Below are 114,097 nucleotides of genomic sequence, written 5' to 3' on the forward strand. Positions count from 1 at the left end.
CACTCTCGAGGGATAACCGATTGATGGTTATTTCCAGTACCACTGATGCCATTCAACCTTTGCCAAGCTTTAGAGTTCACATTTGCATTTGCAAGGTCGACCTGCGCCATCAATTCCTTTGCGTTTAGCACAACATAATAGTCAGTGGTGTAATCATTCTCATGAGCAACTTGGCCTTGGATGATCGAGACCTGTAAGTGACCATAAATTTTCATGTGAGTGATCCATGTAGCTCGCAAGGAATGCGGTGTATGAATGGCTCGAAGATTTCCGTTTGCACTGTAAGAAACAAATGTATGACGACGATTTTCAGGCACAATCGAGTTGTAGATTTCCTCGATACCTAAAAGTATTTTTGGCCAAATTAGAGTGTAAGTTCCATCGGAAAATGGCACGCCGTGGTCAACCCAAGGGCTACGGAACAAGGGGTGAATCGGCCCATATTCTTGCGGGTCGTCGGCATCGTTTTCATAGTAAACTGGTACTATTGGAGTATTGAATATATTAGTTTGGAAATGCTTTTCATCCTGTAGCGCTAACATTAGATCTCTCGAAACAATCGCGGGTCGCTCTTTCCCACTTTTGTCAGTGTTTACAAACATCACGCAGGACGACAGCAGTTCGCTATCTGGTTCTCGTAAATAGCGGTCGAATGTCCTTAAGTCCAGCCATTGACAGTTTTGCATGCGTAGTCCTGCATACAATGCGATTGAAAGCATTCTAACTACGCTTAGCCAAGGGATATATGTTGGTTTGCTAAGTTCTGAATAACTCCCTTTGTACCACGAATATACATTAGCGATCTTGGGTAACGGGATCTCCAAAAAATCTTCAGTGGAGGATTGTATTTTCAGATTGTAGCTAAGGCCTAGATCTGCTAATGTTATCCACTCGAGACCTTTTATCATCTCAATTGTATTCTCGTGGATAACACCATCTAATATTTTTGTGCGGATATCAATACCAATCTCGTTTATTGCCTGCATATATGCTTTTGCAATAATGGTCGAATCAAGAGGTAAAGGTACTTTGTCGCTGGTTCCACGAGCGCCGCTTCCTTTTCGATCAATAAAAAGATTTACTGGGTTTGAAAAGTCAGCGTCCAAGAAGCACCCTGGACGTTGATTGATCAGTGTTCGATTTGCGCGGCAGCATTCAAAGAACTCATGAATGTTCGCGACAAAGGATGCTTGCGTTTTTTGGCTGTATGATAGGCCGTAAAACTGTAGCGCAGTGAATGGGAGTTTGATGTCGCTGGGTACGCCAGCAGCCTTAAATAAACAGCTCTCTTTGTCCGAATCACTGATGAGGTTATTCCAAAACAGAACCCGTTCAAAATCCGAAATCATTTTGGGGAACTGGACTATAGAGTCTGGATTGCTTTCAAACCATAGTGGTAAGTAGCAAAACAAATAGTCTAAGAGAACGTTTAGGTTTTTTATTTTTGAGGTTCTAGCAGACGTTGAATATCCCTCGTTTTTTAGATAGGACAAATACATTTCTGCAGAGACCTTCCATGCGAAGCTTAGGTCTTCTATTTCAATGTGTTCTCGTCCAAGATAGTGGTCACGGTTAAGCCATTCAAAATCATCAAGGCTTTTACTGGGTTTTCTGAGTAGCAGGGCTAGTTCTTCAGGGGTATAGGTTTCATCTCCATTAATGAATTTTTCAATTGTTTTCTTTTTTTGTGTGGTTTTTGATTTGTTCTCTCTTGCCCATTCCTTTTTGTATTCAAGGCGCGTGCGCTCACGCTCTTTTGCTGTCATTGTGCGGGCTTGTTCTGGGGTGCAATTGTACTGCGTCACGAACTCTTCATAGGTTTTAGCGGATTCTACCGCTGCGTTGGATTTTTTCTTCGCATATAAGTGTTGGTGATATTTTTCTAGATAGAAAATATTTGTTGGTGAAATTTTATCTGGGTGCAGTGATGAAAAAATTTCGAGCCATGATATGTAGCGGAAATCATTGGAGTCCTTATCTTTTATATCGGTAACTAAAGGAGCCGCGTTCCATATTTCTTCAAATGAAACATCCTCGGCGGAATGCCAGTTAGTCCGGTATTGGAAAACCCTTGAGGCTCGTATCATCTCCGGGCGTTTTTGAGCAATCTCATAAATAAAGCCCTTGCTCATTACATCTAATAGAGGGTATTTGCTGAAAACACCTTCGGTTGTAAATGTACGAGGTAAGGTAGCTTTCCCCTTTGACCAAAGTATTAAAAACATGGCTCTGAATGAAGTTCTTAGTCCAAGAGCGTCCTCGAAAATAATCGGCCAGAATCCCATAAGCTTTTCGTATAGTCTGGATATTTCGGTTCGCTCGGATTTCGACATAATGCAAAGCTTGTACATGATATCAACGTCTGCGGGAGTAAAGCTGTACAAAGACCTTCGCTCCTCCACAATCAAGAGAGCAAATCGATTTCTGAATTGTGCGTTTGGAGATTTCTGGTCGAGTGTAAACGTACTTTCCATTTCATTACGCGTCATTTTGGAAAGGGACGTCAGTGCATCTCCCATATCTAAGGCGATTGTGGGAGCTAGCTTTAGCTCAACTTTATTGCTAGTGTTAATCATTACGTGCTCGCGATTTAAGTTCATTTGCTAGGTCGATGTAAACTGCCGCTCTGATTTCATTGATGTGGCAATTTTTTCCCCAATACATCTTGTTTCTTTCAGCAATTTCGATTTCTGCAATTAAGTTTTCTTCTGAAAGCTTCGCGTAGTCAGCGGTAGATTTGATGTCTTTATGGCCCATGAGTATTTGGATTTCGGCGAGATCCAAGCCAGGAGTTGCTCGTCCTGGTATATAAACAAAATTTCTGGCCCAGACTCCGTAAAAATGTCGCAGGCTATGGGATGTGTAAATCTCAATAGATGTGGAGTCTCTCCGAATCGTTTTCTGTGCTTTTCGTAAAGAGTTGTTCAGCTGCTTATTCGCTGTGTTTGGTTTTTGGCATTTAAGAATAGGCATGCCATAGGTTTCTTTTTTGTCAGATACGAATAAGTACTCACTTTCGGATTTTGGGCGTACTCTCAAGTAGTCTGCGAGAGATTCAAAAAAAATGGTTTTAAATGGTTCGAATAGAACAATGGTGGCCGTCAACCGACCTTTAAATGGTAGCTTCTTATGCGTTTTTTCAGCGCCAGGGTTTCGGTGGAAATTAGGATCTTCCACCTGAACTGTTCTAGCATCCTCATTAATGTCGTCCAGTCTCACAGGCCACAACTCAGACTGGCGTAGTCCACCTGAGCCCATTAATGCTGCGCAGCAACGATGCATGGGATGTTTGATGCTGTTAAGCAGAAGGAGAATTTCATTAATTGGGTAATGTTTAGGAAGGTTGTTATGACTAACTTTTCCGCTAGGGATTCCACCGGCTGCTAGATTGTTGTATGTGTCTGATGCTCTTCCAAATTTCAAGGTGCTGTCAGAAATTCGATCCATTTCCGCTTGGGTTCGCGTGCGATCTTCTAGTATCGGTAGTAGCTTGATGTGTGCAAAAGAGTTATTGCCGGTAAGTAGTTGCAATAGCCGAGCAGTGTCTTTCAATTTGGCTTGGCTTATGCGTAGGAAGTGATTTACTGGTGCTATATAAGTATTCGCGCTACTACGCGATATGGTATTCCTCTGAAGAGCATCTGCTGCTTTGCGGATTACGTAATCATTACTTAGTTGTCCTTTGGTAAGGAATTCATAGTAGAGATTGATAGTCTTAAGGGCTGCCTCCTCCTCAAGCGGTGCCGCGCCCATAACGCTTGTCTCGTAACTGAAGTCGAAGAACTTCGCTAGGTTTAGGGTGTACTGCTCTGGTGTGTTACCCGAGAAAGTGTATCTGATCTGGTTACAGATGTAGTCCGAATAGGTATTGAACGCTTGTACGGGCTCACCTGTGGCCATCTCATATAGTCTGGGATAGCCAGCATCTACATAAAACACGTTCTTCATGCTACCGCCGTACATACGACCGAACGTGCGCAGTGGCTCTGTCCTAGCGAAATTTTGATATGAACGCTCAGGCGTGCTTTGAGGCCCGAATGGGATTTCCTATAGCGACCCGCTCCATGGCTTCCATTCCTCTTCGGGCGAATCAATAGGTCAGGGCTATCCAGCAAGTCATGACCTAGGGGGGAGGAGGGTTCGTCTGTCCGACACATCAGCCATCCAAGCATCTCGTAGCCAGCACGCGTTGGATTCGGTTTTGGCGTCATCCGGAATTTTTGGCGAAAAACATTATGCATATATTGACACTTTTGCTCTGCTAGGGTATAAAGTCGTGACGAAAAGACTACACGTTTTTTGTTGTTTGTGTTATTCCAAAAAGCTATAACAAATTCCTTTGTTAGTCTTTTGTGCTCGTTCGTTTCGTCTTTGCTTCGAGCGTGGCTTTATCGCTTACCTCTGGTGTCTACGCATCGTGGAGGCTGGCAAGGAAGGCGTGCCACGCTTTTGGAGCGGTTGGGTTTGATCTGCAGTGTGGTTGTAGTCGATCAGCCTAATGTCCTATGGGGCGTCATTGAGCTTGGGTGAGCTTGGGGGATCTCGCGTCGAGCGTTTATACGTAGCTAGATGGCGAAATCTTCTTTCGCCCGCCGTTCGGTCAATCTAGCGGCTTCAAGCTTGTACACTGCCAGGTACGATTTGGCTGGGCTCAGCTGTAGCCTCGCAAGCTTCCATCTCCTAAGCCCAGCGCTTGCCGTCTATTCAATAGCCCAGCTATCCCTATCGTCAAAATTCCTTACAGCGCCAAGGCGACGCCAGTAACCCATGGTGGATTCAAAGGTTCTAACTTGTTCTTTTGGTCTGATCAGTGGGGAAGGTGGATGTAGTGGCATCCCTTGCGCGGGGCTAATTGAGGGATTGGTGAACGGTAATGAGTTGTGGCTATGGATTTACGGGGGGGATTCGCTCTTAATCACAAGCCTGCGAGATTTTTCGGTTTGGAAAGAAGAAGAAGGGCTTCTTGTTCACAAGTCGGAATCGGTTGTGATTGGAGGTAAATTTGGTGGGGTGAGTAGTGCTAGAGCCCGCGAGATACGGTGCTTGGAGTGGAGCGGGTAGAGGGAATCGAACCCTCAACTAAAGCTTGGGAAGCTTTCGTTTTGCCACTAAACTATACCCGCATTGCAGATGTTTCTTTGCTCACAAAACGGGGTGTCCTATAAGAACCCTCGTTATCAGCTTGGGAAGCTGGAGTAATGCCATTATACGACACCCGCTCAGAGCGGCTGACTTTGTACCAGATGTGCGCGTGGAAATGAAGTTTTTCTTTGCGCTGGATAGCTTTAGCGCAGATGCAACAAGGCACAAACCGTAAAACGGTCTTTCGCGGGCAAGCCACGCTCCTACAGGAATGCAATTAACACTGCAGGGCGGGGCTTGCTCGCGAGGACGCTGTTTCAGATTGCCAGTGCATGGTGATCCTTGACGTAGTGGTATCGCGTTCGGCCTTCATGCTGCGATGGTGTCAGGAAACCCAGCAGAGCATTGCGGCTGTCTCGGCAGGCGGCTTTGTGTTCCATGTCGAGAAAGTGGCCGGTCGCTTCCAGTGTCGTGAAGGTGGCGTGCTGCACGTGGTTGGCGAACAATCGCGCGCCATCGGCGGCGGTGTATTCGTCCCATTCGCCGTTCATGAACAGCACCGGCACGTTGATTTTCTCCGAGGCTTTGAGGAAGCACTGGAGATCACTGTGCAGCAGGTCGTTGATGTGGAAGTGCATCTGCCCGTATTCATGATCGGCCAGGCTGCTGACGTGCCGGTAATTGAAGCGCTTGAACAGGCTAGGCAGGTGTTTGCCGATGGTGCTGTTCACCAGATTGCCGACCCGGTCGCCGTCCCGGCTGCCGAGGTAATCGACGCCGCGCTCGAGGTAATCGAGCATGTGCGCATTGATCTCCGGAGAGAACGAGCTGATCACGGCTTTTTCGATCCGTCGTGGCTGATGGGCGAGGGCGACCAGGGTCGCGGCACCACCCCAGGAAAACGACAGCACGTGTTCGGCGCCGAAGTGGTCGATCAGCTCCAGAAGGATCTGCCCTTCGACTTCCTTGGTCAGCAATTTCTCGTGCAGGTTGTGGGCTTTGGACCTGCCCGCGTAAGGCTGGTCGTAGCAGACCACGTTGAACTGCGGATGGAGGTTTTTCACGGTTTGTGCAAACGACGCAGTCGTGGCCATCGAGCCGTTGACCAAGATAATGGTCTTCTCTGCGGCGTCTGCGCGATAGAACTCCGTGTAGACCCGATACTGACCCTGTATATCCAGCACAGCGATTTCTGGCCTCATGTCATATGACTCCTGGCAAGCGGGTATGCGCGCAAATGAGATTGCACGAGCTTTGTGACAGGTAGGCATACGCCTGGAATTTGAATGGCCCATGTCGATCCGGTACAGCAGGTCGACGGGTATTATTATTGGCGGGCAGTCTGCCGGTCTGAGGCGGAACCTGAGGGTTCTCTAACTGGCAAAAAGTTTCTTGGATGTATGTTGTGACTCGTCAGTCACATTTCGGCTGACGTCCTGATTCAAACAGGGGCGACGCCTTCGCGCAAGACTTATTCGTAAATTGTTCGACAACTTCTGCTGGGCGGTCGCCTGCTTAGATCAAATGAATCTCTTCGGTGCGCAAGGCGCGGTACTCGCCCGGTTTTAGCGCGTTATCGAGCACCAGCGGCCCCATGCGCTCGCGGTGCAGGCGAATGACCTTGTTGTCGAAGTGGCCGAACATGCGCTTTACCTGGTGATACCGGCCTTCGACGATGCTCAGACGCGCCGACTTCGGCCCCAGAAGCTCTAGCTCAGCCGGCTGAGTGGTGAGGTCTTCGAAGGCGAAATACAGTCCCTCTGTGAATTTGAGCGCGTATTGCGGCCCGATATCTTGCTCGGTCTCGACGTAGTAGACCTTGGGCAGTTTGGTTTGCGGTTGGGTCAGGCGTCGCGACCAGCCGCCGTCATTGGTGATCAGCATCAGGCCGGTGGTGTTGAAGTCGAGGCGACCGGCGATGTGCAACTCGTCCTTGTCCAGCTCATGGATCAGGTCGAGGACCGTCGGGTGTTCCGGGTCGCGGGTGGCGCTGACGCAGCCGGGTGGCTTGTGCAGCATGAAGTAGCGTGCGGGCTTGCCGACTTGCAGCACCTCGTCGTTGACTTCGACGCGGCTGAACTCGAGCACGTCGGCGTGCGGGTCGCTGACGATTTTTCCGTCGATCCGCACGCGTTTTTCCACCAGCAACAGGCGTACCTGCTTACGGTTGAAGCGCGGCAGGTTGCTGAGGAAACGGTCAACGCGCATGGCAAGAGATCGGTGGGAAAAGGGCTGCGTATCTTACGTGATCGGCCGGGCGCTTGCTTACAGCTGCGCTTCGACCTGCGCACAGCGTGGGCACAGGCAGGATTTGTCGCGCAGTTCAGGGGGCAGCGCTTCGAGCACGGCCAGGTCGATGCTGACGCCGTAGCACCAACACGCGCGATCAGCGGTTTGCGGGACGGCCAGGGTGCAGTCGTTGGACGCGCCGCAGGCCGGGCACAGTTCAGGCCGGTTCATAAAGGGTTACTCATAACGCGAGTGAGATATTTCCACGCAGGTGCGGTTACGTTCGGATTGCTTGGCAGTGAGCCGAGGGCAAGCATTCTAATGGGACTGCCAGGAAATAACTGCTCTATGTGCGCCGAGCACTGTCCTTGGAGTGAGCCTGCTCGCGATGGCGTCAGCACATCCAGCATGGATGTCGACTGATACGCCGCCATCGCGAGCAGGCTCACTTCTACAGGGGGACGGTGTTTAAGTCAGGGATTGCAGATATGCGCGCCATCCGCCGAGATGACTGATATCTACCGCCCCCTCCAACCCATACGCCTCACAGATAAACCCGCTCTCCCACCGCCCATCCGCCAGTTGCACCTTGCCCAACCCCAGCGGCGCTGGAATCCCGGTCAAGAACGAGCCCAATTCACTGCTCGGCAACTCCCACACCTCCACCGCAATCGCCACACCGCCATCCTTCACCCGAACCATCCCCGGACGAAACGGCGGGCCACCGGCCAAGGCAAACAGTTGATAGTCCGGTGAACTCAACGTCGTCTCAACCAGCCGAGCCCCGCGTCGCTTCAATTGCCAGTTCAGCGCCAGCCCGTCCAGATGCGCGCCACACACCACCAACCGCACCCGGTCATTACGCGCAACCGTAGTTGGCGTTGGCGCGGTCAGACCTTGCTGGCGCTGGAAGGCGTCCGCCACGCTCAACAAATATTGATCGGTAAACGCTCGACCAAACAGCGTCACGCCCCATGGCAGGCCGTTGCCCATGAAAGCGCTGGGCACGGCGACGGCGGCGTAATCGAGCAGGTTCATGAAGTTGGTGTAGTAACCCAGTTCCGAATTGCGCAGCACCGGTTCGGCGTCCAGTTGAGCCAGTGTCACCGGGCGGCCGATGGTCGGCGTGACCACGCAATCGAGCCCTTCCAGCGTCTTGTCGCACAGCGCCTTCAAGGCTTGCAGTCGATATTGCGCGCGGAAGGTTTGCACGCCAGTCACCGCCGGCGCCGTGGCTAGCACCGCTTGAATCACCGGCAGCACCGCTTGTGGATTTTTCTCCATCAATTCCCCGGCCACGCTGTAGCGCTCGGCCACCCACGGCCCTTCGTAGAGCAAGCGTGCAGCCTCGAGAAACGGCGACATATCCAGTTCGACGGCTTCACCGCCCAACGCCTTGAGTTGGGCGATGGCATCCCCGAACAACAGCGGGCCTTCGGAACAACCGAAGAATTCCAGGTCCTGCGCGCGCGGCACGCCGAAGCGCAAAGGGCGCGGCGTACCGAATGCCGCACCGTCATTCCACTGCGGGTTGCTGCGGCTGTATTCGTCGCGTGGGTCGAGGTGTGCGGTGAGCGCGAGCAACTGGCTGGCCTCGCGAGCCGTTGCCGTGAAGGTCGTCACGCAATCGAGCGTACGACAGGCCGGCACCACACCCGCCGTGGAGATCAAACCTTTGGTGGCTTTCAGTCCCACCAGATTGTTCAAACCCGCTGGCACGCGCCCCGATCCCGCCGTGTCGGTACCCAAGGAAAAACTCACTACGCCGAGCGCCACCGCCAGTGAAGACCCGGCACTGGAACCGCCCGACGGATACTCCGGCAACACGCTGTTTGGGCATGCGCCATACGGCGAGCGGCTGCCGTTGAGGCCGGTAGCAAACTGATCGAGATTGGTCTTGCCCAACGGAATCGCCCCCAGCGCCAGCAATTGCTCGACGATAGTCGCCGAACGCTCTGGCACATAGGCAAAGTCCGGACACGCCGCAGTGGTCGGAATGCCCGCCAGGTCGATGTTGTCCTTGATCGCGAACGGCACGCCGTACAGCGGCAGGCTGTCGATGTCGCGACCGTCGAGGGCGGCGAGGTACGGTTCCAGTTCTTCAACACTGAGCAAGTGGATGAACAGGTGATAGTCCGGGTTCAGCGCGGCGGCTTTTTCGCGCAGGCTCGACAGCAGTTTTCGAGGTGTGGTGCTGCCGTCGCGATAAGCGCTGCGCAGGGCGTCGAGTTGCAGATTGATGTTCATGGGGTTAATCCTTTTCGAAATGGGTTCAGTCGACTTCCAGCACCACAACGCGCTGTCCGGCGCGCACTGCCGAACCCGGTTGCACACGAATCTCGCGCACCACGCCGGCCGTGGGCGCCAGCAGCGGAATTTCCATCTTCATCGACTCCAGAATCACCAGCACATCACCGGCGGCCACGCGACTGCCGGTTTCCACCTGAACCTGCCAGAGGTTGCCGGCGATGTGGCTGTCGACGCTCATTTCACCGCTGGCCAGCGCTGCCTCTTCGGTCGCTTGCGGGGCCAATTCTTCGCTGTCGAAATGCGCCTGACCGCTGGCGATCCAGCGCTCGCGTTCGGCATTGAACGCGCCTTTTTGCTGATCGCGAAACGTGGCGATAGTCTCGGCTTCTTTCGTCAGGAATGCCTGGTAATCCGCGAGGTTCAATTGGCTGTGTTCGATGTTCAGCTCAAAGCGCCCGAGCGGGAAGTTTTTGCGGATGCGCAGCAATTCATCGGCGCTCACCGGGTAGAAACGGATCTGGTCAAAGAAGCGCAACAGCCACGGTTTGCCGTCGAACGCGGCGACTTCGCGGTAGCGATTCCACATCTGCAAGGTGCGCCCGACAAACTGATAACCGCCGGGGCCTTCCATGCCGTAGACGCACATGTAGGCACCGCCGATGCCCACCGAGTTTTCGGCGGTCCAGGTGCGGGCCGGGTTGTACTTGGTGGTCACCAGACGATGACGCGGGTCGAGCGGAGTGGCGACCGGTGCACCGAGGTAAACGTCGCCCAGCCCCATCACCAGGTAACTGGCGTCGAACACCGTGCGCTGCACTTCGTCGAGGTTGGGCAGGTCGTTGATGCGGCGAATGAACTCCAGATTGCTTGGGCACCATGGCGCGTCCTTGCGCACGGTGGTCATGTATTTCTCGATGGCCAACTGGCAGGCCGGATCGTCCCAGGACAGCGGCAAGTGAACGATGCGTGAGGGCACTTGCAGGTCTTTGGCGGCGCACACCGCGTCCCATTCACCGGCGACGATGCCGAGCAGGTCGGACAGCGGCAGTTGCTCGGGTTGGTAGTGCACTTGCAGCGAGCGGATGCCGGGGGTGAGGTCGATTACACCGGGCAGGTGTTTGCCTTCCAGTGCTTGCATGAGGGCGTGGGCGCGGAAGCGTAAAACAAGATCAAGCTCCGGTGCGCCGATTTCAAGAAGAAGGTGAGTATCCCCCGACAATCTCGCCACCAGCCGCGTATCCCCCAGACCCAGATCCAATACAACAGGCGATACAACCTGTAGGAGCTGGCTTGCCAGCGAAGGGGCCAGTCCAGACACCGCATCAACTTCTTCGCTGGCAAGCCAGCTCCTACAGGAGGGGTTCCATTTCAGGGCAAGAGTGCGGGCGGTTTTGAGGTCGACCGGGAGGAATTGCACTTTGTCCCCAGCCTTGAGTTGCCCCAGCTGCCAAAGGTCCGCTTCGATCACCGTCACCGGGCACACAAACCCGCCGAGACTAGGGCCATCCGGCCCCAGAATTACCGGCATGTCGCCGGTAAAATCCACCGCACCAATCGCATACGGATTGTCATGAATGTTCGACGGATGCAGTCCCGCTTCGCCCCCGTCGGCACGCACCCATTCCGGTTTCGGCCCGATCAGGCGCACGCCGGTCCGGCTGGAGTTGAAATGCACTTCCCACTGGGTCGCGAAGAAGGTGCCGATGTAATTTTCAGTAAAGTATTCCGGCGCGCCATGCGGGCCGTAAATCACGCGAATTTTTCGTACGGCAGGCAACTCAGGGACTTCAGACAGTTGCGCACCGACGCTACGATCACTCAACACCGTCACATGCAACACATCCCCCGCCCGCAAGGCCCGACCACCATGCCCGCCAAACTGACCGAGGGTGAAGGTGCTTTTGCTCCCCAGATAATCCGGAACCTGCAAACCACCGCGCACGCACAGGTAGCTGCGCGCACCTGCACCGGCAATCGTGCCTAGGCTCAACGTGGCACCGGCCGGAATCAACAACGCTGTGTTCATCGCGACGGTTTCACCGTTCAGCGTGAGTGGAATCATCGCGCCGGTCACCGCCACCACCGCATCACAATTGAAGCGCAGCAACGGCCCGCTCATGGTGATTTCCAGCGCGGCGGCACCTTCTTCATTGCCCAGTAAAAGGTTGCCCAGACGCAACGCGCGACTGTCCATCGGCCCCGACGGCGGCACGCCCACCGCCCAATAGCCGAGGCGGCCGGGATAGTCCTGAACGCTGGTCTGCGTCCCGGCGCTGAGCACTTCGAAGGTGTTGGCCTGATACATCAGGCCTTCCAGGCACCGCGTCCATGGCTGGCCGCTGGCGAATGGCGCATCGAGCAGAATTTGCCGCAGGTAATCGCGGTTGGTTTCCACGCCATAGAGCTGACTGTCAGCCAATGCCTGATGCAAATCGGCGCGTGCTTCTTCGCGGGTCGGTGCCCAACTGATGACCTTGGCGATCATCGGATCGAAGTACGGCGGGATCTCGCAACCGGCCTCGACCCAAGTGTCGATGCGCAGCTGAATGCCGTTGGCGGGAGGGAAACTCACGGCGGTGAGCAAACCGGGGCTCGGCTGGAAATCGCGCCCCGGATCTTCGGCATACAGGCGTGCCTGAATCGCGTGCCCTTCGGCTCTCAACCCTTGGCTCAACTCACGCAGTGGCGGTAAATCACCGGCCGCGAGTTCCACCATCCAGCGCACCAGGTCGACGCCCCACACTTGTTCGGTCACGCCGTGTTCCACCTGCAAACGGGTGTTCACTTCAAGGAAATAGAAACGCTGGTCTTCGCTGTCGAAGACAAATTCCACGGTGCCGGCGCTGCGGTAATTCACCGCTTTCGCCAGTTTGATGGCGGCTGCGCAAAGGTTTTCGGCCATGCCGTCGGGCAGGTTCGGTGCCGGGGTTTCTTCGAGGACTTTCTGATTGCGGCGCTGTACCGAGCAGTCGCGTACGCCGAGGGCAATTACCTCGCCGCGGCCGTCGCCGAACACCTGCACTTCCAGATGCCGCGCGCGCTGGATGTACTTCTCGATGAACACACCGGCGTCGCTGAAGTTGTTTTGGCCGAGGCGTTTCACGGCTTCGAAGGACTCGCTCAGTTCAGCAGCGCTGCGGCACACACGCATGCCGATGCCGCCACCGCCGGCGGTGCTTTTGAGCATCACCGGGTAGCCGACCTGTTCGCCGGCGATCAGCGCTGCGTCGAGGCTGTCGAGCAGCTCGGTACCTTCGAGCATCGGTACGCCGTGTTGCCTGGCCAAGGCGCGGGCGGTGTGTTTCAGGCCGAATACGCGCAGCTGTTCGGGTGTGGGGCCGATGAAGGCGATGTCGGCGGCTTCGCAGGCCTCGGCGAACGCGGCGTTTTCCGAGAGAAAGCCGTAGCCGGGATGAATCGCCGTGGCGCCGGTGGCCTTGGCGATGGCGAGGATCTTTTCGACCGCCAGATAGGTGCCGGCGGCCGCACCTTCACCGAGGCTGTAGGCCTCATCGGCTTGCAGGATGTGCAGGCTGGCAGCATCGGCTTCGGAATACACGGCGACACCCTTGACCTGCAATTCACGCAGGGTGCGCAGGATGCGGCAGGCAATGGCGCCACGGTTGGCAATCAGGACTTTTTCGAACATGGCATAACCCCCGGAGGCGATAGCGCATCAGCCTCGACCTGGGATGCGGGCCGTCCCGCAGTTTTTCGAGATGCACCAGGGCCGTCCCCGATGACAGAAATTCACACCACCCTTGTAGGAGCTGGCTTGCCAGCGAAGAGGCCGTCATCTCCAGCATTGATGTCGACTGACACTCCGCTTTCGCTGGCAAGCCAGCGCCTACACAGGTGAGCGGTTATTTGATGCACTGGCTTGAACGGGCCTGGCACAGGGCGAATAACCATTTACGCAACCGCGCTAATTTCAGTTCCATACCAATAACTCCGCAGGTGTCGGGTTGTAGGCGTTGCACGGGTTGTTCAGTTGCGGGCAGTTGGAGATCAGCACAATCACGTCCATCTCGGCCCGCAGGTCGACGTATTTGCCCGGCGCCGAAATGCCGTCTTCAAAGGTCAAGCCGCCGTCCGCCGAGACCGGCACGTTCATGAAGAAGTTGATGTTCGGCCCGATGTCGCCCTTGCCCAGTCGCCCGTCGTGGACGCAGGCGCGCAAGTAGTTGTCGCGGCAGCTGTGCATGTAGCGTTTTTCCAGGGCGTAGCGCACGGTGTTGCTCTCTTGCGCGCAGGCGCCGCCGAGGGTGTCGTGGCTTCCACAGGTGTCGGCGACGATGGTCAGCATGGGTTTGCCGAGGTTGGAATACAGCACGCTGCCGGTGCTCAGATAGACGCTGTTTTGCCGGCGCAAGGTGCGTTGCACGTCGTAGCGTTCTTTCGGATTGGCCACGCTGTAGAACAAGGTGTCGACCGCTTGATTGCCCTCGAGGTCGAGGATGCGCAAGGTCTGGCCTGCTTTGACTTCCATCAGCCAGGGTTCACCGGCGGGGATGGTCGCGCGGTACACCGCAGCTTCTGGATGCTTTTGAGCAGTAGCGATTGCAAGTGACATGGCAACGATCCTCATGCGAACAAACGGTCGGTGTTGATGAAGCCGCGCTCGTTTTCCGGGCGCGAGGTGCGGCAGTGTTCGGCGACGCTGGCGTCGGCGTTCATCCAGCTGAGCTTCAGAGGTTTCGGTGCGTATTCGGGTGAAGGGTCCATCGGGTGTTGCAGGGCGGTGAGCACCACCAGTGTGTCCATCGGCGCGTACAACTCGATGTAATCACCGGCCCTGGAATTGCCTTCGACGAAGTTGAATCGGCCGGCTTCATCGACGTTCACCCGGCTGAACAGGTTGAGGGTCATCAGCAAATCGGACAGACCCAACCCCCACTTTCCGAGTTCCACCAACAGGTTGTCGGTGCCATTGCGGAAGAAACCGTTGCGCAATTCCTGATAGCGCCCCGCGCCGTATTTTTCCGCGACTTCTTCAGCGCAGAGCACACCGCCGAGGCTGTCGCTCCAGCCGCAAGTGTCGGCAGTGATCGCGGCCAGCACGCGGCCCATGTCCGAGTACAGGCAATGGCCGCTGGTGAGCTTGGCGGTGTGTTGGCACTTGAGGCTGTCGGGCAAGTTCAGGCGTTCGGTTTTCTCATTGGCGTTGAGCAGCGTCAGGCTGACGTTGGCTCCGCCGCGCAGGTCAGTCAGGCGCAGCAATTGACCGCGTTTCAACACGAACGAACGATGGCCGCCACCGGGCAGCAATTCTTCGGCGAAGGGTGTGAACAGCAGAGTTGAATCAGTCATTTGCAGAGTCCTCTAAGCGATACGAAGCGTGCCTGCCAGTGGCAGTGGCAGGGCGTCGACGGCGGCACGGGTGGTGCGGCGGTCGCTGTTCAAAGGGATGTCGTAGGTGATGCGTGCGCCATAGGCACCGGGGGCGTGCGGGTCAACGCGGACCTTGTCGAACACCAGCAGGCGCGTGCCGAGGCTGAAACCTTCGGACAGGTCATGGGTGACCATGAACACCGTCAGTTGTGTCTCGCGCCACAGCTCCAGCAACAAGGCGTGCATGTCTTTGCGGATACCCGGGTCGAGCGCGCCGAACGGTTCGTCGAGCAGCAACACGCGAGGTTTCATGATCAGTGCCTGGGCGATGGCCAGCCGTTGCTGCATGCCGCCGGAAAGCTGCGCCGGGTACTTGTCCAGCGAGTGGCCGAGGCCGACTTTGTGCAGCAACACCGAGGCCCGCTCCCGCGCATCACGTTTGGCGCTGCCGAACAGGCGTCCGAGCAGTGGCGAGCGCGGCAGTTCGAGGCCGAGAGCGACGTTGTCCAGCACCGTTAAATGCGGGAACACCGAGTAGCGCTGGAACACCACGCCACGACTGGAATCCGGCTCACCGGCCAGGGCCTGGCCGTCGAGTAGAATCTCGCCGCGACTGGCACGTTCCTGACCGAGCAACAAGCGCAGGAAGGTTGATTTGCCGCAGCCTGAGGCGCCGACGAGTGTGCAGAACTCACCTTCGTTGACGCTGAGGTTCAGCCCTTCGAGCACCACCTGATCGTCGTATTGCTGCCATACGTTCTTTACGGTGATAAAGCTCATGCGCGTGCTCCTTCATACCAAGGGAAAGCACGTTGTGTCAGGCGCTTCAGGCCCCAGTCCATCAGCCAGGCGAGGAGGGTGATCCACACCACGTACGGCAGGATCACGTCCATCGCCAGGTAGCGACGCACCAGGAAAATCCGGTAGCCGAGGCCGTCGGTCGAGGCGATGGCTTCAGCGGCGATCAGGAACAACCACGCCGAACCGAGCATCAGCCGCAGTGAAATCAGCAAACGCGGCAACAGTTGCGGCAGCACCACGCGCAGCATCAGGGTCCAGGTCGAGGCGCCGAGGGTCTGGGCCTTGATCAGCAACTCGACCGGAATTTCCCGGGTGCGTTGTTCCAGATCACGCGCCAGGGCCGGGGTGATGCCGATCACGATCAGCATCACTTTCGACAATTCCCCCAGGCCGAACACGATGAACAGAATCGGCAGGATCGCCAACGGCGGCACCATCGACAGCACCGTCAGCAACGGTGACAACGGGGCGCCAAACAGCGGCAGGGTGCCGGCCGCCATGCCCAGGCACAGTCCGGCCAACGCACTGATACCGAGGCCGATGGCCAGGCGACGCAGGCTGGAAGCGCTGTCCTGCCAGAGCAGGTATTCGCCGGTGCGGGTGTCGGCCACGAACGCCAGGCGTTTCACCGCGTCGGTCATCTGCACGGCGCTCGGCAGCAGCTTGTCGTTGGGATTGTCCGTCAGTCGCTCGGCCGAGCCCATGAAGTAGGCGAACAGCACCAGAGCGAACGGCAGGATCACTAACAACAGGCGACTCGGGCGATCCGGGTGGCGATTGATCAGGCGCATGGCCAGCTCCTCCTGTTTACAGCTTGGCGTCGGCAGCCATCTGCACGAAGGTCGGGTCGAATCGCAGCTTGAGGTTGGACGTGTCGCCGCTGGTCACGCCATTGGCGAATGCCATGCCGACGGCGCTGGTGTCCTTGGCGCCTTCGCCGAGCAAGCCGTGCTGGAACGAAAATTCGGCCACTTTGCGCATGGTCGCCGGCAGTTGCTTGCTGGTGGAGAAGTCCAGGGCTTCTTTGGGCGTGGCGAACAATTTGGTGGTGTCGAGTTGCGCCTGGAAACCCGGCAGGTCGGTGCCTGAGGCCTTGGCCATGTGCTCAAGCGCGGCTTTGCTGGCGGCGTTTTTTGCGTTCATCAACTCGACCACTTCGAACCAGGCACCGGTCAGTGCTTTGCCCAGGGCCGGGTTGTCTTTGAGGGTGGCGCTGTTGACCACCATCATGTCCATGATTTCGCCGGGGATCTGGCTGGAGTTGAAGACTTCGGTCACGTCGGGCTTGGCCTTGATGTCCGAAAGCATCGGGTTCCAGGTGGTGACGGCGTTGACCTGCTCGGTGTTGAAGGCGGCCGAAATGTCGGCGTCGGAGGTGTTGACCACTTTCAGGTCTTTCTCGGTGAGGTCGACCGAATCCAGCGCGCGGGCCAGCAGGTAGTGGGAAACCGACAGCTCCACCAGGTTGACGTCCATGCCCTTGAGGTCAGTGATTTTCTTGCCGTCACCCTTGAGCACGATGCCGTCGTTGCCGTTGGAGAAGTCGCTGACGATCAGCGCGGTGCTGTCGACGCCGCCAGCGGCCGGAATGGTCAGCGCGTCCATGTTGGTCATGGTGCAACCGTCGAACTGGCCAGCGGTGTATTGATTGATCGATTCGACGTAGTCGTTGAGCTGCACCACATCAATTTTGATGCCGTACTTCTTCGCCCATTTATCGACGATGCCTTGGCTACCGGCGTATTCCCAAGGCATCCAGCCGGCGTAGATGGTCCAGCAGACGCTGAAGTGGTCTTTCTGGGCGGCCTGGGTCGAGAAACTTACGAAGACTGCGAACGCAGCGGCGAGCAGGGTGGGTAGACGTAGCTGGGACATGGGTGGTTCTCCAGTTGATCAGGGGCGAGCAGGAGTCAACGCGGCACCGCGAACGGTGGCTTGTCTCCCGGGCTTTTGTCCCGCCGTGTAACCTCAACTGGAGGTCGCCAACTCTCGGACCAGCCACTCGCCTAAACGAGCCGGAACCCTAGTCAGCCATTGCAAATTGTGGTGCCGCGAACCTGTGATGAACTCTTGCACGCTTTTACTAAAGCGAGAGGCGTGCCAAGTCGGCTTAAGGGCTCTAGCGTGGGGGTGACGTGAGGGTCGCGTCGGGAGGAGGGGGAGCACGATTGCTTTGTGATGGTGCGCGACGCACCGCAATGGGACGGTTTGGTCGCTGATCCGACGCTGTTTGCGGCCCATCAGTCAGAGCGTGAAAAGATGAAAAACCTTTCATCGGGCAGATGTTTCAACGTGTTTCATGGGCGCACCAGATTTAGAAAAACGAGGTCTGATCTTTCGACAGTCACCGAATAATTGACTGCCGCTCGCCAGCGTCGCTGGTGTAGCTCACTCGCGGTCCAGGAGGCCGCCATGCTCGGTCGAAAACAACTCTGCCAAATTCTTCTGATTGCTCTATCGGGATTGTCTCTTGGTGCGTGCGTGCCCTATGCCGATGGAGGAGCCAGCTACTACAGTTCCGAGGTCTATACCTCGTCAGCGCCAACCTATTACGCCGGAGGCGGATCCTACTATTCAGGTGGTGGGGGTTATTACTCGCCGCCGCCCAGGTATTACTCACCGCCAGCGCGGTATTACCAGCCGACACCGCGCTATTACTATCAGCCAAAGGTCTATCAACCGGCCCCGCGTTATTACCAGTCGCGGGGCGATTACCGGGGCCATCAGAATTCTGGGTGGGACGGGCATAACCGCAGCGGTTGGAACAATGATTACCGGGGTGGCGGACGCCACAACAATTACGGTGGACGCGGTGCCCACAACAGTCAAGGTAACCAAAACGGTCAAGGCCACAACAACGACCGAGGCGGTCATCGTTAATTTGGGGTAAGCGCAATACCTGTGGGAGCGAGCAGGCTCGCTCCCACATTTCGTTCAGTTTTCCTACAAATCGGCTAGTGGGTGCCGACCTTCCCAAGCCTTCTGAAAGTGCGCGTCCACCACCGCATCCGGCACGTTGTTGATGTCCGGCCAGTGCCAATGCGGCTTCTGGTCTTTGTCGATCAACCGCGCCCGCACACCCTCGCTGAATTCCGGATGACGGCAGCAGTTGAGGCTCAAGGTGTATTCCATCTGAAAAACCTGGGCCAGCGACAAATGCCGGGCCCGGGCGATTTGCTCCCAGACCAGATGCGCGGTCAGCGGCGAGCCTTCGGTCATGGTTTTTGCGGCACGGCTGAGTAGCAGGTCAGCGCTGTCGCGTTGCAGGCTGATGGCCTTCCAGGCGCAACTCACATCACTGACGTCCAGCAGTTCATCGATGTGCTGGCGCCGTGGCAACCACTGGGCTTGGGGCATTTGCGCGACGGCTTCCTGCTGCAAGGCCTTGAGCAAACTGTTGAGCTGCATCGGCGTTTGTTCCTGCCAGTTCAATTGCAGCAACCCTACGATCAGCTCCTCCTGTTGTTCATCGAGCAGGAAACGGTCGGCCAGGTCCAGGTCGATTGCATCGCGCCCGTTCATATGGGCACCGGTCAGGCCCAGAAACAGTCCGAGTTTGCCGGGCAATCGCGACAGAAACCAACTGGCGCCAACGTCCGGGTACAGGCCAATGCTGATCTCAGGCATTGCCAGCCGAGTGGTTGGCGTGACAATCCGGATACTCGCGCCTTGCAACAAACCCATCCCGCCGCCGAGCACATAACCATGACCCCAGCAGATCAACGGTTTCGGGTAAGTGTGCAGTTTGAAGTCCAAGCGATATTCCGCCGCAAAGAAGTGCGCGGCCAACGGCGGCACTTCCCCGGGATGCGCGCGACAGGCTTCCACCAGGCTGCGCACTTCACCACCGGCACAGAAAGCCTTGGCACCGTTGCCGCGCAGTAACACGCAGACTATTTGCGGGTCCTTGGCCCAGGCGTCCATTTGATCACGCAGGGCGTTGATCATCGGCAAGGACAGGGCGTTAAGGGACTTTTCGGCATCGAGGCTGGCGATGCCGATGCGAGCGCCGTCGGTGCCGGTGAGTTCTTCGAAGTGCAGATTCATCGTGACCTCGATAGGGAATTTGAGCGTTTAGTATGATCGCTGTACAGGAAAGTGCCGGATGTGCGTCAGATCAATTGACAAGCGTGATGGGCTTTCCTAGGGTTCGCCCCATTGTTTTTGCCGGATGTAACCATGACTGCTGACGACCGTATCAAACTCGAACCGAGCTGGAAGGAGGCACTGCGTGCCGAATTCGACCAGCCCTACATGGCAGAGTTGCGTGATTTCCTGCAACAGGAACGTGCGGCGGGCAAGGAGATCTATCCACCGGGCCCGATGATTTTCAACGCGCTCAACTCCACGCCGCTGGACAAGGTCAAGGTCGTCATCCTTGGTCAGGACCCGTACCACGGCCCGGGCCAGGCCCATGGTTTGTGCTTCTCGGTGCAACCGGGCGTACCGGCGCCGCCGTCGCTGGTGAACATCTATAAAGAGTTGAAACGCGACCTGAACATCGATATTCCCAACCATGGCTATTTGCAGAGCTGGGCCGACCAGGGCGTGCTGATGCTCAACACCACCATGACGGTCGAGCGCGCCAATGCCAATGCGCACAAGGATAAGGGGTGGCAGTTTTTCACGGACCGGATCATTGAGGTCGTCAGCCAGCAGCAGCCGCATCTGGTGTTTATGCTGTGGGGCGCGCATGCCCAGAGCAAGCAGAAACTCATCGACGCGACCAAGCACCTGGTGCTGACGTCGGTGCATCCGTCGCCATTGTCCGCGTATCGCGGTTTTCTGGGATGCGGGCACTTCAGCCGGACCAACAAGTTTCTTGAGCAGAATGGCGAAACGCCGATTGAGTGGCGGTTGCCGCCGGTTTGATGCGTTGGCAGTGAGGGCCTCTTCGCGAGCAAGCCCGCTCCCACACTTAACCGAATTGGCCGGACGAACTCGGTCAAATGTGGGAGCGGGCTTGCTCGCGAAGGCGGCGACTCGGCCTATTGGTCTTCATCCGGCATCCGGTTCCAATACTTGAACAACGGCTCCGCCAGAAACAGCACGAACAACAACCGCATCACCTGCATCGCCGTCACCAGCGGCACCGACAACTGCAGCGTCTCCGCCGTCAGGCTCATCTCCGCAATCCCGCCGGGCATCATGCCCAGGGTCAGTGAGCGCAAATCCAGATGGGTCAGCGCGCTCAACCCCAATGCCGCCAGCGTGGCGATCAACATGGTCAACACCGTGCCGATCAAGGTCCTGCCCATGAAAGAAGGCGCACGCCGGAAAAACTGTCGGTTGAAGTGACAACCCAAACCGCTGCCAATAAGCCATTGGCCGATCTGGCTGCCGCCATTGGGCAAACCAATGTGCAAATCCCAACCGATGCTTACCGCTGCACTCACCAGTAGCGGGCCGAACAGCCATGGATTGGGTTGACGAAGACGTTCCCAGAGCCACGCCGCCAAGGCGCCTGCCGGGAACAAAAGGGCCAGCCAGCGCCAGTCCACGGCCGTGGCGTGCAAAACCGGTGCGCCGTCACCCAACAAATACTTGAACGCCGCCGGCACGCACAACACCACCACCAGCACCCGCAAACTTTGCCCCGCCGCCACTCGACTGAGTATTGCGCCATTGCGCGCGCCGAGGTTGACCATCTCACCGGAGCCGCCCGGCATGCTGGAAAAGAATGCAGTGGCGCGATCCTCGCCGGTACGCCGCATCAACCAGACCCCGACCACGGCCGACAGGCTGGTGACCAACGCTCCGAAGAAGATCAAACCGAAATGACCCAACACCTGCTCCATCACCACCGGGGTGAAGTGCAGGCCGATACCGATACCCACAATCCACTGGCCGCACTTGCGGCCGCCAGGGATTTCCGCCAATTGCCAAGGTGTAAGGCAGCGCACGAGGATGATCGCCAGCAACGAGCCGACCATCCACGGCAGCGGCCAGCCGATCAGGCTGGCGAGGTAGCCGCCCAGCAGACCGACCAGCGGCGTTCCCCACCAGGCTTTGAGCGGCGTTCGATCAGACATCGGCAATAACGCGACGGGCGACCGAACGTTTGCGCCAGATCCGCAGGATCGGCACCAGCAGCATCACCACGATCAGCGCCCAGACACCCAGGGTGATCCCGCTCGACCAGAGGATGTCCAGCGAACCGTTGGAGATCGACAGTGCGCGCCGCAGGTTCTGCTCCATCAAGCCGCCGAGGATGAAACCCAGCAAGACCGGCGACAACGGGAAATCCAGCTTGCGCAGGATGTAGCCGAAGATGCCGATGCCGATCATAAGGAACAGGTCGAAGGTGGTGGCGTGCACCGCGAATACACCGATCGCGGTAATGATCGCGATCATCGGCACCAGCGCCCAGTTCGGCACGGCGAGGATGCGGGTGAAGATGCGGATCATCGGGATGTTGAGGATCACCAGCATGATGTTGGCGATGAACAACGAAGCGATCAGGCCCCAGACGATGTCCGGTTGCTGTTGAAACAGCAGCGGCCCCGGCGTGATGTTGTACAGCGACAGTGCGCCGATCATCACCGCCGTGGTGCCTGAACCTGGAACACCGAGGGTCAGCATCGGCACCAGCGCACCGCAGGCTTCCGCGCCGATGGCGGTTTCCGGGGCGGCGAGGCCACGCTTGTCGCCCTGGCCGAATTTGCCACTCGGGCCGGCGATGCGTTTCTCGGTCATGTAGGCCACGGCGCTGGCCAGCGTCGCACCCGCACCGGGCAACACGCCCATGATGAAACCGAGCACACCGCAGCGCATGTTTACCCAGAACACCGAAGCGGCCTCCTTGAAGTTGAACATCATGCGGCCGGTGGCTTTGAACGCTTCCTGACCCCGGTGGGTTTTTTCCAGCAGCAAGAGGATTTCACTGATGGAGAATAGACCCAGCACCAGCACCACAAACTGAATGCCGTCGGTGAGGTGAATGTTGTCCCCGGTGAAACGGTACACGCCACTGTTGGCGTCGATGCCGACGGTGGAGAGGAACAGGCCGATCAACGCCGCAATAAAGGTCTTCAACGGTCGATCACCGGCCATGCCGCCGAGGCAGACAATCGCGAAGACCATCAGCACGAAATATTCCGCCGGGCCGAAGGCAATCGCCCACTTCGCCAGAATCGGCGCGAAGATCACCATCCCGCAGGTCGCGATGAACGCGCCGATGAACGAACTCCAGGCTGACAACGACAACGCCACGCCCGCCATGCCCTGACGTGCCATCGGGTAGCCGTCGAGGGTTGTCATCACGGTGGACGCTTCGCCGGGGATGTTCAGCAGAATCGAGCTGATGCGGCCGCCGTATTCACAACCCAGATACACCGCCGCCAGCAAAATCAGCGCTGACTCCGGTGGCAGGCCGAGGGCGAAGGCAATCGGGATCAGCAACGCCACGCCGTTGATCGGCCCCAGCCCCGGCAGCAAGCCGACGACGGTGCCGATCAGCGTGCCGCACAGCGCGGTGATCAGGTTGTAAGGGGTGAGGGCGACGCCGAAGCCGTGACTCAAATAACCAAGCGTGTCCATATCAGTTCTCCAGAACGTCGAGCAGGCCCAGAGGCAGTGGCACGTCCATGACTTTGTCGAACAGCAAATACAGCCCGATACTCATCAAGCTGATGATCACCACGCTCGGCAACCAGCGCCCGCCATACAGACGCGCCATCGGAATGCCAATCAGCACGCTGCTGAGGATGAAGCCCAGCGGTTCGAACAGGCCGGCGAAGATCAGCAGCAGCACCACGCACAGGCCGATCTTGGTCAGGGTTTCGCGATCCATCGGCGGATCTTCATCGGTGTGCTTGATCGGCGACGGGCGATACACCATGTACACCAGCCCCAGGCCCATCAGGCCCAGCATCAACAAGGGGAAGGCCCGTGGGCCGATCGGTTCGTAGGAAAAGGGTGCCTGGTAAGGCCAGGCCATCAGCACCAGGCTGAGACAGGCCAGCAACAGCACCGAAGCAAAAATGCGTTGTAAGAGCATGGGAAACTCCTGTGCCGCGGCCTCGAAGAACGAAGCCGCAGCCGCTAGACAGAGGCGATCACTGGATCAGGCCGAACTCTTTGGCCAGCACTTTGTAGTCCGCAACCTGCTTCTTCACGTAGGTGTCCAGCTCCGGGCCGGTCATGGCAAACGGGAACAGTTCACGCTGATCACGCAGCTTGGCGAAGTCTTCGGACGCCAGCAGCTTGTCGAAGGCGTCTTTCCACCAGGCGTAGTCTTCGTCGCTGACTTTTGGCCCGAGGTAGAAGCCGCGAACCACCGGCCAGACAATGTCGTAGCCTTGCTCTTTGGCAGTCGGGATGTCTTTCATTTCCGGCTCGTCCAGGCGCTTCTCGGCGAACACGGCCAGCAAGCGCATGTCGCCGCTCTGGATGTGCGGCATGGAGTCGGAGATGTCGGTGCTGCCGACCTGAATGTGGCCGCCGAGCAGGGCGGTGGCGATTTCACCGCCGCCTTCGAGGGCGACGTAACGCAGGTCGCGCGGGTTGATCCCGGCTGCCTTGGCGATCAGTGCGGTTTGCATCCAGTCCTGGCTGCCGACGGTGCCGCCGGAACCGATCACCACTTTGCTCGGGTCTGCTTTCAGCGCCTTGACCAGATCGTCCAGGGTCTTGTAGGGCGAATCGCTTTTCACCGCGATGGCGCCGTAACTGGTACCGACGGCGGCCAGCCAGCGCACGTTGGTTTCATCGAATCGACCAAACTTGCCTTGCGCCAGGTTCAGCAGCGAGCCGCTGGACCAGGCCACCAGCGTGCCAGCGTCGGCGGGGCGCTGAGCGACCACCGCGTTATACGCCACTGCGCCGACACCGCCGGGCATGTAGGTCACGCGCATCGGCTTGGTCAGCAGCTTTTCGTTGAGCAGCGCGCTCTGCGCCAATTTGCAGGTGAGGTCGAAACCACCGCCCGGTGAGGCCGGAGCGATGCATTCCGGGCGTTTGGGTTCGGCCATCAATTGACCGGCGAACAGCATGCAGCTGGCGGCGAGGGCGAAACGGCGCAGGGATCGATTCATTTTTGTCTCCAGGGGAGTTTTTGTTTTTGGGGATGTTTCAGGTGCGGCGGTTTCGCGTCGTGCAGCCGGCAACGACGCTGGCAAGCGTAAACGACGGGATTCTGGAGAAAGGGCGGGACGGACAAGCCTGAAGCTGTGTGGACAGCATGGTGCAGTACCTCATTTATTGTTCTTATTGACGAAAACGCGTCATGGCGTTTTTCGGGAGCTACATTTCAAAGCACTATTGGAGGGGCAGCATTCGAAACCATCCGTGGGCCGACTCTAACGGGCCAACCTTTCACTAACCTTTCAGCAGGCTTTCACGGTTTACAGGCTTCACAGCAGCGGATGCGGCTGTAAACTTCGCGCCAAAGAATGGCGTCGACCATCCCCTGAATGAGGTAAAGATCCATGCGTGTTCTGCTCGTCGAAGACCACTTGCAGCTTGCCGAAAGTGTCGCCCAGGCGCTCAAGAGCACCGGGCTGACGGTGGACGTGCTGCACGATGGCGTGGCTGCAGACCTGGCTTTGAGCAGCGAGGAATACGCCATGGCCATTCTAGATGTCGGCCTGCCGCGCATGGACGGTTTTGAAGTGCTCGCGCGCTTGCGCTCCCGGGGGAAAAACCTCCCGGTGCTGATGTTGACCGCTCGCAGCGACGTCAAGGATCGGGTCCATGGCCTCAACCTTGGTGCTGACGATTACCTGGCCAAACCCTTTGAACTGACCGAACTCGAAGCGCGGGTCAAAGCCTTGTTGCGCCGCAGTGTGCTGGGCGGTGAACGTCAGCAGCGCTGCGGTGTGCTGGCCTATGATCTGGACACCCGGCGCTTCACCCTCGGTGAAGAATTGCTGACCCTGACCTCACGTGAACAGGCCGTTCTCGAGGCGCTGATCGCCCGGCCCGGGCGGGTGATGAGCAAAGAGCAACTGGCCTCCCAGGTGTTCGGTCTGGACGAAGAAGCCAGCCCTGACGCGATCGAAATCTACGTGCATCGCTTACGCAAAAAACTCGACGGTCAACCGGTCGCGATCGTGACCTTCCGCGGTCTTGGCTACTTGCTGGAAAGCCGCGATGCATAAGCCCAGCAGCCTGCGCTGGCGGTTGCTGTGGAACCTCGCGCTGTTGCTGGTGGTGTTAATGCTGGCCAGCGGTTTGAGCGCCTACTGGAATGGTCGCGAAGCGGCCGACACCGCCTACGACCGCACTTTGCTGGCGTCGGCGCGAACCATTGCGGCGGGTGTCACCCAGCGTGACGGCACGCTCAGTGCCGACGTGCCCTACGTGGCGCTGGATACGTTTGCCTACGACAGTGCGGGGCGAATCTTTTACCTGGTCAATGACATCCACCAGAATTTGATTTCCGGTTACGAAAACCTTCCCGCACCACCTCCCGGAACGCCGCGCACCGATGACTACCCGGCGCTGGCACGGTTTTACAACGCCACGTATCGCGGGCAGAACGTGCGGGTGGTCAGCCTGCTCAAACCGGTCAGCGAGCCGAATATGAATGGTATGGCGGAAATTCGCGTTGCGGAAACCGATGAGGCACGGGTCAGCATGGCGCGCAGCCTGGCGGCGGATACGTTGCTGCGGCTGGGCATGCTGGCGATTGGCGCGCTGCTGTTGGTGTGGTTTGCGGTGAGTGCGGCGTTGCGCCCGCTGGAACGCTTGCGCACGGCAGTGGAAGAGCGCCAGTCGGATGATCTGCGGCCATTGCCGTTGGTGGAAGTGCAACACGAGTTGTGGCCGCTGGTACGCGCGCTCAATCACTTTACCGAACGGCTGCGCGAGCAGTTTGAGCGTCAGGCTCAGTTCATTGCTGATGCCGCCCATGAACTGCGTACGCCGTTGGCAGCGCTCAAGGCGCGGCTTGAGCTTGGACTGCGGGCGAGTGAACCCGAAACCTGGCGCAACACCCTGGAAACCGCTGCCCAGGGCACGGATAGATTGACGCACCTGGCCAATCAATTGCTGTCGCTGGCACGGGTCGAAAACGGTGCCCGAGCGATTGCCGAGGGCGGGGCGCAGTTGCTGGATTTGAGTCAGTTGGCGCGGGAGTTGGGCATGGCCATGGCGCCGCTGGCCCACGCACGCGGTGTTGCCCTGGCACTGGAAGCGGACGAGCCGGTGTGGTTGCGCGGTGAACCGACGCTGTTGAACGAACTGCTGAGCAATCTGGTGGATAACGCACTGGCCCATACGCCGTCCGGCGGTAATGTGATTCTGCGGGTCACTGCACCGGCGGTTCTGGAGGTTGAGGACGACGGGCCGGGGATTCCGGTTGATGAGCGTGAGCGGGTATTCGAGCGCTTTTATCGGCGTAATCAGCAGGTGGCCGGGTCGGGGCTGGGCCTGGCGATTGTCGGCGAGATCTGCCGTGCGCATCTGGCGCAGATCAGCCTGCATGATGGTCAGACGAAGGGGTTGAAGGTTCGGGTGAGTTTTATTGCCGGGTAGTTTTGTGTTATCTGGGCTGGCTCCTTCGCGACCCGACTTGCTCGCGAAGGGGGCGCTGCGGTCTGACTAGTAAAACATCGACCGCGATTCTTCCAGATCCCGGCACATCGCCTCGTTCTGCGGATCGATCCCCAGCTTCTTGAACGACGGCACGTTGAACACATCGATTCGAGCCAGCGGATGATCGGTGTCCTTGTGGCAATACAGACTGGCCACTTGCACCAGATCGACATAATCAAGCCGGTCAGAGTCCCGCTTGAAGTCCAGGTATTGCCCTGGCACCTTCACCAATTTCTCGGGGAACTCCCAGACCCTGAGCAATTTGTCGCCGATCAACGGATGAATCTGATCGATCACATGGTTAAGGCTGACCGGGTCAGAAAGCAGCTGATAGTGATCTTCGGCGTAGGTCAGAATCGGCAACACGCCGATCTGATGCACCAGACCACCGAGGGCGGCCTGGTCGGGTTTGAGTTGTGTGTAATGGCGGCACAAGGCATAGCTGACCCCGGCGATTTCCAGGCTTTTGCGCCAGACATCGCGCATCTTCTGTTGCACCACCTCGGAGCGAGCGTGGAAAATCTGTTCCATCACCAGGCCGATTGCCAGGTTGCTGCTGTAGTTGACGCCCAGTCGCGTGATCGCCGTGTGCAGGTCGTTCACCTCTTGAGTCGCACGCAGCAGCGGGCTGTTGACCACTTTGATCAGGCGCGCCGATAAAGCCGTATCGCGGCCGATCACTTTACTCAGTGTACTGACACTGATTTCCGGGTCTTCGGCGGCCTTGCGAATCTGCATGGCCACTTCCGGTAATGTTGGCAGAACCAGGTCATCGTTATCGATGGCCTCAACCAAATCCTGTTGGACCTTTTCCGCCAGATCGTTCATTTCGTTTCTCTAGGGTGTTGCAACAAATGCTGCGGTTAACGCTGGATTTCGCGGTCGCGATCCAGTGAGTAAGGCAGGTCTAGCAAGTTCAGGGCCGGTCCTTCGAGAGCTCCGAGATGAAGGTCACCCCCCTCAGCTGCTTCGGCTTGCAGCACGGCCAGGAGTTCAATGCTTTGTTCCGCGTTGGCCGCCAGGACCACTTCGCCGATGGAACTGCCATGGGACGGGGAAAACAGCGGCGTGCCGGGGGCGGGCAGTGCGCTGGAATCCAGGGTCAGACGATACAAGCGGCGCTTGAGTTTGCCCAGGTACTGCATGCGCGCGACGATTTCCTGGCCGGTGTAGCAGCCTTTCTTGAAGCTCACACCACCGACGGCTTGCAGATTGAGCATCTGCGGGATGAACAGTTCACGTGTCTCTGGCATGACCTGACCGATCCCTGCGCGGATCTGGCCCAGTAGCCATTGGTTCAGAGGGCCTTCGGCCAACATGGCGGTCAGCTTGCCTTTGATGGCGTCGGCCTGATCAGCGGCAACCCACAGTTCAGCCCGATCCGGTGAAACGCGGATAGCGATCAGACCCTCATGACGCACAACACTGTCGGTGTCTGCCGGCAACTCAAGACCGAGGCTGCTCAGCGCGGCATCGCCATAATCAAGGCCGAAGCGGACCCAGGCGGCGCTTTCGTCGGACAGTTTGGATTTGGAAAACACGGCGTACTTTTTCAGGTCGGACAATTGCGGTTCCAGCAGCTCGGTGGCCATCGCCATCAAAACGCCGTCACCTTCCAGCAGAATGCGGAAACTCGACTGCATCCGGCCTTTTTGCGTGCAGCGGGCGCCCAAGCTGGCCTGGGTATCGCTCAGGTAATTGAGGTTGCAGGTCAATTGGCCTTGCAGGAATTTGCCGGCATCCGCGCCGCGGACCGCGAGAACGCCTTCGTGAGACAGGGTGCAGAAAAAAGCAGAATCGGCCATGGGTCATCGCAGGGTAAAGAGTCTGGGGGACATCATAAGGGGGCGCCCGTGAAATGGGTAGTTCACAAAAGGTCGGCAGTGCCCGACCAAAGCCGACTGTTCGACGCTGCCCGGGGCTGTATACTTGCCGCCTATTTGAGGAGCGCTCCATGGTCGAAGATGTTGAACTGAATCGCCTCTACTGGCACAGCCGCCGCGGCATGCTTGAGCTGGACGTATTGCTGGTGCCGTTTGTGAAAGAAGTCTACCCGCACCTCAATGATGTCGACCGTGATTGCTACCGCAAGCTGCTTGAGTGCGAAGATCAGGACATGTTCGGCTGGTTCATGGAACGCGCCGAATCGGAAGATCCGGAGCTTCAGCGCATGGTTCGCATGATCCTGGACCGTGTCCAGCCCAAGTAATACGTTCGAATGCCGCTGGCATGCCTCGCGGCAGTTGCTGGCGGCGTATTTCCTGGCCCAGCTGTTCGCGCTGGGTTCGTTGTTTCTTCTGTCTATACCGGCCTGGGCCAGTCTGCTCGGCGCTTTTTGCTGTCTGACGCATGGCGCTTGGGCATTGGAGCGTCAGATTTTGCTGACACACCCACAGGCATTTCGCGGCTTGCGACGCGACGCCGAGGGTTGGCAGTTATGGAATCAGGCTCAGGGTTGGCAGCCGGTGCAGCTGCGACCGGACAGCCTCGCGCTGCCATTGATCGTGGTGCTACGGTTTCGCCTGCGCGGTGAACGGCGGGTCAGATCGATCTGCATATCCGACGACTCGCAGGCGGCGGATGTGCACCGACGCCTGCGGGTTCGACTTGCGTTCAGCCGACGTAGGTGGGCGGCACCAGAATAGTGTCCAGGGCAACCGGGAGCATATTGGGGTAGTCGAGGGTGTAATGCAGGCCCCGGCTTTCCTTGCGTTCCATGGCTGACTGGATCATCAGTTCTGCTACCTGAGCCAGGTTACGCAACTCGATCAAGTCGCGGCTGACTTTATAGTTGCTGTAGAACTCATCGATTTCGTCGAGCAACAGCCGCACGCGGTGCTGGGCCCGTTGCAAGCGTTTGTTGGTGCGCACGATACCGACGTAGTCCCACATGAATCGCCGCAGTTCATCCCAGTTGTGCGCAATGATCACGTCTTCGTCGGAATCGGTGACCTGGCTCGCATCCCAAACGGGCAGGGCAAATGGCATTGGCACGTGCGGTAGCTGTTCAAAAATGTCCGCCGCCGCTGAACGGGCGTAGACGAAACACTCCAGCAGCGAGTTGCTGGCCATGCGGTTGGCGCCGTGCAGGCCAGTGAAACTGGTTTCGCCAATGGCATACAGCCCTGTCACGTCGGTGCGGCCGTTTTGATCGACCATCACACCACCGCAGGTGTAGTGCGCCGCCGGAACCACCGGGATTGGCTGCTTGGTAATGTCGATGGAAAACTCGAGGCAGCGTTCGTACACCGTTGGAAAGTGCGATTTGATGAACGCTTCGGGCTTGTGGCTGATGTCCAGATAGACGCAGTCGATACCCAGGCGCTTCATTTCATGGTCGATGGCCCGGGCAACAATGTCCCGTGGCGCCAGTTCTGCGCGCGGGTCGAAGCGCTGCATGAACCGTTCACCGTTAGGCAGCTTCAAGTGTGCACCTTCGCCGCGCAGGGCTTCGGTGACCAGGAAGCTTTTTGCCTGCGGGTGGTATAGGCAGGTGGGGTGGAACTGGTTGAACTCCAGGTTCGCTACCCGGCAGCCAGAACGCCAGGCCATGGCGATGCCATCACCGCAGGCGCCGTCGGGGTTGCTGGTATAGAGGTAGACTTTGGCTGCGCCACCGGATGCGAGGATGACGAAGCGTGCGCCGTAGGTGTCGACTTCGCCGGTCCCGCGATTGAGTACATAAGCGCCAAGGCAGCGGTCGCCTTCCAGGCCCAGGCGTTTTTCGGTGATCAGGTCCACCGCGACGCGCTGTTCCAGCAATTCAATGTTAGGCCGTTGTTTTGCCTGGGCCAGCAATGTTCTGAATATCGCGGCACCCGTGGCATCGGCAGCATGAATGATGCGCCGATGGCTATGGCCGCCTTCGCGGGTCAGGTGAAACTCGAACCCGCCGTCTTCGGTGCCAGACTGTTCATCGCGGGTAAACGGCACGCCCTGGTCGATCAGCCATTGGATCGCCTCTTTGCTGTGTTCGACGGTAAAACGAACAGCGTCTTCATGGCACAGGCCGCCGCCGGCATTGAGGGTGTCATCGACGTGAGACTCGACGGTGTCGGTGTCATCCAGAACGGCCGCGACGCCGCCCTGGGCCCAGAAAGTCGAGCCGTTGGCGAGGTCGCCTTTGCTCAGTACCGCGATGCGCAAATGATCGGGCAAGGTCAGTGCAAGACTCAAACCGGCAGCACCGCTGCCAATTACCAGAACATCATGTTGAAACTGTTGGCTCATTTCAGGATTCCGCTCAAAGCGACCCGGGTCGGGGTTGGCGCATGACTGCTGGAACGGCGAGTCAGTCGGCCACACAGCCCACTAGTATATAGAGGGGGGGCGCGGCACAATACCCGAGCGTCTATGGCATTGTGAAACTACTGTGACGGGAAATACCCGACGCTTCGTCGGATGGTTTTTTGGTCGAATCGACGACAAGACGACTGTATCGTCGATTTAACAGTATTTTTCTATTCGCGGTTGCACAATCTCGGCGCCGTCCATTTATAAATATGGAACTTTTGCCAAAGGCCCAAGATCAATAGACGGTTGCCAGATTCAAGGGGCAGTGTCGGCTTCAGGGCAGGATCTGTAGTTTGATCCTTGCTGGCGAATCCGATGACAAGATTATTCGCGCAGCCGGGTAACCCGCGCTGCGCTTTTCGTGCGTGCCAAATCAGAGCCCGCAGGAAACTTGCTTGGAGGGGAGAACTTTTGCGAAAAGCCCGAGTCTATGTTTGCAAGTCTGGTCGTTCAGTTATGCAAGCCTCCTCCGAGCTTATCGAGGAGTGTTCATGCTAACCCAGGAAGAGGATCAGCAGCTGGTCGAGCGCGTTCAACGTGGCGACAAGCGAGCTTTCGATCTGCTAGTGCTGAAATACCAGCACAAAATTCTCGGGTTGATCGTGCGTTTCGTGCACGACACCCATGAAGCCCAGGATGTGGCGCAGGAAGCCTTTATCAAGGCGTACCGAGCCCTTGGAAATTTTCGCGGAGACAGCGCGTTTTACACGTGGCTTTACCGCATCGCCATCAACACGGCGAAAAACTATCTGGTTTCACGCGGCCGTCGGCCGCCGGATAGCGATGTCAGTTCCGAGGATGCAGAGTTCTACGATGGCGATCATGGCCTCAAGGATCTCGAGTCGCCAGAACGCGCGTTGCTGCGGGATGAGATCGAAGGCACCGTCCATCGAACCATTCAGCAACTGCCAGAAGATTTGCGTACGGCTTTAACTTTACGTGAATTCGATGGTCTGAGTTACGAGGACATTGCGGCAGTCATGCAGTGTCCGGTGGGTACCGTGCGCTCCCGGATTTTCCGCGCTCGGGAAGCCATCGATAAAGCCCTGCAGCCGTTGTTGCAGGAAAACTGAGACAGCGGCGATAGCCAAGAGAGGAACGCCATGAGTCGTGAAGCCCTGCAGGAATCGCTGTCCGCAGTGATGGATAACGAAGCGGACGAGCTGGAATTGCGTCGGGTATTAAATGCCTTGGACGATGTTGAAACCCGTGAGACCTGGGCTCGTTACCAAATCGCTCGGGCAGTCATGCACAAGGACTTGTTGCTTCCACGCTTGGATATCGCTGCGGCAGTGTCTGCTGCGTTGGCCGACGAAGCTGTGCCGGCAAAAGCCTCCCGTGGTCCATGGCGCAGCCTGGGTCGTCTGGCAGTTGCCGCTTCGGTCACACTTGCTGTACTGGCTGGCGTTCGTTTGTACAATCAGGACGAGATCGCTGGTGTCGAACTGGCTCAGCAATCCAATCAACCGGTTTTGACCGCTCCTCAAGTTAAAGGCCCAGCTGTATTAGCAGGCTACAATGAGAGTTCGGATGCCACTGGCCCTATGGCCAACGGCGTATTGCAAGGTCAGCCGGGCTGGCACGATCAGCGTCTGCCAGGCTACTTGCGCCAACATGCTCAACAGGCTGCATTGAAAGGCACTGAAAGTGCGCTGCCTTATGCTCGTGCAGCAAGCCTGGAAAACCGTTAAGGAGGATCATGCGCTCCATACCTCTACTTTCGCTTCTGCTCGCAGGCTGGTTTGTTGTACCAGCCCACGCTGATGAGGCCCAGGATTGGTTGACCCGTCTGGGTCAGGCCGAGCAACAGCAAAGCTTTCACGGTACTTTCGTTTACGAGCGTAACGGTAGTTTTTCTACCCATAACATCTGGCATCGCGTCCAGGATGGCAAAGTCCGAGAGCGTTTACTGCAGCTCGATGGCTCAGCACAGGAAGTCGTGCGCATTGATGGGCATACTCAATGCGTCAGCGGCGCCCTGATTGCAGGACTGGGTGATTCGCCCAATTCTGCTGCTCGTGCACTGGATCCACAAAAGTTAAAGAGTTGGTATGACCTTGCCGTCATCGGCAAGTCGCGTGTGGCTGGGCGTGCGGCAGTGATTGTTTCGCTGACGCCACGTGATCAGCACCGATACGGTTTTGAGCTTCATCTGGATAAAGAAACCGGCCTGCCGCTCAAGTCATTGTTGCTCAATGACAAAGGGCAATTGCTGGAGCGATTCCAGTTTACGCATTTGGATACCACCAAGGTTCCGTCTGACAGCGATTTGCAGGCAGGCGCTGATTGCAAGGCTGTCACCCTCGACAGTGACAAGGCTTCCGCCATTAAAACGGCTCAAGTCTGGCATTCGGACTGGTTACCACCTGGTTTCGAGTTGACCAGCAGCAGCGCTCGCAAGGATCCGGAGACCAAAGCTCAGGTCAACAGTCTGATGTATGACGACGGTCTGGCGCGTTTCTCGGTATTCCTTGAGCCATTGAATGGCGCAACCGTGACGGACACCCGCACACAGTTGGGACCCACTGTCGCTGTATCCCGGCGCTTGACCACGCCTCAAGGCGAAATGATGGTGACCGTGGTCGGTGAGATCCCGATAGGCACCGCTGAACGGATTGCGCTGTCGATGCGCGCCGATGCCACTGCAACCAAGTAGTGAGTGAATGTCGAAATGTTTGGTGAGCATTTCAATTTGCAAACAATCCTGATTTTTTCTATAGGTTAGAGTTTCACGGCTCTAGCCTTGTTTTGTTGTTTCCGGAACAAAAATACCGGCGTATTGTTCCCGGTGTTCCTTGCTCCATATTGCTCAACCATGCTCGTCGTAACGGGAGCCGTATGTCGATACCACGCTTTAAGTCCTACCTCGCCATTTTTTCTACCGTGCTGGTCTTCGGTCAGGCGGTCACTGCTCAAGCAGCCGAGTTGCCGGATTTCACCCAGATCGTCGAGCAGGCCTCGCCTGCGGTGGTGAACATCAGTACGACACAGAAACTGCCGGACCGCAAAGTGTCCGGGCAAATGCCGGACCTTGAAGGCTTGCCGCCAGCGCTGCGCGAGTTCTTTGAAAGGGGCATGCCTCAACAACCGCGTTCACCTCGCGGTGATCGTCAGCGAGAAGCTCAGTCCCTAGGCTCGGGTTTCATCATCTCGCCTGATGGTTATATCCTGACCAACAACCATGTGATTGCCGATGCCGACGAAATTCTCGTGCGTCTCGCTGATCGCAGTGAACTGAAAGCCAAACTGGTCGGCACCGATCCGCGCTCCGACGTGGCGCTGCTGAAGATTGAAGGCAAGGACCTGCCGGTTCTCAAGCTCGGTAAATCCCAGGACCTGAAAGCCGGTCAGTGGGTTGTCGCCATCGGTTCGCCGTTTGGTTTCGACCACACCGTGACCCAAGGCATCATCAGTGCCATCGGGCGCAGCCTGCCGAACGAAAACTATGTGCCGTTCATCCAGACCGACGTGCCGATCAACCCGGGTAATTCCGGTGGTCCTCTGTTCAATCTGAATGGCGAAGTGGTCGGGATCAACTCGCAGATCTACACCCGTTCCGGTGGCTTCATGGGCGTATCGTTCGCGATCCCTATCGACGTTGCCATCGATGTTTCCAATCAACTGAAAGATGGCGGCAAAGTCAGCCGTGGTTGGTTGGGAGTGGTGATTCAGGAAGTGAACAAGGACCTGGCCGAGTCGTTTGGTCTTGAGAAGCCGGCCGGTGCACTGGTGGCTCAGATCCAGGATGACGGCCCGGCTGCCAAGGGTGGTCTGCAAGTCGGCGACGTCATCCTGAGCATGAACGGTCAGCCGATCGTCATGTCGGCCGATTTGCCACACCTGGTGGGCGCGCTGAAGGCGGGCGCCAAGGCCAATCTTGAAGTGATTCGCGAAGGCAAGCGCAAGAATGTCGAGCTAACGGTTGGCGCGATTCCTGACGAAGAAAAAGATATGGATACGATGCCTAAATCGGGCGTTGAAATCAGCAGTAATCGTTTGGGTGTCTCCGTCGCCGAGCTTTCCGATGAGCAGAAGAAAACCTACGACCTCAAAGGTGGTGTGGTGATCAAGGAAGTTCAGGAAGGCCCTGCATCCCTGATTGGTTTGCAGCCAGGAGATATCATCACTCACCTGAACAACCAGGCCATCGGCTCGGGCAAGGAGTTCACCGACATTGCCAAGGCACTGCCGAAGAACCGTTCGGTTTCGATGCGGGTTCTGCGCCAAGGTCGTGCCAGCTTCATCACCTTCAAACTGGCTGATTAATCCGGTTGTTGGATGAAAAAAACCGCCTCGAAAGAGGCGGTTTTTTTGTGCTCGGCTTTTGAAGCTGAAAGTCAGCCCATCATGTCCTTGATCATGCGCTCCTGTTCCATCAGCTCACGCTGACGCGCATCGATGCGCGAAGACAGGGGGAAGTTGCTGCCGGCCTTACGTTTGGCGAAATCCAGTTGCTGAATGGCCTGGCGATAGTCGCCGACCAACGCAAAGTACTCCGCGCGAGCCTGATGCAGGCCGATGATGTTGCCCGACAGGCCGCGAGTCTCGGCCACCTGATACCACACGTCGGGATCATCAGGACGCGACTTGAGCAGGCTTTCCAATGCCTTTTCAGCATCGGCGGTGCGGTCCTGTTTCAGCAGCAAATCGACACGTATCTGATTGAGCGGATAGTTATCGGGGTACTGAGTGAGCATCCGGTCGACGCGAGATTGAGCATCCGGCAGACGATTGTTGGTCATGTCCAGATCGATCTGCGCCAGGTTATAGATGATCTCGTTCGGCGATTTTGCCAGCAACGGCTTGAGGTTCTCCCGAGCCTCATTCAACCGGCCTCCCTTGATTTGGGCAATCGCCAAACCATAGCGTGCGACATCATTTTTCGGGTTTTCATCAAGCAGGGCACGGAAGCGCTTGGCGCCCAGGCCGGGGGTTTCTTCATAGAACAACTGGACTCGTGCACGAATCAGCTGATAACGCATGGTGTCTTCGATGCCGCCCGGTGGGGCCTGTTCGGCGCGGTTGCGGGTATCGGCGATCCGCGACTCGGTAACCGGGTGAGTCATCAAAAATTCCGGCGGCTTGGCGTCGAAGCGATACTGGCGCGCCAAGCGCTCGAACATGCTCGGCATCGAGCGTGGGTCGTAACCGGCTTTTTCCATATTGAGAATGCCGATGCGGTCGGCTTCCTGTTCGTTCTGACGCGAGAAACGCCGTTGCTCCTGCATTGCCGCCGCTTGAGTACTCGCAATGGCTGCCATCCCGGCATTGCCGCCACCGGCTGCCGCAATCACGATCCCGGTCAACAGGGCGGCCATCATCGGCACTTGCATGCGCTGCTGGGCTTCAATGCCTCGGGCAAAATGGCGTTGCGACAAGTGAGCCAGTTCGTGAGCCATTACCGACGCGTATTCGCCCTCGGTCTGCGCATTGAGGAACAAGCCGCCGTTGACCCCGACGATCCCGCCCGGCGCCGCAAAGGCGTTGAGCTGCGGGCTGTTGATCAGGATGAATTCCAGTCTCCGGTCACTCACCTGGCTGGTTTCCACCAGTCGATAAACGCTGGATTCGACGTAACTCTTGAGTTGCGGATCGTTGAGTTGCGAGACCTGGCTGCGCAATAGTGCCAGCCAGGCACGGCCCAACTGGTATTCCTGTTGCGGCGAGACGATGGCAGAACTGGCGTCGCCAAGTGACGGCAGGTCGTCGGCAAAGCCCGGTGAGGCAAGCAGGCAAGCGAGCGTCAGCAGGGAGGGGCGCAAAAAAGTCATGCACAAAGCCTTAGTCGACAAAGTCCTTACTGTAGCCGGACACTGGGCTTGCGACCAGATATTCTAAGCCTCTCAAACACGTGCCCGGAGAGAAGTAATGACCGACGCTGTAGCCCATGACACCGAACTGGACGCCAGCGGCCTGAATTGTCCGTTGCCGTTGCTCAAGGCCAAGCTGGAACTCAATCGCATGGCCAGTGGCGCGGTGCTCAAGGTGATCGCCACGGATGCCGGTTCTCAGCGCGACTTTCGCACCTTTGCCCGATTGGCCGGTCATACGCTGCTTCGTGAAGAAGATGAGGCGGGTGTTTACCGCTACTGGTTAAAAAAAGCCTGAAACCTGCGGCGTTCGTTTCTAAGGAATATTGATGTTCAAAGTGTTACGCGACTGGATTCAGCGCTACTTTTCCGATGAAGAAGCCGTGGTACTGGCCGTGTTGCTGTTTCTGGCATTCACCGCCGTACTCACCTTGGGCGGCATGCTCGCGCCGGTATTGGCCGGGATGGTGCTGGCGTATCTCATGCAGGGCCTGGTTGCCACCCTCGAACGCTTGCGTATGCCCGGCGGCGTGGCGGTGGGGCTGGTCTTCGCGCTGTTCATGGGCGCGCTGCTGGTCTTCTTGATTGTCGTGGTGCCGTTGCTCTGGCATCAGTTGCTTACGCTGTTCAACGAGTTGCCCGGCATGCTCGCAAAATGGCAGTCGTTGTTATTGCTGTTGCCCGAGCGCTATCCGCATATGGTGTCTGATGAACAGGTATTGCAGTTCATCGAAGTGGCGCGCGGCGAAATCGGCAAGTTCGGCCAGTGGGCGCTGACGTTCTCACTGTCGAGTCTGCCGCTGCTGGTGAACATCATGATCTACCTCGTTCTGGTGCCGATCCTGGTGTTCTTCTTTTTGAAAGATCGGGAAATGATCGGCCAGTGGGTACGCGGTTACCTGCCCCGTGAGCGGGCACTGATCACCCGAGTCGCTCACGAAATGAACCGGCAGATCGCCAATTACATTCGCGGCAAGGTCATCGAGATTTTCATCTGCGGTGGTGTGACCTATATCGGTTTTGTCGTTCTCGGACTCAACTACGCGGCGCTGCTGGCATTGTTGGTGGGCGTGTCGGTGGTGGTGCCGTACGTCGGCACCGTGGTGGTGACCGTGCCGGTCATGCTGATTGCGCTGTTCCAGTGGGGCTGGAGCGATCAGTTCATCTATTTGATGGCGGTCTACGGGATTATTCAAACGCTGGACGGCAACGTGCTGGTGCCGTTGCTGTTCTCGGAGGCGGTCAACCTGCACCCGGTAGCGATCATTTGCGCGGTGCTGTTGTTTGGCGGGTTGTGGGGATTTTGGGGAGTGTTCTTTGCGATTCCGCTGGCGACGCTGTTCAAAGCCGTACTGGATGCGTGGCCGCGCAAGGAGCCGGAAGTCGCGCCGCTGCTTTAACTGACAGCCATATTTCTTTAGTGAGGCTGAGTGCCTCTTCGTCGGAACGCCGCCCGGAGCAAGCCCGCTCCCACAGGATTAATGCAGTCCCTGTAGGAGCGGGCTTGCCCGCGAAGGCGTCCGAACAGGCGCCGAAGAGATCAGACTTTGTTTAACGCCTGAGCAGCCGCCAATACCGCATCCACATGCCCCGGCACCTTCACACCACGCCATTCCTGACGCAGCACACCGTTCTTGTCGATCAGGAATGTGCTGCGATCAACGCCCATGTATTCCTTGCCATACAGCTTCTTCAACTTGATCACATCAAACAACTGGCAAAGTGCTTCTTCCTTGTCGCTGATCAGCTCGAAGGTGAACGCCTGCTTGGCCTTGAAGTTCTCATGGGACTTGAGGCTGTCACGTGATACGCCGAACACTTCGGTGTTGGCCGCTTTAAAAGCCTCAAGCTGATCGCGAAAGCCCTGACCTTCAGTGGTGCAACCTGGCGTGCTGTCCTTCGGGTAGAAGTAAATCACCACCTGCTTGCCTTTAAGGTTCGCGAGGCTGACGGTCTGTCCATTGGTGGCGGGTGCTTCGAAGTCGGCAACCGGTTGGTCGATGGCAACGGCCATGAAAGCTTCCTTACATTGGGTTTTGTGGGCGCCACGGTTCGATCAGGGCATCCAGGTTCAGCGCGTCGGCGAAATCCAGGAACTGATCGCGCAGCCAGCTGATTTGCACGCCGGCCGGCAAGGTCACGGTAAACGTGGCGTTGAGCATGGTGCCGCCGGTTTGTGGCGCCTGATACGTGTCGCAGGTCAGGTTTTCCAGCTCGACGTTGTGGTCCGTGAAGAACTGGCACAGCTCATTGATGATGTCCGAGCGATAAGCCGAACTGACATAAGCCACGTAAGGCAGCGCCTGAGGACGATTCTCCAGCGCCGCGCTGCGCACCACATTGACGGTGAACGCATGCTTTTTGGAGAGACTCGGCAGGCTGCCTTCCAGGCGCGCCAAGGCGTCCCAGCTGCCGGAAATCTCGAGGATCAACGCACTGCACTCGCCATGACGGGTCAGGCGGGAAGTGACCACGGCGCAGCGATTTTCATGGCTGGCGCGGCACAGGACGTTAGTCAGCTCCATGGGGTTGGCGCCGAGGGCACTGATGACAAGGAATTGTTCGCGAACTGTGGGGGTGGACATGCAGCATTCCTAAAGCGATGAGCGGTCGATACGTCTAAGGGCTTTTTCCGGGAACGAGCCTGCGGATGCGAATTCAGAAAACCCGAGCCACAAGGTTGCAACATGCTCCAGTGAGGCAGGAGCGAGGGGTGGCAACGCTGGATCGGGGCTTGTGATGCCGTAAATGGAGGCTGGAAACTGGCGTACGAGCTTATCAGTACCGATCAAAGTCTGAAGGGTAGCGAAAAGCAGCGCCAAGGGGAATGGCGGCAGCGCAGTACTTCGCTTGTACAAGCATCTTGGCGCCAGTACCATTACGGCTCTCTTTTTCCGGCAGGAGCGGTTGCATGATTGCGGGCAGTATGGTGGCACTGGTCACACCCATGGATGCACAAGGTAATCTCGACTGGGACAGCCTGAGCAAACTGGTGGACTTTCACCTGCAAAACGGCACCCACGCCATCGTGGCGGTCGGCACTACAGGTGAATCGGCCACCCTCGACGTGAACGAGCACATCGAAGTGATTCGTTATGTGGTCAAGCAGGTTGCAGGGCGCATTCCGGTGATCGCCGGGACTGGCGCGAACTCGACTCGCGAAGCCATCGAGCTGACCACCAATGCGAAGACCGCCGGTGCCGACGCTTGCCTGCTGGTGACTCCGTATTACAACAAGCCTACCCAGGAAGGCCTGTACCAGCACTTCAAGGCCATCGCCGAAGCTGTCGATATCCCGCAAATTCTCTACAACGTGCCCGGCCGTACAGCGTGCGACATGCTGACCGAAACCGTGATCCGCCTGTCGACCGTGAAAAACATCATCGGCATCAAGGAAGCCACCGGCGACCTGAGCCGTGCTAAAGCCATCATTGATGGAGTGAGTAAAGATTTCGTGGTGCTATCCGGTGACGACGCCACCGCAGTCGAGCTGATCCTGCTCGGCGGCAAAGGCAACATCTCGGTCACCGCCAACGTTGCGCCGCGCGATATGAGCGACCTGTGCAACGCTGCCCTGAAAGGCGACGCCGTGACTGCTCGCGCGATTCACGAAAAGCTGATGCCACTCAATAAAACCCTGTTTATCGAATCCAATCCTATTCCCGTGAAATGGGCTCTGCATGAAATGGGCTTGATGCCGGACGGTATCCGTCTGCCGCTCACCTGGCTCAGTGCTGCCTGTCACGAACCGCTGCGGCAGGCCATGCGCCAGTCCGGCGTCCTGGTTTAATTGAGGAAGTACAACGCATGAAGCGAATGGCCGGACTTTCCGCACTTGCCTTGATTATCTCCAGCACAAGTGGCTGTGGATGGGTCTGGGGCCCGGAAGGTTATTTCCGTGACCGTGGTAGCGATTACCTGGAAGCGCAACAGACTCCACCGATGCAATTGCCAGCGAATATCACAGACGCCAAACGTCTGGAACCGCTGCTGCCGATCCCGCGTAACGTGGCTGATGACACCGCCAAGGGCGAATACATCGTTCCTCGTCCACAGCCGTTGTCGGCGTCGGCCGATGCCAGTCCTTACTCGCTGCAGAAAGTCGGCGATTCGCGCTCGATCCTGGCGCAAAACCCACCGGCGGAAATCTGGCCAGTGGCTGTACAGTTCTTCCTGGACAACGGTTTCCGTCTGGATGAACAGCGTCCGCAAACCGGCGAATTCACCACCACCTGGCAGCATTCCGACGAACTGTCCGCCGCAATGGCCAAGCGCCTGAGCGCAGCCGGCGTGAGCACCGACAGCCAAACCCGCGTGCGGGTACGTATCGAGCCGGGCGTGCAGCGCAACACCAGTGAAATCTATGTGGTCAGCGCCGAACGTCCTGCCGGCAGCACTGCCGACGTCGAGTTCACCAACCGTTCGCTCAACACCGACCTGGACGCGGCACTGACCAACGACATGCTCGCGAGTATGAGCCGCATTTCGGAGAAGGGCGGTTCGGTCTCCATGCTGGCTTCGCGTGATTTCGATACACCAAGTCGTGTCAGCCTGAGCGAAGACGGTAGCGGCAACCCGGTTCTGAACGTCGGCACCGACCTGGATCGTGCCTGGTCGAGTGTCGGTCGTGCGCTGGAACAGGGCGAATGGCGCGTTGAAGACATCAACCGCAGCCTGGGCCTGTACTACATCAACTTGTCCGAAAAAGCCGAGAACAAAGACGATAAACCTGGTTTCTTCAGCAGCCTGTTCGGCACCGCGCCGAGCAAGGAAGAAGTTGAAGCCCGTGCCGAGCGTTATCAGGTTCGCCTGAGCAAGGTCGGTGAAAACGTCCAGGTCACCGTCGAGAAAAACATCAACACCGTGGCGCCAGCAGACGTGGCGCGCAAAGTGTTGAGCGAGATTCAGGACAAACTGGGCTGATCACATGCGTTTTGCCGTTCTCGGCAGCGGTAGCCAAGGGAACGGCACGCTGATAGCCAGCGATGACACGTACGTGCTGGTGGATTGTGGTTTCTCCCTGCGAGAAACCGAAAAACGCCTGCTGCGCCTGGGTGTAAACCCGGCGCAGCTGAGCGCGATACTCGTGACCCACGAACATGCCGACCACGTGCATGGCGTGGGTTTGCTGTCTCGGCGCTACAATCTGCCTGTGTACCTCAGTCGCGGGACCCTGCGCGGGATGCGCAAACCGATTGAACCGGCTGGCCTTCTGGCCGGCGGCGAGCAACTGCAGATCGGCGCTCTGAGCATCGGCGTCATTGCCGTGGCCCACGATGCACAGGAGCCGACGCAATACGTCTTCAGCGACGGTGAGCGGCGCTTCGGCCTGTTGACCGACCTGGGCTCGTATTGCAACAAGGTGCTGGACGGCTATCGGGACCTCGATGCGTTGATGATCGAGTCCAACCATTGCCGTGACATGCTGGCTCGCGGTCACTACCCGTACTTTCTGAAGCAGCGGGTGGGCGGCGAATTGGGACATTTGAACAACCACCAGGCGGCATTCCTGGTGTCCGAGTTGGGCTGGCAAGGCCTGCAACACCTGGTCCTGGCCCATCTGAGCAGCAAGAACAACCTGCCGCAGCTGGCCCGGCAATGTTTTGTCGACACCCTCGGGTGCGACCCGGACTGGCTGCAACTGGCCGATCAAGATTCAGGGCTAGACTGGCGACACATCGCCTAGCCCACCTACTTAGCAAGCGGAGCCCATCATGGAAAAACGTGAAGAACTCTACCGCGGCAAAGCCAAATCGGTTTACAAGACCGACGACGCTAACCGCTTGATCCTGTTGTTTCGCAACGACACCTCGGCGTTCGACGGCAAGCGCATCGAACAGCTCGACCGCAAAGGCATGGTGAACAACAAGTTCAACGCCTTCATCATGCAGAAACTCGAAGCCGCCGGCGTGCCGACGCAATTCGACAAACTGCTGGGCGACAATGAATGCCTGGTGAAAAAACTCGACATGATCCCGGTCGAGTGCGTTGTGCGTAACTACGCCGCCGGTAGCCTGGTCAAGCGCCTGGGCGTCGAAGAAGGCATGAAGCTCAACCCTTACACCTTCGAACTGTTCCTGAAGGACGACGCCAAGGGCGACCCGTTCATCAACGAATCCCACGTCGTGGCCTTCGGTTGGGGCACTGCCGAGCAACTGGATCGCATGAAAGAACTGTCGCTCAAGGTCAACGAAGTCCTGAGCAAACTGTTCGACGACGCCGGCCTGTTGCTGGTCGACTTCAAACTCGAATTCGGCGTATTCCACGACGGCTCCATCGTCCTGGGCGACGAATTCAGCCCCGACGGCTGCCGCCTGTGGGACAAGGCCACCGGCAAGAAAATGGACAAGGACCGCTTCCGTCAGGGCCTCGGTGACGTCATCGAAGCCTACGAAGAAGTCGCCAATCGTCTGGGCGTACCCCTTTAATCGACGCAAGCATCTGATAGCACGGAAAAAAATCGCAAAAGGGGGTTCGCTTCCGGCGAAAGTGTTGTTATGATGCGCGCCGTTGGAGAGATGCCAGAGTGGCCGAATGGGACGGATTCGAAATCCGTTGTACCTTCACCGGTACCTAGGGTTCGAATCCCTATCTCTCCGCCATTACATAGAAAAAGCCCCGTAACTGAAAAGTTACGGGGCTTTTTCGTTTCTGACGTTTCGCTCAGGGCATTTTTAGCTGCGCTTTCAACCAGAGTTGAAGGCCCCTGATATCTCGGGTGAATACTCAGAATGGCGGGCCACTAACTTGCTGTCTTTTGATTCTTGCAAACTGGTCGTGGCGAAACCGCCTTCACCACATCATCGATCAGCGCTTTTCCCATTGAAGTCAAATAGTGCGCAGCCCAAGCATGACGGTCGGTGTCTTTTGAATAAGCTGCGTCCTCTGTGAGTGCCTTGGCCAGGAACAGGAAATCCGAGGCCTGTGCTAATGCAGTACTGATGGGCACTCCCGCGCTGACGTGGAACATTGCATTCTCTGAGCAATAAATGGGGGTAAAGCCGATCGTTTTTGCTTCTGCAGGTTCGGTCATTTTCCACCTCCAGTGAAGGGGCGGTTTTGGAAGAGGTCGAGCGATGGAGCATTACGCAACATGGAGTCGCGCGGAGAGAAAAGACCAAATTTGTACGGATTTACAGTGTGCATTTGTCCAACTCCTTGACATAAGGAGCTGCCACTTTCGTTACCAAGCGAATGGGTGGCAGCTGCGCGCAGGTTGGTAAACCGGGAGTCAAGGAAACCGGCACGCCAGAAGGCGTCCCACGCACAGCCGCCATAACACAAGTTCGCAGGTGTAAGACTGCCAGAAACTGTGAAGGAAGCGCTGTTGCGTAACTCGACGGGTTACCAAGCCCGATCGCTGAATGTTCAGCGACGTCTGGAGAGTATCTCGCCGAATACATGGCCAACAAGGCGGCAACCTGCTCAAAAGCACAGCAAGCGTACCCTCTTACGCAACGCTCGGATTTTGCCTACAACTTCATCAAGAGTCACCCGGATAGTCTGCTAACCGTGCAACACACAACCCGAACGCCAAAACAGGAAGCGACTGCTCGAAGGCAAATCCACGTCATTAGCTATCATGCAATACACCGCAAATGCCCAGATAACGGAGGATGCATGAACAGATGGCAACGGCTTTGGTTGTCTGTGAAGCTGATAACTGCCGTAGCGGCCTGCGTGGCCGTTGGCGTCCAGGCGTTCTTCTACATGATGGACAGCGCTGACGCAGCCCGAATACACCCGTTGAGTATTCTGGTCGCCGGGCTGATCTTCGGCTTCATCACCTTCGGACTCCTCTCGTTCATCGAAAGAGGTGTACGGCGATTAGCTGCCCCTTTTGTCAGGGCTAGTCCTCATCCAGAAGCTGAGGCTGAGACCGATACGAGCGTGGCAGCGGAGCACCCAATCATCCTGTCTGCCGAGGATTCAGCTCAACAGCGCAATCATTGATCTGATTTTTCACAACCAGCGGGCGAGTGATTTTTCAGATGGTCCGCGCAAACGCTCAAAACGTAGGCGGCGTAACCACCCAAATCACCACCGCATCCACCTCCCCCGGATTCCCATACCGGTGCGGTTCCTGGCTGGAAAAACTAAAGCTATCCCCTTCACCCAGCAAAAAATGCCGTTCCCCCACCCACAACTCAAAACTCCCCGACAGCAAATACCCAGCCTCTTCACCTTCATGGCTATAACTCTGCTGGCTATAAGTCCCCGCTGGAAAGCGCGAATGGAGCATTTCCAGCTGTCGATTCGGCTGCGGTGTCAGCAGGTGATCCACAATGCCGTCTTCGTAATGCACGCTCATGCGGGTGTTTTTGCGCACGACGATGCCGTCATCTTCCGGCGCCGTTTGCGTTTCGCTGGCGAAGAACCATTGAATGGTCACGCCCAGGCTCCGGGCGATGTTGAACAGGGCCGGGATGGAAGGGTAGGCGAGGTTGCGTTCGAGCTGGCTGATGTAGCCCGCCGTCAATTCGCTCATCTGCGCCAACTCGGCCAAGGTCATGCCCCGACGTTTACGCAGGCCACGAATCCGGGTGCCAAGGAAATGCGGCGCGGCGCCGCCGTCCTGTGTGGGCGCGCCGTTGGCAGGCTGCATCTTGCTGCTGTTGCTCATGGCGTGCTCCAAACCGGGGTTCTGTCAAAACCCCGGAGTATAAACAGCCTTAAAGCTCCCACGCGACTTTCAAGCCCTCGTAAATGGCTTCTTCTGCGGTGCGTGGGGCGAGGCAGTCGCCGATGCGCCGAAACTCCACAAGGCCTTGCAACTCTGGGCCGAGGGTATCGACAGGTTGATGGCCTTGGCAGAGCACCAATGTGTCGATGTTTTCGAACAGCATCGGTTCGCCGCTGGCGGTGTGTTGCAGGTAGACGGTGTTGTCGTCGCAGCCATACAGGCGGGCGTAAGGGGTGATCGGGATGCCGAGTTTGTGCAGTTCGCCGGCCAGTTGATCGCGCACGTACAGCGGCAGGTTTTCGCCGCAATGGGTGCCGTTGACGGCCAATTGCACTTGATGCCCGGCGCGGACCAGGCGTTCGGCGATGCCGGGGCCGATCCAGTCGCAGCGCCAGTCGACCACCACCACCGACCGACCGATTTGCACCTCGTCGCGCAGCACTTGCCAGGCATCGACCACCTGCAATTCACCGCCGCGCTCGAACGCTGGCCAATACGGTTCGGCGCCGGTGGCGACGATCACCATGTCCGGCCGTTCGCGTTCCACCAGCGCCCGGTCGACGCGGGTATTGCGCACGACGCGTACGCCGGCCAGTTCCATTTCGCGTTGCAGGTTGGTGCTGGCGCCGCCGAATTCGGCGCGTTTCGGTAACAGTTGCGCGAGCAAGACCTGGCCGCCGAGTTGCGAGCTGGCCTCGTAGAGGGTCACGTCGTGTCCGCGCTGGGCGGCGACGGCGGCAGCCTTCATGCCGGCGGGACCTCCGCCCGCGATCATGATGCGTTTACGTTGCTTCGCTGGTTGCCGTTGGCCGAAGATCAGCTCGCGTCCCGTTTCCGGATGCTGGATGCAGGAGATCGGCAAACCTTTGTGGAAGTGGCCGATGCACGCCTGATTGCAAGCGATGCAGGCGCGCACATCTTCAACGTGGCCGGTGTCGGTTTTGTTGGGCATTTGCGGGTCGCAGATCAGGGCGCGGGTCATGCCGCAGACGTCTGCCTGACCGCGCGACAGAATCAATTCGGCTTCCTGTGGCTGGTTGATGCGCCCGGTGACGAACAGCGGAATCGACAGGCCGGCCTTGAACGTTCCGGCCTCCTTGGCCAGGTACGCGGCTTCGATCGCCATCGGCGGCACGATGTGCACCGCACCGCCCAAGGACGCCGAGGTGCCCGCGACGATGTGCACGTAATCCAGCAGCGGTTGCAGCGATTGCACGGCGGTCAGGGATTCGTCTTCGGTGAGCCCTTCGGGATCGCGTTCGTCGGCGGAGATGCGCAAGCCGATGATGAAGTGTTCATCGGTACTGGCACGCGAGGCGGCGATCACTTCGCGCAGAAAGCGCAGACGCTGTTCCAGCTCGCCGTTGTAGCCATCGGTGCGACGGTTGACCCGTGGATTGATGAATTGCGCCGGCAGGTAACCGTGGCTGGCGACCACTTCCACGCCGTCGATTCCGGCCTGATACAAGCGCCGGGCCGCCGCCCCGTAACCGGCGACAATCTCGTCGATCATCGTCTGATCCAGCGCACGCGGCATCACCCGGAAACGCTCATTGGGCACTGCCGAAGGCGAATACGCGACGGCCAGCAGGCCATCGCTGGACTCCATGATTTCCCGCCCCGGATGGAAGATCTGCGACAGCACCACCGTGCCGTGAGCATGGCAACTCTCGGCGATCTTTCGATAGCCCTCGATGCACGCGTCATCGGTGGCCATCAGCACGTGCGAGGTGTACCGCGCGCTGTCATGCACTCCGGCCACTTGCAGCACGATCAGCCCGACACCACCTTCGGCGCGCGCGGTGTGATAGGCGATCAGTTGCTCGTTGACCAGGTTGTCGGTGGGCATCGACGTGTCGTGACCGCTGGACATGATGCGGTTTTTCAGGCGTTTGCCTCGCAACTGCAAGGGTTCGAACAGGTGTGCAAAAGCGGCGGAAGAGGACGGCATGGTGCGGGTACTCCAGGCAGGCTGAAGCCGAAAGGCCGGGTTTTCGGCGTTGTTATTATTTGCCTATAGAAATTTACCTGTAGTAAAAAATCAACTTGTTTTTTTACTGTCGAAGCAGATGCATTTGGCGCGCGCACCTGGGGCGAACCTCACAACAATAAAAATGGGGCACGGCGGCATTAAAGGGCGCGCTGTCGATGGACGTGGCGTTCTGGGTTGATCACGGTGAAGAGCTTGAAGAGCGATTCAACGCCTGGGCCAGCAAGTAATCGCAAGCGGCTGGACGTGGTAGCGCGTTCAGCCTTACTGTTTCGCGCAGTCGATCAGCCTGGAGACCTGAAAATGAACGAGATCGCCACGTTTTCTCAGCGCAGCGCCACCGAGCAACGCTTGCGTGAGGAGTTGGCTGCCTGTTACCGATTGATCGCGCACTTTCGCATGACCGATCTGATTTTTACCCATATATCGGTACGCCTGCCCGGGCCTGAACATCACTTCCTGATCAATCCGTATGGGCTGATGTTCGATGAAATCACCGCGTCCAATCTGGTGAAGATCGGCCTGGATGGTCGGGCCGTGGAGCCGTCGCCGTACCCGGTGAATCCGGCGGGGTTTGTGATTCACAGCGCGATTCACGGGGCTCGTGATGACGCGCAGTGCGTGCTGCACACCCATACAAAATCCGGTTGCGCGGTCGCTGCGTTGAAGTGCGGGTTGTTGCCGGTGAATCAGATCTCGATGGAGTTCTATGGGCGGGTTGCGTACCACGACTATGAAGGCGTGGCGCTGGACATGAGTGAGCAGCAGCGTCTGGTGCAGGACCTCGGCGACAAACCGGTGTTGATGCTGCGTAACCACGGTTTGTTGACGGTGGGTGAGACCGTCAGCCAGGCCTTTTTGCGCATGTATTACCTGGAAAAAGCCTGCGAAATCCAGCTCGCTGCGCAAGCGGCGGGTGAGTTGGTGTTGCCGTCGGCTGAGGTTTGCGAACACACCGAGCGTCAGTTCAATGATCCGGGCCGACCGCTGGAAGAAGGTGAGTTGAGCGACCCGGATGCCATGCAATTGGCTTGGGCTGCGATGCTGCGATTGCTTGATCGGGTGGCACCGGGTTATCGGGATTGACCTGGGGCCCTGTATTGATGGGCTCGCGAATGCGGTCTGTCAGGTGACATCATTGCTGAATGTGCCGCCGTCATCGCGGGCAAGCCACGCTCCCACAGAGTTATGTGTTGGACACAAACAATGAAAACACACAGATCAAATGTGGGAGCGTGGCTTGCCCGCGATGGGCGCAACGCGGTCTCAGACCCATGCAACCGACTAGAGACTTTCCACCCTCTTGCTGTACAGTCGTTCAGCGCGCGGATTAACCCACCGCGTCCCTAACGATTGATCCACGGAGAGTGTCGCGCATGAGTCAGGAAGCCCGTTTTTCCCGCATGGAGCCGGAGTTGCGCAAGGCCAATCTGATCGAGGCGACGCTGGTGTGCCTCAAGCGCCACGGTTTTCAGGGTGCCTCGATCCGCAAGATTTCCGCCGAGGCCGGCGTTTCGGTCGGGCTGATCAGCCATCACTATTCCGGCAAGGACGAACTGGTGGCCGAAGCCTACCGGGCGATCACCGGCCGAGTCATGAGCCTGTTGCGCAGCGCCATGGAACACGCGGCCCCCAATCCCCGCGAGCGTCTGTCGGCCTTCTTCCGCGGTTCGTTTTCCGCCGAACTGCTCGACCCGCAACTGATCGACGCCTGGCTGGCATTCTGGGGCGCAGTGCGCACGGCAGAGTCGATCAACCTTGCACACGAGCATTCCTATGGTGAGTACCGCGGCATCCTGCGCAAAGTGCTGACCGAGCTGGCACAGGAAGAAAACTGGGAAAATTTCGACGCCGATCTGGCCGCCATCAGCCTCAGCGCCTTGCTCGACGGTTTGTGGCTGGAGTCGGGACTCAACCCCGGCACCTTCACCCCGGAGCAGGGCATCCAGATTTGCGAAGCCTGGGTCGACGGATTGCAGGCCGGTGGTCGCCAACGGTTTTGCGTCCAGACGACGGGTTGTTGATCGGTCGTTCAGCTGTCGATACTCTCTGGCGCCAAAGCAACAAAACACTCTAATAAGAAACACGCCTTCGGGCACACGCGGGACACCATGCGATGACTCCTCGGGTATTGATCGTCGACGACGATCCGCTGATTCGCGAACTGCTGCAGGCCTACTTGTCCCAGGAAGGTTATGAGGTGCATTGCGCCGCCACGGCGGAGCTGGCCGACACTTTCCTGGCGAGCCAGACGGTCGATCTGGTGATGCTCGATATCCGCCTGCCGGGCAAGGACGGCCTGACCCTGACCCGGGAGCTGCGGGTGCGTTCGGAAGTGGGGATCATTCTGATCACCGGGCGCAACGACGAAATCGACCGCATCGTCGGCCTTGAATGCGGCGCCGACGACTATGTAATCAAACCGCTCAATCCTCGTGAACTGGTGTCCCGGGCAAAAAACCTGATACGCCGGGTGCGTCACGCGCAGACGCCGCAACCGGCATCGGCCATCGCCAAACCGGTCAAACAATTCGCCACCTGGGCGCTGGACACCGACCGCCGACGGCTGATCGACAAGACCGGTAGCGAAACCCTGCTGACCCACGGCGAATACCAGTTGCTCAGCGTGTTTTTGCGCAACAGCGGCCACACCTTGAGCCGCGATCAACTGATGGACCAGATCCGCAACCGCGAATGGGTGCCCAACGACCGCTCCATCGACGTGCTGGTCGGACGCTTGCGCCGCAAGTTGCAGGACGACCCGGCCGAGCCGCAATTGATCATTACCATTCATGGCGCCGGTTATCTGTTTACCGCCAGTGTGGCGGCCTGAGCCCGATGCTTCGGGTGTTTGGCCTGCTGTTGGCGCTGGCCGCGAGCAGCGTGATGGCGGCGGAAAGAGTTCGCTATTGCGACTATCCGGTGTACCCACCGATCTCCTGGAGTGACGGCAAGCAAGTGCGCGGCCTGGCCCCGAGTGTGGTGAAAAACCTCTTCGGTCGTTTGGGCTATGACGTCGACATCATCGTGCTCGGTAACTGGAAACGCTGCCTGCTTGACGCCGCCGAAGGCCGGGTCGATGTGGTGTTGGCCTACAGCACCGCGCAACGTGAACAGAGCATGGTGTTTTCGACGGTGCCGGTGTTGCGCGAGGAGGTTGCGTTGTTCATCAATCGTCAGCACCCGGTGAAATTCGAGCGTCTGGAGGACCTGGCCAACTACCGTGGCGGGTTGCTGTTCGGTGAAAGTTACGGCGTGGATTTCGACCGTTTGGTGGCAGCGCATCAGAACATCGAATGGGTCTCCGACAGCGGCCAGAACTTCGGCAAACTGATTCGCGGTCGCATCGATTTCATCACCTCGGAACGGCGCACCGGTCAGCTTTACGTCGAGAGCCTTTCGGGCGCGCAAGACATCGTCGCGTTGCCCAATGCCTTGAGCGTCGACTATTTGCGGGTGGCCGTTTCACGCAAATCCCCCTTGTCCAATCGCATGCCGGAGATCGATGTGCAACTGAAACGCATGGTCGAGTCCGGGGAGGTCGAGCGTCTGTTGAATGAAAGCGAAGCCACCTACCGCGACATGATCAACCTTCCGGCGAACTCCAAATGATCCGCGCGCGTCCGGGTGGCCTGTTGCGGCGTCTGCTGCTGTTCATTCTGTTGTTCAGCCTGTGTTTCACCGTGCTGGCGAGCACCGTGCAGCTGTACTTCGAATACCGCCGCGAAATGCGCGACATCGACTCGCGCATGGAGCTGATTCGTGCCGGTTACCTGGCCAGTCTGGAGCGCAGCCTCTGGGATCTGAACCAGGAACAACTGAACGTGCAACTGCGTGGTCTAGTGGACTTTTCCGACGTGGCGCGGGTGCACCTGACCAGCCCTGATTTCGATCTGCTGCAAGGCAATCCCGAACCGGTCGGGCCATTACGCATCGAGCGTTTTGAACTGGATTATCAACCACCGACCGGGCCTTCACGGCACTTGGGCCAATTGGAAGTCAGCACCGATCTGGGTGCGGTGCATCAGCGCCTGTACGCCACCGGTTTGACCAGCCTGTTGTGGATGAGCGTGTTCCTTTGCGGTCTGGCGGTGGCGTTGTCGGGGCTGTTTTACCGCTTGGTCACCCGGCACCTGCAAGTCATGGCCGAGTTTGCGCGGCGCATCGCCGCCGGTGACTGGCACGAGCCCTTGCACCTGGACAAGCGCCGGCATGCCCACGAAGACGAAATCGACACCGTGGCCCACGCGCTGGACGATATGCGCCGGGCGATTCTCAGTGACATTGACCGCCGCGAAACCGATCGGCTGGCCCTGCAAGACAATCGCGATGAACTGCTCCGGCTGGTCGAGCGCCGCACCGCCAGCCTGATGCGCGCCAAGGACGAAGCCGAGGCCGCCAACCTCGCCAAGTCGCGCTTTCTGGCGACCATGAGCCACGAGTTGCGCACCCCGCTCAACGGGATTCTCGGCATGGCCGAGTTGCTGCGCGGCGCACGTCTGGATGAGCGCGACGGCAAACGTCTGGATGCGCTGTACAAGGCTGGCGAAGGGTTGCTGTCGATCCTTAACGAAGTGCTGTATTTCGCCCGATTGGAGGAGGGCGTCAGCCACCCGGAACCCGTCGATTTTTCGATCCGGCAACTGCTTGACGAAGTACTGACGCTGCTGGAACCGCGCGCGTTGAGCAACGACACAACGCTGCACTGCCGAATCGATCCGAAGGTCGCTGAAAGGCAGCATGGTGCCGAACAATTCCTGCGTCAGGTGTTGAGCAACTTGCTGGCCAACGCGATCAAGTTCACCGAAGGCGGCAAGGTTGAGGTCGAGGTTGCGCTGCTGACCCAGGTTCCGGGACAGAGCGGGCAACGCTTGCGCGTAAGCGTCACGGACAACGGCATCGGCATCGCCCCGGCCATGCAGGAAAAGATTTTCGAGCGCTTTACCCAGGCCAGCGAAGAGGTGGCGCAACGCTTTGGCGGAACCGGGCTCGGGCTCGCGATCAGCAAACATTTGGTCGAGCAATTGGGCGGGCGGATCGGTGTCGAAAGCGAGGTCGGGCTGGGCAGTTGTTTCTGGTTCGAGCTGACGTTGCAGGCGTCTACCGGCATTACAGTTGTGGCGCAGAACAGCGAAACCGTGCGGGCACTGAATATTCTGGTGGTCGAGGATGTGGCGCTGAACCGTGAAGTGGTCAGCGGTTTGTTGCAGCGCGATGGGCATCAGGTCTGGCTCGCCGAAGAAGGTGAGCAGGCGCTGGTGCAATGTGCCGGGCAGACGTTTGATTTGATCCTGCTCGATGTGCACCTGCCGGGCATCAGCGGCGTCGAATTGTGCAAACTGATTCGCCACAACGAAGGTCCGAACCGTCACACGCGGATTTTTGCCCTGACCGCCAGCGTGCAGCCGGCCTTGATGCGCGGTTATCTGGAGGCCGGGATGGACGGCATTCTCGCCAAGCCTCTGAAGCTCGAAAACCTGCGGCAAGCGTTGGCTGGGCATTTGCCGGTATCCGCGGCACAACCTGATGACGAGGCGATGGATTGGCCGCTGCTGGACACCCATCGCACCTTGCTCGGTGAACAGAAACTTCAGGGCTTGCTGACGGTGTTGCGCGACTCGATCAGTCAGCATCGCGAAGCACTGACCGAGGCCATCGAGGCCGACGACTGCACCGAAGTCGCACACCTGGCGCATCGCCTGGCGGGTAGCAGCGATTCATTGGGATTTCGCGCTTTAGCCAATGTGTTGCGCGCTTTGGAAGAGGCCGCGATGGTCAATGATGAGCAGACTTTGCGGACCTTGGCCCCGCAGGTTCATGCGCAACTGCAGCGTTCGCAACAGACGCTGGCTGAGTTGCTGCACCGCTGACGTACAAGTTTGTTACGACTTTTTACAACTTCGATCTTTACGGTCAACGGGACCTTACATGGTCTTCCAATAATCGAGGAAACCGCCACCGCGCGGTCTTCGAAGCTTATTGGAGATAATAATAATGAACTGCCGTAAAGCTGATATTTCCCCGCGTCCTGCCGCGCACCTTGCTGATAATTGAGGTGTGGACATGAGCAAATCTACCGAAACCAAAGGCATCCAACTGACCCGCGCCCTGAAAAGCCGGCACATTTTCATGTTGTCGCTGGGCGGCGTGATCGGCACCGGACTGTTCATGGGCTCCGGCGTGACGATCAACCAGGGCGGGCCGGTGGGCGCGATTCTGGCGTATCTGGTCGCCGGCTTCCTGATGTACCTGGTGATGGTCTGCCTGGGCGAACTGTCCGTGCAGATGCCGGTGTCCGGCTCTTTTCAAACCCACGCGACCAAATTCATCGGGCCGGCCACCGGGTTCATGATCGGTTGGGTGTACTGGATGAGCTGGGCGACCACCGTGGGGCTGGAGTTCACGGCGGCGGGCATGTTGATGACGCGCTGGTTCCCTGCGGTGCCGATCTGGTACTGGTCGGCGTTGTTCGTGGTGGTGCTGTTCGGGTTGAACGCACTGGCGACCCGCGCCTTCGGTGAAGCGGAATACTGGTTCTCCGGGATCAAGGTCGCGGCGATTCTTGGCTTCATCGTGGTCGGCGTGCTGGTGATCTTCGGCGCAATCCCGCTGACCAGCGGTGCACCGGCACCGATGATGAGCAACCTGATTGGCGACTCACTGTTCCCCAACGGCCTGTCAGCCGTGTTCGCGGTGATGATGACCGTGGTCTACGCCTTCCAGGGCTGCGAGATCATGGGCGTGGCCGCCGGTGAAACCGATCAGCCGGAAAAAAGCATCCCGCGCGCGGTGCGCAACGTGGTGTTTCGCGTGTTGATTTTCTATGTGCTGGCGATTGTGGTGTTGTCGGCAATCGTGCCTTGGCAGCAGGCCGGATTGATGGAAAGTCCGTTCGTGCAAGTGTTCGACATGGTCGGCATTCCTTATGCCGCTGACCTGATGAACTTCGTGATCCTCACGGCGATTCTGTCGGTGGGCAACTCCGGCTTGTATGCCTCGACACGCATTCTGTGGGCAATGTCGAAGACCGGCATGGCGCCGAAAAGCCTGTCGCCCTTGAGTAAACGCGGCGTACCGCTGCGGGCTCTGAGCATCACCTTGTGCTTTGCGCTGGTGTCGCTGATGACCAGTTTTGTCGCGGCAGACACGCTGTTCATGGTGCTGATGGCGGTGAGCGGCATGTCGGGCACTGTGACCTGGATTGTGATTGCGCTGGCGCAGTACAAATTCCGCAAGGCCTATCTGCGCGATGGCGGAAAACTTAGCGACCTGAAATACCGCGCGCCGTGGTTCCCGCTGCTGCCGCTGACGTGCATTGCGTTGTGCTGCTCGCTGTTTGTGTTTCTGGCGCTGGATGAAACGCAACGCCCTTCGCTGTACTGGGGCTTTGGATTTATTGCGCTGTGCTATAGCGCGTACTTCCTGATTCATCGCAAGCGCGAAGCGGTGCTGGCGCCGAGCCTACCGGCTATCTGATTCTTTGAATTCACTGCTGTTCCTGTGGGAGCGGGCTTGCTCGCGAAGAGGGCGTGTCAGTTGACATCAATGTTGACTGACACACCCTCTTCGCGAGCAAGCCCGCTCCCACAGTTGTTTTGCGGCGGGCAGTAGATCTGCGACACACCGCGTTAGCTCCCCTGTAGGCAGTTGTTCGAAGTTGTAACAGTGAAATCCTCACAGCTCCGGTCTTTTCTAATAAATCCTTTAAATACAAACAGATAGCTTATTTTTAAAGCTGTTACAGCTCATTTCTTTGCTGATTGCTGCCTTACTGAACACTCGTTTAGTATGGCCTCAAGTCGCATCACCTCAGACCAATCAAAATAATTCGAGGATTAGCATGACTACTCAATCTTCTCTGCTCAGCCAGGTTGAAGCCGGCGTTGCCTGGATCACCCTCAATCGCACTGCTCAGCGTAATGCGCTGGACATTCCGACCCTGAAAAACCTGCACGCCATGCTCGAAGAATTCAACGCCGACCCTGCCGTGCGAGTCGTTGTGCTGACCGGCAGCGGTCGCAGCTTCTGCGCCGGTGCCGACCTCGCCGAGTGGGCCGAAGCCGAAGCCCGTGGCGCCCTCGAAACCTACGGCTGGACCGAAACCGCTCACGCCTTGATGAGCCGTTTGTACAGCCTGGAAAAACCCACCATCGCCGCCATCAACGGCACCGCCGTCGGCGCCGGAATGGACCTGACGTTGTGCTGCGACCTGCGCATCGCTGCGCAATCGGCGCGCTTCAAGGCCGGTTACACCAGCATGGCCTACTCGCCGGACGCCGGTGCCAGTTGGCATCTGCCACGGCTGATCGGTACCGAACAAGCCAAGCGCCTGCTGTTCCTCGACGAGTTGTGGGGCGCCGATCGCGCCCTGGCTGCCGGCCTGGTCGGCGAAGTCTGCGCCGATGAACATCTGTTCGACGTCACCACTGAACTCGCTTCGCGCCTGGCCAACGGCCCGACATTCGCCTTCGCCCAGACCAAAAAACTCATGCGCGAAGGCGCCCAACGCAGCCTGCCGGAGCAACTGCAAGCCGAGTTGGCCGCCGGCCTGTTGTGCGGTCGCAGCGAAGACGGCAACGAAGCCCTGCGCGCCGCCATCGAAAAACGCCCGGCCAGTTTTATCGGTCGATAAGCCCCGACACCACATTCAGCACATGAACAACAGGTAGCCCCATGAATTTCCAACTGACCCAAGAACAAGAAATGTTGGTGGACGCGGTACGCAGCTTTGTCGCCAAGGAACTGTTGCCCCATGAGGAGGCGGTCGACCGTGCCGACGAAGTTTCCCCGGAGCTGGCGGCACACATTCGCGGCAAGGCCATCGCCGCCGGTTTCTATGCCTTCAACATGCCGGAGGAAGTCGGCGGTGGCGGTCTGGACTACCTGTCGCAGGCACTGATCGAACGCGAACTGTCGAAGGTCTCATGGGCGCTGCATGTGTTCGTCGCACGGCCGTCGAAAATCCTCATGGCCTGCACGGGTGATCAGATCAACGACTACCTGTTGCCGTGCATCCAGGGCGAGAAAATCGACTGCTTCGCGCTGACCGAACCGGGTGCCGGTTCCGACGCCAACGCGATCAAGACCCGCGCCGTACGTGAGGGTGATGACTTCATTCTGAACGGCAGCAAACACTTCATCAGCCATGCCGGTCACGCCGATTTCGCCATCGTTTTTGCGGTCACCGACACCTACGAACACAACGGCCGCCAACGCAATGCCGTGACCTCGTTCCTGGTCGATCGCAACACGCCGGGCATGACCATCCGTCGTGGTCCGAAATGCGTGAGCAATCGCGGTTATCACACCTACGAAATGTTCTTCGACGATTGCCGCGTACCTGCCTCCAAAGTGCTGGGCGAAGTCGGCAAGGGCTGGGACGTGGCCAACGCCTGGCTCACTGCCGGGCGTGTCATGGTCGCTGCCAACTGCGTCGGTCAGGCGCAACGCGCGCTGGATGTGTCGCTGCAATGGGCGGCGGATCGCAAACAGTTCGGCCAACCGATCGGCACCTATCAGGGCATCTCGTTCAAGCTCGCCGACATGGTCACGCAGATCCGCGCGGCCGAACTGCTGACCTTGCACACCGCCTGGAAAATGGACCAGGGCACCATGACCGATGGCGAGGCCGGCATGGCCAAACTGTTCGCCAGTGAAGTGCTCGGCAAAGTGGCCGATGAGGCGGTACAAATTTTTGGTGGCATGGGCCTGATGGATGAATGTCCGGTGGAACGCATCTGGCGTAACGCGCGGATCGAGCGCGTCTGGGAAGGCACCTCGGAGATCCAGCGCCACATCATTTCCCGCGAATTGCTGCGGCCGCTGTTGCGCTGATCGGTCCGGAGAATTTCTATGTCGCAGACGATTCGTGACAACCTCAAACGCCTGCTCGCGCCGCGCCATTTGGCGTTTGTCGGTGGCCGCAGCATGGCTCGCGCCCTCAAGCGCTGCGCCGAAGGTGGCTATCTGGGCGAGATGTGGCTGGTCAATCCGCAGCACGACACGCTTGAAGGCGTACCGTGTGTGCGCAGCATCGCCGAGCTACCGTGCGGCCCGGACGCGGTGTTCATCGCGACCAACCGCGAACTGACCCTGACCTGCGTCGCCGAGCTGGCGGCCAAGGACGCGGGCGGAGCAATCTGCTACGCCTCCGGGTTCGCCGAAACCGGCGCCGAAGGCCTGGCCTTGCAGCAACAATTACTGAACGCAGCCGGCAGCATGGCGTTGCTCGGCCCCAACTGCTACGGCTTGCTCGACTACCTGCACAGCTCCGCGCTGTGGCCGGTGGCCCACGGCGGCAAGCCGGTGGAGAAGGGCGTCGCCGTGCTGACTCAGAGCGGCAACTTCGCCTACAACCTGTCGATGAGCGACCGTTCGCTGCCGGTGGCCTACATGGCGTCTGTCGGCAATCAAGCGCAATTGGGCATCGCCGAATTGATGGACGTGTTGCTCGATGAGCCGCGCGTTACTGCCATCGGCTTACACCTTGAAGGCCTGAAAAACGTGCCGGGTTTCGCCCGCGCCGCGCACAAGGCGCTGGAGAAAGGCATCCCGATCATCGCCCTGAAAACCGGCGTGTCGCAGATTGGTGCCGAACTGGCGCTCAGTCACACCAGTTCGCTGTCCGGCTCCGATGCGCTGTACGACAGCCTGTTTGCGCGCCTTGGTGTGATCCGCGTCAGTGGCCCGGTGAGTTTTGTCGAAACCCTGAAAGCCGCGGCATGCGGCAAGTTGCCGGCGGGCAACAGCTTGATCGCGCTCGCTTGTTCGGGCGGTGACGCCGGGCTGATTGCCGACTACGCCGAGCGCAACGACTTGAGTCTGCCCACGCTCGATGAAGGCCAAGTCGGAGAACTGGCGCAGGTGCTGCCCACCTACGCCAACCTGGTCAATCCACTGGATTTCACCACGGCGATCTGGGGCGACGGTGAAGCCTTGAACCGCATGCTCGACAGCGCCCTGCGCACTGAAGCCGATGCGGCGATGCTGGTGCTGGATTATCCATCGGAATCCACCGGCGAACGCAAAGAATGTGACCTGCTGCTGGAGTTGTTTTGTGCCGCGCTGGTGCGCCACGGCAAGACCGGTTTCGTCACCTCGGCGTTTCCGGAACTGCTGCCGGCCCACGCTCGTGAACGGCTGCATGCGCAGGGCGTGGCGGCGTTGCAAGGGGTGGAAGATGGCTTGGTGGCGTGGGGCCGCATTGCCGGTTATCAGCGCAATCGTCAGGCGCTGCTGGCACTCGGTGAATCGGCGCTGGTGCCGCTGTGCCCGCAGGCGCTAGAAGGTGATGGTCACTTGCTCAACGAGTGGGATTCCAAAAGCGCATTGCGCGCCTTTGGCCTGCGGACGCCCAACGGCGTTTTGAGTACGCCGGATAAAGCACTGAGTGACGCCAACGCGCTGGGTTATCCGCTGGTGCTAAAAGCGGTCAGCGCGCAGCTTCCACACAAAACCGAAGCCGGTGCCGTGGCGCTGAACCTCAAGGACGCCACCGCCCTGAGCGCTGCGCTGGAAAAAATGCGCGCAAGCATTGCCGAGTACGCGCCGCAAGTGCCGTTCGATCAAGTGCTGCTGGAGCCGATGGCTAAACCGCCCTTGGCTGAATTGATCGTCGGCATCAAGCGTGAAAACGACTTCGGCCTGGCCCTGGTCATCGGTGCTGGCGGGATTCTGGTGGAGTTGCTCAAGGACAGCCGCAGCCTCCTGCTGCCGACCACCGACGGCGCCATTCGCAAGGCCGTGTTGAGCCTGCGCAGCGCCGCGTTGCTGCAAGGTTTTCGCGGTCGAGAAGCGGCGGATCTGGAGTCGCTGGTTGCGGCGATCCACGCGGTGGCCGATTACGCCTGCGAAAACGCCGGGCAGTTGCTGGAACTCGATGTGAACCCATTGTTGGTCGGTGCCGCCGGCACGACTGCTGTCGACGCGTTGATTCGCCTCGGCCACGAATGAGGAATTGAATATGCAAACCACAACTTTGACCGGCGGCCAGGCCCTGGTGCGTCTGCTGGCCAACTACGGCGTCGACACCGTGTTCGGGATTCCCGGCGTGCACACGCTGGAACTGTATCGCGGCCTGCCCGGCAGCGGCATTCGCCATGTGCTGACCCGTCATGAGCAAGGCGCCAGTTTCATGGCCGACGGCTATGCGCGGGTCAGCGGCAAACCGGGCGTGTGCTTCATCATCACCGGCCCCGGCGTGACCAATGCCGCGACCGGTATCGGCCAGGCGTATGCCGACTCGATTCCGATGCTGGTGATTTCCAGCGTCAACCACACCGCCAGCCTCGGCAAGGGCTGGGGTTGTCTGCATGAAACCCAGGACCAGCGCTCGATCACCGCGCCGATCACCGCCTTCTCGGCGGTCGCATTAAGCGCCGAAGACCTGCCCGAGTTGATCGCCCGCGCCTACGCGGTGTTCGACAGCGAGCGCCCGCGCCCGGTGCACATCTCGGTGCCGCTGGACGTGCTGTCGGCAAAAATCACCCGTGACTGGAGCAACGACGTCGTGCGTCGCCCGGGGCGCGGTGCAGCATCAACCACAGCGCTGGACGAGGCCGTGGCCAAGCTGAAAAACGCCAAGCGGCCGATGATCATTGCCGGTGGCGGCGCGTTGAATGCGCAGCAAGCATTGCAAGACATCAGCACCCGACTCGCCGCGCCACTGTTCACCAGCGTCGCTGGCAAAGGTTTGTTGCCGCCGGATGCACCGCTGAACGCGGGCTCGACCCTGTGCGTCGAACCTGGCTGGAACCTGATCGCCGAAGCCGACGTGGTGCTGGCGGTCGGCACCGAAATGGCCGATACCGATTTCTGGCGCGAACGCTTGCCGCTGAATGCCGAACTGCTGCGCGTGGACATTGACCCGCGCAAGTTCAACGACTTCTACCCGTGTGCGGTGGCGATGCATGGCGATGCGCAGCAAACCCTCGCCGCGTTGTTGGAACGTCTGCCGTCCACCGCGCGTGATGCCAGTGCCGCGATTGCCGCGGTGGCAGCCCTGCGTGAAGCGGTGAGCAATGGCCACGGCCCGCTGCAGTCGATCCATCAAGCGATTCTTGAACGAATCGCCGCCGAACTGCCGGCCGATGCGTTCATCAGCACCGACATGACTCAACTGGCCTACACCGGCAACTACGCCTTCAAGAGTCTGGCGCCACGCAGTTGGTTGCACCCGACCGGCTACGGCACCTTGGGCTACGGCTTGCCGGCGGGCATCGGCGCCAAGTTCGGTGCACCGCAGCGGCCAGGTCTGGTGTTGGTTGGCGACGGCGGTTTCCTCTACACCGCGCAAGAACTGGCGACCGCCGTCGAAGAACTCGACAGCCCGCTGGTGGTGCTGCTGTGGAACAACGACGCGCTGGGACAAATCCGCGACGACATGCTCGGGCTCGACATCGAACCGATTGGCGTACTGCCACGCAACCCGGATTTCGCCGCCCTTGGTCGCGCGTTCGGTTGCACCGTGAGCCAGCCGCAAAGTCTGGCCGAGCTGCAAACCGATCTGCGCCACGGCTTCAAGCGCAACGGCGTGACCCTGATCGAACTCAAGCAGGCGTGCGCGCACTGATTTTCATTTTCTGGCAGAGGTATCGCCATGCGCTTTTCCGATCTGACTCAACGTATCGCCGGTGACGGCGCTGCTGCGTGGGACATCCATTACCGCGCACTCGCGCTGCAAGAGCAGGGTGAAGACATTCTGCTGCTGTCGGTCGGCGACCCGGATTTCGACACCCCGGCGCCGATCGTGCAGGCGGCCATCGACAGCTTGTTGTCCGGCAACACCCACTACGCCGACGTGCGTGGTAAACGCGCCTTGCGTGAAAGTATCGCCAGACACTACGGACGGCGCAGCGGCCAACAGGTCTCGGCCGAACAGGTCATCGTCCTGGCCGGCGCGCAATGTGCGTTGTTCAGCGTCGCCCAATGCGTGCTCAACCCTGGCGATGAAGTGATCGTCGCCGAGCCGATGTACGTGACGTACGAAGCCGTATTCGGTGCCTGTGGCGCCGTGGTGATTCCGGTGCCGGTGCGTTCGGAAAACGGTTTCCGCGTGCTGCCTGAAGATGTCGCGGCCTGCATCACGCCGCGCACTCGGGCATTGGCGTTGAACAGCCCGCACAACCCGTCCGGTGCCAGTTTGTCCCGCACCACCTGGCAAGCGTTGGCCGACCTTTGTATCGCCCACGACCTGTGGCTGATTTCCGATGAGGTCTACAGCGAGCTGTTGTTCGACGGCGAGCACGTCAGCCCGGCCAGTTTGCCGGGCATGGCCGAGCGGACCGCGACGCTCAACAGCCTGTCGAAATCCCACGCCATGACCGGTTGGCGAATCGGCTGGGCGGTGGCGCCACCGGCCCTCGCGGCACACTTGGAAAACCTTGCGCTGTGCATGCTCTACGGCTTGCCGGATTTCGTGCAGGACGCCGCCGTCGTCGCCCTCGAAAGCAACTTGCCCGAGCTGGAGGCAATGCGTGAAGCCTATCGCCAACGCCGCGATCTGGTCTGCGAATGCCTGGCCGATTGTCCCGGCGTACGCGCCTTGAAACCTGATGGTGGGATGTTCGTGATGGTCGATATCCGCGACACCGGGCTCAGCGCCCAGGCGTTTGCCGACCGCTTGCTCGACCGCCATGGCGTCTCGGTGCTGGCCGGTGAAGCCTTCGGTCCGAGCGCTGCCGGGCACATTCGCCTGGGGCTGGTGTTGGACGCGCAGCCGTTGCGTGACGCTTGCCAGCGCATCACCCGTTGCGCCACTGAATTGCTGGAGTCTCAGGTTCATGCATAACCACAAAACGCTGTTTATCGATGGCCGCTGGCAACCCCCTTCCGGCCAAGGCATCGCCGAAGTGATCAACCCGGCGACTGAAGAAGTCGCGGGCTCAGTGCCGCTGGGCGATGAGCGTGATGTCGACAACGCGGTGGCCGCCGCACGCAAGGCGTTCAGTTCATGGTCGCGCACGCCGTCGAGTGTGCGTGCTGGCTACATCCGCGCCCTCGCCGAGCAGTTGCGCGCGCGGGCCGACGAGATGGCATCCGTCATCACCGTTGAGTTGGGCATGCCGGTGCAATGGTGCCGCTCGGTGCAGGTCGACGGCCCGATCCTCGGGCTGGAGCAGTACGTTGAGCTCGCAGGTTTGATGGACGAAGTGCGTGAGGTCGGCAACTCGCTGGTGATTCGCGAAGCGGTGGGCGTGTGCGCCTTCATCAATCCTTGGAACTACCCGCTGCATCAACTGATCGGCAAACTCGCCCCGGCGCTGGCCGCCGGTTGCACCGTGGTGGTCAAGCCGAGCCAGGAAACCCCTCTGCACGCCTTTTTGCTGGCGCAGATGATTGAAGCCATCGGCTTGCCGGCCGGCGTGTTCAACCTGGTCAGCGGGCCGGGTTCTAAGGTCGGCGAAGCGCTGGCCAAACACCCGGACGTGGACCTGGTGTCGTTCACCGGTTCCACCGGCGCCGGGGTTCGCGTGGCGCAAGCGGCGGCACCTTCGGTGAAGCGCGTGTGCCTGGAACTGGGCGGCAAGTCGCCGCTGCTGATTGCCGAAGACGCCGACCTCGCCGCTGCTGTGCGCTACGGCGTGCAAGACGTGATGATCAACTCCGGCCAAACCTGCACCGCGTTGACCCGCATGCTGCTGCCGGCCAGTCGTTACGCTGAAGCCGTGGAACTGGCAATCGCCGAAACCCAGAGCTTACGCATGGGCGATCCGCTGGACCCGCAGAGTTTCCTCGGGCCGATGTGTTCGGCGGCGCAACGGCGCACCGTGCGTGATTACATCCAGGTCGGCCAACAGGAAGGCGCACGGCTGGTCTGCGGCGGCGACACGGCCGACGCATTCGAGCGTGGTTTCTACGTCAGCCCGACGCTGTTCGCCGACGTCGACAACCGGATGCGCATCGCCCAGGAAGAAATCTTCGGCCCGGTGCTGTGCCTGATTCCCTACACCGATGAAGCGCAGGCGATTCAGATTGCCAACGATTCACCGTTCGGCTTGTCCAGCGGTGTCTGGGCTGGCAGCGCAGAACGCGCCTTGCAGCTCGGGCGGCAGTTGCGTGCCGGGCAGTGTTTCCTCAACGGCGCGGCGTTCAATTATCAGGCGCCGTTCGGCGGCTACAAACAATCGGGCAATGGCCGGGAGTGGGGCGAGGAAGGGCTCAACGAGTTTGTTGAAGTGAAGGCGATTCAGGTGTGATCGCTCATTGAATGCGCGCGCGTTACCGACTTCAAATTCAACGCTGGTCAATGTTTAAGGAATTGTCATGAAAGTACTGATCGTCCACGCTCACCCGGAGCCGAAATCTTTCACCGCCGCCCTGCGTGACCAGGCTGTCGCGACCCTTGAAGCCCAAGGGCATGAGGTTCAGGTCAGCGACTTGTACGCGATGAACTGGAACCCGGTGGCGAGCGCCGATGACTTTTCTTCTCGGGAGAACCCGGAGTACCTGGTGTATGCCCTGGAGCAACGGCTGGGTGTGAAAAGCCAGTCCCTGGCGCCGGACATCCAGCAAGAACTCGACAAGTTACTGTGGGCGGACCTGCTGATCCTCAATTTCCCGATTTTCTGGTTCTCGGCCCCGGCGATGCTCAAGGGCTGGATCGACCGGGTGCTGGTGTCCGGGATCTGCTACGGCGGCAAACGTTTTTATGATCAGGGCGGCTTGAGCGGCAAGAAGGCTTTGGTGACCGTCACCCTGGGCGGGCGCGAGCACATGTTCGGTGACGGCGCGATTCACGGTCCGCTGGAAGACATGCTGCGGCCGATCCTGCGCGGCACGCTGGCGTATGTTGGTTTTGATGTGCTGGAGCCGTTCGTGGCGTGGCATGTGCCGTACATCAGCGACGAGGCGCGCAAAGAGTTCCTGACGAGCTATCAGCATCGGCTGGAACACTTGAGCGATGATCAGCCGATGCAGTTTCCGAAGTTGGCGCAGTTTGATGAGGGGTTGTATCCGTTGCGTGGTTGAATATCCGGGTTTTGGCCAAGGGTTTGATGTCGTTCATTCGGGCCTCTTTGTGAGCAAGCCCGCTTGTATGTTCAGACTTGAGGGGGCTAGTCCGACCACAGCAAAATCGCAGACTGAGTCATTAACAAAGAAACTTTATCGGCAAGTGGTGAGGTTCAGCGCTGGTGCAGCCTGCAACCTCTTTATCTTCGTATACCAAACCCAAAAACCTCACCATTCTCCAGCACTCCACCCCTACCATTCGTCGCTACTGTCAGATTTGACAGTAGTCGGACCGTCTTCAGTTTTTGTTTGATATCTCGTCGGGACTGACCTACTGAAGGTCGTCCACGCCTACTGAAAAAGGATAGTTTCCATGGTCACTCAGTCCACAAATACTCCGCTGCTCCTCAGCGGCATGAATTTCACCCTGCGAGACTCGCCGCTTGAATGGATCGTCGTTGGTGACCCCGAAGGCACCTCCGCCCAACTTCCAGGTTCAGGCAGCTTGCCCCCATGCACCTACAAGTCATCCCGTCCCGATGTAGCATCAGTCGATAACCTTGGGGTTGTTCGCAGCGTATGGAATGGAACGGCAGAGATCTCTGTGGCAGACGCTGCGGGCAACACTCAGTCATTTAAGGTCACTGTAGAGAATGTCTACCGCATTCTGTACAACCCAACCCTCTTGACATGGCAGGAAACGCAGCATTGGATCAAAAACGTTGATGGGATCCCTTTTGACAAAGAAGTTGACAAGTATCTCGGGATTTTGCGGGCAAAATATAGAGCTACCAAAGATGCTGCCACTTCAATTGCCTACGGCACTGGCCAGAATGCCTCCCCTAATCCAGACCCCATGCAGTCTGCTCTCGTGGGATCGTCAGGGCCGTACGACTCGTGGTGGTATGGCCACGGGACTGTCACCAATAAACCTCTGCCTGGTTTGTGTTACAAGCGTTGACGGATCGCTGACGGTGAATCGAGAGCCGGATAACTTCGACCCGTAGCAATTGTGGTAAGTCAAAAGATCGCAACCTGCGGCAGCTCCTCTAGGTATATACCAATCCATGTAGAAGCTGCCGAAGGCTGCGACCTTTGATGTTGATGTCGGCGCCTCGGCAGTGATGTCCGGTCCTAGATCTCCTTCACCGGCGTCTCCCCCTCAACCCCTTTGATCAACCCGATGGCATGCAGGCAATCGGCCTTGTTCACATACGACTCGCCACTGGCGATGGTCTCGTGATTCCCCGCCCTCAACCGCCAGCGCCACTGTCCTTTGCCGGTGCTCGGGGTGCCTTTGGATTGCCTGTAAATCTCGAAATACATACTGCTCGCTCCATGCGATGGGTTATTGCGACAACCTGTGTGACGCATCAGGGGCAAGCCTAGCGGAGCTGGTTTTTTTGGCCATCAGGCATTTGTTTCCAGGCATTTGAAAATATTTCCGCCGACGCCGGCAGGACGATGAACCGCGACTTGATATCCGCTGGACATAGACGCCTCCGTCGGGCCTTTCTACACTGCCTCAAGTGTCGGGGACCGGGGGCAAGGAATGAATCGTAATGAACTGCGCAAGGCGGACATCAACCTGATGGTGGTGTTCGAAACGTTGATGCTCGAGCGCAACGTGACGCGGGTGGCGGAGAAGCTGTTTCTCGGTCAACCGACCATCAGTTCCGCGCTCAACCGCCTGCGGACGATGTTCAACGATCCACTGTTCATCCGCGTCGGCCACCGCATGGAGCCGACAGCCCGAGCCGAGGAGTTGATTCAATACCTGTCACCGGCGCTGGATTCGCTGTCGATGGCATTAAGCCTGACCCACGATTTCGACCCGGCCAGCAGCACCATGACGTTTCGCATCGGGCTGTCGGATGACGTCGAGTTCGGCCTGCTCCCGCCGCTCCTGCGTGCCTTGCGCCAGGAAGCACCAAAGGTGGTGTTTGTGGTTCAGCATGTCGATTACTGGCGTATTCCCGATTTGCTGGCGGCCGGCGACATCACCGTGGGCATCAGCCAGACCCGTGGCCTGCCGGCCAACGCCAAGCGCAAGTTGTTGCGGCACATCATGCCGAGCATCCTGCGCGCCGATGCGTCCGACACACCGCTGACGCTCGATGAATATTGCTCACGCCCTCATGTGTTGGTTTCCCACACCGCGAACGTCAGTGGTTACGCCGATGAGTGGCTGGCGGAGATAGGGCGTACGCGCCAGGTTGTCCTTTCCGTGCCGCAATACAGCTCGTTGCCGGCCTTGCTCGCCGGCACCGATTTGATCGCCAGCCTGCCCGATTACGCGGCCGAAGCCATGGCGGCATCCGGTTTGCTGTTCAAGGAACCGTTCCCGTTCAAGACCCCGACCCTCGACCTGTCGATGGTCTGGCTCAGCCATGTCGACACCGACCCCGCCGAACGCTGGTTACGTTCGCGTCTGGAAGTATTCATGAGTGAGCGCTCGCCATTGCCGCTGCCCCAGTGAGTAAGACGGTGCTGTGTTATACGTAGGATCTTTCTGCCCTCTATCTGGAGCCGCCACATGCCCCACCTGCACATGGAATACACCGCCAATCTGCCGGAGCTGAACGCCGACGTGGCATTGATCCGACTCAATAATGCCTTGGTGGCTTCCGGTCAATTTGCTGCGGAGTCCGACATCAAGAGCCGAGCGCTGAAGGTCGAGACCTTCAAGGTCGGGACTGCGTTGAGTGAACGGGCGTTTGTGCATGTGAAGCTGGCATTGTTGAGCGGTCGCTCACCGCAGATTAAACAGCAGCTGTCGGAGAGCTTGCTGGCCGTGGTCCAGGACCTGTGTGAATGGCCAACCGGCGTGGAAGTGCAGCTGTGCGTGGAAATCCTCGATATCGATCGCGAGTCCTACGCCAAGGCCGCCATCAGCGGCTGAATCTCAGGCCATGGCCTGCTCGGCGCAAACGTCGATCACCTGCTCACGCAGCCAGGCGTTGGCGCTGTCCTGATCGGCGCGTTGACTCCACTGCATGTCCAGGGTGAAACCCGGCACGCCGTTGGGGGCTTCGCAGTGATTGAAAATCGACTCATTGGCCAGCAATTGCTGGATGCGGCGGGGCAGGGTCAGGATGAAGTCGGTGCCGGTGATCATCTTCAGCGCCGCGCTGTAGCTGTTGGCACGCGCGATAATCTGCCGCTTGTGCGCCTGTTGCGCCAGCCAGCCGTCGACCCTGTTGGTGGGGGACGTCCACGGGGTCGCAAACACGTGCCGGCGCTCGACAAAGGCTGACAGGCTTAAGCGCGGTTCGAGTGGCGTGGCGCGTTTGTCGAACACACAAACCAGGTCATCTTCCAGCAACATCCGGGATTTGAAACCCGTGTGGTCGCGATGGAAGTCAGGGCCGAAACAGATCACCAGATCGAGACTGCCATCGCGCAACTCGTCGGCCGGGATGTCGGTTTCGAACTTGTGCATGTTGACTATCACCGGCTGGTCGGCGAAATCGAAGCGCTTGAGCAGTCGCGGCAGAATCAGCTGCTCGAAGTACTCCGGCGCGCAGATATTGAACGTCACCGCTTGCAAGGTCGGGTCGAAGGCTTGAGGGCCGGCGTGGCACAGATTGATGCTTTCGAGGATTTTCAGCACAGGCGAGTACATGGTGCTGGCCTTGTAGGTGGGGCGCATACCGGTGCGAGTTTTGATGAACAACTCGTCTTCAAAACCGGTACGCAGCTTTTTCAGGCAGTAACTCACCGTGGACTGGCTGACGCAGAGTGCTTCGGACACACCGGTGACGCTGCTTTGTTCGTACACGGCGACAAACACCATGAGGTCCTGCATGTCGAGCTTTCTAAGCAAGTTACTGTTCAGCATCCGTTCTGTCTCGCTGTGCTCCTTGCGCTGACAGTGCGCAAACGTGTGCGAAAGATCCTAACGGAACGATGGTGCCAGGAGAATGCCTTGTAGGAGGTTTCTGTTTATTTCCTGTAGGGAGCCGAGCTTGCTCGCGATGGCGGTGTGACAGTCAATATTCATGGTGACTGACACACCGCCATCGCGAGCAAGCTCGGCTCCTACACGGGTGGACGGTGTATGGGAGGTGATTGTTTAGCCTATCCACAACCAAGGTTCTTCAAATCCTGATTTAAAGACTTAACTGGCCGTGTGACGCTGCCGCTCATCTGTTCTCTGCGGTTTTATCTATGGGCGATTGTCCCGTCGCACTTCCCTCCGAGTTGGCCTTCTGGGCGCTGTGGCACTGTCGTCACGCACGCCCACCGGATTCCTGCATTTCCCGTTGATTGTTCTGACAGGTCCGGCGCCCGGCGCTGGATTGAATCGGCGACGCCTGCGCGTTTGCCTGACGCGGAAAAAGAGAATTCCCATGAGTTGTGCCACGACATCGTTCGCCTCCCCGCAAGAAGCCCTGACCTTTCTCGAACAGAACCCGGACATTGAAATGTTCGAGCTGTTCATCCTCGACAACAACGGCGTGCCCCGGGGCAAGTTGTTGCATCGCGATGAACTGCTGGCGGTGTACGACAGTGGCCGGCCGTTGCCAAGCACCATTCTTGGCCTGACCATTAATGGCGATGACGTGGAGAACTCCGGACTGGTCTGGGATGTCGGCGATATTGACTGCCGCGCCTACCCGGTCAGCGGCAGTTTGACGCGCATGCCGTGGCGGTTGATTCCCACGGCGGCGGTGCAAGTCAGCATGCATCCGAAAGAAGGCATGCCGGCGACAATTGCCGATCCTCGGCACTTGTTGGCGAAAGTGATCGAAGGCTTGCAGGCGGACGGTTATTACCCGGTCATGGCGGCGGAGCTTGAGTTTTATCTGCTGGATCAGCAGCGCGACAGCCAGGGACGACCGCAACCGGCGCGGGATGTCGATGGCGGGCGGCCGCGCACGACGCAAGTCTACGGTTTACGTGAGCTGGAGCAGATCGAGCCGTTTCTGGCCGATCTCTACAGTGCCTGCAAGTTGCAGGGGATTCCAGCGCGTACGGCGATTTCCGAATATGCGCCGGGCCAAGTGGAAATTACCCTCGAACACCGCACCGATGCCCTACAGGCGATGGACGAAGCGGTGCGCTACAAACGGCTGGTCAAGGGCGTGGCCCACAAGCACGGGATGACGGCCTGCTTCATGGCCAAACCCTTCGACGACCTGGCGGGCACCGGGATGCACATGCACGTCAGCCTGGCGGACAAGGAGGGCAACAATCTGTTCGCCAGCGAAGCGCCGGACGGTACGCCGCTGCTCAGGCAAGCCGTCGGTGGGATGCTCAGCACCTTGCTCGATTCGTTGCTGTTGTTCTGCCCGAATGCCAACTCCTACCGTCGATTCCAGACCAACAGTTATGCGCCCCTGGCGGCGACCTGGGGCGTGGATAACCGCACGGTGAGCTTGCGCGTGCCAGGCGGGCCGGCGTTCTCCCGGCACATCGAACACCGTATTTGCGGCGCCGACGCCAACCCGTACCTGGCCGCCGCGGCGATCCTGGCCGGTATCCATCGCGGAATCCGCGAACAACTCGACCCGGGTGCGCCGGTGGAAGGCAATGGATACGCCCAGGCCACGGAATTGCTACCGACCGATTGGCTGACCACGTTGCGCGCACTGGAAGGTTCGACTTGGGCGCGTGAAGCGTTCGGGCAACCCTTCCTTGGCGTTTACCTGGCGGTGAAACGCGCCGAGTACCGACAGTTCATGGGCGAGGTCGGTGAGCAGGATTGGCGCTGGTATCTGCATCAGGCCTGAACCATTCTCAAATGGTCAAAACGTTGATCGCAGGTTTAATAAGCCAACTAATCGTTGGCTTCTTTTTCACAAAAAATTGATGGTTGGGTGCCTAACATTAGTGTTGTCTCGGTCAATGAAATTTTCACATTTGCCGTAGGCACTTCTTTTCAGGAACAACCGATCACCATGTTGAAGATCAAAGCCGTGCGCCCGGAATGGGTAACACTGATTGCCAGTGCCTTTTTGTTAACAGCCTTCAATTTTGTGCTGTGGCAGCACCTGTTTGAAATCACCGCGTCCGACGGTAAAGGCATCGTCCTGCGCGTGGCATTCGGGGCGATGATTCTGGCGGCTTTCAACATTTTTCTGACCTTTGTGGCCTTCAAACGTGTGTTGAAGCCGGTCCTGACGCTGCTCTTCATGATCAGCGCCAGCGTGGCCTACTTCATGAGCCAATACGGTGCGCTGATTGACACCGGTATGTTACGTAACTTTGCGCAAACCAATGCGACAGAAGTACGCGACTTACTTTCGTTAAAGTTGTTGGCTTATATCCTGTTTTTGGGTGTGTTGCCGTCGTGGTTGTTATGGAAAACACCGGTTAATTATCGCCGCTGGCACCGTGAGTTGTTAAGTAAGGTTCTGGTGAGTGTTGCCTCGATTGCCGTCATCGGCGGTGTTGCCCTGATTAACTATCAGGGCTTGTCCTCATTGTTTCGCAATCACCACGAGTTGCGCCTGATGGTGGTGCCGAGCAACTACATCGGCGCCTCGGCCGGCTATTTGCGTGAACAAGTGGTTTCCGCCCGTCAACCCTTTGTCAAAATCGGCGAGGACGCGCAGAAGAATCCGGTTTGGCAAGTTCATGGCCGCAAATCCCTGACGGTATTGGTAGTTGGCGAGAGCGCCCGGGCCGAGAACTTCGGCATCCTGGGGTACGACCGCGACACCACCCCGAAGCTGAGTAAAGAAGCCGGCCTGATCGCGTTCACCGATGTGCATTCATGTGGCACGGAAACCGCCGTGTCCGTGCCGTGCATGTTCTCTAACATGGGCCGCAAGGACTACAGCGCAAGCAAGGCGAAAAATGAAGAAGGCCTGCTGGACGTGCTTAAACGTGCCGGTCTGGACGTGATCTGGCGTGACAACCAGTCGGGCTGCAAAGGCACGTGCGACCGCGTCACCCTTGAAGACGTGAGCAACTTGAAAGACCCGATACTGTGCGCCAACAGCGAATGCCGCGATGAAATCCTGCTAAAAGGTTTACAACACTTTATCGACACACTCGATAAAGACACCGTGTTGGTCTTGCATCAAATGGGTAGCCATGGCCCGGAATACTTCAAGCGCTACCCGAAAGAATTCGAACGGTTCACGCCGGTTTGTGAAAGTAACGCCCTGAACAACTGCAGTCGCGAAAGTATCGTTAATGGTTACGACAATACGCTGGTGTATACGGACCATGTGCTGTCGAGCCTGATCGATCTGTTGCGCAAGAACCAGGAAAAAGTCGACACCGCGATGCTGTACCTGTCCGACCACGGCGAGTCGCTGGGTGAGTACAACCTGTTCCTGCATGGCACGCCTTACATGTTGGCGCCCGAACAACAAAAGCACGTGGCGATGCTGGCGTGGTTCTCCGACAGCTATCAGAAGTCGTTCTCGGTGGACACCAACTGCCTGCAACTGACTCGCGACAAGCCATTGAGCCAGGACAACCTGTTCCATTCGATGCTGGGTCTGCTGGAAGTCAGCAGCAAGGTCTACAACCAGGACCTGGACATGTTCGCCGGTTGTCGCGGTGCGGCTATCGACGGCGTGTTGGCCAAAGATTGAAGGCTTCGCCCTTTATTACGCAACGGCCGCTAACACGCGGCAGGTTGAGTCACCACCAAGAGTCAATGCACATGTCTGCGCAGCCCACGTCCGCCATCGAGCTTGAGTTCGCCCAGCGCTACGATCAGGAACACGCCCGCGTCTGCCGTCAGCCGCAACCGCGTAACCTGGCCGGGCGTCTGGCGTTCTGGCGCGAGCTAAACCTGGTGCGCAATGCGCTCAAGGTGGCCGGCGAGCCGGGGTTGATCCTTGACGTGGCGTGCGGCGCCGGGCGCTTCTGGCCGGTGCTGGCCGAGCACGCCAACCGGGTGATCCTCGCGTCGGATCCATCTCAGGACATGCTCAACCATGCGCAGACTCACCATCCACAGAGCCTGCTCAAGCGAATCAAGACCTTTCAGAGCTCCGCCTTCAGCCTTGGTTTGTCCGCCAATGCCGTGGACTGCATTTTTTGCATGCGACTGTTTCAGCACATCCCCTGCCCCGAGCATCGATTGGCCATGCTTCAGGAGTTCCACCGGGTCAGTCGCGATACCGTGATTGTGGCGGTGCGGGTCGATGGCTATTTCAAGCCGCGCCGACCAGAGACGGAGGCCTTTCAGGCCCCACAGCCGGTCAGCAAGGTCGATGTTGAAGCTGAGTTCAGGCAGGCAGGGTTCGAAGTGCTGAGCCATCAGGGTTTCCTGCCAGGCTGCGCGTGGATGCGGGTCTATGTACTGAGTAAGACCAGTTAGTCTCCGCTTGTCAGACATTTCTTGCTGTCGGGCAGGTCTTTTCGCTACAGCTCTTGTTCAGTGGATGCGCGGAAATCGCTGGCGGCGATATATACTGCGCGCCATTCTTCAAGGGAGAGCCGTGTGGCCATCGATATTCACTGGATTCGCGACAACGATAGCCTCGGTCAGTTTTGCGCCGAGTGGCAGCAGCTGCCATTCGTTGCCCTCGACACCGAATTCATGCGGGTCGACACCTTTTACCCGATCGCCGGCCTGCTGCAGATCGGCGATGGCGTACGCGCTTACCTGATAGACCCGCTGACCATCGACAACTGGCAACCCTTGGCCGCGTTGCTGGAAAATCCGGCCGTGGTCAAAGTCGTCCATGCCTGCAGCGAAGACCTTGAGGTCTTGTTGCGCCTGACCGGCAGCCTGCCGGAGCCGCTGTTCGACACGCAACTGGCGGCCGCTTACCTGAACCTGGGTTTCTCCATGGGCTACTCGCGATTGGTGCAAGAGGTGCTCGGCATCGACTTGCCCAAAGGCGAAACCCGTTCCGACTGGCTGCAACGTCCGCTTTCTGACACTCAGATCAGCTACGCCGCTGAAGATGCTTTGCACTTGGCGGAAGTTTTCGTACAGCTTCGCCCGAAGCTTTCTGACGACAAGTACGCCTGGGTCCTGGAAGACGGCGCCGAGCTGGTGGCCAACCTGCGCCGCGAGGTCGACCCGTACGAGGTCTATCGCGAAGCCAAACTGGCCTGGAAGCTCTCCCGCGCCCAACTCGCCGTGTTGCGGGAGCTGTGCGCCTGGCGTGAGCGTGAAGCCCGTGCCCGTGATCTGCCGCGCAACCGCATCGTCCGTGAGCATTCCCTGTGGCCGCTGGCGCGGACTCAGCCGGACAACCTTGGCGCGCTGGCGAAAATTGAAGACATGCACCCGCGTACCGTGCGTCAGGATGGCGAATTTCTGCTTGATCTGATCAAACGCTCTGGCAGTGTATCGCCCGATCAATGGCCGCCCGCCGTGCCGGAGCCGTTGCCGGTGGATGCCGCCGTGCTGGTCAAACAGCTGCGCGCCATCGGCCAGGCCGAAGCCGAGCGCTTGAGCATCGCGCCGGAACTGATGTTGCGCAAGAAAACCCTGGAAGCGCTGCTCAAGAGCGGCTTCCCCAATGGTCCTTACCAATTGCCTGATTCGTTGCGTGGCTGGCGCCGCGAATTGATGGGCCGGGCGCTGCTCGACAGCCTGGCCACCGCCGGAGAACAGCCTTGAAACGTATTTGCTCGATCTACCGAAGCCTGAAGAAAAACGAGATGTACCTCTATGTGCTCAAAAGCGATGCACTGGAGCGTGTCCCGGAATCATTGATGGCAGCCTTCGGCAAACCGCACCACGCGTTCGATCTGGTGTTGACGCCCGAGCGCAAGCTGTCGCGTGAGGACATCACCGTGGTCCTGGAAAACCTTGAAAAGCAGGGCTACCACCTGCAAATGCCGCCGGCCGAAGACGAGTACATCGAACACTTGCCGGAAGAATTGCTGCGCCGCAACGATCCGATGTGACCCGCAGACAGGCTCTGTTCAGAGTCTGTGTGAAACACTGGAATGATTTTTGGCGATGGCCGTGACGAGAGAGCGATGCTCCGTGCGCGGTCGTCTCCACGGTTTTTGAAAGGTTTGAAACATGCGCGTTCTGATTGCCGAACACGACCACCCGGTGTATGCACAATTGTTGCGTCAGGCGGCGCCTGAGCTGGAAGTGCTCACCAGTGGAGACTCCGCTGAACTGGCTCGTCTGGCGGCTGATTGCCCGGTCTGGCTGGGGCAGCCGGATTTGCTGGCCACCCTGTTGCGTCAGGGCCACGAGCCGCAATGGCTGCAATCGACCTGGGCGGGCATCACGCCACTGCTGGCCGACGGTTTGCCACGTCACTATCGCCTGACCCGCGCGGTCGGCATTTTCGGTCAGGTCATGGCCGAATACGTGCTGACCTACATGCTTGGCCACGAGCGCGAAGTATTGGCGCGGCTGGTCAGCCAGGTCGAGCGCAAATGGGACAGCCGCCATGGCCAGAGCCTGGCGGGGCGCAAGGTATTGATCGTCGGCACGGGTGACATCGGGCGGACGGTGGCGCAGTTCCTGGTGCCGTTTGGCGTCGAGTTGTACGGCATCGCCAGCGAAGCTCGCGAACAGGCACCGTTTGTTGAAGTCGGTGCGCTGGCGGATTTGCCGCGTTTGGTCGGGGAAGTCGATTACGTGGTCAATCTGCTGCCCAATACCCCCAATACCCATGATCTTTACGACGCTGCACTGTTCAAGCAGTTCAAGCCGACCGGGTTGTTCATCAACGTCGGTCGCGGTGTCGCGGTGGTCGATGCGGATCTGGTGGAAGCCTTGAAAGAAGGGCATCTGGCGGGCGCGGTGATTGATGTCTGCCGTCAGGAGCCGCTGCCGCAACGTCATCCGTTCTGGACCGCCTGGGGCTTGCTGCTGACCGGCCATAGCTCGGCGCCGACGTCGCCATCGATGATGGTGAACCTGTTTGTCGAGAATTTGCGGGCGTACGAGGCGGGTGAAGCGTTGCGCGGGGAAGTGGATTTCGAACGCGGTTACTGAGTTCACCGCTCACTCGAACATCATGCCAAAACCTGTAGGAGCCGAGCTTGCTCGCGATGACGGTGTCACAGTCAACATGGATGTTGAATGTGCCGGACTCATCGCGAGCAAGCTCGGCTCCTACAGTAGATTTTCAGTGTTGATTAGAGGGTGAAGTCACCTTCGGCGGCCAGTTCGCTCAACGGGCGACGCGGGCTCGGTTCTTCACGCGCTTGCAGGTAATCCACCAGCGATGTCTTGTCGCCCAGTTTGCCGACCGCAATGGCGGCGTGCAGCGCATAACCTTCAGGAATGTTCAGCTCCTTGCGGGTCAGCTCCTGATCGAAACCGGCCATGCCATGGGTGTGCCAGCCGCTGATGCTCGCTTGCAACGCCAGGTGACCCCACGCCGAACCGGTGTCAAAGGTGTGCCACAGGGCCGGGGTTTCTTCGGTCGCGCCCGGCACGGCGAAGGTGGTTTTCGAGATCACGATCACCAGGGCCGAGGCGTGTTGTGCCCAGCTGCGGTTGAATTCGTTCAACAGTCCCAGGTAACGCTCCCAGTTTGGCGTGTCGCGACGCGCATAGAGAAACCGCCAAGGCTGCGAGTTGTAGGCCGACGGTGCCCAGCGCGCGGCTTCGAAGAAGCTCAACAGGGTTTCTTCCGGGATGGTTTCGCCGGTGAACGCGCGGGGTGACCAGCGATCGGTGAACTGCGGGTGGATGGCGTAGTCGGCAACGCGTGGATTAGCACTCATCAAGAGATTCCTTGCTACGTTTGAAAGTGAGGGAGCGACGCGAAACCCTACTGGGCGGCGCAAAAACTGACAAGCCTGTTTATACCGGCGGTCGCCAATGCTTGGCCCACAAGGGCCTTGGCACTAGACTGGCGGCCTTTTCACCACCTGATGTTGATGCTTGAGCCATGGCCGCCAAAGTCGAACCGTTCTGGATACGCAAAACCCTCGATCAACTGGATCAAGAGGAATGGGAGTCGCTGTGCGACGGCTGTGGCCTGTGCTGCCTGCAAAAGCTCGAAGATGAAGACGACAACAGCGTCTATTACACGCGAATTGCCTGCAAACTGCTCGACCTGAAAACCTGTCAGTGCACCGATTACCCCAATCGGCGTGACTTCGTCCCGGACTGCATCCAGCTCACGCCGGGCAAGGCCGACGAGTTCAAATGGCTGCCACCGACCTGCGGCTATCGCCTGGTCAGTGAAGGCAAGGACCTGCCGCTCTGGCACCATCTGGTTTGCGGTGATCGCGATGCGGTGCACCACGAGCGTATTTCGCAATCCGGGCGCATGCTCGCCGAAGGCAGCGTGCCTGAAGATGATTGGGAAGATCACCTGATATTCCGCGCGGGTTAACTCCAGCTGCTGTTAACCCTGTGGCGAGGGAGCTTGCTCGCGCTTGAGTGCGTAGTGACGACAAAATCCGGGGCTGCTGCGCAGCCCAGCGCGAGCAAGCTCGCTCGCCACAAGGAGTGTGTATGGCTGTGGGATGGCGGCTGGCGTTGGTCGTGGGGCTACTGGCCCTGAGTTCGCCCGCGTGGGCGGCGAAGAAGGTGGATCTGGATTACCACGTGCGCCTGTTGCCACAAAGTGATCAAGCAGAGGTGCGCTTGACGCTGGCGCAGGGTTCTGCGGTGCGCAGCCTGGATTTTGACCTGGGCGACGGCAGCCGCTACAGCGACTTCAAGGCCGACGGCCAATGGCAACTCATACCGGGCAAAGTGGCGCGTGGGGTCTGGCATCCCGCCGCCGACAAGGCCAGCCTGACCTACCGCGTACGCATCAGCCATGGGCGCAAGAGCGGCAGTTTCGACACGCGCATGACGCCCGGTTGGGCGCTGATGCGCGGTGATGATCTGGTGCCGCCAGCCAAGCTCGATCAACAGGATGGTATCGAACTGGTTTCGCGCCTTGAGTTCGAGTTGCCCAGCGGTTGGAAAAGCGTCGAAACCGCCTGGCCGCGTATCGGCAAGAACAAATTCCGCATCGACAATGTGTCCCGACTGTTCGACCGGCCCACCGGCTGGATGCTCGCGGGCCACCTCGGCAGTCGTCGCACGCGGCTGGGAGAAACCGAAGTCACCGTCGCTTCGCCACAGGGGCAGGGCATGCGCCGCATGGACGTGCTGACCCTGTTGACCTTTGTCTGGCCGCAAGTCCAGGCCGTGTTCCCGCGTCATCCGGGCAAACTACTGATTGTCGGCGCCAACGACCCGATGTGGCGCGGCAGTCTCGCGGCCCATGAATCGATTTACCTGAACACGCGTCTGCCACTGGTCAGCGAAAGCGGCAGCAGTGCACTGGTGCGTGAGTTGGTGCAGGTGTTCGGGCGGATCAACGATAAACAGCGCAGCGACTGGATTACTGAAGGTTTTGCCGAGTATTACGCCATCGAACTGGTGCGCCGAGCCGGCGGCATGAGCGATGAGCGGTATGAAAGTCTGCACGGCAAGCTGATCAAGGACAGCCAGAAGGTCACGACTCTGCGTGGCGAACAGATCAACCCGGCGCAGGTGTCGAAAGCGGTGGTGTTGTTACAGGAACTGGACCGCGAGATACGCCTGAAGACACGCAACAAGCGTTCGCTGGATGATGTAGTGCGCGGGGCGATGCATCTGGAGAGTGTGGATACCAAGGAGTTTGTTCAACTGGCCGAGAGCGTCATCGGCGAGCCTTCCAAAGTCCTTGATACCGAGTTGCTTCAGTAACACCGCCATCGTCGGAACGCCGCCCGGGGCAAGCCCGCTCCCACATTTGACCGCGTCCGTCCGGACAACTCGGTTAACTGTGGGAGCGGGCTTGCTCGCGAAGAGGCCCTCAGCCTCAATACTTCTTCCGGATCAAACCCCGGTCTTCGGCGACTTCAACGAATCATTTCCCGTCACCGTAGCGGTGCTGGTCGCCGCCTCGGCATTCGCCTTCAACGTGCGCAATTCTTCCCCGGCCCGTTCAATCTTCGCCCGTACATTGTCCAAGTCCTGGCGGCTTTTCTCGATCATGCTCTTGACCGAACTGTGCCCGGTAATCCCGCGCGCCAGTGCCACGCCGCCGATCGCCACTTGAATCAAACCGAAAATACCGCCGCGACGCAGGCCCTTGCCCATCATCACGATGCCACCGGCCACGGAACCGGCGCGTTCCCAACCGTGAACGTTCTGCTCGGAAGGGGACTGGAACGGGGTGGATTCGATACGCTCTACGCGTTTGAGTTCGCTCATGATCTTTCTCCTGGCAGTAAGGCTGCGTCGTCGTGGATAGTTAAGCTGACTGCCGAAGCCGGCGGCTTGTTCCATCGAATGTACGTTGAATCAGCGAAATTTCGCCCCGGAACGGGTGTTGAGCCCTTTGGACATGCGGTCGTAAAGCACGACGTTGACGGTGGCTGCCAAATTCATGCAACCGGTGGTCGGGATATAGACCACGTCTTCGCACCAGTCGCGAATCTCTTTGTCCAGCGAGCCGTCTTCCGGGCCGAAGATGTAGAGGGCGCGATCCGGGTGAGTGTATTCGGGCAGGGAGCGGGCGCCTTCGACCAGTTCCACGGCAACCGGCACGCAGCCCAGCGGCAGAATTTTTTTCAGGTCGTCGATACCGATCAGCGGGATGTCGTAGTGGACGCGCTTGGTGTCGGTGACGAAGTCGGCGGCGCGTTCATAACGCTTGCCGGTGTAGAACACGGACGCCACGCCATAGCAGCCGGCGGCGCGCATGACCGAACCGACGTTTTCCGGTGATTTGGGGTTATACAAACCAATGCAGCTGTACCGTTTGTCTGCCACGAGCGGGGTGCCTTCGGGGAAAAAACGGCGATTATACGGGGATTGGGGGAGGGGTGTTCAGTTTGAGATTGGTGGTGTCCGGGCTATAGCTTTCGCGAGCAGGCTCGCTCCCACAGGGATCTATGGCGCACCAAGATCCAATGTGGGAGCGAGCCTGCTCGCGAAGGGGTCAGTCAAGACACTGAAGATCTTCAGTCTTCTTTCTTCATCAACCCAGCCAACGCCGCAAACGGATTATGCGTCGCCTTGGCGATTTTCGGCGTGCTCAGCGAACCATCGCCGAAATACTGCTGATCGGTATAGCGCGAGTGTTCATTGTCGTGGCAGTACAGGCACAACAGTTCCCAGTTGGAGCCATCCTGTGGGTTGTTGTCGTGGTTGTGGTCGCGGTGGTGCACGGTCAGTTCGCTCAGGCGCTTGCCGGAAAATTCACGGGCGCAGCGGCCGCATACGTGCGGGTACATTTTCAGGGCCTTGTCGCGGTAGCCCATTTCCTTGTCGCGCTGGTTGTCGGCGAGGATGCGGTCCAGCTTCGAAGTATTGGTCGGGGTGGACGAACTCATGGGTTCACCTTTGTAAAAAGACTAATGACGGTATTAAGCGAAGTTTAGCTCAGCCCTTGAGCTTCTCGGCAATCCAGATGGTGTGGCGTGTGCCCTTATTGCCGTGGGCGAAGACTTGCACTTCCTCGGCCTTGAAACCGGCCTTTTTCAATTTGTCGGAAAACTGCCTGTCAGCGCTCGCCGACCACACTGCCAGCACGCCTTTGGGCCGCAGGGCCTTGGCGCAGGCGCTCAGGCCGCCGGCGGAGTAGAGCCAGCTGTTGGCTTTTTGGGTCAGGCCTTCGGGGCCGTTGTCGACGTCGAGCATAATCGCGTCGAACCCTTGCGGCTCGGCCTGCAACACTTTGGCCACGTCTTCCATGCGAATCACGGTGCGCGGGTCGAGCAACGGGTTGCCGGCCTTCTCGCCCAGCGGCCCACGGTTCCATTCCACCACGCCCGGCACCAACTCGGCGACCACGACTTCGGCAGTCTTGCCCAAATGCTTGAGCGCCGAGGCGAGGGTGAAGCCCATGCCCAGGCCGCCGATCAGCACCCGTGAATTCGGTCGGCCAGCCACTTTGCGGCAGGGGATTTCGGCGAGCGCATCCTCGGAGCCGTGCATGCGGGTGTTCATCAGTTGTCCGCCGTCGCCACCCTGGATCTTGATGACGAAATCCTCACCGTATTCGAACAGGCACAGGGCACCGCCGTTTTCAGGAATGGGCGTGGTGTCGAGCAGAACGAAACGTTTCATGGGGCTCTCTTGAGACAGATTTGCATAAACGGGGAGGGCAAACGGACGCAGTTGGGAGTAGCCTGAAAGGGACAACAAGGCCAACGGAGCCATTGATGAAGCGCACTATTCTAACGGCCATTGCTCTGGCCGCGCTCTCGATTACTGCAGTGCAGGCGCAAACGTTGCAATCGATCCCCGTCAGCCCCGCCCCCATGCCCGGTTCACCTGGCACCGCGACGCCGACGCCGTACCCGCAAATCACCGCGCCCTCCTTGCCAAAAACCGGCCCCGGCAGTAGCGGTCCGCCGTTGGTACCAATTGAAATGCCGAGCCCGCCGACCAAGGACCAGCCTGTGCCGGGGATCGAGCAAAACCCGACGAAAGTCAAATCGCCGGGCGGTTAAACCTGCTGCGAAAGCAGTTGTCCGTCGGCCATGCGCAAGCGTTTGGAGAGAGCGACAGCGAGGGCGCGGATGATCTTGGCGGCGATTTTTGGCGCGTCGTTGATCATCTTTTCCAGCGAGTCCTTGCCCAGGTTCAGCAACTGGCAGTTGCTCGCGGCCACGCAACTGGCTGAACGCCGTTCACCGTCCAGCACCGCCATTTCGCCGAACGAGCGGCCGCTGCGCAACGTGGCCATGGTCACGAGTTGCCCGTCAGTATTGGTTTTTTGCACCGCTACCTGTCCGGAGTGAATGATGCACATGAAGCTGCCGGCATCACCCTCATGGAAAATCTGCTCGCCCTGCGCCACGGTGCTGATGCTGAAATAGCCCGAGGCCGCCGCAAAATCGGCGGGCAGCAATTGATCGAACAGGCCGCAGTCCATCAGCCAATCGCGAATTTCGTTGTTCAGTAAGGTTGGTTCTGACATGTCGTCACGGTCTTTTTCTTGTGTCTGTTGCTGGTTCGAATTTGAAGCCCACCACAAACCCCTGTAGGGATAAGTGGTGTGCCGGGGTCTGGTCTTAAGACCGGCACCCCGCGCCAAGTTCCTCAGGCAATGCCCAAAACCTTGAACAAAAATGCGTATTCGAGTGCTACGTCACGCAATCCTTGATAACGACCGCTCATCCCGCCATGTCCGGCGCCCAATTCCGTCTTGAGCAGCAGTAGATGGCTGTCGGTTTTGGTCGCGCGCAATTTCGCTACCCACTTTGCCGCTTCCCAGTACTGCACACGGCTGTCGTTGTAGCCGGCGATCACCAGCGTCGCCGGATAGGCTTGCGCGGTGACGTTTTCGTACGGGGCATAGGCCTTGATCCGATCAAAAACGTCCGGCTCTTGCGGATTGCCCCATTCGTCGTATTCCGTGACGGTCAGGGGCAGGTCCGGGTCGAGCATGGTGTTGAGCACGTCGACGAATGGCACTTCGGCAATCGCTGCGCCGAACAACTCCGGCCGTTGATTGAGCACGGCGCCAATCAGCAAACCACCGGCACTGCCGCCGCTGATCGCCAGTTGTGGCGCGGTGGTGAAGCCGTTGGCAATCAAATGTTCAGCACAGGCAATAAAGTCGCTGAAGGTGTTGTGCTTGTGTTCCTGCTTGCCAGCCCGATACCAGGCTTCGCCCAACTCGCCGCCGCCACGCACGTGCGCGATGGCGAAGGCCATGCCGCGATCCAGCAGACTCAAACGGGCGTGGGAGAACCACGGGTCGAGGCTTTCGCCATAAGCGCCATAACCGTAAAGGTACAGGGGCACGGGTTGGCCCAGATGTTCGCGTTTGACCACCAGGCTGATCGGCACCTGTGTACCGTCCGGTGCGGTTGCCCACAGGCGCTGGCTGACGTAGGCATCGGCATCAAACGGGCCGAGCACCGGGGTTTCCTTGAGCACTTTCTGTTCGCCACTCTCCAGTTCAAGCTGGCGAATTTGCGCTGGGCGGTTCAACGCCTCGTAGCGCAGGCGAATCTTGTCGCTGACGAACTCCAGGCTGTTCTGGACGTGCAGGCTGTAGGCCGCATCCGGCAATTGCACGCGATAAGGCGTCAGGCCTTGTGAATGGACTTCGATGATCGGCAAACCACCTTCGCGCAGGCTCAGGGTCATGGCGCCGGTATTCAGGCTCATGCCGTCGATCATTACGGTGTCGCTGTGGCGGATCAGGTTTTGCCAGTCGGCTTCGGTGGGCGCCTCGCCGGTGTCGACGGCGCTGTACAGGGCAAAGTTGATGCCGTCGCGGTTGGTGCGAATGAACCAGGTCCATTCTCCATCAAGGGCGCCATGATCGACGTCGTATTCATGGTCTTCAACCCGTGGCGCCAGGCACGTGAAGGCCTGATGCGGCAGGGAGGCGTCAAGCACCCAGACTTCACTGGTGGTCTTGCTACCAAGGGACAGCAGCAGTTGCAGTTCGGAGCTTGAGCGGTAGCAATGCAGGAAGAAACGTCCGTCCGGCTCATGGAACACTTCTTCGGCGGCCGTGCCGTCCAACCGATAACGGAGCAGTTTATGCGGGCGATGGGTGTCGTCCAGCTCGCCGAAAAACAGCGTCAGGCTGTCATTGGCCCAGGTCATGCTGCCGTCGCAGTCCTGGAACTCCAGTTCGCTGACGCGACCGTCGGACAATTCCTTCACGAACAGCGTGTATATCTCGTCGCCGCTGGCATCGATGCTGTAGGCCAGACGCTGGTGGTCCGGGCTTATGCTGAACGCCCCCAGGGAGAAGAAGCCGCCGTTGGCCAACTCGTTCGGGTCCAGCAGCAGCTGTTCCTGGCTTTCGTCGAGTTGCAGGCTGTCATCGGCCGGGCGCGGGCAGCGGTAGTGCCGGGCATATTCGTCACCGGCGGTGGTCCGCGTGTAATACAGGTACGGACCCCAAGGGGAGGGCAGCGACAAGTCGGTTTCGAGAATCCGGCCCTTGATCTCTTCGTACAGGGTCTCGCGCAGGCCTGCCTGATCGGCGGTTTGCGCCTCTTGAAAGCTGTTTTCAGCCTTGAGGTAGTCGAGCACCGCGACGGTGTCGCGCTCCTGCAGCCAGGCATACGGGTCATCGCCTTCGGCCTTGTGGGCAATGGGCGCGTCGGAAACGTTGGCGGATAAGGGCATGAAAGACTCTCGAACGTTGTACGAATTTGGGGGGCGCACCTGTGGGAGCGAGCCTATGTGGCGAGGGGGCTTGCGCCCTCGCCACATAGGCTCACTCCCACAAGAACAAGCCTGATGTGCGAAAAGTCGTTACTATAAGCGCCTCTTTGCCTGCCTTGCCATGGACACCATGACAGAGAACGACTATCTGATCGCTTGGGGCCTCTACGCCTTTGCCGCTTTAGGCTGCCTGTTGGTGTGGATGCGCTTGACCCGCTGGATGTGGCGCTGGCTGCGCGAGCCGCTGCGGCTGCTGGTGGCCGTGTTGCTATTCAGCCCGACGATCATCGATCCGGTGAAGGATAAAGTCGCGCCGGCCATCGCCATCACGGCGCTCGACCTGTTGTTCAAGGTCGGCAACAACGCGTGGCGGGCGATTTCCGATCTGCTCATGTACGGCATGATTGCCTTTGGTCTTTACCTGGTCATGGTAGCAATCCGCTTCCCCATCGAGCGCGCCTCCAATGCTCGCAAGGAACAAGCGGCCGCCGCCAGGGCTGCCGTTAAAGCCGAAGACCCTGAAGACGATCATCCCTTCGGCGGTGCCGGCGATGATCGTTACGGCCGCCCGCCGGTTCCGAGCAATCCTCAGCGATTGCGAGTCGAGCCGCGTTTGTAACCTTGCCCCTGCCTTTTCATCGAGAGTCCGAACATGTGTGAGTTATTGGGCATGAGCGCCAATGTGCCGACCGACATCGTGTTCAGCTTCACCGGGCTGATGCAGCGCGGCGGCCGTACCGGCCCGCACCGTGATGGCTGGGGGATCGCTTTCTATGAAGGTCGCGGTCTTCGATTGTTTCAGGACCCGGCCGCCAGCAGCGAGTCTGAAGTTGCGAACCTGGTACAGCGCTATCCAATCAAAAGCGAAGTGGTGATCGGGCACATCCGCCAAGCCAATGTCGGCAAGGTTTGCCTGTCCAATACCCACCCGTTCGTGCGCGAATTGTGGGGGCGCAACTGGTGTTTCGCCCACAACGGCCAACTCGCTGACTTTCAACCGACAGCCAGTTTCTATCGCCCCGTTGGTGACACCGACAGCGAGGCAGCGTTCTGCGATTTGCTCAACCGCGTACGCACGGCGTTCCCGGAACCGGTCGAGGTTGAAGCACTGCTGCCCGACCTGGTGGCGGCCTGCGCCGAATACCGTAGCAAAGGCGTATTCAACTGCCTGCTCAGCGACGGCGACTGGCTGTTCTGCTATTGCTCGACCAAATTGGCCCAGATCACCCGTCGGGCACCTTTCGGTCCTGCGCGCTTGAAGGATGTCGATGTGATCGTCGACTTCCAGGCCGAAACCACGCCCAACGACGTGGTGACGGTGATTGCCACCGAACCCCTGACTGAAAACGAAACCTGGACCCGCTACGAACCGGGCCAATGGAGCCTCTGGCGACGCGGCGAATGCGTCAGTCAGGGCAAGACCGAATAAGGATCTCCCCCGATGTTGCTCAGTTATCTACGGCTGGTGTTGTTTGCGGCGGGACTGTTGATCGGTGTCCAGGTGCCGGGGTTTATCAGTGATTACGCCAAGCGGGTCGAGGCGCACCTGATTGAGGCGCAGACCGGTTTGAGTGGTTTTCAGGGGACGGCCAACCAGTTCTTCAAGGGCGACATGCAGGCGCTGGTTGCCCATTACCGCGCCAGTGACGACCCGATCTTTCGCAGCGATGCCGACAGCCTGAGCAACCTGCTGACCCGTCAGCTGGCGTTGGACAAGCAATTCCAGGCCATGCAAGGTCCGTGGTACATCCGCTTCCTGCAAGTGGTGCTGGCCGCCGACCCGGACATCCGCAAGGAAACCTGGAATGGCTACAGCTACCAGATCCTGCTGACGCCGCAAGCGATGATCTGGGGCATGAGCGGCGCGATGCTGCTGTCGTTCGGCATCGAATGCCTGTTCCGCTTGATCGACTGGGTGGTGCTGGGCGGCAGACGCCTGCGCCAGAGCCGGCCGATTGAAGACCGGGATGTGCGCGGCCTGTAACCCTGTAGCCGGTTTGCCGGCGATTGCCGCGACACGTATGTCTGGCAGATCGCATCGCTGGCAAGCCGGCTCCTGCTTTTACCAGTCGACGGAGTAGCTCATGCTCAGCGTGCGGCCTTCGGCGTTGGCGAACGGCGCTCTGGCGTTGGCCTGGGTGAACAGGTTTACATACGTGCGATTCGTCAGATTAAACACCCCGCCTTCAAGACGACCGACCGGCAGTTGCACGGAGCCGAGCAGGTCCACCAGCGTATAACCGTCGATGTCGCGTCCGTTGTTGTCCTTGGCGGCGGCGTCATAACTGGACAAATGCATGCCTTGCAGGCGCAGGTTGTAATCCTCTTCGATATAGCCGACGAACAGCGTGGTCTTGGCCGGTGAGATGCGCGTGGCCGGCAGATCGATCCATTTGCCGTTCTGCTCGGTCTCGCCTTTGGCCCAGGCGTAAGTGCCACCCACCGACCATTGATCGGTCACGCGGTAGTTCAAGTTGTTTTCAATGCCGCGAACGCGCTCTTTCTGGTTGATCAGGCGTAATACGCGATCATTGGCATCGTAGAACTGGGTCACGTCCGAGGTGTTTTCATACACGGTGACGTCGGCCTGCCACCGGTCCCAGTCACCACGCCAGCCCACCTCGTAACTGTTGACCTTGATGGCCTGGGCGTTGAGGCTCTGGATGTCGAAGGTGCTGCTGACATCACGCATGAAGCGCTGGATATCCGGTAGCGAAAACCCCTGGCTGAAATTGGTGAATACGTCCTGATTTTCACTCAGGTGGTAGACCGCCCCCAGGTTGTACAGCGTGGCATCGTAATTGAGGGTGTCGCCGGGCAGCGTTGCGCGTACGCCGGTCTGGACGATCTCACCATAGGCGATACTGTCGGAGACGTCGCTTTCGATCCATTCACGGCGCACACCGCCACGCAAGGTCCAGTCACCGATGTCCCAGGACATCTGCCCGAACAGCGATTTGGTGGTGGTTTCGATGTCCGGGCCCAGCTCGTAGGTGGTGCCGGTCTTGGTGTAGGTCAGACCATTGAGCGTGTATTGATCACCTCGTTGGCGGGAGCGCTCATTATCAAAGTCGGTGCCCCAGACCAGGTTGCCCGTGGCACTCCCGATGGCCGGCAGCGGCGTGTCGATGGCTGCGCGCAGGCCGTAGACATCCTGCACGCTGTTGTTGTCGGAGATCCCCGCCTTGCCCCGCGACAGGTCCGGGAAGAACAGTGCATCGGCGCGGCGCCAGTAACTTTCCAATTGCAGGCCTTGACCGTAGAAGTCCTCGTCGGTGTAGTTGAGGTTGACTGCCTGGTTGTGGGTATAGGGTTGTTCATCCAGTTTCAATCCCTTGACCGCCACGGCTTGCTGCAGGTTTTTCGGGTCTTTGGTGTAACCCGTGTCCTGCTGATCCTTGTAGTCCTGCAGCGACAGGCTGAGTTTTTTGTCGGCATCCAGTTCGTAACCGAAACGACTTTGCAAGTCATAGGTTTCGGTGTCCATGCTGCTGCCCTGAGAGGTGTCCTGAGGGATGCGGTTGCCGTTGCCGTCGTACATGTCGTTACGCTGGATCAGGTCGGCGGAGACATACCAGTCCAGGGCATCCTTGCGCCCGGTCGCGCTCTGAAAAGTTTCGTAGGCGAAGCCTTTGCTATTGAGGTTGTTGCCGGTGGTCAGGCCCAGTTTGCTGCTGTAGGCAATGTCCTGACCCTGATTGCGCTTGGTGATGATATTGATGATGCCGCCTGAAGCACCGGCGCCATAGAGGCTGCTGGCGCCGGAGACCACTTCGATGCGTTCGACGCTGGCCGGGGTGACGCTGTTGAGCTGGCGGAAGTTGTCGCGTGTGGCGTTCTGCGATACGCCGTCGATCAATACCAGCATGTTGCGCCCGCGCAGGGTCTGGCCGAAGTTGCTCATCCCGCCGCTGGACGGTGCAAGACCGGGGACCAATTGCCCGAGAATGTCGGAGATCCGGCGACCTGCGCCGCTCTGCTCACGGATCTGCTGTTCGTCGATCACCAGGACCGAACCTGGAATCGAGGCGATGGTCGCTTCGCTGCGAGTCGCGGAGACGACGGTGGCTTGCATGTTCAACGTGCCAGGCTGCTGCTCGGTATCTTCGGCCCAGGACTGGGCGCTGAAGGTCCCTAGCAGCGGGATCAGCAGGGGGAGTTTGGTTCGGGTCATGATGAGGACTTTTTTGAGTTGTGATAAGTGTGGATAGATACGTTCGAGCGGTCAGGTGTGGCGTTGAATGACCGCACCCAGCGGATCCCGATGGCGGCTACGGCGTAGGTCAGCGCCACCAGCCAGAAACTGTGGGTCAATCCGACCAGCCCCATGCCGACTCCGCCGAGAACGGCACCGAGCAGAGCGCCGGCCTTGGCCGCGCTGTTGCCAAGGCCGAGCGCAAAGCCCTGTTGGTTGGCGGATACGCTGTTGGCGATCAGGGCATAAGCCACAGGCAGCAGGGCGCCTTGCCAGATGCCCCAGACGAGTCGACTGACGAGAAATCCCAGCCATTCGTTGGCCAATGCCGTGGCTGCCAGCGTCAGGGCACACAGCCAGGCCACGCCTTCGATGACGCGCAAGGTGTAGGCCGGCTGCCAGCGGTCGAACAGGCGTCCCCACAGCGGTGCGGAAATGGCCAGGGTCGCGGCGCTCGCCGCGTAGGTGGCGCCGATCAGCCAGCTCGGGGCGTGCAGAATGTTCGCGACGTACAGCGCGTAGAATGGCTGCGGCATCATCTTCGCGGCCTGAATCAGCACGATCACGAACAGGATTCCACCGAGCCAGCCTTTGGGCAGCGCCACGGGTTCAACAGGTTTTTTCTTCGAGGCCTGAGCCTTGTCGGCCGGCAGGAAAAAACTCCCCAAGGCGCACAACAGGCAAATCGACGTCGCGCCATAACAGAGCAGGGCAAATCCCGAGACGTCCATCAGCCAGCCGCCCAATACCGGGCCGATCAACGAGCCGACTGCAGTCGCCGATTGCAGGTGGGCCAGGGTGTGACCCCGTCTGGAACTGTCGCAGCAGGCCAAGGCATAGGCTTGCGCGGCGGCGAGAAACCCGGCCAACGCGCCTTGCATCACGCGAATACCCACCAGCAGCCACGGGTCGAGGGTGATGGCCGCCAACCCTTGGCACAGTGCAAGTGCCAGCAGCGCCCGAACAATCATCGGTTTGTGTCCGGTACGATCGCCCAACCGGCCCCACATGGGCGTCAGGAGCATGGCGGCCAGCATTGGACCGGCATAGACCATCGCCGATAACAGCGCGGTGTAGCCGGCGCCCTCCGGCCCGAGCAGGTGCTGGATCTGCAGGGGCCAGAACGGGCCGCTCATTTCCATCGCGCCCATGGAGACAAACTGGATAACGATCAGCAGTCGCAGGGCGCGACCGTCAGCGAGCATGGGTGATGGGTCGCAGCGGGTTACTCAGGCGTCCGACGATGTCGGCATGACTGTCGAGCAAGCGCATGCGCATGAAAGATTTGGCTGGCCAATCCTGTTCCAGCAAAGCTTGGCGCTCGCTTTCCCAGCGTGTCGGTTCAACGCGCTCGCGCAAGGTCTCGAAGCATTGCGCAACGTGCGTTGCCAATCGCTCCCAAAGGATATTTTCCGGTACATTCCAGTGGCGGGCACAGAGCAACGTCAGCTCGCCGAGGTGGCACATGAACGTGGTGTGCAGGAGTTTGTCGCGGACAAAACCGGAATCGTCATACAGGGTCATTTTCGGATCGTGCAGCTCGATGTCCAGGCCCCTGGCGTGCAGGGTTTTGCGATCGATACGCACGTCGCCAAAGTCACGCAATAACAGCCGATTCAACTGCCCGTCAGCGCCCATCACCATGAAACTGTTTTGCTGGTGCGCTTCGAACGCTACGCCATACATCAGGTAAATGCCCAACAGACTCGGTACGGCAATCGACAGGTAATCATCGAAGAACGCCAGCATGGCCTCGCTGTCGTCACGGCCCTGAGCCAGTCTTACCCAATCACGCAGCAACGGTTGTTCGAATTCGTTGACGGCGAACAGGCTGCCGACCGGCACCGCCAATTCGCCTTCTTGCAGCAGGGTAAGCGGGTTGTCGCGATACAGCACGGCTGCATGCCGGGAGCGTTCGTCATCGGCCGGTTGGGGCGCGTAGTGCACGCCGATGCGCTCCGGAACGATGTTCAGCAGACGCTGAATCTGCGGCTCCTGATCGAGGATCTTCAGTATCAGTTGGCTGATGCGCGGCCCCATCCGGGCTGAGCGCGGCGACACGGTGCGCTGCACACTGGTCAGTCGCAAAGCCACCGGCAGTTTGACCATCGGCGCAACGCGGCTGGCGTCCGGCAGGACCGTGCGGAAGGACATGGTCGGGTGGCCGGTAAAAGCGACGATGTCAGTGACGATCAGCAGGTTGTCGGCGATCTCGTTGGCGAACGAATCCGGCAGTTCTTCATGGGCTTGCCAAGGGTGCGACGGGAGCGGGAGGTAGTCCTTTGCGTCCAGGCCCAGCTGCTGCAAATGGCGCTGCAATTGTTCGGCGGCCTGTGGGAAGTGACCTTGCCACCAATCCCAATAATCGGCAGTACCCGCCAGCGCTTCGACGTGTGCGTACTGGCGGTGCAGGGCGCACAGCACAATCGGAAAACTCGCTTCGAACTCTGGCGAGAAAGCGATGACCTGAGCGGCGCTCAAACCCAGTTTGGTCTTGTAGTTCGGGTGCCATGGATGGCCGAGCGTGCCCCACTGTTCGAGCAGTGACGTAGGGTTCTGATGACTGGCGCCGGCTTTGAGCCAGGCGAGCAGGTTGTCGTCGTACTCGGTGTCGATCTGTTTTCTCAGGCGCTCAGTCCATCCAGTGTGAAACGCCAGGCACAGGGTGTCGTTGCTGAAGCTGTCATCCAGTTCCCGGGCCAGACGCTCCAGTACCTGCGGGGAGGCTGGCGGGTTGAGCTGAGTGCTGAGGTGAGCGAGCAATTCGCTGGGCAGCTGGATTTTGCGGGGCAGTCTGTCAGGGGTATGCAGGACGATGCTGCCGCGCACGTCCCAGCTGTTCATTCTTGTGCCGCTCAGGTGCTCGAAGCACAGGTATGCGCCATCGCCAAGTGGCAGCCAGCAACGGCTATTGTCGTCGTATTCGCAAGCGTCGGGGTTGATCAGGCCTTCACGAAACAGCGCCTGGATCAGGCGTTGGAAGCAGCGCTGGGCGGCGGGCTCCAGCGCATTGCTCAAATGGTCGAGGGTGATGCGGTGGGACTGGAAAGCCCGAGTGCCAAGGGCTTCGCTCCAGTGAGCGAGCAATTGCTGCTGTCTTTGCGTGTAGGCGCGCATCAAGTCCGATTCCTTGTGGACAGTTGGTTAGCTGAAAGCGCGCAGAGAATATCTTTTTGGAAATACAATGCAAATGATAGTAATTAATAATTACATTACAGAAAGTGTCCTTCAGATTCTGGTCTGGGATTTGCTCAAGACGATGTAGTGCTCGCCCACTTTCTGCGCATAACGCTCCAAGACGTGCTGACACAACGCCACAATCTCCTCGACCCACTCAACGCCCGTGCGCCACGACACCACCACCTGCAAATCCGGTGGCCGTTGATCAATGGCCAGCAAGGTCAATTCCCCGCGCGCCAGTTCCTCGGCCACCAGCACCGGTGGCAGCGCACCAATGCCGAAACCATCGCGCAACAATCGGGTAATCGCCGACACGGAGTTCACGCAGTTCAGGCGTGGCGTCATCACGCCATGGGCCTGCATCAGGGCGAGCACCTCCTGATGCGGATGGGAGTTTTTCGAATAGGTAATGATCCGCTCGCGCGCCAGGTCGGCGATGCCCGAATACTCACGGTTGTAGAGGGAATTACTCGCCGCGATCCAGCCCATGGGATGACTGGCCAGTTCAAGGCTGCGCACGCTTTCCTGGCGCATCAGGTCGGTTTGCAGGATCAGATCGAGAAAGCCTTTTTGCAGCTGATCGCAGAGGTTGAGCGAGGTATCGGCCACCAGTTCGATTTCCACCAACGGATAGAGATCCGTCATCTGCGCCACCAGCGGGCTCAACCAGGTGTGGATCACTGTGTCCATAACGCCAATCCGCACCCGCCCGACCTTGCTCGAACGGGTCTCGATCGACTGTTTGAGCGCTTGCATGGTGTCCATCATCTGCTCGGCATAGTCGAGCACTTTCAGGCCTTCGGGCGTGAGGCTGACGCCGCGTGAATCGCGCAAAAACAGTTTCACCCCCAGCTCACTTTCGAGCACGGCGATGCGGCTGGAAATCGAGGCCTGGGTGGTGAAGAGCTTGTCGGCGGTCAGGCGAAAACTCTTGAGTCGGGCGACCCAGACAAAGGTTTCGAGAAACTTCAAATTCATGGGATCAACTTTTTCTTATGCCTAAGCCCGGTTTTTATTAGTTGGACGTAGCAGGGCCGGGAACCCAAAAATCGGCGCATCCGGTTCCCACGATAGGCGTCGTCGGGGCTCAGAACAATACCAATAAAAACTAGCGCGGAGATTTGCCATGAGTGCGCCCGACACGCTCGACATCCCCAAAACTACGGCTCGCCCGGGACCTTTCGACTGGTACCGCAACATCAATCAGCAGGAACGCCGCACCTTCTGGAGCTGCAAGATCGGCTATGGCCTGGACGGCATGGACACCCAGATGCTCAGCTTCGTGGTGCCGACCCTGATTGCGATGTGGGGCATTACTACCGGCGAAGCCGGGCTGATTCACACCAGCACCCTGATTGCTTCGGCCATCGGTGGTTGGGTGGCGGGAATTCTCTCCGACCGCATCGGTCGTGTGCGCACCTTGCAACTGACGGTGCTGTGGTTTGCCTTCTTCACCTTCCTCTGTGGCTTCGCGCAAAACTACGAGCAACTGCTGATCAGCCGCACCCTGATGGGCTTCGGTTTCGGCGGTGAATGGACCGCCGGCGCCGTGCTGATGGGCGAAGTGATTCGCGCCAAGGACCGCGGTAAAGCGGTGGGCATGGTGCAATCGGGCTGGGCGCTGGGGTGGGGGCTGACGGCGATTCTGTATGCGCTGCTGTTTTCGTTGTTGCCGCCGGAAGATGCCTGGCGTGCGCTGTTCATCCTCGGCATTGTGCCGGCGATTTTTGTGATCTTCGTTCGTCGTCTGGTCAAGGATCCGGAGATCTACCGCGAAGCCAAAGCCAAACAGGAACCGAGCAATCCTGCGAAGTTCTACGAGATTTTTGCCCCCGGCATCCTCTTCACCACGATTCGCGCTTCGGTGCTGACCACCGGCGCCCTGGGCGGTTACTACGCAATCACCTCATGGTTGCCGACGTTTCTGAAGAACGAGCGGGGTTTGAGTGTACTCGGCACGGGCGGTTATCTGGCGATGGTGATCGTCGGTTCCTACATCGGATACGTCATCAGCGCCTATTTGACTGACATTCTTGGCCGCAAGAAGAACTTCATTCTGTTCGCGGTCGGCTCGTTCACCATCGTGTTGCTCTACACCCAATTGCCCGTCAGCAATGGCGTGATGCTGTGGCTGGGTTTCCCGCTGGGCTTCTTCGCTTCGGGGGTTTTCAGCGGCATGGGCGCATTTTTGACTGAATTGTTTCCGACACGGATTCGCGGTTCGGGCCAGGGTTTTTGCTACAACATCGGTCGGGCGCTGGCGGCATTGTTTCCGCTGCTGATCGGTTTGCTTAGCCAGAAGGTGCCATTGAGCGTAGGCATCGGGGCGTTTGCGGCAGTGTCCTACGGTGTAGTCATCCTTGCCGCACTGAGCCTGCCGGAAACCCGTGGCAAACAACTGGATGCGCAGTAATCTGCCTACCTCTAAAAAGAATAGAACCTACAGGAGTGTTCTCCGTGAGCCGCCTGCTATTGAACTGCGATATCGGCGAGAGTTTCGGCAGCTGGACCATGGGTCTGGATGCCGAAGTCATGCCCTTCATTGATTGCGCCAACATCGCCTGCGGCTTTCATGCCGGCGACCCGAGCATCATGCGCAAGACCGTCAGCCTGGCGCTGAGCAACGGCGTGCAGATCGGCGCGCACCCGGCCTATCAGGATCTGGTCGGTTTCGGCCGGCGCTCGATGGCGTATGCCGCCCAGGAACTCCAGGACATTCTGCATTACCAGATCGGTGCGCTCGACGGCATTTGTCGGGCTCAGGGTGGGCGTGTCAGCTACGTCAAACCCCACGGCGCGATGTACAACGACATGATGGCCAACCCGGCACAATTGCGTGCGGTGCTTCAGGCCATGGCGGCTTATGACCGAACGTTGCCGCTGATGTTGATGGCGACCCGCGACAACAGCGCTGCGCAGCTACTGGGCGATGAATATGGCGTGACCTTGTGGTTCGAAGCCTTCGCCGACCGCGCCTACGACAGCGCGGGCATGCTGGTTTCCCGGCAACTGCCGGGCGCGGTGCATCATGATCCCGAAAAAATTATCGAGCAGGCGCTGACCATTGCCCGTGGCGACAACCTCACCGCCAGTGACGGCAGCGCGTTGCACTTGCAAGCCAACACCCTTTGCGTGCACGGCGACAACGCCAGTTCGGTCGCTGCTGTGCGGCGGATTCGCGAAGCCCTTGATCAGCAGAGCGCACCATGAAAATGCGGGTAGAGGTGGTGGCGCTGGATTGTCTGATGGTGCGTCTTTTTGATGAGATCAGTGAGGCCAACATGCCGTGGATGCTGGCGGCCAGCGAAAACCTGCGGGCTGCGTTCGGCGCGCATCTCATCGATCTGGTGCCGTCCTATACGACGTTGATGGTGCATTACGATTTGACCGTGCTAAGCCCGGCTCAGGCTCGGGAATTGATCGCCCAAGCGCTGATCGACCTGTCGCCCAACACCCACACCGGCGGTAAATGTCATGTGCTGCCGGTCTGGTATGACTTGAGCGTCGGCCCGGAGCTGAGCCTGTTGTCGCAACGCAGCGGGCTGGCGATGGAGGAGGTGATCCGCCGTCACAGCGGGCGCGAGTACCAGGTGTTCGCCTTGGGCTTCGCGCCGGGTTTCGCGTTCATGGGGCTGGTCGAAGAAGTGCTTGCCGCGCCACGCCTGAACACCCCGCGCAAAAAAGTCGCGGCGGGCAGTGTCGGCATCGCCGAGCGCCAAACCGCCGCCTATCCGGTCGTCTCTCCCGGCGGCTGGAACCTGATCGGGCGCACCCCGGCCAAACTGTTCGACCGCGAACGTGATGGCTACAGCCTCATGCAACCCGGCGACACGGTGCGCTTTGAAACCGTCAGCCATGCCGAGTTTATCCATTTGGGCGGTGACGACACGCCATTGGAGGCGCAGGCATGAGCCGATTATCAATAGAAGCGAGTACGCCGCTGTGCCTGTTACAGGACGCCGGTCGCTTTGGCGTGCGGCATCTGGGCGTGACGCAGGGGGGCGGGCTGGATTGGCGTTCAATGTCCTGGGCCAACTGGCTGCTGGGCAATGACCTGAATGCGCCGGTGATCGAAATTACCCTCGGCGGGTTCACCGTGGTGGCCGAAGAAGATTGCGTGCTGGCGTTGGCCGGGGCGGATCTGGGGGCTCAAGTCGAAGGCGAGGCACTGGCGCCATGGCGCAGTTTCAGGCTGCATAAAGGCCAGCGATTGCAGTTTACGCAGCCGCTGCTCGGGGCTCGGGCTTATCTCGCAGCGCCGGGTGGGTTTGATGCGCCAAGCGTCTTGGGCAGTCGTTCGACCGTGGTCCGTGAGGAACTGGGCGGTCTGGATGGCAGGGGCCGAGCGTTGGCCAAAGGTGCGCAGCTGAGCTATGCCGGGAGTGCGTTGCTCCTGCTGCGGGAGTTGCCGGCGGAGCATCGACCGGACTTCACCGACGATTCGCCGCTGGATCTGGTGTTGGGCGCACAGATCGGCGAATTCAGCGGGCAGAGTCTGTTCGACGCGTTCAACAGTGTGTGGACCCTCGACAGCCGCGCCGACCGGATGGGCATTCGCTTGTTGGGCACGGCGTTGCAGTACCAGGGAAAACCGATGATTTCCGAAGGCATCCCGCTCGGGGCGGTGCAAGTGCCGCCGGACGGGCAGCCGATTGTATTGCTCAATGATCGGCAGACCATTGGCGGTTATCCGCGCCTGGGGGCGTTGACGCCGTTGGCGCTGGCGCGGCTGGCGCAGTGCTTGCCGGGGGCGAAGGTGCGGTTGCGGCCGGTGGTGCAGGAGGTGGCGCATCGCGAGCAGATCGAATATCTACATCGATTCCTGAAAAGCTAAAAGCTTCGCTGGCAAGCCAGGCTCCTACAGGGATTTAGGTCGTTCACAAAATATGTGAACCACCCCAATCCCTGTAGGAGCCTGGCTTGCCAGCGATGGGGCCCGAACGGGCAGCAAAGATTACTTGGAAAGAAACCTCATCCCTTCCTCCAACCCCCGCAGGGTCAGCGGATACATCTGATCATCAATCAAGTCCCGCACAATATTGGTCGACGACGTATAGCCCCACGTATCTTTCGGATACGGGTTAATCCAGATGAGCTTCTTGTACTTCTCCCTGAACCGCTGCATCCACACATAACCGGCTTCTTCGTTCCAGTGCTCGACGCTGCCGCCCGCCTGGGTGATTTCATAAGGCGCCATGGCGGCGTCACCGATGAAGATCACTTTGTAGTCGGCGCCGTACTTGTGCAGCAGGTCTTGGGTTGATGTGCGTTCGGAGGTGCGACGCATGTTGTTCTTCCACACCGATTCATAAATGAAGTTGTGGAAGTAGAAGTACTCCAGGTGCTTGAACTCGGTCTTGCAGGCCGAAAACAGCTCCTCGCAAATCTTCACGTGCGCGTCCATCGAGCCGCCGATGTCGAACAGCAGCAACAACTTGACGGTGTTGCGCCGCTCCGGCCGCATCTGGATGTTTAGCAGCCCGGCATCTTTGGCGGTGTGGTCGATGGTGCCGTCGATGTCCAGCTCTTCCGCGGCACCCTGACGGGCAAATTTGCGCAAGCGGCGCAGGGCGACCTTGATGTTGCGCGTGCCCAGTTCCACCGAATCGTCGAGGTTTTTGTACTCGCGCTGATCCCAGACCTTGACCGCTTTACCCTGACGCTTGCCGGCATCGCCGACCCGAATGCCTTCCGGGTTGAATCCGCCAGAGCCGAACGGACTGGTGCCGCCAGTGCCGATCCACTTGTTGCCACCGGCATGGCGTTCTTTCTGTTCTTCGAGGCGCTTCTTGAACTCTTCGATCAGTTTGTCCAGGCCGCCAAGGGACTGGATTGCCGCCCGCTCTTCGTCAGTCAGGGAGCGTTCGAATTCCTTGCGCAGCCAGTCTTCGGGAATCAGGGCCTGAAGGTGGTCGTCGAGTTTTTCCAGGCCATTGAAGTAAGCCCCGAATGCTCGGTCGAACTTGTCGAAATGCTTTTCGTCCTTCACCAGAATCGCCCGGGACAAGTAATAGAACTCGTCCATGTCGGCAAAGGTCACGCGCTGTTTCAGCGCATTGATCAGGTCCAGCAGCTCACGCACCGAGACCGGCACCTTGGCGGCGCGCATTTCATTGAAGAGGTTGAGCAGCATGGCGTTGACCCTTATCGAGTGCCGCGACGGCTCATGAACGCCAGGCGCTCAAGCAACTGCACGTCCTGTTCGTTCTTCACCAGTGCACCGGCCAGCGGCGGAATCGCTTTGGTCGGATCGCGTTCGCGCAACACCGCTTCGCCAATGTTGTCGGCCATCAGCAGCTTGAGCCAGTCCACCAGTTCGGAGGTCGATGGTTTTTTCTTCAGGCCTGGCACTTTACGCACGTCGAAGAACACATCCAGCGCTTCGCTGACCAGGTCTTTCTTGATGTTCGGGTAGTGCACGTCGACGATCTTCTGCAGCGTGACGCGGTCGGGGAAGGCGATGTAGTGGAAGAAGCAGCGACGCAGGAAGGCGTCCGGCAGCTCTTTCTCGTTGTTGGAGGTAATGATGATGATCGGGCGTTTCTTGGCCTTGATGGTCTCGTCGATCTCGTAAACGTAGAACTCCATCTTGTCGAGTTCTTGCAGCAAGTCGTTCGGGAACTCGATATCTGCCTTGTCGATTTCGTCGATCAGCAGAATCACCCGCTCTTCGGATTCAAAGGCTTCCCAGAGCTTGCCCTTTTTCAGGTAATTGCGAACGTCGTGGACCTTTTCCGTGCCCAGTTGCGAGTCGCGCAGGCGGCTGACCGCGTCGTACTCGTACAGGCCCTGATGCGCCTTGGTGGTGGATTTGATGTGCCAGGTGATCAACTTGGCGCCGAAGGACTCGGCCAGTTGCTCGGCCAGCATGGTTTTGCCTGTGCCCGGCTCGCCCTTGACCAGCAGTGGACGCTCCAGGGTAATGGCGGCGTTGACCGCCAGCTTCAGGTCATCGGTGGCGACGTAGGCCTGGGTGCCTTCGAACTTCATCTGCTAATCCTCGAACGGTAATGCCGACCTGAACGAGGCAGGGCGGGGCGCAATAATGGTGATGCCCGACTATACCGCGCTGCCCGGTCGACTGTGAACGCAGACGGCTTATTCAGTCTCTGAATGGGGCGTCACATCTTGACTCAGTCTCGACTGCTGGCCAGTATTGAGCTATCGCCATTTTGGCGATAGCTTGCGGAGCATGTCTACAAAATACCGATTTCGCGATACGTACCGCATTCAGTTGCGCGAGAAGGATCACCCGCCGCCCCATGTTCACCTGACCGGTGGCGGGCTCGACGTGATGCTTAGCCTGGAAACCGTCGAAGTGATGGTTGGCAAGGCGCCGCCGCTGATTATCAAGGAAGCGCTGGAGTGGGTCAGGGCCCACCAAGTGCACTTGTTGGAGGATTGGAAACGATGTTACCCATGAAACGACCACGGCTGTCGGTCATTCAGGTGTTGCCGGATAACCGACTGGCGCTGACTTTTATCGATGGTCAGCAATTAACGCTCGATCTGAGCAGCGACCTGCACGCCTATCCAGGATTGCAGCCATTGCTGGCGCTGGGCGCGTTCGAGGGCGCGTCTCTGGGCGACGATGGCTGGAGCGTCGAATGGCCTGAGCTGGACATTCAAATCGGGGCAGACACCCTGTATCTGGATGCACTCGCTCAAAACGCATCCGACGAAAACACTCGTACATTCATTGAGTGGCGCGCTCGCACCGGCTTGTCACTCAATCAGGCGGCTGAGGCGCTTGGGGTTAGCGCCCGCAGTATCACGCGCTACAGCAGTGGTCGTGAAGTGGTGCCGCGGTCGTTGGCATTAGCCTGCCTTGGCTGGGATTTCTTGCAACAGCAATCGACGTCTGCACGTGCAGCTGAAGATACTGGTCGCTATACCGTGACACGCAAACCCTAACCAGCCTCCGGCTTCGGCCGCTCATACTGGGCGTTGAATGCCTGGATGAAACCATTGCGCAAAATCTGCAAAAACGCCTGGAACGCGCTGACGTCCTGGCGATGCACGTTGCCTTTGAGTTCCACTCGGGTCGCGAACTGGTTTTTACCCTGGTTTTTCAGAACGGTTTCAGAGCCTCCGACGATGGCCTCCCAGATCGAGCGGAAAATCCCTTTGTCCTTGTTTTGCACGTCTTGCTGCCAGTTGAACACGTCGACGTCTTTGAGTAGCGGTTTGATGTAACCGGTCAATTGGGCTTTTTTGGCTTGCGCTTCAATGACCACATCGCCATGACCCGCGTTGAAGTCAAACTTTCCGTAGGCCGAGGCGAAGTCGTTCATGCGTTTGAGTTCGATGCCTTTGGCGCGCAGACGAAACTCAAAGTCTTCGAAATTGCTAAGTGGATCGAACGTCGCGGTGGTTTCCAGAGGGGCGTGCCCGAGCAGCAGGGCCTTGCCTTCGAAGCGAGCGTCACGCTTGCCTTGTTTGTCGACCACATTGGTCAGGTTGTAAATGCTGGCATTGACCTGAGTGGCGTTCATATTCACGGGAGGTTTGGAATTGAAGTTGCGAAAACTGAGTTTGCCGTCGTGGATCCGCACTTCGTCCAGGGTGACGGGTAACAGTTTGCCCAGTTGCGCGCGCCAGTCGGTGCCCTGACCGGTTTGCGAATTTTGCTTATTGGCGCCACCGTCGACGAAGTTCACCTCGGGGTTGAAGAACTGCACTTGGGCGACCACTGCATGGTCATGCCAGAGCGAATGCCAACTGACGGAGAGGTCGATGAGCGGTGCGTTGACGAAGGGCACCGGGACCTTGCCGTCGACCTTGACGATTTTCAGTCCGTTGATTTTGTACGCCCCGCGCCACAGGGCCAGGTCTACGTCGGTGATCTGGCCACGGTAGTCACCCATGTCCGCCAGTTTGTCGTTCAGGTAGTCGCGCACCATATAGGGCAGGGCGATGTGCAAGGTAATCAGCAGCACAACGAGGCCGGCGAGCGTCCACAGGGGCCAACTGTATCGACGTTTCATGGTGGTAAATCTCTGGCGTTGTAAAGCCATTGACTACGCTGGCCACCGGACGTTCGACCTGACTGGACGCCTAGGGGCAAGAGGCTTACCTTGATGCGCTAATTCCATGCTGCAGTTAAGGACCCAGACATGAGCCGTATCTTCGCTGACAACGCCCACTCCATCGGCAATACGCCCTTGGTGCAAATCAACCGCATTGCCCCGCGCGGCGTGACCATCCTGGCCAAGATCGAAGGGCGCAACCCCGGTTATTCAGTCAAGTGCCGGATCGGCGCGAACATGATCTGGGACGCCGAAAGCAGCGGCAAACTCAAGCCTGGCATGACCATCGTCGAACCGACCTCGGGCAATACCGGCATCGGCCTGGCGTTTGTCGCCGCTGCCCGTGATTACAAGTTGATGCTGACCATGCCGGCATCCATGAGTATCGAACGACGCAAAGTACTCAAGGCGCTGGGCGCCGAACTGGTGCTGACCGAGCCGGCCAAGGGCATGAAAGGCGCGATCGAGAAAGCCGGGGAAATCGTGGCCAGCGATCCGGCCAAATATTTCATGCCAGCACAGTTCGACAACCCGGCCAACCCGGCCATCCACGAAAAAACCACCGGTCCGGAAATCTGGAACGATACCGACGGTGCGGTCGATGTGTTGGTGGCAGGGGTCGGAACGGGTGGAACCATTACCGGTGTTTCGCGATATATCAAGAATACCCAGGGCAAACCGATTATCTCGGTGGCCGTTGAGCCTGCGGCTTCGCCGGTGATTACCCAGGCCATCGCCGGCGAAGAGATCAAGCCGAGCCCGCACAAGATTCAGGGCATCGGTGCCGGTTTTGTGCCTAAGAATCTGGACCTGTCGATGGTTGATCGGGTTGAGTTGGTCACCGACGAGGAGTCCAAGGCCATGGCCTTGCGCTTGATGCAGGAAGAAGGGATTTTGAGCGGTATTTCGTGTGGCGCGGCCATGGCTGTTGCTGTTCGCCTGGCGGAAACCCCGGAAATGCAAGGCAAGACCATCGTGGTGATCCTGCCGGACTCTGGCGAACGCTACCTGTCGAGCATGCTGTTCAGCGATCTGTTTACCGAACAGGAGAATCAGCAATAAGCGCGCTTTGGGGGCAAAGCGTCCATTGATGAGTTGGCGGGATTGATTAAGGTCAGTCCTCGTTCAGCTTCCTAATGCTAAGAATTGCTTGTTGCGCAATTATTACTGAATGTTGAGTCAGGCGGTTTTTCCCGGGATCAGGGAGTGTTTATGATGGCCGGGCGCCACGCCGGGTAAAGGGTGTTGAGCGATAAGTCTATTCTCAAGGAGTCGTAGATGAGCTTTTCCATTGCCGCGAAAGCGTCGGTGTTGCTGCTGTTTCTCGGCAGTACACTCTATGTCCATTTGCGTGGCCAGGCACGATTGCCGGTTTTACGGCAATTCGTCAATCACTCGGCGTTGTTCGCACCCTACAACGCCTTGATGTACCTGTTCTCCGCCGTGCCGTCCAAACCCTACCTGGACCGCAGCAAGTTTCCAGAACTGGACGTGCTCAAGGACAACTGGGAAGTCATCCGCGACGAAGCCATGCACTTGTTCGACGAGGGGTATATCCGCGCTGCCGAGAGGAACAACGACGCCGGTTTCGGTTCGTTTTTCAAAAAGGGCTGGAAGCGCTTTTACCTCAAGTGGTACGACAAGCCGCTGCCTTCGGCAGAAGCCCTGTGCCCGAAGACCGTGGCGCTGGTGAGCAGCATTCCCAACGTCAAAGGGGCGATGTTCGCGTTGCTGCCGGGTGGCAGCCACCTCAATCCGCATCGTGATCCGTTTGCCGGTTCTCTTCGTTATCACCTGGGGCTGTCGACCCCCAACTCTGATGATTGCCGCATCTTCGTTGACGGCCAGGTGTACGCCTGGCGCGATGGCGAAGACGTGATGTTCGATGAAACCTATGTGCACTGGGTCAAAAACGAAACCGAGAAGACCCGGGTGATTCTGTTCTGCGACATTGAGCGTCCGCTGAGTAATCGCATCATGACTCGCATCAATCGGTGGATCAGCGGTTGGCTCGGTCGCGCCACTGCACCGCAAAACCTTGATGATGAACGCGTGGGCGGGATTAACCGGGCGTATGCCTGGAGCAAAAACTCCAGCGATAAAGTCAGTGGGGTGGTCAAGCGGTGGAAGCGTCGATACCCCAGGGCTTACCGCGTGCTGCGGCCGGTGCTGGCGGTGATGGTGCTGGCGTTGTTGGGGTATTGGTTGTTTGGGTGAGTCCAGCTCAAGAAATGAAAAACCGCTCTTCGGAGCGGTTTTTTATCGCCCAATTTACGGGCGTCAGGCGAGCAGGCCAGGTTCGTCGGCGTTGGTGCCCGTGATAAGTATTTGTAAAAGACGCTGCTGACTGGCAGTCAGTTCTACAGTGATGGTCTTGCCTTCCGTAGCGCGCGAGCTTTTCTTTGTGGGGGACTTCTTGATTACTTTGCGCATATTCCCTCCGCTGCTGGTCACTAATTCCCTTTCACTCAGCATAAACACCACTTTTCTGATTGTCGTTACCGGCCCTTTGTCCAAGTCATTGCAATCCATGTCAGTCGCTGGATATAGTCAGCGCACGGTGATGTCCAACCCACCGTTCACTTCATCAAAAAAGATCAGCCCAATGCCTGCATTCCTCATCAACGCGGTAGTCGATTCAGCGGTTAACGCTGTCGTGGCGCCGTGCGAGAATCAGCAACCTGCGCAGATCAGTCATTACCCCCCACCTGTCCGTAGCACGCCGGTGTACGCAGTCGTATCACCGCCGGGTGTTGGCATTTCGGGCTGATCAGCTTCTCCTTGCTGTTGCCCTTTGCCCGCCAAAAAAACTACTGAATTTCAGCTTCGGCTGATTGGCTCTTTGCCTGACAACAGGTGGTATTCATGTTTGTCCTTTCGAAACAATCCGCGCTCGCGGCGGCGTCCACGAGCCTGTTCGTTCTGCTGTGGAGCAGCGGGGCGATCTTCTCCAAATGGGGGCTTGCGCACGCGTCGCCCTTTGCTTTTCTGCTGGTGCGCTTCGCCATCGCCTTGTGCGGTCTGGTGCTGCTGGTGCCGTTGCTTAAGCTGAAGTTGCCCAAGGGCGGCAAGCCGATGCTGTATGCGATGGCCACGGGCGTGGTGTTGCTGGGGGCTTATCAGATTTTCTATCTGCTGGCCCTGGACCTGAAAGTCACCCCTGGCGTGATGGCGACGATCATGGGCGTGCAGCCGATCCTCACCGTGGTGCTGATGGAGCGTCAGCGCTCTCTCAGCCGGATGTTCGGTCTGGCGCTGGGCCTGGCCGGATTGATCATGGTGGTGTACCAGGGCATCGGTCTGGCCGGTATGTCGATGGTCGGCATGCTCTTTGGTTTGCTCGCGCTGGCGAGCATGACCTTCGGTTCGATCATGCAGAAACGCATCACCGACAATCCCCTTGGCACGTTGCCGGTGCAGTATCTGGCGGGGTTGTTACTGTGCGGGATCTTCGTGCCGTTCCAACCCTTCCATTTCGAACACAGCACCGGGTTTGTCGTGCCGGTGTTGTGGATGGGACTGGTGGTGTCGGTCCTGGCGACGTTGCTGCTCTACCGCTTGATCGCCCGGGGCAATCTGGTGAATGTCACCAGTCTGTTTTACCTGGTACCGGCGGTGACGGCGGTGATGGACTATCTGATTTTTGGTAATCGGCTGGCGGCATTGAGCATGCTTGGCATGTTGCTGATCATCATCGGTCTGGTGTTCGTATTCCGTAAAGCAGCGTAAAAACCAAAAGGCCTAAAGCATTGCTTTAGGCCTTACTTATGTCGTTACAGAACGACGTTTTTATTGCTTTTTAAGGTCAGGCCTCTCATGTCATAGACGTAACCGCCTGCAAAGCGGAAAAGTCTGGCTGTACTCTAAGATCCCTCCTACATCATTCGTTTTCCCCCGTTGATAACGTGCCCGCCCATTTCGCGTGCACAGACCATGGACGGTTTGGACATCGCGCTTCATTTCCTCTTTGCTTAAGGATAAGCGTATGTTCCGGTCGGCCAAGACGGCGCATTTTTCGCTGCACATCCCCGCGGTTCGCAACGATTTCAAAGTCCTCGCCTTTGACGGTGCAGAGGCCATCAGCGCCTTGTACGCGATCCGCGTTGAACTGGTCAGCGAACACCCGGATTTCGATCTGGAGAGTCTGCTCAGCCAACCCGCGTTTCTTCAGTTTGGCCTGAACGGCGAAGGCCTTCACGGCCGGATCGAAGACGTATTCGTCGGTGAGGCCGGCAAGCGCCTGACCCGTTATCACCTGACGCTAGTGCCGGCGCTGCATTACTTGCAGTTCAGCCACAATCAGCGGATTTTTCAGAAACTGACGGTGCCGCAAATCATCGCTCAGGTATTCAAAGGCCACGGCATTCAGGCCGATGCCTTTACCTTCCATGTCAGCACCAGCCCCGAGCGCGAATACTGCACGCAATACGGGGAATCCGACTTCGAGCTGGTCCAGCGCCTGTGCGCCGAGGACGGCATCGCCTGGCATCACCAGCATTCGCCAGACGGGCATCTGCTGGTGTTCACCGACGATCAGACCTGGTTCCCCAAACTGGGTGCAACCGCTTATCAGCAAGACTCCGGCATGGTGGCGGAGCATCCGGTGGTCAGCCAGTTTTCCATGCGTTTTCGCACCCGCACCAGCACCACCACGCGCCGGCACTATGACTTCCAGCGCCCGAGTCTGTTGCTGGAGAGCCGCTTCACCGCCGAGTTCAGCCCTGAGCTGGAAGACTATCGCTACCCGGTGTTCATCGAGAACGAAAAACGCGGTAAACAACTCGCGCGCCAGGCGCTGGAGCGCCACCGCAGCGATTATCAGTTGGCCGAGGGCAACAGCGATCAACCGACTCTGCGCAGTGGCCACTTGTTCGACCTGACTGAACACCCGCGCAAAACCTGCAACGACTTGTGGCTGCTGGTAAGCCTTCATCACGTTGGGAAACAACCTCAATCACTGGAAGAGGCCATCACCAGCGACGTCAAACCTGAAGACGGCTTTACCCAAGGCTATCGCAACAGCTTTGGCGCCATTCCCTGGGACGTGATTTACCGGCCGCCGATGCGCTCACGCAAAACGCTGCTGGTGAGCCAGACCGCCCGCGTCACCGGGCCGGTTGGTGAAGAAATCTATTGCGATGAATATGGTCGCGTGAAGATTGAACTACCGTGGGACCGGGCCGAGCTCAACAGTGAAAAAAGCAGCTGCTGGCTGCGCGTCTCGACGCAATGGGCGGGTCCACATTTTGGCGCGATGACGATTCCGCGTGTCGGCATGGAAGTCATCGTCACCTTTCTGGACGGCGATCCCGATCATCCGTTCATTACCGGGTGCGCGCCGAACAAGGTCAATGCGGTGCCATACCCCTTGCCCGAACACAAAACCAAAACCGTCTTGCGCAGCCAAAGCTCTCCATACACCGGTGGTTACAACGAACTGTCGCTTGAAGACCGCGCCGGGCAGGAGAAGATTTACCTGCGCGCCCAACGCGACCTCGAACAACTGATCCTCAACGACAGCGATACCAAAATTGGTAACGACCGCCGCGAACAGATCACCCGTGACAGCCACAGCCTGATCAGCAACGACCGTTTTGAGCAGGTGGACAACAACAGCGCCAGCCTGATCAAGGGCGACGAGTTGCACACCACGCAAGGCGAGCGCAACACGGTGATTGGCGGCAATGAATTGATCACCATCAGCGGCAACAGCAGCACGACGGCCGGCGGCACGCTGGTGATTCAGGCTGGTTCACAGGCCTACGTCACAGCCGCCAACGTGGTAATTGATGCGGGGATGAGCTTGACGCTTGAGTGTGGCGGCCATCACATCGTGATCAACGCCGGCGGGATTTTCAGCAGCGTGGCCATTGTCGAGGGCGGGGCGCCGTTGGCCGGGATAGCTCCGGAGGCTGCTCGCTCATTGATCCCCGTGGCGCCACAGGCCCTGATTGCACCATCCCTGGTCGCGCAAAAACTGGCATTGACTCAGGCGGCGCAACAGGCCGCGCCGATCTGTGCCGTGTGTCAAAAACTGGTGGAGATGACGGCATGAGTCAGGCTTACCTGCTGTTGGATCGCGCCCAGATTGAACATCTGCCTGAGCGTCTGTTTGAGTTGGGGAGCACGACGTTTCAATCGCTCTATCAGACAACCGTCTATAGCCCATTGGAGGAAGCCGGGCCGGTACTGGTGCCTGTTGCGCCTGATAGCCCGCTGGCTCATACCTTTTTTCGGGACTGGAGCGCGACATGTGGTGTCTGGCTGGCGTCAGAGGCGCAAGAAGATGTTGTGCTTGAGCATCTACGTAGCCTGATTCACGTTCGTGTCGAAGGGGATGTCACAGTCTTGTTCCGCTACCACGACCCTCGTATTGCGGCGTTGTGGCTAGCGCCGTTGGCCGCTGGCGAGCGTGATCGCTTGATGGGGCCGGTGCGACTGATCCGGCTCCCAGAACTGGATATCCATCAAGAAAACCCGGATCAACCCGCTGCACCGTATGCGCAAGAGCCTTGGTTGATCCTGTCTGCGGAGCAACTGGAGCAACTGGAGCACTTGGGCACCGCCCAACGACAGCGCTTCGCCCAACAGTTGATCGAGCATTGCCAACAGTACTTTCCTGAATGCCTGCAAGGACTGGACGCTTTTGCACTGCAACAGTGGGCCTCTCACTGCCAGCACGCCGCCGCGCGTCACGGTTACAGCGCCATCGATGAAGTCCTGCTTTGGGCTCGATTCCACGCGGTGCTGGGCACTGACTTTCCCGATGCACCGGCTCACGCCGCTTACCGAAGCATGTTGGCCGAGCCCGGTGTCTCGCCCGAGCAACGGCTGGATAACCTCAATGCAGAACTGACGCGTCAGCAGCTCACCGGCAAGGAGTCCGGCGTATGAGCGCAGAAAAACTGGCGATGATCGACCGAGCCGCTCAGGCCGAACGCGCCGCCAAGGCTCAGCCTCACGTCGATATCAACAGCCCGATGGCGCCGTGCCCAGCCAGTCAGTCCGAGCTGTTCGTGGTGCCCGTGCGCTATGCCTTGGCTGAAGAAAAGGCCGACAGTCCTTGCTGCATTCCCGGCGTGATCACGCAAAGCCGTCCCATGGCGGCGCGTCGCTTGCGGGCCGGATTTGTTTATCTGTGGCAGGACCAAGGCCCCCTCAAACGGTATGCCGTCTCGCCGAATGGTTTGCTCAAAGAGCAAGCGCTCGACGCCGATGCGACCCTGGTACTCGACGGCACATTGACGGGTCTGGCTCTGGAAAAAATCCACGACGCGTGGATGCTCTACAGCGAGTTCCCATTAAACCCCGAGCACTGCCAATCGCTGATCGACAGCAGCGCCAAACGTCGTGAACACATGCGCCATGTGGCCTTGCGCACCGTGGCCAACGAACTGCAAGCCAAGCATTGCCCTCCGCTGGAAAAAGCCGTTGAGGTCATGGCCGAACTCATCCCTGGGACCTTCGCCCGGTCGATGAAAGAGGACCAGATACGGGACGCCGAGGACACCGAGGCGCTGGGCGCAACGCTGATGAAAGAGCCGACCCCGGTCAACATCAAGGCCTACACCGACACCATGCACCGCGCGCGTGAGCGCGAAAAAGTCCTCGCCCAACACCCGGAGGCCGGCGATCAACCGCCAGGCGAGTGGAGCGCCGAACCCTGGGACGGGCAGGGCACTCAGGATTGGTTGGACAGCGCCAAGGCACACGCCAAGGACCTTTTCCCCGTTTTTGCCTGCCTCGATGACGATCTGGGCGTGCTGCGTGATATCAATCATGAGCAGGAATGGATAGAAGCGAGTCACGAAAAGTGGCTAGGTGATAACAACCTGCGCCTGAGCATCGGTGGGTTTGTGCACAGCCTGATCTCTGAAGATGGCGCCGAACTGGCCGGGTCCATCAGCTACCGCTACAAAGAACGCGACATCACCCTCACGCCCGAACAGGGCCAGGTCATGCTCGACACCCAGCATCGGCTGGATGAGGAACTCAAAGCCGAAACCCGGGCCCGTCAATACGGCGGCCAGCCCACTCCAACCGAAGCCGCCGCCCGCGATGCGCGTATCGCGGCCATCGTCGCCCCGGTGCGGGCCTTTATTCCGGCGGACTTGTACAACGAGGTGGAATTTGTCGTCCGCGAATACCGCGCTGAAAAGCAGGCAAATCTCAACAATCACGCGTTCAGCGCCAAGGTCGGCGAATACATCGACCTCGATGCGATGAATACCTGGTTCGCGCAGACCGCAGCGGCGCACTACCAACAGATCGAACAGCGTCACACCGCGTTGTTTGCCGACCGGGGCGTGTACCTCAACCGCTCGCTCAGCGGCACCTGGTTTGTCGATTATCACGACCTTGAAACGCGGCATTGGCTGGCCGAGCTGGCCACCGGTTGCCTGACCGCCCAATGCCTGCGCGCCCAGGGCGCCGAGCAATACGCCGACTACGTGCGAGCCGCGGATGGCGGTGCCCTGAAACAACTGTTCAACGCCTGGACCCCCTCGATCGATGCGGCCGTTAACAACACCTCTCGCCTGGGTGAGCTGATGGCGGCACTGGCCTCCGACAACATCAGCGCCACTCATCAGGCCTTGGCGCCGTTGAGCACGTTGGTACTGGACGACATCGCGGCCATGGCCCGGGATGTCAGCAGCCAATGGAGTGTGTTGGTCAACCGGTTGGCGGCGGCGCTGTTGTTGCTTAAGGCTGACGGCGCCTTCAGCCGCTCATGGATGGGCGTCCTCATCGCCACCCGACTGGGCAGTAATACGCCTTTACGGCTTGTCATCGAGAACGGCCGGCAGGTATGGAAGTTGTTGGGGCAACAGGCCGAAGCACTGGGCGACTGGGCGAAGGCGACCGGGAAGGCCATTGGTGCGGGGCGTGTGGGACGGATTGTTAATTCGCCAGTTGTGGCCAATAGCGGCGGGTTGGTGCCGTTGGCGGCGTTGTTGTTGAACGTGCTGAATGCGCATAACTATTTGAGAGAGGCCGGGGTGTTGGAGGGGATGGGCAGCCGGCGGGTGAATGACACGGTTTCGGCGACGTTGTATGCGGCGGCGGCGTTGGTGGCGGTGGTTGATAATCAGGTGCGGAAGGGGTTGGGGAAGGATCGGTTCTTTATTCGCTCTTCAGCCGCGCCAACACTTACGCTGTTTGGTGGGGTAATTGGTCTTCTATCTGCCGGTGCAGCATTCGCCGAGTTCAATTCCCTGAAAATACAACTTGAAAACGCACAAAACCGAGTTGATCCGTGGATGGAGATGCGCCAGATCGTGGTCGGTGGACAAGTAGCGGCCTTCGGCGCCCAGGCGATGTTAGGGGTTAGCTACACAGCCCGGGCCTTGGCAGGCTCAATCACCGTCGAATTCGCCATCCTGCGCTACACGCTGTACATGGGCCCGTTGAACTGGATCCTTTTCGGGTTGGGTGCGCTGCACCTGATCACCGCGATCATGCAGCAAACCCCGCTGCAAAACTTCCTGAATTTCTGCTGCTGGTCAAAAGGCCGGGCGCACGACCTGGCACCTATCCCGCCCAAAGCCCAAATGGACGAACTCGACCGGCTATACCGGATCCTTTATGCGCCTCGGGTCACGATGCAAAGCAGTTCGCAGTCAGCCAGGAATGATCGCCCGTCCGGCCTCGCGTTCGTCAGTTCCATCGACACCCTGACCATCGATTTACCCGGTGCGGAGCCAGGCAGTGTTTATCTGGAAATGAGCATGATCGGCGACCCCATTGATACCCAGGACTCCCGCTATCAGATCAAAAACCGCCCAATCCACCAGTACAAAACCCCGCGCCCCTGGCGCGACATGACGCCTCACTGGTTGTCCAGCAGCACCTGCCAGTGGATACCGCACAAGGAAGGTCAGGGCTTACGCCTGAGCGGCCCGTTCAACACACTGAAAAACATATTGAACTCGACACCTTGCACTGTTTCGCTCCGCCTACGCTATCGCACACCGTTGATTGCCATGCTCGGCGCTCCAAACTTCATCAGTGGCGAGCGAGGATTGGCGTTTACCCTGAATGACACCACTGGCGTGATTGAGCTGCGGGGCGACCCGACGCCGCACCTCGACCGTGTACCGAATTACCCGCTCGGCGAGGAGCATCCCGGCGGTGTTTACCTGCAACCCAAGGACAAACGATGAGCACGCCACCGGCAGGCACCACGAAAAAACGGATGTTTTCGCGTAATGACTATCTGGCGCCCTTACCGATCCCGACAGGTAGAAAACCCTCGGATGTGCTCAACATCATCTGGCGTAAAAACGAGGTGTTTCTTGATATAGGCAACTACAGCATCGGCTCTACCGTGATGATGTTGTGGCCGATGGTTATGGTTGTTCTAGCCATGTCTTTCTTCACTAGAAATCTCGACTCTGACTTCAGCCAAGATATTTTGATTCTCGGCTCCATTATCGTCGGCATTCCAGCGCTGATTTTGATCCAAGGCCTCTTCCGCGAAGTGCCCCTACCCGTGCGCTTCAATCGCCAACGCCGAGAAGTCTGCGTACCCCGCGACGACGGCGAGTACTGGATCGTCCCTTGGGAAACCGTGACGGCCGCCGCCACGCAGCACTCGTCGGTCAGTCAGGCCGGTAAAGCGACGATGGGTTTATTGATCATCGGTTTCGAAAACCCGGACCCACTGGCCAACGAAGACAACAAGCATTTCTCCCTGGGCTTCAACTGTGGTGGCGGCACCACGGCCATGGCGTTGTGGGAGTGCATGCGCAGCTACATGGAGATTGGTCCGGAGGTTGTTGAGGACCAAACAGCCCGTTTCGACAGGTCTAAAGGGATATGGGCGACCTATCTGGACGACCTTGTAAAAGCCGCAAAATTGAGAGGCTGGCCTTTAACCATCTTGTGGGAAGGTTTCTGCGGGATCTTCATTTTCAACACGCTGCTGATCGACGTGCTTGAACGGTGGAAACTGAATCCGCCGCCCGACCTGCCCTATCCCGACATCATCGAATGGTCCAAACCGTTGCCCCCGGAACAGTGGGCCAAACGATCCCCGGAACTGGAAGAAGCCATCGCCAAACGCGAGGCTGAACTCGACGAACAGACCCAAGACTAGGCATGAGCACATGACCCGCAGGCACCAAGAAACGGGATTTTCTCTCGCAACAACTGCTTAGCGCCGATCCTCCCGGAGAAAAACTGTTGTAAGGAGAATTATGGAATTAAACAAGATCTGGCGGTTCTTCCAATCAATAAAGCATGAGCACTGATAATTGCAACCTTACTATTTGATGTGCCGTTTGCGGCGCTAGCGAAAACGGGGAAATTATCGCCGCCACCTACTCTGATTTATTCTAGTCGGATGATTCCCCCGCCTATGCACCAAAAATTCCTTTGAAGAGGAAGCAATCATTGCAAAGGGTGAAGCAAAACTGACAAATTAAAATGGAGAATCCAATTACACCATTTAGGGAGTGGCTGTTTACACCGCTATTTTTGATCTACAACTTAAAATTTACTCGGCAAGGGACTTGAGAGAAATGAGTGCGAAAATACCAGCGAGCTTCATAGCGCAGACCTATCGCTATCCTGATGAGTCTCCTAGACAAAGAGTGATTCGCGGGCCAGGTCCAATTGTGATGGCTAGTATTTTATTCATGTTGGCTTTCCTTAATTATTTTGGTGCCCCTAGGGTTTCTGACGTATTTGCACTTTTTGTTCTTGGTGTGGGGTCAATATTTTTAATGGTTGCATTAACAATCATTATTGTTGAGCGTTCTGAGAGCAAGAAAAAAGATATCTCCAAACCCATAGTTGAAGGAGTATTAAGCGCTGTCTTTGATCAGGGTGGTGTTTCAATTGAGATGTCAACTGGGTCAAAGCGGTACATGTCTATAATATCTATTGATGAAATAAAGTCTGTTTCAGGCTATGTGCAGGGCGGATGGTTGTGGGTCAGGGACAGTGGCGTGGTGATTGAGACTAACGACAATAAACAATTTCGTTTTGTTATGTCTATGAACACGCTTGAATTAGAGCGCTTTCTAAACGAATTTTTACTATCGCTGAGTGAAATAAATTATCCAGTGAGAAACATAAGAAGGTTTCAGGTGTGAGTAGAACCATTAATGACCCAACTCCCCTCACTCCCCATCCCCGGACACGATGATCTACCGGACTACGACGTGTGCCTCCCGGCGAACCTGCGCCCCGACGCCGATCGGTTGATCCGCTATCTGCACGAATTGCCACATCGACCCGTGCGGTACTGCCCGTGGTGTGGAAATACCAACGTGACCCTCCATAACAATCGCGGCCGACAACGGCTCCCGCGTTACTACTGTCGCTCCTGCCGCAAGAGCTGCAATAGTTTGAGCGATTCACCCTTTGCGAACATGCATCGGATGGAATTGTGGTCAACGTTTGCGGTGTACCTGCTGGCCGGTTGGTCCAGCGTCCAGATAGCGTCTCGCTTGGAAGTGACTCCAAAGGTCTACTTCAACTGGGGGCAGGCGGTCGGGGAGGTGATGACTGAGGAGTGTCCGGAGTTGCATCAGTGGTGGACGACACGCCATTACCGGGAAAACCTGCAACCGCCCGAGCACATCGCGGCGCAACAGCAAGCGGTCATCACCTGGATTGAGACGACGCTCAATGCACAGCACGCGACATGCCCCAGGTGCGGGGGAACGCGGACCTATCGAATTAAAGGCATACGCCCGAAATTCAAGTGCGATCCCTGCGTGACCTGCTTCTCCATTCTGTCCGGGACACCGCTGGTCGGGATGCTTCGACCCGATCTCTGGGTCGATTTCGTGAAAGGGGTGATGGATGGCCAGAGCATCCAGGACCTTAAACGGCGTTCAGGGCTGGGCATGGGCGGCAGTACACGCTGGCGTGAGCAGTTTTTGTTGTTGATCGAAGCGTTGGGGCACCCTGAACTGTTGGGATGGATCCCCTGGATGCGCAGTCGTCGGCACAATGAAGTGGCCAGTTTTGTGCGCCAGGGTGGTTATCTGGACAAGGCAACGCGCTCGATCTATCCGCAAGGGACGCGAAAGGGCAGGTTTGTTTCGCAAAAATAGACGCTACGAAAGCAGCGATTTTTTGATGTTTTGCATGTCCGTAATACGTGTAGGACTGCTCCCATTGTGGCGAGGGAGCTTGCTCCCGCCGGGTGGCGACGCAGCCCCCAACCCTGCCACGCTTTCCTACTCCCTGTAGCCGCTGGCGAAGCCTGCGTTCGGCTGACAGCAGCCGTAAATCCAGCGTTCAGGGTTCACCTGACACACCGCGACTTCTGATTTTGCGACTGCTACGCAGCCAAACGCAGGCTTCGCCAGCTGCTACAAAAAACGAGCAACCGTCCTGCATCCCCGGTTGCAGCCGCCAAAGTCGACGCTTATAGTTCGCCCCGTCTGCTGACATTGACCAGCGACAGGGTTTCGCAGCCCTACGGCACAAGTAGCTCTTCTTCTTATGCACAGGAGGATTTACTTATGACAATGAACAAACCGCCCCGCCGCTTTACCCCCATGTCCCAATTCGCCACCGACTACCCCGTCCTGCTCATCGACAGCGACGCCCCATTGCGCGAACTCCACAACTGCGTCAGCGAACGCCTCAACGCCGTCCTCAAATACCTGCACCTGATGGCGTGCACCAGCCTTCCCGACTACGTTAAGAACGACATCAACACCGTCCCAACATCGCCCGGA

General features: G+C 58.6%; 103 protein-coding genes, 2 tRNA genes, 2 pseudogenes and 1 riboswitch (2 of these 108 running past the window's edge). Of the genes and pseudogenes, 63 read left to right on the forward strand and 44 right to left on the reverse strand.

From position 1 onward, the window contains the following. The 13 genes from ACA048_RS06950 to ACA048_RS07010 form a co-directional block, all read right to left on the reverse strand. Nucleotides 1–2,576: the 5' portion of a hypothetical protein gene (locus ACA048_RS06950; protein WP_497628481.1), read on the reverse strand. 763 nt of this gene lie to the left of the window's left edge; the window shows 2,576 of its 3,339 coding nt (coding positions 1–2,576); it begins with the start codon at nucleotides 2,574–2,576; its stop codon lies beyond the left edge, outside the window. Next, nucleotides 2,569–3,948 (reverse strand): tyrosine-type recombinase/integrase, encoded by a 1,380-nt coding sequence (locus ACA048_RS06955; RefSeq protein WP_497628482.1) that lies wholly within the window; start codon nucleotides 3,946–3,948, stop codon nucleotides 2,569–2,571. The genes ACA048_RS06950 and ACA048_RS06955 overlap by 8 nt, the downstream gene beginning before the upstream one ends. Nucleotides 3,949–5,049: 1,101 nt before the next feature. Further along, nucleotides 5,050–5,123: transfer RNA gene (locus ACA048_RS06960), tRNA-Gly, on the reverse strand. 276 nt (nucleotides 5,124–5,399) lie between these two features. Beyond that, nucleotides 5,400–6,284, reverse strand: a complete 885-nt coding sequence (locus ACA048_RS06965; protein WP_497628483.1) for an alpha/beta fold hydrolase — start codon at nucleotides 6,282–6,284, stop codon at nucleotides 5,400–5,402. Nucleotides 6,285–6,597: 313 nt separating this feature from the next. Then, entirely contained in the window at nucleotides 6,598–7,290 is a 693-nt protein-coding gene (locus ACA048_RS06970; protein ID WP_497628484.1) for a pseudouridine synthase, read from the reverse strand. A gap of 57 nt (nucleotides 7,291–7,347) precedes the next feature. Beyond that, the gene (locus tag ACA048_RS06975) at nucleotides 7,348–7,542 is read right to left on the reverse strand and encodes a cysteine-rich CWC family protein (RefSeq protein ID WP_497628485.1); all 195 of its coding nucleotides are present in this window, start codon (nucleotides 7,540–7,542) and stop codon (nucleotides 7,348–7,350) included. Between the two features lie 237 nt (nucleotides 7,543–7,779). Further along, the gene (gene atzF / locus ACA048_RS06980) at nucleotides 7,780–9,558 is read right to left on the reverse strand and encodes an allophanate hydrolase (protein ID WP_497628486.1); all 1,779 of its coding nucleotides are present in this window, start codon (nucleotides 9,556–9,558) and stop codon (nucleotides 7,780–7,782) included. A gap of 25 nt (nucleotides 9,559–9,583) precedes the next feature. Then, nucleotides 9,584–13,210 (reverse strand): urea carboxylase, encoded by a 3,627-nt coding sequence (uca, locus tag ACA048_RS06985; RefSeq protein ID WP_497628487.1) that lies wholly within the window; start codon nucleotides 13,208–13,210, stop codon nucleotides 9,584–9,586. Between the two features lie 282 nt (nucleotides 13,211–13,492). Beyond that, the gene (locus tag ACA048_RS06990) at nucleotides 13,493–14,134 is read right to left on the reverse strand and encodes an urea amidolyase associated protein UAAP2 (protein ID WP_497628488.1); all 642 of its coding nucleotides are present in this window, start codon (nucleotides 14,132–14,134) and stop codon (nucleotides 13,493–13,495) included. 11 nt (nucleotides 14,135–14,145) lie between these two features. Continuing rightward, nucleotides 14,146–14,871, reverse strand: coding sequence for an urea amidolyase associated protein UAAP1 (locus ACA048_RS06995; RefSeq protein ID WP_497628489.1), 726 nt, complete (start codon nucleotides 14,869–14,871; stop codon nucleotides 14,146–14,148). Between the two features lie 12 nt (nucleotides 14,872–14,883). Then, entirely contained in the window at nucleotides 14,884–15,672 is a 789-nt protein-coding gene (locus tag ACA048_RS07000) for an ABC transporter ATP-binding protein (RefSeq protein ID WP_497628490.1), read from the reverse strand. Beyond that, nucleotides 15,669–16,484: an ABC transporter permease gene (locus tag ACA048_RS07005; protein ID WP_497628491.1), complete on the reverse strand. Its 816-nt coding sequence runs from the start codon at nucleotides 16,482–16,484 to the stop codon at nucleotides 15,669–15,671. Before ACA048_RS07005 ends, ACA048_RS07000 begins: the two co-directional genes overlap by 4 nt. A gap of 16 nt (nucleotides 16,485–16,500) precedes the next feature. Beyond that, nucleotides 16,501–17,568 (reverse strand): putative urea ABC transporter substrate-binding protein, encoded by a 1,068-nt coding sequence (locus ACA048_RS07010; RefSeq protein ID WP_497628492.1) that lies wholly within the window; start codon nucleotides 17,566–17,568, stop codon nucleotides 16,501–16,503. Between the two features lie 62 nt (nucleotides 17,569–17,630). Next, a riboswitch (guanidine-I (ykkC/yxkD leader) is annotated at nucleotides 17,631–17,731 on the reverse strand. Between the two features lie 374 nt (nucleotides 17,732–18,105). On the opposite strand from ACA048_RS07010, the gene ACA048_RS07015 reads away from it, so the two are divergent. Continuing rightward, on the forward strand, nucleotides 18,106–18,573 hold the full coding sequence (locus ACA048_RS07015) for a hypothetical protein (protein WP_497628493.1): 468 nt from the start codon (nucleotides 18,106–18,108) through the stop codon (nucleotides 18,571–18,573). Between the two features lie 63 nt (nucleotides 18,574–18,636). Here ACA048_RS07015 and dspII read toward each other — a convergent pair whose 3' ends face one another. Next, complete coding sequence (dspII, locus tag ACA048_RS07020) at nucleotides 18,637–19,740, reverse strand: enoyl-CoA hydratase/isomerase DspII (protein ID WP_497628494.1); 1,104 nt, start codon at nucleotides 19,738–19,740, stop codon at nucleotides 18,637–18,639. A 132-nt stretch (nucleotides 19,741–19,872) separates the two neighbouring features. Between dspII and ung the strand changes: the two genes are divergently transcribed. After that, nucleotides 19,873–20,565 (forward strand): uracil-DNA glycosylase, encoded by a 693-nt coding sequence (ung, locus tag ACA048_RS07025; RefSeq protein WP_192228690.1) that lies wholly within the window; start codon nucleotides 19,873–19,875, stop codon nucleotides 20,563–20,565. A 116-nt stretch (nucleotides 20,566–20,681) separates the two neighbouring features. On the opposite strand, the gene ACA048_RS07030 is transcribed toward ung, so the two are convergent. The 4 genes from ACA048_RS07030 to ACA048_RS07045 are packed head-to-tail and all read right to left on the reverse strand — an operon-like array spanning nucleotide 20,682 to nucleotide 24,728. Then, nucleotides 20,682–21,725 carry an AbrB family transcriptional regulator gene (locus ACA048_RS07030; protein ID WP_497628495.1) on the reverse strand — a complete coding sequence of 348 codons (1,044 nt, stop codon included), beginning with the start codon at nucleotides 21,723–21,725 and terminating at the stop codon, nucleotides 20,682–20,684. Continuing rightward, nucleotides 21,718–23,232, reverse strand: coding sequence for a tripartite tricarboxylate transporter permease (locus ACA048_RS07035; protein WP_497628496.1), 1,515 nt, complete (start codon nucleotides 23,230–23,232; stop codon nucleotides 21,718–21,720). Before ACA048_RS07035 ends, ACA048_RS07030 begins: the two co-directional genes overlap by 8 nt. Nucleotide 23,233: 1 nt before the next feature. Further along, complete coding sequence (locus ACA048_RS07040) at nucleotides 23,234–23,692, reverse strand: tripartite tricarboxylate transporter TctB family protein (protein ID WP_497628497.1); 459 nt, start codon at nucleotides 23,690–23,692, stop codon at nucleotides 23,234–23,236. A 58-nt stretch (nucleotides 23,693–23,750) separates the two neighbouring features. Further along, a complete protein-coding gene (locus ACA048_RS07045) occupies nucleotides 23,751–24,728 on the reverse strand; it encodes a Bug family tripartite tricarboxylate transporter substrate binding protein (RefSeq protein ID WP_497628498.1) in 978 nt (325 codons plus the stop codon). A 393-nt stretch (nucleotides 24,729–25,121) separates the two neighbouring features. Here ACA048_RS07045 and ACA048_RS07050 point away from each other — a divergent pair, with 393 nt between their 5' ends. Then, nucleotides 25,122–25,793, forward strand: a complete 672-nt coding sequence (locus tag ACA048_RS07050) for a response regulator (RefSeq protein WP_007944085.1) — start codon at nucleotides 25,122–25,124, stop codon at nucleotides 25,791–25,793. Continuing rightward, the gene (locus ACA048_RS07055; RefSeq protein WP_497628499.1) at nucleotides 25,786–27,171 is read left to right on the forward strand and encodes a sensor histidine kinase; all 1,386 of its coding nucleotides are present in this window, start codon (nucleotides 25,786–25,788) and stop codon (nucleotides 27,169–27,171) included. The genes ACA048_RS07050 and ACA048_RS07055 overlap by 8 nt, the downstream gene beginning before the upstream one ends. Nucleotides 27,172–27,237: 66 nt before the next feature. Here ACA048_RS07055 and ACA048_RS07060 read toward each other — a convergent pair whose 3' ends face one another. Beyond that, on the reverse strand, nucleotides 27,238–28,059 hold the full coding sequence (locus ACA048_RS07060; RefSeq protein ID WP_497628500.1) for an HDOD domain-containing protein: 822 nt from the start codon (nucleotides 28,057–28,059) through the stop codon (nucleotides 27,238–27,240). Nucleotides 28,060–28,094: 35 nt separating this feature from the next. After that, a complete protein-coding gene (ygfZ, locus tag ACA048_RS07065; protein WP_497628501.1) occupies nucleotides 28,095–29,036 on the reverse strand; it encodes a CAF17-like 4Fe-4S cluster assembly/insertion protein YgfZ in 942 nt (313 codons plus the stop codon). 149 nt (nucleotides 29,037–29,185) lie between these two features. On the opposite strand from ygfZ, the gene ACA048_RS07070 reads away from it, so the two are divergent. Both ACA048_RS07070 and ACA048_RS07075 read left to right on the forward strand, forming a co-directional pair. Next, entirely contained in the window at nucleotides 29,186–29,440 is a 255-nt protein-coding gene (locus tag ACA048_RS07070; protein ID WP_007944081.1) for an FAD assembly factor SdhE, read from the forward strand. Continuing rightward, the gene (locus tag ACA048_RS07075; RefSeq protein WP_497628502.1) at nucleotides 29,424–29,876 is read left to right on the forward strand and encodes a protein YgfX; all 453 of its coding nucleotides are present in this window, start codon (nucleotides 29,424–29,426) and stop codon (nucleotides 29,874–29,876) included. The genes ACA048_RS07070 and ACA048_RS07075 overlap by 17 nt, the downstream gene beginning before the upstream one ends. Here the strand turns inward: ACA048_RS07075 and nadB are convergent. Next, nucleotides 29,845–31,461 carry an L-aspartate oxidase gene (nadB, locus tag ACA048_RS07080; protein WP_497628503.1) on the reverse strand — a complete coding sequence of 539 codons (1,617 nt, stop codon included), beginning with the start codon at nucleotides 31,459–31,461 and terminating at the stop codon, nucleotides 29,845–29,847. The two genes, ACA048_RS07075 and nadB, sit on opposite strands and share 32 nt — an antisense overlap. Before the next feature lie 554 nt (nucleotides 31,462–32,015). Between nadB and rpoE the strand changes: the two genes are divergently transcribed. The 4 genes from rpoE to ACA048_RS07100 all read left to right on the forward strand — a co-directional run bounded on the left by rpoE (nucleotide 32,016) and on the right by ACA048_RS07100 (nucleotide 35,790). Further along, on the forward strand, nucleotides 32,016–32,597 hold the full coding sequence (gene rpoE / locus ACA048_RS07085; RefSeq protein ID WP_007944079.1) for an RNA polymerase sigma factor RpoE/AlgU: 582 nt from the start codon (nucleotides 32,016–32,018) through the stop codon (nucleotides 32,595–32,597). Nucleotides 32,598–32,627: 30 nt separating this feature from the next. Then, on the forward strand, nucleotides 32,628–33,215 hold the full coding sequence (locus ACA048_RS07090; protein WP_497628504.1) for a sigma-E factor negative regulatory protein: 588 nt from the start codon (nucleotides 32,628–32,630) through the stop codon (nucleotides 33,213–33,215). An 8-nt stretch (nucleotides 33,216–33,223) separates the two neighbouring features. Continuing rightward, nucleotides 33,224–34,180 (forward strand): MucB/RseB C-terminal domain-containing protein, encoded by a 957-nt coding sequence (locus ACA048_RS07095; RefSeq protein ID WP_497628505.1) that lies wholly within the window; start codon nucleotides 33,224–33,226, stop codon nucleotides 34,178–34,180. Nucleotides 34,181–34,362: 182 nt separating this feature from the next. Continuing rightward, nucleotides 34,363–35,790 carry a DegQ family serine endoprotease gene (locus tag ACA048_RS07100; RefSeq protein ID WP_497628506.1) on the forward strand — a complete coding sequence of 476 codons (1,428 nt, stop codon included), beginning with the start codon at nucleotides 34,363–34,365 and terminating at the stop codon, nucleotides 35,788–35,790. A 71-nt stretch (nucleotides 35,791–35,861) separates the two neighbouring features. Here the strand turns inward: ACA048_RS07100 and ACA048_RS07105 are convergent, their stop codons facing one another. Further along, nucleotides 35,862–37,295, reverse strand: coding sequence for a M48 family metalloprotease (locus tag ACA048_RS07105; RefSeq protein ID WP_497628507.1), 1,434 nt, complete (start codon nucleotides 37,293–37,295; stop codon nucleotides 35,862–35,864). A gap of 97 nt (nucleotides 37,296–37,392) precedes the next feature. Here ACA048_RS07105 and ACA048_RS07110 point away from each other — a divergent pair, with 97 nt between their 5' ends. Further along, nucleotides 37,393–37,632 (forward strand): sulfurtransferase TusA family protein, encoded by a 240-nt coding sequence (locus tag ACA048_RS07110; protein ID WP_497628508.1) that lies wholly within the window; start codon nucleotides 37,393–37,395, stop codon nucleotides 37,630–37,632. Between the two features lie 31 nt (nucleotides 37,633–37,663). Next, entirely contained in the window at nucleotides 37,664–38,734 is a 1,071-nt protein-coding gene (locus tag ACA048_RS07115; protein ID WP_497628509.1) for an AI-2E family transporter, read from the forward strand. Between the two features lie 140 nt (nucleotides 38,735–38,874). Here the strand turns inward: ACA048_RS07115 and ACA048_RS07120 are convergent, their stop codons facing one another. Together ACA048_RS07120 and ACA048_RS07125 are read right to left on the reverse strand one after the other, a co-directional pair. Next, nucleotides 38,875–39,348, reverse strand: a complete 474-nt coding sequence (locus tag ACA048_RS07120) for a peroxiredoxin (protein WP_497628510.1) — start codon at nucleotides 39,346–39,348, stop codon at nucleotides 38,875–38,877. A 10-nt stretch (nucleotides 39,349–39,358) separates the two neighbouring features. Next, a complete protein-coding gene (locus ACA048_RS07125) occupies nucleotides 39,359–39,919 on the reverse strand; it encodes a glycine cleavage system transcriptional repressor (protein ID WP_497628511.1) in 561 nt (186 codons plus the stop codon). A gap of 326 nt (nucleotides 39,920–40,245) precedes the next feature. On the opposite strand from ACA048_RS07125, the gene dapA reads away from it, so the two are divergent. The 5 genes from dapA to ACA048_RS07150 all read left to right on the forward strand — a co-directional run bounded on the left by dapA (nucleotide 40,246) and on the right by ACA048_RS07150 (nucleotide 43,936). After that, on the forward strand, nucleotides 40,246–41,124 hold the full coding sequence (gene dapA / locus ACA048_RS07130) for a 4-hydroxy-tetrahydrodipicolinate synthase (protein ID WP_497628513.1): 879 nt from the start codon (nucleotides 40,246–40,248) through the stop codon (nucleotides 41,122–41,124). A 17-nt stretch (nucleotides 41,125–41,141) separates the two neighbouring features. Then, complete coding sequence (gene bamC / locus ACA048_RS07135) at nucleotides 41,142–42,257, forward strand: NlpB/DapX family lipoprotein (protein WP_497628514.1); 1,116 nt, start codon at nucleotides 41,142–41,144, stop codon at nucleotides 42,255–42,257. Between the two features lie 4 nt (nucleotides 42,258–42,261). Then, the gene (locus tag ACA048_RS07140) at nucleotides 42,262–43,020 is read left to right on the forward strand and encodes an MBL fold metallo-hydrolase (RefSeq protein ID WP_223511337.1); all 759 of its coding nucleotides are present in this window, start codon (nucleotides 42,262–42,264) and stop codon (nucleotides 43,018–43,020) included. A gap of 28 nt (nucleotides 43,021–43,048) precedes the next feature. Further along, nucleotides 43,049–43,762: a phosphoribosylaminoimidazolesuccinocarboxamide synthase gene (purC, locus tag ACA048_RS07145; protein ID WP_497628516.1), complete on the forward strand. Its 714-nt coding sequence runs from the start codon at nucleotides 43,049–43,051 to the stop codon at nucleotides 43,760–43,762. 84 nt (nucleotides 43,763–43,846) lie between these two features. Continuing rightward, nucleotides 43,847–43,936, forward strand: a tRNA-Ser gene (locus ACA048_RS07150). 140 nt (nucleotides 43,937–44,076) lie between these two features. On the opposite strand, the gene ACA048_RS07155 is transcribed toward ACA048_RS07150, so the two are convergent. Next, nucleotides 44,077–44,367, reverse strand: coding sequence for a DUF3077 domain-containing protein (locus ACA048_RS07155; protein ID WP_497628517.1), 291 nt, complete (start codon nucleotides 44,365–44,367; stop codon nucleotides 44,077–44,079). A 587-nt stretch (nucleotides 44,368–44,954) separates the two neighbouring features. Here ACA048_RS07155 and ACA048_RS07160 point away from each other — a divergent pair. After that, the gene (locus ACA048_RS07160) at nucleotides 44,955–45,287 is read left to right on the forward strand and encodes a hypothetical protein (RefSeq protein ID WP_497628519.1); all 333 of its coding nucleotides are present in this window, start codon (nucleotides 44,955–44,957) and stop codon (nucleotides 45,285–45,287) included. Nucleotides 45,288–45,342: 55 nt separating this feature from the next. On the opposite strand, the gene ACA048_RS07165 is transcribed toward ACA048_RS07160, so the two are convergent. Beyond that, a complete protein-coding gene (locus tag ACA048_RS07165) occupies nucleotides 45,343–45,939 on the reverse strand; it encodes a helix-turn-helix domain-containing protein (protein WP_497629818.1) in 597 nt (198 codons plus the stop codon). Nucleotides 45,940–46,006: 67 nt separating this feature from the next. Then, nucleotides 46,007–47,968, reverse strand: a complete 1,962-nt coding sequence (locus ACA048_RS07170; protein ID WP_497628521.1) for an oxidoreductase — start codon at nucleotides 47,966–47,968, stop codon at nucleotides 46,007–46,009. A 179-nt stretch (nucleotides 47,969–48,147) separates the two neighbouring features. On the opposite strand from ACA048_RS07170, the pseudogene ACA048_RS07175 reads away from it, so the two are divergent. From ACA048_RS07175 to ACA048_RS07245, 15 genes and pseudogenes are all read left to right on the forward strand, one after another. Further along, nucleotides 48,148–48,237, forward strand: a pseudogene (locus ACA048_RS07175) (hypothetical protein); the annotation flags it as partial. A gap of 73 nt (nucleotides 48,238–48,310) precedes the next feature. Continuing rightward, the gene (locus tag ACA048_RS07180) at nucleotides 48,311–49,093 is read left to right on the forward strand and encodes a class II aldolase/adducin family protein (RefSeq protein ID WP_497628523.1); all 783 of its coding nucleotides are present in this window, start codon (nucleotides 48,311–48,313) and stop codon (nucleotides 49,091–49,093) included. 290 nt (nucleotides 49,094–49,383) lie between these two features. Beyond that, on the forward strand, nucleotides 49,384–50,031 hold the full coding sequence (locus ACA048_RS07185; RefSeq protein ID WP_497628525.1) for a TetR family transcriptional regulator C-terminal domain-containing protein: 648 nt from the start codon (nucleotides 49,384–49,386) through the stop codon (nucleotides 50,029–50,031). A gap of 92 nt (nucleotides 50,032–50,123) precedes the next feature. Beyond that, nucleotides 50,124–50,840 (forward strand): response regulator, encoded by a 717-nt coding sequence (locus tag ACA048_RS07190; RefSeq protein WP_497628527.1) that lies wholly within the window; start codon nucleotides 50,124–50,126, stop codon nucleotides 50,838–50,840. Between the two features lie 5 nt (nucleotides 50,841–50,845). Beyond that, a complete protein-coding gene (locus ACA048_RS07195; RefSeq protein ID WP_497628529.1) occupies nucleotides 50,846–51,619 on the forward strand; it encodes a substrate-binding periplasmic protein in 774 nt (257 codons plus the stop codon). Next, nucleotides 51,616–53,877 carry an ATP-binding protein gene (locus ACA048_RS07200; protein ID WP_497628531.1) on the forward strand — a complete coding sequence of 754 codons (2,262 nt, stop codon included), beginning with the start codon at nucleotides 51,616–51,618 and terminating at the stop codon, nucleotides 53,875–53,877. The genes ACA048_RS07195 and ACA048_RS07200 overlap by 4 nt, the downstream gene beginning before the upstream one ends. Nucleotides 53,878–54,070: 193 nt before the next feature. Further along, on the forward strand, nucleotides 54,071–55,483 hold the full coding sequence (locus ACA048_RS07205) for an amino acid permease (RefSeq protein WP_497628532.1): 1,413 nt from the start codon (nucleotides 54,071–54,073) through the stop codon (nucleotides 55,481–55,483). Nucleotides 55,484–55,847: 364 nt separating this feature from the next. Beyond that, nucleotides 55,848–56,639: an enoyl-CoA hydratase/isomerase family protein gene (locus tag ACA048_RS07210; protein WP_497628534.1), complete on the forward strand. Its 792-nt coding sequence runs from the start codon at nucleotides 55,848–55,850 to the stop codon at nucleotides 56,637–56,639. A 41-nt stretch (nucleotides 56,640–56,680) separates the two neighbouring features. Further along, nucleotides 56,681–57,841 carry an acyl-CoA dehydrogenase family protein gene (locus tag ACA048_RS07215; RefSeq protein ID WP_497628536.1) on the forward strand — a complete coding sequence of 387 codons (1,161 nt, stop codon included), beginning with the start codon at nucleotides 56,681–56,683 and terminating at the stop codon, nucleotides 57,839–57,841. A gap of 18 nt (nucleotides 57,842–57,859) precedes the next feature. Then, nucleotides 57,860–59,959: an acetate--CoA ligase family protein gene (locus ACA048_RS07220; protein ID WP_497628538.1), complete on the forward strand. Its 2,100-nt coding sequence runs from the start codon at nucleotides 57,860–57,862 to the stop codon at nucleotides 59,957–59,959. A 10-nt stretch (nucleotides 59,960–59,969) separates the two neighbouring features. Next, nucleotides 59,970–61,577 carry a 5-guanidino-2-oxopentanoate decarboxylase gene (locus ACA048_RS07225; protein ID WP_497628539.1) on the forward strand — a complete coding sequence of 536 codons (1,608 nt, stop codon included), beginning with the start codon at nucleotides 59,970–59,972 and terminating at the stop codon, nucleotides 61,575–61,577. A gap of 27 nt (nucleotides 61,578–61,604) precedes the next feature. Continuing rightward, complete coding sequence (locus tag ACA048_RS07230) at nucleotides 61,605–62,795, forward strand: pyridoxal phosphate-dependent aminotransferase (protein WP_497628540.1); 1,191 nt, start codon at nucleotides 61,605–61,607, stop codon at nucleotides 62,793–62,795. Further along, nucleotides 62,788–64,203 carry an aldehyde dehydrogenase family protein gene (locus ACA048_RS07235; protein WP_497628541.1) on the forward strand — a complete coding sequence of 472 codons (1,416 nt, stop codon included), beginning with the start codon at nucleotides 62,788–62,790 and terminating at the stop codon, nucleotides 64,201–64,203. The genes ACA048_RS07230 and ACA048_RS07235 overlap by 8 nt, the downstream gene beginning before the upstream one ends. A gap of 67 nt (nucleotides 64,204–64,270) precedes the next feature. Then, nucleotides 64,271–64,975: an NAD(P)H-dependent oxidoreductase gene (locus ACA048_RS07240; RefSeq protein WP_497628542.1), complete on the forward strand. Its 705-nt coding sequence runs from the start codon at nucleotides 64,271–64,273 to the stop codon at nucleotides 64,973–64,975. Between the two features lie 355 nt (nucleotides 64,976–65,330). Continuing rightward, complete coding sequence (locus ACA048_RS07245) at nucleotides 65,331–65,918, forward strand: hypothetical protein (RefSeq protein ID WP_497628543.1); 588 nt, start codon at nucleotides 65,331–65,333, stop codon at nucleotides 65,916–65,918. Nucleotides 65,919–66,091: 173 nt separating this feature from the next. On the opposite strand, the gene ACA048_RS07250 is transcribed toward ACA048_RS07245, so the two are convergent. After that, on the reverse strand, nucleotides 66,092–66,283 hold the full coding sequence (locus ACA048_RS07250; RefSeq protein WP_010462174.1) for a YegP family protein: 192 nt from the start codon (nucleotides 66,281–66,283) through the stop codon (nucleotides 66,092–66,094). A 226-nt stretch (nucleotides 66,284–66,509) separates the two neighbouring features. Between ACA048_RS07250 and ACA048_RS07255 the strand changes: the two genes are divergently transcribed. Then, nucleotides 66,510–67,436 carry a LysR substrate-binding domain-containing protein gene (locus tag ACA048_RS07255; protein WP_497628544.1) on the forward strand — a complete coding sequence of 309 codons (927 nt, stop codon included), beginning with the start codon at nucleotides 66,510–66,512 and terminating at the stop codon, nucleotides 67,434–67,436. 57 nt (nucleotides 67,437–67,493) lie between these two features. After that, nucleotides 67,494–67,859, forward strand: a complete 366-nt coding sequence (locus ACA048_RS07260; RefSeq protein ID WP_497628545.1) for a 5-carboxymethyl-2-hydroxymuconate Delta-isomerase — start codon at nucleotides 67,494–67,496, stop codon at nucleotides 67,857–67,859. Nucleotides 67,860–67,862: 3 nt separating this feature from the next. Here ACA048_RS07260 and ACA048_RS07265 read toward each other — a convergent pair whose 3' ends face one another. Next, nucleotides 67,863–68,798 carry a LysR family transcriptional regulator gene (locus tag ACA048_RS07265; protein ID WP_497628546.1) on the reverse strand — a complete coding sequence of 312 codons (936 nt, stop codon included), beginning with the start codon at nucleotides 68,796–68,798 and terminating at the stop codon, nucleotides 67,863–67,865. 511 nt (nucleotides 68,799–69,309) lie between these two features. Between ACA048_RS07265 and ACA048_RS07270 the strand changes: the two genes are divergently transcribed. The 6 genes from ACA048_RS07270 to ACA048_RS07295 all read left to right on the forward strand — a co-directional run bounded on the left by ACA048_RS07270 (nucleotide 69,310) and on the right by ACA048_RS07295 (nucleotide 75,845). After that, nucleotides 69,310–70,692, forward strand: coding sequence for a glutamine synthetase family protein (locus ACA048_RS07270; protein WP_223511404.1), 1,383 nt, complete (start codon nucleotides 69,310–69,312; stop codon nucleotides 70,690–70,692). A gap of 168 nt (nucleotides 70,693–70,860) precedes the next feature. Continuing rightward, a complete protein-coding gene (locus tag ACA048_RS07275) occupies nucleotides 70,861–72,510 on the forward strand; it encodes a phosphoethanolamine transferase (RefSeq protein ID WP_497628547.1) in 1,650 nt (549 codons plus the stop codon). A 71-nt stretch (nucleotides 72,511–72,581) separates the two neighbouring features. Next, the gene (locus ACA048_RS07280; protein ID WP_497628548.1) at nucleotides 72,582–73,244 is read left to right on the forward strand and encodes a class I SAM-dependent methyltransferase; all 663 of its coding nucleotides are present in this window, start codon (nucleotides 72,582–72,584) and stop codon (nucleotides 73,242–73,244) included. A 123-nt stretch (nucleotides 73,245–73,367) separates the two neighbouring features. Further along, nucleotides 73,368–74,501: a ribonuclease D gene (rnd, locus tag ACA048_RS07285; RefSeq protein ID WP_497628549.1), complete on the forward strand. Its 1,134-nt coding sequence runs from the start codon at nucleotides 73,368–73,370 to the stop codon at nucleotides 74,499–74,501. Continuing rightward, entirely contained in the window at nucleotides 74,498–74,791 is a 294-nt protein-coding gene (locus ACA048_RS07290) for a YcgL domain-containing protein (RefSeq protein ID WP_007898694.1), read from the forward strand. Before rnd ends, ACA048_RS07290 begins: the two co-directional genes overlap by 4 nt. 121 nt (nucleotides 74,792–74,912) lie before the next feature. Beyond that, nucleotides 74,913–75,845 carry a D-2-hydroxyacid dehydrogenase gene (locus tag ACA048_RS07295; protein WP_497628550.1) on the forward strand — a complete coding sequence of 311 codons (933 nt, stop codon included), beginning with the start codon at nucleotides 74,913–74,915 and terminating at the stop codon, nucleotides 75,843–75,845. A gap of 143 nt (nucleotides 75,846–75,988) precedes the next feature. Here ACA048_RS07295 and ACA048_RS07300 read toward each other — a convergent pair whose 3' ends face one another. Next, a complete protein-coding gene (locus tag ACA048_RS07300) occupies nucleotides 75,989–76,582 on the reverse strand; it encodes a nitroreductase family protein (RefSeq protein WP_497628551.1) in 594 nt (197 codons plus the stop codon). Between the two features lie 167 nt (nucleotides 76,583–76,749). Between ACA048_RS07300 and ACA048_RS07305 the strand changes: the two genes are divergently transcribed. Both ACA048_RS07305 and ACA048_RS07310 read left to right on the forward strand, forming a co-directional pair. After that, entirely contained in the window at nucleotides 76,750–77,199 is a 450-nt protein-coding gene (locus ACA048_RS07305; protein ID WP_007944020.1) for a YcgN family cysteine cluster protein, read from the forward strand. Nucleotides 77,200–77,321: 122 nt separating this feature from the next. Beyond that, nucleotides 77,322–78,551: a hypothetical protein gene (locus tag ACA048_RS07310; protein WP_497628552.1), complete on the forward strand. Its 1,230-nt coding sequence runs from the start codon at nucleotides 77,322–77,324 to the stop codon at nucleotides 78,549–78,551. A 132-nt stretch (nucleotides 78,552–78,683) separates the two neighbouring features. Here ACA048_RS07310 and ACA048_RS07315 read toward each other — a convergent pair whose 3' ends face one another. The 4 genes from ACA048_RS07315 to ACA048_RS07330 all read right to left on the reverse strand — a co-directional run bounded on the left by ACA048_RS07315 (nucleotide 78,684) and on the right by ACA048_RS07330 (nucleotide 80,921). After that, entirely contained in the window at nucleotides 78,684–79,061 is a 378-nt protein-coding gene (locus ACA048_RS07315) for a YgaP family membrane protein (RefSeq protein ID WP_497628553.1), read from the reverse strand. Nucleotides 79,062–79,151: 90 nt separating this feature from the next. Further along, entirely contained in the window at nucleotides 79,152–79,622 is a 471-nt protein-coding gene (locus ACA048_RS07320; RefSeq protein WP_008153126.1) for an RNA methyltransferase, read from the reverse strand. A 191-nt stretch (nucleotides 79,623–79,813) separates the two neighbouring features. Further along, nucleotides 79,814–80,185 (reverse strand): YajD family HNH nuclease, encoded by a 372-nt coding sequence (locus ACA048_RS07325; RefSeq protein ID WP_003222612.1) that lies wholly within the window; start codon nucleotides 80,183–80,185, stop codon nucleotides 79,814–79,816. A 49-nt stretch (nucleotides 80,186–80,234) separates the two neighbouring features. After that, nucleotides 80,235–80,921 carry a spermidine synthase gene (locus ACA048_RS07330; RefSeq protein ID WP_007898703.1) on the reverse strand — a complete coding sequence of 229 codons (687 nt, stop codon included), beginning with the start codon at nucleotides 80,919–80,921 and terminating at the stop codon, nucleotides 80,235–80,237. A 95-nt stretch (nucleotides 80,922–81,016) separates the two neighbouring features. Here ACA048_RS07330 and ACA048_RS07335 point away from each other — a divergent pair, with 95 nt between their 5' ends. Next, complete coding sequence (locus tag ACA048_RS07335; protein ID WP_497628554.1) at nucleotides 81,017–81,307, forward strand: hypothetical protein; 291 nt, start codon at nucleotides 81,017–81,019, stop codon at nucleotides 81,305–81,307. On the opposite strand, the gene ACA048_RS07340 is transcribed toward ACA048_RS07335, so the two are convergent. Further along, the gene (locus tag ACA048_RS07340) at nucleotides 81,304–81,777 is read right to left on the reverse strand and encodes a cyclic nucleotide-binding domain-containing protein (protein ID WP_497628555.1); all 474 of its coding nucleotides are present in this window, start codon (nucleotides 81,775–81,777) and stop codon (nucleotides 81,304–81,306) included. The genes ACA048_RS07335 and ACA048_RS07340 overlap by 4 nt on opposite strands. A gap of 122 nt (nucleotides 81,778–81,899) precedes the next feature. Continuing rightward, entirely contained in the window at nucleotides 81,900–83,954 is a 2,055-nt protein-coding gene (locus tag ACA048_RS07345) for a S9 family peptidase (protein ID WP_497628556.1), read from the reverse strand. Between the two features lie 160 nt (nucleotides 83,955–84,114). Between ACA048_RS07345 and ACA048_RS07350 the strand changes: the two genes are divergently transcribed. Genes ACA048_RS07350 through ACA048_RS07360 form a run of 3 tightly spaced genes read left to right on the forward strand, consistent with a single transcriptional unit; the run spans nucleotide 84,115 to nucleotide 85,977 of the window. Beyond that, nucleotides 84,115–84,612 (forward strand): MFS transporter, encoded by a 498-nt coding sequence (locus tag ACA048_RS07350; protein ID WP_497628557.1) that lies wholly within the window; start codon nucleotides 84,115–84,117, stop codon nucleotides 84,610–84,612. A 33-nt stretch (nucleotides 84,613–84,645) separates the two neighbouring features. Next, the gene (locus tag ACA048_RS07355; RefSeq protein ID WP_497628558.1) at nucleotides 84,646–85,422 is read left to right on the forward strand and encodes a class II glutamine amidotransferase; all 777 of its coding nucleotides are present in this window, start codon (nucleotides 84,646–84,648) and stop codon (nucleotides 85,420–85,422) included. Nucleotides 85,423–85,434: 12 nt separating this feature from the next. After that, nucleotides 85,435–85,977, forward strand: coding sequence for a DUF2937 family protein (locus ACA048_RS07360; RefSeq protein WP_497628559.1), 543 nt, complete (start codon nucleotides 85,435–85,437; stop codon nucleotides 85,975–85,977). A 78-nt stretch (nucleotides 85,978–86,055) separates the two neighbouring features. Here the strand turns inward: ACA048_RS07360 and ACA048_RS07365 are convergent, their stop codons facing one another. From ACA048_RS07365 to ACA048_RS07380, 4 genes are all read right to left on the reverse strand, one after another. Next, nucleotides 86,056–88,167, reverse strand: coding sequence for a TonB-dependent receptor (locus ACA048_RS07365; protein ID WP_497628560.1), 2,112 nt, complete (start codon nucleotides 88,165–88,167; stop codon nucleotides 86,056–86,058). Next, complete coding sequence (locus ACA048_RS07370) at nucleotides 88,164–89,393, reverse strand: MFS transporter (protein ID WP_497628561.1); 1,230 nt, start codon at nucleotides 89,391–89,393, stop codon at nucleotides 88,164–88,166. The genes ACA048_RS07365 and ACA048_RS07370 overlap by 4 nt, the downstream gene beginning before the upstream one ends. Beyond that, nucleotides 89,383–91,305 (reverse strand): IucA/IucC family protein, encoded by a 1,923-nt coding sequence (locus tag ACA048_RS07375; RefSeq protein WP_497628562.1) that lies wholly within the window; start codon nucleotides 91,303–91,305, stop codon nucleotides 89,383–89,385. The genes ACA048_RS07370 and ACA048_RS07375 overlap by 11 nt, the downstream gene beginning before the upstream one ends. A 111-nt stretch (nucleotides 91,306–91,416) precedes the next feature. Further along, nucleotides 91,417–92,346, reverse strand: coding sequence for a LysR family transcriptional regulator (locus ACA048_RS07380; RefSeq protein WP_497628563.1), 930 nt, complete (start codon nucleotides 92,344–92,346; stop codon nucleotides 91,417–91,419). A 148-nt stretch (nucleotides 92,347–92,494) separates the two neighbouring features. Here ACA048_RS07380 and ACA048_RS07385 point away from each other — a divergent pair, with 148 nt between their 5' ends. The 4 genes from ACA048_RS07385 to ACA048_RS07400 are packed head-to-tail and all read left to right on the forward strand — an operon-like array spanning nucleotide 92,495 to nucleotide 96,202. Beyond that, entirely contained in the window at nucleotides 92,495–93,781 is a 1,287-nt protein-coding gene (locus ACA048_RS07385) for an MFS transporter (RefSeq protein ID WP_497628564.1), read from the forward strand. Nucleotides 93,782–93,825: 44 nt separating this feature from the next. Continuing rightward, nucleotides 93,826–94,578: a 5-oxoprolinase subunit PxpA gene (locus ACA048_RS07390; RefSeq protein WP_497628565.1), complete on the forward strand. Its 753-nt coding sequence runs from the start codon at nucleotides 93,826–93,828 to the stop codon at nucleotides 94,576–94,578. Then, on the forward strand, nucleotides 94,575–95,279 hold the full coding sequence (gene pxpB, locus ACA048_RS07395) for a 5-oxoprolinase subunit PxpB (RefSeq protein ID WP_497628566.1): 705 nt from the start codon (nucleotides 94,575–94,577) through the stop codon (nucleotides 95,277–95,279). Before ACA048_RS07390 ends, pxpB begins: the two co-directional genes overlap by 4 nt. Further along, nucleotides 95,276–96,202 (forward strand): 5-oxoprolinase subunit C family protein, encoded by a 927-nt coding sequence (locus ACA048_RS07400; protein ID WP_497628567.1) that lies wholly within the window; start codon nucleotides 95,276–95,278, stop codon nucleotides 96,200–96,202. Before pxpB ends, ACA048_RS07400 begins: the two co-directional genes overlap by 4 nt. 120 nt (nucleotides 96,203–96,322) lie before the next feature. Here ACA048_RS07400 and ACA048_RS07405 read toward each other — a convergent pair whose 3' ends face one another. After that, nucleotides 96,323–97,501: a vWA domain-containing protein gene (locus ACA048_RS07405; RefSeq protein ID WP_007946791.1), complete on the reverse strand. Its 1,179-nt coding sequence runs from the start codon at nucleotides 97,499–97,501 to the stop codon at nucleotides 96,323–96,325. Between the two features lie 11 nt (nucleotides 97,502–97,512). Continuing rightward, a complete protein-coding gene (locus ACA048_RS07410; RefSeq protein WP_010462104.1) occupies nucleotides 97,513–98,358 on the reverse strand; it encodes an AAA family ATPase in 846 nt (281 codons plus the stop codon). A 202-nt stretch (nucleotides 98,359–98,560) separates the two neighbouring features. Between ACA048_RS07410 and ACA048_RS07415 the strand changes: the two genes are divergently transcribed. Together ACA048_RS07415 and ACA048_RS07420 are read left to right on the forward strand one after the other, a co-directional pair. Then, nucleotides 98,561–98,791, forward strand: a complete 231-nt coding sequence (locus ACA048_RS07415) for a DUF4160 domain-containing protein (protein ID WP_497628568.1) — start codon at nucleotides 98,561–98,563, stop codon at nucleotides 98,789–98,791. Further along, entirely contained in the window at nucleotides 98,779–99,282 is a 504-nt protein-coding gene (locus ACA048_RS07420) for a DUF2442 domain-containing protein (RefSeq protein WP_497628569.1), read from the forward strand. Before ACA048_RS07415 ends, ACA048_RS07420 begins: the two co-directional genes overlap by 13 nt. Here ACA048_RS07420 and ACA048_RS07425 read toward each other — a convergent pair. After that, entirely contained in the window at nucleotides 99,279–100,385 is a 1,107-nt protein-coding gene (locus ACA048_RS07425) for a DUF748 domain-containing protein (protein ID WP_497628570.1), read from the reverse strand. The genes ACA048_RS07420 and ACA048_RS07425 overlap by 4 nt on opposite strands. Nucleotides 100,386–100,484: 99 nt before the next feature. Here ACA048_RS07425 and cysK point away from each other — a divergent pair, with 99 nt between their 5' ends. Continuing rightward, a complete protein-coding gene (gene cysK, locus ACA048_RS07430) occupies nucleotides 100,485–101,459 on the forward strand; it encodes a cysteine synthase A (protein WP_497628571.1) in 975 nt (324 codons plus the stop codon). Nucleotides 101,460–101,675: 216 nt separating this feature from the next. After that, nucleotides 101,676–102,614 carry an aspartyl/asparaginyl beta-hydroxylase domain-containing protein gene (locus ACA048_RS07435; protein WP_497628572.1) on the forward strand — a complete coding sequence of 313 codons (939 nt, stop codon included), beginning with the start codon at nucleotides 101,676–101,678 and terminating at the stop codon, nucleotides 102,612–102,614. A gap of 63 nt (nucleotides 102,615–102,677) precedes the next feature. Here the strand turns inward: ACA048_RS07435 and ACA048_RS07440 are convergent, their stop codons facing one another. Further along, entirely contained in the window at nucleotides 102,678–102,830 is a 153-nt protein-coding gene (locus tag ACA048_RS07440) for a hypothetical protein (protein WP_497628573.1), read from the reverse strand. Between the two features lie 432 nt (nucleotides 102,831–103,262). Here ACA048_RS07440 and ACA048_RS07445 point away from each other — a divergent pair, with 432 nt between their 5' ends. From ACA048_RS07445 to ACA048_RS07480, 8 genes and pseudogenes are all read left to right on the forward strand, one after another. Continuing rightward, entirely contained in the window at nucleotides 103,263–104,126 is an 864-nt protein-coding gene (locus ACA048_RS07445) for a DMT family transporter (protein ID WP_497628574.1), read from the forward strand. Nucleotides 104,127–104,382: 256 nt separating this feature from the next. After that, nucleotides 104,383–106,452 (forward strand): type VI secretion system Vgr family protein, encoded by a 2,070-nt coding sequence (locus ACA048_RS07450; RefSeq protein ID WP_497628575.1) that lies wholly within the window; start codon nucleotides 104,383–104,385, stop codon nucleotides 106,450–106,452. Then, nucleotides 106,449–107,291, forward strand: coding sequence for a DUF4123 domain-containing protein (locus tag ACA048_RS07455; RefSeq protein WP_497628576.1), 843 nt, complete (start codon nucleotides 106,449–106,451; stop codon nucleotides 107,289–107,291). The genes ACA048_RS07450 and ACA048_RS07455 overlap by 4 nt, the downstream gene beginning before the upstream one ends. Then, entirely contained in the window at nucleotides 107,288–110,560 is a 3,273-nt protein-coding gene (locus ACA048_RS07460) for a toxin VasX (protein ID WP_497628577.1), read from the forward strand. Before ACA048_RS07455 ends, ACA048_RS07460 begins: the two co-directional genes overlap by 4 nt. Continuing rightward, a complete protein-coding gene (locus ACA048_RS07465; RefSeq protein ID WP_497628578.1) occupies nucleotides 110,557–111,495 on the forward strand; it encodes a hypothetical protein in 939 nt (312 codons plus the stop codon). Before ACA048_RS07460 ends, ACA048_RS07465 begins: the two co-directional genes overlap by 4 nt. Nucleotides 111,496–111,919: 424 nt before the next feature. Continuing rightward, a complete protein-coding gene (locus ACA048_RS07470; protein ID WP_497628579.1) occupies nucleotides 111,920–112,495 on the forward strand; it encodes a hypothetical protein in 576 nt (191 codons plus the stop codon). Between the two features lie 12 nt (nucleotides 112,496–112,507). Further along, entirely contained in the window at nucleotides 112,508–113,464 is a 957-nt protein-coding gene (locus ACA048_RS07475; protein ID WP_497628580.1) for a transposase, read from the forward strand. 414 nt (nucleotides 113,465–113,878) lie between these two features. Beyond that, a pseudogene (locus ACA048_RS07480) lies at nucleotides 113,879–114,097 on the forward strand (fructose-bisphosphate aldolase); it runs 74 nt beyond the window's last position.

This window comes from Pseudomonas sp. LBUM1659, assembly GCF_059716045.1.

Coding starts and splice junctions, on each gene's coding strand:
- ACA048_RS06955 (WP_497628482.1), bottom strand. CDS start 3,948: ATGAAGAACGTGTTTTATGTAGATGCTGGCTATCCCAGACTATATGAG.
- ACA048_RS06965 (WP_497628483.1), bottom strand. CDS start 6,284: ATGAGGCCAGAAATCGCTGTGCTGGATATACAGGGTCAGTATCGGGTC.
- ACA048_RS06970 (WP_497628484.1), bottom strand. CDS start 7,290: ATGCGCGTTGACCGTTTCCTCAGCAACCTGCCGCGCTTCAACCGTAAG.
- ACA048_RS06975 (WP_497628485.1), bottom strand. CDS start 7,542: ATGAACCGGCCTGAACTGTGCCCGGCCTGCGGCGCGTCCAACGACTGC.
- atzF (WP_497628486.1), bottom strand. CDS start 9,558: ATGAACATCAATCTGCAACTCGACGCCCTGCGCAGCGCTTATCGCGAC.
- uca (WP_497628487.1), bottom strand. CDS start 13,210: ATGTTCGAAAAAGTCCTGATTGCCAACCGTGGCGCCATTGCCTGCCGC.
- ACA048_RS06990 (WP_497628488.1), bottom strand. CDS start 14,134: ATGTCACTTGCAATCGCTACTGCTCAAAAGCATCCAGAAGCTGCGGTG.
- ACA048_RS06995 (WP_497628489.1), bottom strand. CDS start 14,871: ATGACTGATTCAACTCTGCTGTTCACACCCTTCGCCGAAGAATTGCTG.
- ACA048_RS07000 (WP_497628490.1), bottom strand. CDS start 15,672: ATGAGCTTTATCACCGTAAAGAACGTATGGCAGCAATACGACGATCAG.
- ACA048_RS07005 (WP_497628491.1), bottom strand. CDS start 16,484: ATGCGCCTGATCAATCGCCACCCGGATCGCCCGAGTCGCCTGTTGTTA.
- ACA048_RS07010 (WP_497628492.1), bottom strand. CDS start 17,568: ATGTCCCAGCTACGTCTACCCACCCTGCTCGCCGCTGCGTTCGCAGTC.
- ACA048_RS07015 (WP_497628493.1), top strand. CDS start 18,106: ATGCTCGGTCGAAAACAACTCTGCCAAATTCTTCTGATTGCTCTATCG.
- dspII (WP_497628494.1), bottom strand. CDS start 19,740: ATGAATCTGCACTTCGAAGAACTCACCGGCACCGACGGCGCTCGCATC.
- ung (WP_192228690.1), top strand. CDS start 19,873: ATGACTGCTGACGACCGTATCAAACTCGAACCGAGCTGGAAGGAGGCA.
- ACA048_RS07030 (WP_497628495.1), bottom strand. CDS start 21,725: ATGTCTGATCGAACGCCGCTCAAAGCCTGGTGGGGAACGCCGCTGGTC.
- ACA048_RS07035 (WP_497628496.1), bottom strand. CDS start 23,232: ATGGACACGCTTGGTTATTTGAGTCACGGCTTCGGCGTCGCCCTCACC.
- ACA048_RS07040 (WP_497628497.1), bottom strand. CDS start 23,692: ATGCTCTTACAACGCATTTTTGCTTCGGTGCTGTTGCTGGCCTGTCTC.
- ACA048_RS07045 (WP_497628498.1), bottom strand. CDS start 24,728: ATGAATCGATCCCTGCGCCGTTTCGCCCTCGCCGCCAGCTGCATGCTG.
- ACA048_RS07050 (WP_007944085.1), top strand. CDS start 25,122: ATGCGTGTTCTGCTCGTCGAAGACCACTTGCAGCTTGCCGAAAGTGTC.
- ACA048_RS07055 (WP_497628499.1), top strand. CDS start 25,786: ATGCATAAGCCCAGCAGCCTGCGCTGGCGGTTGCTGTGGAACCTCGCG.
- ACA048_RS07060 (WP_497628500.1), bottom strand. CDS start 28,059: ATGAACGATCTGGCGGAAAAGGTCCAACAGGATTTGGTTGAGGCCATC.
- ygfZ (WP_497628501.1), bottom strand. CDS start 29,036: ATGGCCGATTCTGCTTTTTTCTGCACCCTGTCTCACGAAGGCGTTCTC.
- ACA048_RS07070 (WP_007944081.1), top strand. CDS start 29,186: ATGGTCGAAGATGTTGAACTGAATCGCCTCTACTGGCACAGCCGCCGC.
- nadB (WP_497628503.1), bottom strand. CDS start 31,461: ATGAGCCAACAGTTTCAACATGATGTTCTGGTAATTGGCAGCGGTGCT.
- rpoE (WP_007944079.1), top strand. CDS start 32,016: ATGCTAACCCAGGAAGAGGATCAGCAGCTGGTCGAGCGCGTTCAACGT.
- ACA048_RS07090 (WP_497628504.1), top strand. CDS start 32,628: ATGAGTCGTGAAGCCCTGCAGGAATCGCTGTCCGCAGTGATGGATAAC.
- ACA048_RS07095 (WP_497628505.1), top strand. CDS start 33,224: ATGCGCTCCATACCTCTACTTTCGCTTCTGCTCGCAGGCTGGTTTGTT.
- ACA048_RS07100 (WP_497628506.1), top strand. CDS start 34,363: ATGTCGATACCACGCTTTAAGTCCTACCTCGCCATTTTTTCTACCGTG.
- ACA048_RS07105 (WP_497628507.1), bottom strand. CDS start 37,295: ATGACTTTTTTGCGCCCCTCCCTGCTGACGCTCGCTTGCCTGCTTGCC.
- ACA048_RS07110 (WP_497628508.1), top strand. CDS start 37,393: ATGACCGACGCTGTAGCCCATGACACCGAACTGGACGCCAGCGGCCTG.
- ACA048_RS07115 (WP_497628509.1), top strand. CDS start 37,664: ATGTTCAAAGTGTTACGCGACTGGATTCAGCGCTACTTTTCCGATGAA.
- ACA048_RS07120 (WP_497628510.1), bottom strand. CDS start 39,348: ATGGCCGTTGCCATCGACCAACCGGTTGCCGACTTCGAAGCACCCGCC.
- ACA048_RS07125 (WP_497628511.1), bottom strand. CDS start 39,919: ATGTCCACCCCCACAGTTCGCGAACAATTCCTTGTCATCAGTGCCCTC.
- dapA (WP_497628513.1), top strand. CDS start 40,246: ATGATTGCGGGCAGTATGGTGGCACTGGTCACACCCATGGATGCACAA.
- bamC (WP_497628514.1), top strand. CDS start 41,142: ATGAAGCGAATGGCCGGACTTTCCGCACTTGCCTTGATTATCTCCAGC.
- ACA048_RS07140 (WP_223511337.1), top strand. CDS start 42,262: ATGCGTTTTGCCGTTCTCGGCAGCGGTAGCCAAGGGAACGGCACGCTG.
- purC (WP_497628516.1), top strand. CDS start 43,049: ATGGAAAAACGTGAAGAACTCTACCGCGGCAAAGCCAAATCGGTTTAC.
- ACA048_RS07155 (WP_497628517.1), bottom strand. CDS start 44,367: ATGACCGAACCTGCAGAAGCAAAAACGATCGGCTTTACCCCCATTTAT.
- ACA048_RS07160 (WP_497628519.1), top strand. CDS start 44,955: ATGAACAGATGGCAACGGCTTTGGTTGTCTGTGAAGCTGATAACTGCC.
- ACA048_RS07165 (WP_497629818.1), bottom strand. CDS start 45,939: ATGCAGCCTGCCAACGGCGCGCCCACACAGGACGGCGGCGCCGCGCCG.
- ACA048_RS07170 (WP_497628521.1), bottom strand. CDS start 47,968: ATGCCGTCCTCTTCCGCCGCTTTTGCACACCTGTTCGAACCCTTGCAG.
- ACA048_RS07180 (WP_497628523.1), top strand. CDS start 48,311: ATGAACGAGATCGCCACGTTTTCTCAGCGCAGCGCCACCGAGCAACGC.
- ACA048_RS07185 (WP_497628525.1), top strand. CDS start 49,384: ATGAGTCAGGAAGCCCGTTTTTCCCGCATGGAGCCGGAGTTGCGCAAG.
- ACA048_RS07190 (WP_497628527.1), top strand. CDS start 50,124: ATGACTCCTCGGGTATTGATCGTCGACGACGATCCGCTGATTCGCGAA.
- ACA048_RS07195 (WP_497628529.1), top strand. CDS start 50,846: ATGCTTCGGGTGTTTGGCCTGCTGTTGGCGCTGGCCGCGAGCAGCGTG.
- ACA048_RS07200 (WP_497628531.1), top strand. CDS start 51,616: ATGATCCGCGCGCGTCCGGGTGGCCTGTTGCGGCGTCTGCTGCTGTTC.
- ACA048_RS07205 (WP_497628532.1), top strand. CDS start 54,071: ATGAGCAAATCTACCGAAACCAAAGGCATCCAACTGACCCGCGCCCTG.
- ACA048_RS07210 (WP_497628534.1), top strand. CDS start 55,848: ATGACTACTCAATCTTCTCTGCTCAGCCAGGTTGAAGCCGGCGTTGCC.
- ACA048_RS07215 (WP_497628536.1), top strand. CDS start 56,681: ATGAATTTCCAACTGACCCAAGAACAAGAAATGTTGGTGGACGCGGTA.
- ACA048_RS07220 (WP_497628538.1), top strand. CDS start 57,860: ATGTCGCAGACGATTCGTGACAACCTCAAACGCCTGCTCGCGCCGCGC.
- ACA048_RS07225 (WP_497628539.1), top strand. CDS start 59,970: ATGCAAACCACAACTTTGACCGGCGGCCAGGCCCTGGTGCGTCTGCTG.
- ACA048_RS07230 (WP_497628540.1), top strand. CDS start 61,605: ATGCGCTTTTCCGATCTGACTCAACGTATCGCCGGTGACGGCGCTGCT.
- ACA048_RS07235 (WP_497628541.1), top strand. CDS start 62,788: ATGCATAACCACAAAACGCTGTTTATCGATGGCCGCTGGCAACCCCCT.
- ACA048_RS07240 (WP_497628542.1), top strand. CDS start 64,271: ATGAAAGTACTGATCGTCCACGCTCACCCGGAGCCGAAATCTTTCACC.
- ACA048_RS07245 (WP_497628543.1), top strand. CDS start 65,331: ATGGTCACTCAGTCCACAAATACTCCGCTGCTCCTCAGCGGCATGAAT.
- ACA048_RS07250 (WP_010462174.1), bottom strand. CDS start 66,283: ATGTATTTCGAGATTTACAGGCAATCCAAAGGCACCCCGAGCACCGGC.
- ACA048_RS07255 (WP_497628544.1), top strand. CDS start 66,510: ATGAATCGTAATGAACTGCGCAAGGCGGACATCAACCTGATGGTGGTG.
- ACA048_RS07260 (WP_497628545.1), top strand. CDS start 67,494: ATGCCCCACCTGCACATGGAATACACCGCCAATCTGCCGGAGCTGAAC.
- ACA048_RS07265 (WP_497628546.1), bottom strand. CDS start 68,798: ATGCTGAACAGTAACTTGCTTAGAAAGCTCGACATGCAGGACCTCATG.
- ACA048_RS07270 (WP_223511404.1), top strand. CDS start 69,310: ATGAGTTGTGCCACGACATCGTTCGCCTCCCCGCAAGAAGCCCTGACC.
- ACA048_RS07275 (WP_497628547.1), top strand. CDS start 70,861: ATGTTGAAGATCAAAGCCGTGCGCCCGGAATGGGTAACACTGATTGCC.
- ACA048_RS07280 (WP_497628548.1), top strand. CDS start 72,582: ATGTCTGCGCAGCCCACGTCCGCCATCGAGCTTGAGTTCGCCCAGCGC.
- ACA048_RS07295 (WP_497628550.1), top strand. CDS start 74,913: ATGCGCGTTCTGATTGCCGAACACGACCACCCGGTGTATGCACAATTG.
- ACA048_RS07300 (WP_497628551.1), bottom strand. CDS start 76,582: ATGAGTGCTAATCCACGCGTTGCCGACTACGCCATCCACCCGCAGTTC.
- ACA048_RS07305 (WP_007944020.1), top strand. CDS start 76,750: ATGGCCGCCAAAGTCGAACCGTTCTGGATACGCAAAACCCTCGATCAA.
- ACA048_RS07310 (WP_497628552.1), top strand. CDS start 77,322: ATGGCTGTGGGATGGCGGCTGGCGTTGGTCGTGGGGCTACTGGCCCTG.
- ACA048_RS07315 (WP_497628553.1), bottom strand. CDS start 79,061: ATGAGCGAACTCAAACGCGTAGAGCGTATCGAATCCACCCCGTTCCAG.
- ACA048_RS07325 (WP_003222612.1), bottom strand. CDS start 80,185: ATGAGTTCGTCCACCCCGACCAATACTTCGAAGCTGGACCGCATCCTC.
- ACA048_RS07330 (WP_007898703.1), bottom strand. CDS start 80,921: ATGAAACGTTTCGTTCTGCTCGACACCACGCCCATTCCTGAAAACGGC.
- ACA048_RS07335 (WP_497628554.1), top strand. CDS start 81,017: ATGAAGCGCACTATTCTAACGGCCATTGCTCTGGCCGCGCTCTCGATT.
- ACA048_RS07340 (WP_497628555.1), bottom strand. CDS start 81,777: ATGTCAGAACCAACCTTACTGAACAACGAAATTCGCGATTGGCTGATG.
- ACA048_RS07345 (WP_497628556.1), bottom strand. CDS start 83,954: ATGCCCTTATCCGCCAACGTTTCCGACGCGCCCATTGCCCACAAGGCC.
- ACA048_RS07350 (WP_497628557.1), top strand. CDS start 84,115: ATGGACACCATGACAGAGAACGACTATCTGATCGCTTGGGGCCTCTAC.
- ACA048_RS07355 (WP_497628558.1), top strand. CDS start 84,646: ATGTGTGAGTTATTGGGCATGAGCGCCAATGTGCCGACCGACATCGTG.
- ACA048_RS07360 (WP_497628559.1), top strand. CDS start 85,435: ATGTTGCTCAGTTATCTACGGCTGGTGTTGTTTGCGGCGGGACTGTTG.
- ACA048_RS07365 (WP_497628560.1), bottom strand. CDS start 88,167: ATGACCCGAACCAAACTCCCCCTGCTGATCCCGCTGCTAGGGACCTTC.
- ACA048_RS07370 (WP_497628561.1), bottom strand. CDS start 89,393: ATGCTCGCTGACGGTCGCGCCCTGCGACTGCTGATCGTTATCCAGTTT.
- ACA048_RS07375 (WP_497628562.1), bottom strand. CDS start 91,305: ATGCGCGCCTACACGCAAAGACAGCAGCAATTGCTCGCTCACTGGAGC.
- ACA048_RS07380 (WP_497628563.1), bottom strand. CDS start 92,346: ATGAATTTGAAGTTTCTCGAAACCTTTGTCTGGGTCGCCCGACTCAAG.
- ACA048_RS07385 (WP_497628564.1), top strand. CDS start 92,495: ATGAGTGCGCCCGACACGCTCGACATCCCCAAAACTACGGCTCGCCCG.
- pxpB (WP_497628566.1), top strand. CDS start 94,575: ATGAAAATGCGGGTAGAGGTGGTGGCGCTGGATTGTCTGATGGTGCGT.
- ACA048_RS07400 (WP_497628567.1), top strand. CDS start 95,276: ATGAGCCGATTATCAATAGAAGCGAGTACGCCGCTGTGCCTGTTACAG.
- ACA048_RS07405 (WP_007946791.1), bottom strand. CDS start 97,501: ATGCTGCTCAACCTCTTCAATGAAATGCGCGCCGCCAAGGTGCCGGTC.
- ACA048_RS07410 (WP_010462104.1), bottom strand. CDS start 98,358: ATGAAGTTCGAAGGCACCCAGGCCTACGTCGCCACCGATGACCTGAAG.
- ACA048_RS07415 (WP_497628568.1), top strand. CDS start 98,561: ATGTCTACAAAATACCGATTTCGCGATACGTACCGCATTCAGTTGCGC.
- ACA048_RS07420 (WP_497628569.1), top strand. CDS start 98,779: ATGTTACCCATGAAACGACCACGGCTGTCGGTCATTCAGGTGTTGCCG.
- ACA048_RS07425 (WP_497628570.1), bottom strand. CDS start 100,385: ATGGCTTTACAACGCCAGAGATTTACCACCATGAAACGTCGATACAGT.
- cysK (WP_497628571.1), top strand. CDS start 100,485: ATGAGCCGTATCTTCGCTGACAACGCCCACTCCATCGGCAATACGCCC.
- ACA048_RS07435 (WP_497628572.1), top strand. CDS start 101,676: ATGAGCTTTTCCATTGCCGCGAAAGCGTCGGTGTTGCTGCTGTTTCTC.
- ACA048_RS07440 (WP_497628573.1), bottom strand. CDS start 102,830: ATGCGCAAAGTAATCAAGAAGTCCCCCACAAAGAAAAGCTCGCGCGCT.
- ACA048_RS07445 (WP_497628574.1), top strand. CDS start 103,263: ATGTTTGTCCTTTCGAAACAATCCGCGCTCGCGGCGGCGTCCACGAGC.
- ACA048_RS07450 (WP_497628575.1), top strand. CDS start 104,383: ATGTTCCGGTCGGCCAAGACGGCGCATTTTTCGCTGCACATCCCCGCG.
- ACA048_RS07455 (WP_497628576.1), top strand. CDS start 106,449: ATGAGTCAGGCTTACCTGCTGTTGGATCGCGCCCAGATTGAACATCTG.
- ACA048_RS07460 (WP_497628577.1), top strand. CDS start 107,288: ATGAGCGCAGAAAAACTGGCGATGATCGACCGAGCCGCTCAGGCCGAA.
- ACA048_RS07465 (WP_497628578.1), top strand. CDS start 110,557: ATGAGCACGCCACCGGCAGGCACCACGAAAAAACGGATGTTTTCGCGT.
- ACA048_RS07470 (WP_497628579.1), top strand. CDS start 111,920: ATGAGTGCGAAAATACCAGCGAGCTTCATAGCGCAGACCTATCGCTAT.
- ACA048_RS07475 (WP_497628580.1), top strand. CDS start 112,508: ATGACCCAACTCCCCTCACTCCCCATCCCCGGACACGATGATCTACCG.